A 114250-nucleotide genomic window follows, 5' to 3' on the forward strand; every position below is an offset into this window, starting at 1 on the left:
ATTCAAGGGGACGGCATCCGAAATGGATGAGGGCTTTTTTGAAGCTATCGGGCAACCCGTACAGGCTACCGCAGGTTTATACAGCAATATTGAAGTCTATAACAAGAATTTGGATAACGCCAAAAAGAAGCTGTCGCAGGGTAACAAGAGCCAACCCGCTAAAGTGAAATCGAATACGGAAGACGGCGATGATATAGAAGTAGCCGAACCTAAAATATCCGCAGAGGATAAAAAGAAAGCCTACACCGATGCGATACGCAAAGTGGTTGAACTGAACGATGCCTGTAAATACGCTGAAGCATTGGAGGTTTTACCCCCGGTGAGCGATTACCCTGAAAAGGCGGAAGAACTGAACAGGCGGAAAGCCGACCTGACCCGCAAAAAAGAACAAATGGCGCAAGCCCTGCAACTATTTAATCAAGATTAGCCATGTTACAGACCACGCAATTAGAAAGGATTTTTATCCATAAAGATAATGGGCAGGAAGTCCGCTTATCAGACCCCGGCGAAACATTCAATCCCGATATAGTACTCAACTTTTATTCGGGTACTTACCCCGTGCTGACCAATGCACGGATAGTCGGCCCTGAAATCAAGAACGATGAGATACAGTACCGCTTTGAAAGCACGATGGGTACGAAAGGCTAAACCTAAGACAATGGAAAAGCGATTAATGAAAAGGAAAGTAACTGTTATAGAAAAAAGCAAGCAATGGAAACTGCATCAATTATTCGGCAACCTCGCAGAGCGGTTAGACCGCTTGCCGGACGCAAGGGAAGTACAGCAAAACCGGCTAAGAAGCGCACCGCAGGAACGCACCATAATGGTTTTCTGAACCATTCCTTTAACCCTGTTTGGGGTGTGGCGTTCAGCGATTGGCGTAAAGCCGAAAGGGAGTTTTTTGTTTCGTTGGGAAACCTTTGCGATTTGTACGGATGGACAAAGCCGGATGTTTCCGGCCTGTCTTTTCCGCAAAACGTTTCGGTTGCTTATAACGGCGTGTCGGGATTATTAGGCTCTAAATCAGACATTAAATTAAACATCTGTCAGGATAAAACGCACCTCCTTTGTTTAGCCACCTCGAAAACATTTGATACGGATTACCACCTGTATTATATTCCTGTCCGTCCGCTTTGGAGTTTGCGGGAGGTAAAAGCGGACAAGTTACCCTATGATTTGCTGTTGGCGGTTTTTCGTTATCTCTACCAAGTGTCGGGCGTTCCCTTTTATACCGAGCCGGGGACGATTGACGGCAATTACGAAACCATCAAAAACTGGCTGGACGAAGAACAGGATGAGGAAGAAGAACCCTTTAGGCAACGGCAGAAAAAGGAACTGAAAACATTGCAACTGGCAGGTAATACCTTATTGCCCGAACTCCAAAAACCGTTTGCCTTAAAGGAACTGGAAAGTGATTTGGTTAGGTATCAGCAGTTTACCGAAGCGGATGGTTACTTAATTAATGTCCTTTACGAATTTATCAAGTTGATAAAAGACTATCCTAAACAGGCAGTCAAAGAATCCATGTATTATGACGAGGAAGAAGATGAGGACAACCAAACGATATATTGGGAGCAATATATTTCCTTTTACTGGAGCGGAAACGATTGCCTGTCCGAAACCCTGTACCAAATGGTAAACGATGAGTTTCAGGAAATGGGCTATCAGGAAGAACCCGTCAGCAACCAATGGTTCAATACCCCGCAGGAAAAGCCCTGCCATGTGTTTGATTATGAACCCCGGCTATTGTCGCTTATTGACCGTTTAGCCGAAATTTTAAATGATTACGATGATGAAGAACATCACGAATAATTTTTGCAATACCTATCAGCCCATCAAAGCCCTGTTGATCTGTCAGAAACAGGGCGGGGATGATGGCAACGAAGAACATAGTATTTACGTGGAAAGCTATGACATCGGCAAGTTTGGCAAGCCCATCAATGCGCATCCCTTAACGTTTAAAGAAACCCTGCAACTGAGCCGCCTGTTCCAGGCTTCATAGGAACTCAAAACAGGCTACCTGCGGAGCAGGGGTATTCTGCCGAACAAGGTGCTGTATGTTAACCCGCAACAATCGGGCTATGCTGTTTGGTACACGCCACCACAGGAAGTACCCTTGTTTTTCGCATCCGCTTTGGGCATCCCATCCGGCAGGGGAAAAGTCCCTGCTATGATATGGAAAGCCGGGAGGGAGGAATTAGCGGTATATGCAGTAAAAGGGAACAAAAAGCCTTGCAGTAAAACCAAGTTGTTCCATGCGCCCTATTTTAATATTTACAAGGAGGGCAGGGTATGTATGGGTACGGTGCGGGTCAATATTACAGAAGCCGCCCGTTTGGAGGATTTTATGGCGCAATGGGAAAGTTACTTTTGGAACAGCTACTTCAGCCACCTGATGAGTGAGTTCAACCCCGTTACCGAAAATATCGTTCAGCTATGGCAGGAGCAGGTCGCAACGGACAGCCCCTTTCCTGTGCAGTTATTAAAACCGACCAATTTTACCTTACAAAACTTACTGACATGAAAACGAAGAAATTGAAAGCGATAAAACCATGTGTACATATCGTGGAAAAGGTATTGCTCAATCCCTATAATCCCATCATGGTTAACTTAATTGGTGCGGGGGGTACAGGTAGCCAGTTCCTGACCGCTTTGGGCAGGATGAACCATGCCCTGATTGAACTCGGGCATCCTGGCCTGATGGTACGGGTATTCGATGATGATAAAGTCGAACCCGCCAACCTCGGCAGACAGTTGTTCCCTACCGCAGATTTAGGGATGTACAAAGCGGTTGCCTTGGTCAATCGCATCAACCTGTTTTTCGGTACGAACTGGAAAGCCATAACGGAACGCTATGATAAGGACACTATACAGGCTCACCCTGAATTGCGGATGGCTGAATTTACGGTGTCCTGTGTCGATACGGTTTCCGCACGTTTCGAGATAGCCGAGCTGTTGATGGGTATCGATCAAAAAATGGCTTATTCCCGTAACCGCCCCCTGTACTGGATGGATTTCGGGAACAGCAGGGACACGGGGCAGGTGGTTTTGTCTACGCTCACCGCTATCCAACAGCCGGAAAGCAAAAAGTTCAGGGTGGTAGAAACCTTGCCATTGGTCACCGCAGAGTTTAAGGAATTACTGGAAAGTTCGGAAAGCACCGACAACACGCCAAGTTGTTCTTTAGCCGAAGCCCTGACCAAACAGGATTTGTTCATCAATTCCGCTTTGGCGAATTTAGGGGCATCCCTGCTTTGGCAACTGTTCCGCGAGGGGATGCTGTTTAACCGGGGTTTTTTTCTGAACCTGAAAGAGTTTAAGACACAGGCTTTAAAAGTAGCCTGAACAGATAATGAACATCCATGAAAAAGATTACGGATTTGGATGGTAAGGAGATAGCGGTAACGGATTTGGCATTAGCCATTTTACAGGCGGACGACTACCGCCATTACAGGGTGAACCACCCATCGCCATACCATTTGCATTTAGTTGATTATTGGGAGGATTTATATCAAAAACTCCTAATATTGGACAAGGATTTAAAACAGAATAACGGCAAATTATGATACGGTACACCACAGGGAATATCATGGATTCCAGTGCTGAAGCATTGGTGAATACCGTCAATACAGTTGGCGTAATGGGGAAAGGAATTGCCCTGCAATTCAAACAGGCGTTCCCCCATAATTTTGAAGTGTATAGGCAAGCTTGTTTAAACGGTCAATTAAAGACGGGACAGGTTTTAGCCGTAAAGGATAACGAACTGCTAATGGGTGAAAGGCTTATTATCAACTTTCCCACTAAACAGCATTGGAAAATGCCATCCCAATATGAATTTGTGGAAAGCGGGCTGATTGCCCTCGTTTCCTATTTGCGGAACAATCCCGTTAAAAGCATTGCCTTGCCTGCTTTGGGCTGCGGGAATGGCGGACTGGACTGGAACAAGGTGAAGCCACTTATTGAGCGATACCTATCCGCCCTTGAACTGTCAATATGGGTTTATGCACCCCAAATAAAATCAAGCTGATTTTTCAAAATCGTCCGGAGGGCTCCGGCACGCCGGAGCCCCTTTTCGCCCCGTATTTCCGCATTGTTGATAGCTTTGGTGAAAATACGGGGCGCTTCACTTAGGAATGAATTTTCGATTTCGTTAGAGCGTGTATAGGTCTAATGTTTCTTCATTGACATTTAACCAGGAGTTTCCGGTCTTTTTAAATCCGGATTGGGTCAACAGATCCCGCATACCATCGTTTTTGGTCGTGGCGTAAAACCGGGTTCCGGGTTTATGGCCTATTAAGGCCTTAATAAGGTTGCGGCTGATCCCCTGCCGCCTGAAATGTTCATTTGTTACCGCGTAACCGATCTCGAACAGGTAGTTTTCTGCCAGCCTGGGGACTTTTGCCTTTAAAAAGATACTGGTAACATAACTCCGCTTTTGCTTTTTGACCGAGGCGATACCCGAAAGTTGTTCACCCGAATAGGCGAAGGCCAGCACAGCGGCAGATGCGATTCTTTCCGCAAGGCCATCGGCCAGCACCTGCCCACCCGTTATAACCAGTTCATGGAATTGCCGCAGTTGGGTTGCGGAACATTCAGCGGGTGTTAACACAGAAATTTGGTGATCGATCATAACCGGTTTAAATCTGAACCAATTTAGGAATATTAAATAATATCACAACTCATATTTGCGGGGCTTGCTGCCGCGATTTAACTTTGTAAAAAATCAGACATGAAAATAAAGGATATGTTCGATGCGCTTGGGCTCACCACGGAAACAATTAAACAGTTGATGGCTGATATTGCACTATATAATTTTCAGCACCCGGAAAAGCCGATGGCGGCGATCTCGCTGGATGCCGATATTAACACAGTAATGGTCAGCCAGACCCCGATGATCGGCAGGGCTATCGCCAAAGAAAGAGGGCGGTTGTTCCTAGATGAGGAAAGGCAATTCCCGCTCACCTTTGATACGAACGCCTTACGCTACGGCTCACTGGAAATTGCGAAATTTTATGATAAGGCGCATTTATTTGATTAAGTTTACGTTTTATAACTGCCGGAAACTCTCCGGCAATTGTGATAAGGTTTAGGTTGAAAGGTCCTGGCAGCGAGTGTCCGGGACTTTTCTCTTTAAGGCAGCATTAGTCCTTATTAATTTTAATACGCTTGCTCTTTACTTCTCCACTCAATACTCTGTTAATATCCTCGTAACTATAATAAAGGATACCCCCGATCTTAGTGAATGGTATAGTGCCGTTGTCCCTCAATGTTTGGAGGGTATTATCAGATATTTTTAAAAGGTTCTTTACCTGGTAGGTCTTTAACCATTTTTTGGGTTCTTCAAAAGATTGGCCTAACAATCCCCTGATTTGACTGAGCAGGTTTTTTCCAAATTCCTGTAGATCTTCCTTCGTGATGATTTCTGCTGCCATAGCTTTAATTTAATTTTAGTTTATTTCAGTTATTACGCGGCATTGATTTTCAGTGAAACCAGTAACCTGATGCAAATTTGGTTTAAATGGGATTAAATTATATCCGAGTTTATCCGAGTCGGATATAGTTTTTTTGCAATTGTGTCCGCAGTGCGGGCACAATCTGAATCTTTTTGAAATATCGCAGTTTTCAAAGTAAAATCAATTACGGATGCAGTTCGTTCTCAATTCAAAATATCGGGGAAAATCCAATCATGTACGCACCGCTTACACAATTGGGATCAAACCATGATAATGAACTAAAAGTTTCAATTGTGCAGGCGCTGGCTGCACAATTGAAATTGAGGCGTGACTTTGGACATTGTGATAATTGTTATCAAAATTGAAGCAGGGGAAAATGGATGGGGCATTTTAATGTCTGGTTATAATTTTGACGTCACATATTGCGACGTCAAAATCCAATAAATATTGGTGGAAATGAATACGCACACTCTGTGTGCGTATTCATTTAGTCATTCTCCTTATCTTTTGTTTAAGGATTTCGCTGTGAATCTCCTTGGATAATTGCCCTGCTGTAGATAGGAAAAGCTGATATTTACTTGCAAAAATATTGCTCTTTTCCGGGAATGTAACTTTTACTACAGCGTCGTTTTACAATAACATCAGCTGCTCTTTTCACGGTTTTTTTGGAAATGCCTGTTTTATCGCTTACTATACCCGCGCCTATCTTTGGCCACATCTTTGAACTTGTGATTTAAACCGGCAAGCATTTATTCACCCTCTTTAGTGAAAAACAGGTACGCCGGCACAGCGGCGCTAATCCCGCCAATCACTAATCCCGCGATCCTTATGCGTTTTTTTTTGATTATGCGGGAACCTTATCCTTTTTCTCCCTTTCCCAGAAACGGTGCTGGGCAATCGCATGAATAAAGTCTTTTGGCGTTTTGCTTACTAATACACCCGGTGTGGTTAATTTTTCGGCAACATAGGTTTCCGTCAAGAAAGTATCGTCATCAGCGGCGATGGCTTTGCAATGACGATAGCTTTCATTAACAAAGTGAATCGCGTCCGCATTGTCCAATAATTCTTTTGTGCCGGCAGGTATATAAACGGCATCGAAAATCACCGAGGCCACGGTTAGGAAGCTCATGTCCACTTTTATTGCCGCGCCTTTGGCATCCTTGATCGAGCCCCCATGAGGCGCGATCAGCTTACATTGTGCGCCTTCAGCTAATAAAGCTGCCTTCATCGTTTTTATAGCCGTACCATCCACGCCATCCGCCGCCAGGATCGCGATCTGCCGGGTCTTAATGGTATCTTTCGGACTGTTCGTCATACTTAGTGCGGGCGATTTGTCCAGTTGTTTTTTCGGGTGATCCTGGTAATCCGCCGGGTTAGCGTCGGCTCCGTAATTACGGTTCAATGGTTCCTGTGGGGCCGGTACCGCTATACCTAATCCTTCCGCAACTTTAGCCGCTAATGTCGCACTAACCTTACTTAACAGGCCAACCATGCGTTCGCGGATCGCTGGCGTTTCCAGCTTACCCAATTCAAAGCGCAGGGCATCGATGATGTGGTTTTGCTCCGGTTCCGACTGGCTGTTAAAGAACAGGGTCGCCTGGCTGAAAAAATCCATAAAGCTTTTGCTGCGCGCCCGTACCTTACGGGCATCGACGCGTTCCTCATAACTCGTAAAACCGCCTTCGCTCGCTTTCGCCTGCTGGGGGAAACCGCCACCAACCGTGTTCGGGTGGTAGCTGGACTTGCCCACATTGATCTGCTGGCGCATGTGACCGTCACGCTGGTTATTTTGAACAGGATTAATAGAACGGTTAATTGGTATTTCGTGGGAGTTAGGGCTGCCTAACCGGGATAGCTGGGTATCGGTATAGGAAAACAAACGGCCCTGCAATAGCGGATCATTCGTGAAATCTATACCCGGTACCAAATGTCCGGGATGGAAAGCTACCTGTTCGGTCTCGGCGAAGAAATTATCGACGTTACGGTTTAAGGTCATTTTACCTATCTTCATCACCGGTACCAATTCTTCGGGAATCAGCTTGGTTGGGTCTAACAAATCAAACGGATATTTATGCTCATCTTCTTCCGGCACGATCTGTACGCCGAATTCCCATTCCGGAAAAGCCCCGGCTTCGATGGCTTCATATAAATCCTGGCGATGAAAATCGGAGTTTTTGCCGGAGATCTTTTGCGCCTCATCCCAAGCCACCGCGTGCATACCCAGTAAAGGTTTCCAGTGGAACTTGACAAAGCAGGATTTGCCTTCGGCGTTGATAAAACGGAACGTATGGATGCCAAAGCCTTCCATCATGCGCAAACTACGCGGGATAGCCCGGTCGGACATCGCCCACATGATCATGTGCATAGATTCCGGCGTCAGCGAGATAAAATCCCAGAAAGTATCATGCGCCGAGGCCGCCTGAGGAATTTCGTTATGCGGCTCCGGTTTGACCGCATGGATCAAATCCGGGAACTTAATACTGTCCTGGATAAAAAAGACCGGCATATTATTGCCCACGAGGTCGTAGTTCCCTTCTTCGGTATAAAATTTTACGGCAAAGCCACGCACATCCCTGGCCAGGTCAGTGGAACCTCTAAAACCCGCTACGGTAGAGAAACGCACAAATACCGGCGTTTCAACCGATGGATCCTGTAGGAACCCGGCCTTGGTATATTTAGCCATGGATTCGTACACCCGGAAGACACCATGTGCACCCGAACCACGCGCATGTACGATCCTTTCCGGGATACGCTCATGGTCAAAATGGGTAATCTTCTCGCGAAGGATAAAATCCTCCAGCAAGGTCGCCCCACGTTCGCCTGCCTTTAGTGAGTTGGTATCATCATTAATTTTCAGGCCCTGGTCGGTGGTCATCATTTCGCCGCCGGCGCTGGCCTGGTCGGCCTTTAGATCTTCCAGTTTAGGATTAGGCGATACGGGTGGTGTGGTTTTTTTTGCCATTATCGGTTACATTATTTGGTGTAAAGACAACCTTCACTAATGACGTTTGTTTCATTATAAGAAAATAATTAAACCAATAATGCAATTGCAGCCTGGTTGTCTTGTTGCCGTGCGAGGTCGACGGCGGATAGGCCGCCTTTATTCAGCAGGATTTTATCCGCACCCCTCTCAACCAGCAATTTAACGAGTTCGTTCCTGCCGAACATAGCGGCGAACATCAGGGCCGTGCCGCCGTTGCCATGCTGCAGGTCCATGTCCGCGCCCTGAGCGATCAGTAGTTCCGCGATAGCGGGATAACCTTTAAAGGCGGCGCCCATTAGCGCTGTGTTGCCGCCACCGTCTGTCCCGTTCACTTTCGCTCCAGCTTTTAACAACAGTTCTGCAGCAGCATATTGATTGTTATAGCAGGCGATGATCAAAGGCGTATAGCCTTTTTCGTCCCGGGTTTCGAGATCAGCCTTTTGAGCGACCAGTTCGGTCAGCACCGGCATGTCGCCTGCCCGTGCTGCGGGAATGATCAGTTGATTAATATCGATCATAGTTAACGATGATTTTGTCCAAACAAAAGCATCCAATCCGGCTATTGTTTTATGGAGGCCGTAAATTAAAACGGTCCCGCCATTTCAAGCCGGCCTTAGTTCGCGCAACGAGGCAACTACCAGGGCAATGGCTTCAAGCCGAAGCTCCCGCTCGCCTTTGTCCATGAGCGTTAACAGGCGCTGTTTCTTTTGCAGGTAAGTCTCCGCGTTGCCACGATCATGTTTCATCACCCAGGCGATGTTGCTGATCAGGTCGGCATATTTAACCGTTTGGGCCATGGGGCTGATCATAGTCAGGCGTTCTGCTTCCCTTTCTTTTCGGCTGGCTTTGCTTAATTCCGGGTAAGCCCCACGGGTAAAGACATCGGTCAGCTCTACCACAGCGGCCGTAATATGGACGCTGTCACTTTCGGTGTAACCAAAGTTTTGCAAAGCGTCCCTTAATCCGGTGGCTGTGGTTCCGGTATCTTCCAGTAAATCATGGCAAAGGCCGATCTCGTAACCCAGGGCCATCGCTTTTTCGGCTGTTTCCGCCACAAATGCCAGGTGATCGACATCAGACGTTTCCGTTCGTCTGATAATTTGGCTCCCGTGCTGGTGCTGTACCCAATTCTTTAATTGCTGCCTTAAATTCATACGAGTTTGTCCAGCTTGAAATAACCCAGGTGTATCTCGTCTTCTGGCAAGCCGGTCGCCGGTATTATTTGAATATGGTATTTGGCCTTTTGCCCGGCGCTGAGCATATCATCAATCAGGTAGATATCATCTACGTCAATGCCATATTTATCGTCAACATGGGCGTTAGCGCCTTTTATCTTAGCAATTGTATTCGTTTGAAAGAATGCGTCTTTTTTTGCTTTGCGTACTGCCGCAACCCGATCGCTTTGAACGGTAAGTACGACGTAATGCTGTTCTTCCAGTTTACCGGCAGTATAACCGCCCAGATTAATAAAGAATAGCTTTTTCGATGAATGCCGGGCCTCTTCTTTGAGGACTACCTTTACCGCGTAACTATCAACAGCGTTCACTTCACGCCAACCGTCGATGTGAATGTTTGCCGACGCCCCGCGCCAAAATTTCCTGATATCCGGAATGAGTTCTTTCAGAGATGCTGCGATGCCAAAAAAGTAATCGTGCTGCTCCACATGGCGGCCGGGCGTTTTAGAACCTAATAAAAGTATGTATAATTTTAATTCACCCATGTTTTAGAACATACGTTGAATAATGCTGTTGGAAGCTTCTTCGCTAAAATCCAAGCCGGAATAATCGGGGTTATAGCCGCCGATATAAGGCACTGCCATGATATAGATCCGCTCGTTATAAGCGCCATAAGCATCCACCACCTGGAAATGGTCATTGATGGTGATGCCGGAGACTTTCAGATAATAATCACCGTTGTCATCTTGTGATACGGCTTTACCTTCCTCCGTAGCTTTACGTCCTTCTTCAGCCGAACTGAATTTGAGTTTGGCCTGGCTAACCGTGCGTCCGCTCAATAAACTTTTAAAAGGAAAATCTTCAAAAGTCAAATGCGGTTGTCCCACACAATCGATATAAGTAGAAAAATGGATGGCCTGTTCTTTATCGGCTTCGTCCTTATAATGATAGACCGCACCGCCTGCTTCATGGGGCTCCACTTTACTATCATCCCCAACCGGAATAAGCGCTAACACGCCAGCCTGGTGTAAGGCCAATAGTTCTTCACTGGAGCTTTGCGGTATATAAGCGATCACGATAGAGATAAGCGGTGTCAAGGATTTTTGCAGCCGTTGCATGTCTTCTGCAGATAGATGTTTTGCAGGGTAATTCAGCGCGAAACTAAGCACCCCCAGCATCTCTTTCCAATAAACGGATTCTTTTCGTTTAATGGATTTTTCGGCTTCAGCATGTTCAGCTTTTAATAACTGGAACGGATCAAGACGTTCCCGCAGTTCCATCATCGCGGCTACAAATTCTTCCAGGTGCATATCCTTGATCTGTTCATAAAATTCCGGTTCCTTGGCTTTTATCGGTAACTTGAAATCCCTCTCAAAGATGTGATCTAAAGACAAAAACCCATTGTTGTTTTTAATATGCTCCGCAATTTCTTCCCTGGTCAGCAGCGCATCATTTGATAAATGCGAATCTTCCAAATGGAAACGTACGGCAGGAAGCATCCCATTGCGGGTGTGCAATACCAGCTTAAAGCCGGGATTATGATCGAAAAGTTGATAGGATAATTTGCCATTGACATCCTTTTCAAAAATTCCGTTATGACGGGCTAACGTCCGGATCGCATCGACTGCTGTCAGCGAAGAGCCTTTAATAGCTACCGGGTGGTCCAGTTGCATACCTAGTTTAGCCGGCGGATATGGTGAATCAAAATAATTGGGCACCTTGCCTTCGTGCCGGTGCGGCCAACTATGTCCGGTGCAAATAATTACCTGGTCGAAATCAAATCGAGCCTGTGCGGCGATCTCTACCACGACCTTACCCTTTTCGGGCTGATCAATAATATCTGTTACCGGGCTATTATAATGCACTTCATATTCGATGCCTCTCTCTTTGGCTTGATTTTGCAGCAGGTCGAATTGGGCGGTCAGGTATTGACCGAACAACAGGCGCGGCAATACCTTGTATTCATTGAAACGCTTTGCATCCATGTGATATTTATTCAGCGTATCTTTTGAAATGGTTTTGATCCAGTCATTCAAAGAGGTAACCAACGGCGGGATCTCATTACCGGATACGTTGGTGATGTGTTCATCGTTCGCACCTTCGGCGCTGTATGGCATACCCGCGCCCAAGCGTTCTTTGCGCTCGAATATCGTAATGCTGATATCGGTTCTACCCGTATCAACGAATCGCTTGAACATGAACAAGCCACTGGGCCCACCGCCCAAAATGGCGATTCGTTTTCTATCTCTCAATTTATTTTTGGTCTATTCGAAGAGCTATAGTTCAACAATACCAAAAGGGGAATGTTTGCCGGCTGGCCTTGCTGGTACGGCCTTATACTTTACAAACTATTTTTTGGTTAAGAAGCTATGGCCAGTACCCTCCTGTGCGGTAATTTGTTTGCAGGGACTTTGCTGGCGGCATCCATCAATGCATATTTTTCGCGAAGCTTCCTTAGTATTTCAAAACTGAAAGCATCGGCTATGGGCAGGTGATAGTCCCCAACCGTTTTGGAATGCAATTGCAGTTGTGATGCAGCAACCTTTAAGTTCTCGTGGTTGATATGGGTCAACCCCGTTTTACCATCCGTATCAAAAATTACGAAGGTATCGATCTGGCGGCCTTCATCATCGGTAAAGACTACTGAAGCATTTGCTTTATATTGTTCCATTGCATTTAAGCGGCTTGTTTTGAACGAATCAGTTGCAGATCGGCAAGCAACAGTTCCTTTAATTCCAGATCTGTGGCTATTAATAGCATGATGGTAGTTAAGTCTAAATTTTCCATAACGTTGTTTTTTATAAATACGGGAATACCAAAATTATGCCAGCGGCTTTACCGAGCGTAAAACACCGCACAAACCGCCGTAGCCCGGCTATTTTATACTACATGATGAATTTGATTTTGGTCAACACGCGATCAGGACGCATTGTAAGGCGTAATACGCTTTAAGATGTCAGACAAAGCCAACGCAAAAGCACATATGCCATGAATATGATGTTTTAGTTCGGATGATAAATAGCCCAATCGGGGAGCCAAATGTTCGCAAACGCACGAATAGGATCAGAAATCAGCGTTATTCAGGTTTGAAACAAATAAGGCTTGTACTCGTTAATCCGTTATTATTTAACCCCTATTATTTATTATGGAAGCTGCAAAAACCTGGCATGAAAAACACAAGTCAACAACTACCTTCGGCGAAAAGCTGGCGGACTCGGTAGCAACCGGTATGGGCTCCTGGCGTTTTATCATTATACAAACCATAATTGTCTTGGTTTGGATGGTCGCCAACGTGATCGCCTTTATGTACCATTGGGATGTTTACCCTTTTATCTTACTGAACCTGTTATTTTCTACGCAGGCGGCTTACGCGGCGCCCATCATTATGATGGCGCAGAACCGACAGAGTGAACGCGACCGCCACCATGCAGAGCAAGACTTTAAAACGAACGTGGAAGCCAAAAAAGAGATCGAGCAATTGCTGGAAAAGCTGAATACCATAGAGATCGAAAAGCTGGATAAGATCCTGGAGCTGCTACAGCCTGCCACCGCAAAGAAAAAATAAAAATGCGATCCGCTGCGATCATAAGATCAAAGTTGGGATGAAATTAAGAATAGTTGTGATTATATATTTTTTACAACGGCCCGCGTAACCAGGCCTTTGTTTTAATTCTCTTTGAAGACGCCTTTTTGATGGTCGCTCTTAAACTCCCGGTAATCTTTTTTGACCTTGTCCGCATAATGCCGGCAATAATTCAGTACCTGTTCCTGCCATTCTTCAGATTTACCGAATGCAGAAAGATCATCAATAATGGAAGAACCCTGTATACCGCCACTTCTAAGTTGGGCCGAGGCAGTCAAAGAAGCCATATCATTAACGACCTGGTAAATATCCCTGTATTCATCCTTGAGCAATTTGAACTTGATCGTATCCTTTACCGGCTGTAGTTCCTGTATTACAAAAGACTCTTCCTGGAAAATGGTAGTACTTAACAGGGATGCGGATACATATTGCATCCTCAATTGGATAGAGATAATTCGTTCCGCATTGTTATCCCAATCAAGTTGTTTGACTGTTGTATAGCCGGCTACAGAGGATGGTGTAGATTGCTTCATGTCCAGCAAAAGGTATTTGTTTTTTGTATTGGTGCTTTTAAGTAGGAATAAATAACGTTTAACGCCAATGCTACCAGTACCCGCCAACCGGAAGATTACACCTTTTACTTCATAATTATAAGGCCCGTCGCTGCTGGTGCTGATCCATTCGTTGATATGGGCGCTCAGTTCCTGCCGCAGTTTCTTGTCCAGCTTAAAATGCCGCTCATCTTCCAGGGACAGCATGATCTTTTTCTTTTTGCTGATGGTACGCTTTTGTAAAAGTGTTTTCTGGCTTGCTTTATCAGCCGAGGTCAAAAAATCGCAGACGATCCCTTTTGCGGTACGCGGCTCAATGCTGATTGCTTTACCCTTGGCCAGTGTGTTACTGTAAGCCTTCAGGTAAAGTTCCGCCATTTTCATCGCTTTTTCCGGTTCGATCTCCAGCGCCTCGAAAGCAATAAAGATACTTGTTACCATCCGCGCGAGTTCGTAACAAGCCGGGGCCAATATCCCCTCGTCAAAATCGTTCAGGTCAAAATAAACCAGTTTATTATCGCCTTTATAGCTGCCAAAATTTTCTAAATGCAGGTCGCCGCAGATCCAAGTTAATGGAGAGAGCGGCAATGGGGGAGCCTTTGAAAGGTCTTCATAAAACAGGTGACAGGTGCCCCGGTAAAAGCGGAAAGCATTTTCGGTCATAGCTTCATATTTCAACTGGATCATATCGGGCAACAATCCATGATTAAATGCTTTGAGGCGTTCGGATAATTTAGACATAGGGGTATTTGTTTAATTGGTCGTTAAAATGGCTTTCTTTTTGCGCTGATCATTTACACTATGCTTTTTCAGGAAGTTGTAGGTCAAACTGAAACCCATAAACTGGGTGCTCCGGCTGCTGTTAGTGCCATCAAAGAAATAATACCCTTGTGTTACCGCAAGCGCAACGGTGGTGGAGATATTAAAATTGATGCTGTTACATATCTCGGAAACCAGTCCTTGTTTGGCCCCGAAGACATACCCGCCCCCCAGGCATAAGCCTTCGGCAAACCTGCCGCTCGAAAAAATATTGATCGTTGGCCGGAATTCAATATAATGGCTGGAATCGCTGCCGGCAGCGAGTGAACTGAACCTCCCCGTTGCCAGGCCAATATCAAATATCCCGTAGGTACGGCCGAATTCCAAAGCCGGGGAGAACCGTTTGGCGACTCCACCTTTTGTATTCACAAAAAAATCGGTGTTGAGCGATAAATAATAATAGCGTGGTTCCTTATTTTCTTTGGAGGTATCGGACTGGATCACCGTATCCTTTGAAATCTTTTTATCACTGCCATGTGCGATAAATGCTTTAGTAATGGCAGGTGCAACTCCAGCTTGCTGTGCGAACCCGGAGGTAGCCGCAATTAGCAATAAAAACCCAAAGTAAAATTTTTTCATGTTATTTTCTTATTATTATATCGTTATAACCTGTAAAAATGAGCAGCACCAAAATCCCCAATGAACTAAAATCCTCGCTGGATTTCAATAAAACAACCGCAGACCGTTTTGCCACTGCAATTGCTTCCGGTTTTGGCAGCATTACCTTCCTGGCGGGCTGCATCCTGTTCTTTATTGCCTGGGCTGTATGGAACTGCCATTTGTTTCCTAACCTCAAATCCTTTGACCCGTTCCCGTTTCCTATCCTCGATATGCTGGTATCACTTTTCGCGGTCATTTTATCCGTTTCCGTGCTGATCAATCAAAACAGGCAGGGTAAAATGGACAAATTACAGCAGCAGGTTGATTTCGAGGTTAATGTCCGCGCCGAAGAAGAGATCACCAAAATGCTGGGTATGCTCCACGCGATCCAGCAGCATTTGGGTATTTGCGATAAGGAAGATAAAGAACTGGAAAAGATGAAGGAAACGACCGACATCCATGAAATTCATCAATCACTGGACGACCAGGAATAATTATTCTCTGGGCACAGCTACCTTTTTTTTGACTTTCAAGGTTTTGGCCAGCCGGTTTTGTTTCGGTTCTTCGTACCCTAAAATAATACCCCATGATTTGAGGCTTTCGATACGGTCAAATATGATCTTTAACACCGCTATGACCGGTATGGACAAAAACATCCCCGGTATGCCCCATATCATTTCGCCGATAATGATGCCTAATACCGTGATCAGCGCATTGATCCTCACTTTAGAGCCTACGACCATCGGCAACAGCACGTTACTGTCGATTAAATGCGTAATGACTAAGGTGATAACGACATAAAGCACCGTCGTTGGATTTGGCGCGGTCGCAAAGGTCACTGCCGAACTCACAATTAAAGCGGAAAAAATGCCGATATACGGAATGATGTTAAATAAGCCTGTGACCAGGCCCAGCAGGATCGCGTACTTAATCCCTAAAAACGTAAAAGCTAAACTCACTACCGTGGCGACAATAGCCATTTCGATCAGCAGCCCGATGATATATTTACGAATGATGAATTGTACCTGCTCAATAATGTCATGCACCAGCTTCTTGTTTTCATTCAGGAAAACCGATTCCAGGAAACGCATGATTAGCCTGCGGTACAGCAGGAAGAAAAAGATATAAATAAAAGTGAAAACAAAGAATAACAGGAGGGATGACAACGATAACAAAGTTGTGCCTACTACGGTAGTACCTGATGCCATCACCTTATTCGTAGTATTCGCTACAAAAGTATTTTGCTTATGCTTGGTAATGTGGAAACTTGACCTGATCCAGTCCTGCAGCGTTTCCTGCGATTTATGCAACTGGTCCTGGAACTGTGGCCAATCGCTGACCAGGCTGGAGATCTGTGATGCGATCGCATATAGTAAACCACCAATACAGGCGAGTAAAGTAATTACCGCAAGCATAGAAGCCGCGCTTCGAGGCAACCTTAACTTATTTTCTAAAAAAGCGGCAAATGGTAGTAATAAAATTGAAAAAAGGCACGAAAAAATCAACGGTGATAAGATCTCCTTAGCCGTGACCACAATATAAACCAACGCGATCAGGCTGAAAAGAACAGCGGCCAGTTTGATATAAAATGGCAGTGATTTAAGGAGATTAAGATCCATAAGCGTTTACGCCCTGCGAATAATCCCGAGGATAAAAGCAATTACTGCGATTACCAGCAGAATATGAATAAGGCCCCCGGCTGCATAACCGAAGAAACTGATAGCCCAGCCAATAACCAGGATAACTGCGATGATGTACAAAATATTCGACATGATTGTTAGATTAAGAAGTGTGTATTGTCAACAGTAACCGGGATAAATAGTTTGAGAACGGCGATGATTGCCATTTTTAACCTTAAAAAGCCACGCAACAATAAATAGCTAATAGCAGTGTTTTAGTAAGTCTCGTTATTGCAGGCCTGCAATTCCATTTTTTAATACCAAAGCTATTCTCTACCTTTCAGCAATTAATTCAGCTTGCCAAATTTGGATCGTTTAAATCTGTATTCTTTATACACATCACTAAACGCACCAATTGCTAACGAAATAACACAAAATAATCACTAATGGACAATTCCATAAAAAGGGTCGCGATTTTTGATGACGATGAGGATATCCTTTCGATCTGCACTTATATTTTAGAAGAAAAAGGATGGCAGGTAACCACCTTTACGGATTGCAATGAAATCGAAAAAAAACTTGAACAAGTATCTCCTGATGTTATTTTGATGGATAACTGGATCCCTGATGATGGCGGGATTACTGCAACGAGGCGAATTAAAAATGTACCTAAATTGCGTGATATTCCCGTGATTTACTTTTCAGCCAACAGTGATATAGAGATTTTAACCCGGCAAGCAGGCGCTGATGCCTTTTTAGCAAAACCCTTCGATCTCGATGATTTAGATAGTACCATTACCGAGGTGTTAAATCATTAACCGGTAAGTTTACTCTTCTTAGTTAAGGGCCTGATACGCCCAGAAGCCTATATCCGGCCATTCAATTGCGTTAAACATGGTGACATATCCCTTTAGGATGTGAATAGTTGAGAGCCGGGTAAGTTACAACTCCCAGTCGGAAATATTAACCCAAGATATTCAAACAATTCTTTTATATCTTAGTTTAATAATTTCGTTCCTCACAAAAGTCTTTATGCTAAATGAATCCCCATTAGTAAATACGGAACAGCTATTTCTTAAGGGAGGTGGCGAGATGGGGGAATTAATGCGGGCGAAAGATTGGTCATTATCACCTGTCGGTGCCGTAAATGAGTGGCCGCAAAGCCTCAAAACCACCATCAGTATCATATTAAATTCCAGGTTTCCTATGTTCCTTTTCTGGGGGCCGGAATTGACCTGTTTTTATAATGATGCCTACCGGCCAAGTTTGGGACAGGATGGAAAACATCCTAATATTTTAGGGGCACCTGCAAAAGAATACTGGCAGGAAATATGGGAGTTTATCGGGCCCATGATCGATAGCGTGCTGTCCGGCGGCGGAGGTACCTGGAATGTAGACCAATTGCTGCCCATTTACCGCAATGGTAAAATGGAAGATGTGTACTGGACCTTCAGCTACAGCCCGGTAACCAACGAGAAGGGCGTGATTGCCGGGGTCTTTGTGACATGCAGTGAAACAACGGAAAAAGTCATTTCTTTTCGCGAATTAAGTAACAGTAATGTGGAACAGCAATCGCTGAATGAAGAGATGAGCGCTATTAACGAAGAACTGATCACCGGGAATGAAGAATTGACCGAAGCTAATGCACAGCTTTTACATACGCAAAACGAACTGACGGCTACCTTAAAATATTTGCAGGAAAGCGAAGCGCGTTTTCGCCTGATGTCAGAAAACGTGGATATTATGATCAGCGTTGCGGATGAAGATGGTAAAGCGGTTTATTTTAACAAGGCCTGGGCCAACCTTACCGGAAAGAGTATGGATGAACTCCTTGAATTCGGCTGGGCTGAACTCATCCATCCGGAAGATAAAGACGACTGGGTGAATAAATACCTTACAGCTCATGAAAAACAAGAGTCATTAACCGGCGAATTCCGCGTGCTTAATTATGCCGGTGAATATCGCTGGGTATTGGCCAAAATTCCTGCGCGGTTCCGGTCGGACGGTAATTTTGCAGGTTATATCAGTTCCTGCATTGATATAACCGACCGAAAACTGTCGGAAGAAAACCAGATAAGAAATACCAAGGACCTGCAGAACCTGAACGAATGGATCTCCGCCAGTAATGAAGACCTGACCAGGACGCAGTATGAACTGGAAGGAATGGTGTTTGACCTTGGCGAAAGCGAAGCGCGTTTTCGCTTCTTGGTTCAGCAGGCCCCGGTTGCCATATTTATACTGAAAGGGCGAGAGCTATTGATCGAGGTAATGAATACCCGAATGTTAAAAATGCTGGGCAAAAGTGCCGGTGTAGTTGGCAAAACCTATATAGAGGCCATGCCGGAATTTGAAGGCCAATCCTTTTTTAAATTACTGGACGATGTATTCACATCCGGCCAGCCATTTTATGGCAACGACATATTGGCAAAAATTGAACACGCAGGAGAAATAAAGGACGGGTATTATAATTTCATTTATGAACCTATTAAAAATGATCAGGGTATAACGAACAGTGTAATGTGCGTGGCGATAGACGTCACCGAACAGGTCAATGCCCGCAAAGAGATTGAGCGCGCCGAGGAATCTTTGCGGCTGGCCGTTGATGCCGCTGAACTAGCCTCTTACTATATTGACATCAACAGCCGCATTTTTGTGGCCTCACCCCGCTTAAAAGAATTTTTTGGCTACTATGCCCATGAAGATGTTCCTTATGAAGCCGCTATCAACACTATACACCCTGATTACCGCCAGGCTGCTGCCGACCTGGTAGAAAAGGCGATAACCGAAGGGATCAAATTTGATATGGAATACCCGGTTATCGGCCATCATGACGGTAAGATCCGCTGGGTGCGCGGCGTAGGTACGGTACAGAATGACAACAATGGCATACCGCATTATTTTACAGGTGTGTTACATGATATTACCGAACGCAAGCAGGATGATACCCGAAAAAGCGATTTTATCGGCATGGTTAGCCACGAGCTAAAAACCCCGCTCACCTCCTTAACCGCGCTGGTACAGGTTGCAAATTCCAAATTAAAAGATAGCGAAGATAAATTTTTGGCCGGGGCGATGGAAAAAGCCAGTGTACAGGTTAAAAAGATGATCCAGATGATCAATGGCTTTCTAAATATATCCCGCCTGGAATCGGGCAAGATCGCGATAGATATGCAGGACTTCGATATGGAAAAACTTATCGAAGAGATCATTGACGAACAGGAATTGGTTATTAGGAGCCATACCTTTTGTTTTGAGCCTTGTAAGCCTGTAATGATTCACGCCGATAAGGATAAAATAAGTTCGGTTTTGACCAACCTGATCAGTAACGCCATTAAATACTCCCCCAAGGGGAAAACTGTCGATATTAAATGTGAGTTGAAAGAAAAAGACGTGCTGGTCAGTATCCGGGACGAAGGCATGGGGATTAAACCCGAGGACCTGGAAAATGTATTTAAACGTTATTTCAGGGTAACATCCAATCAATCGCAGCATATTTCCGGTTTTGGTATCGGCTTGTATTTGAGTTCCGAGATCATACATCGTCACGATGGCCGGATTTGGGCGGAAAGTGATAAAGGTAATGGAAGTACGTTTTATTTCTCCCTGCCGCTTACGAAACAACTACAGGAATAAAACCTATAAAACACCATATTATGGCTAAAACAATTACGGAAACACCGGAAGATTTGCAGACGCTGCTCGCTGCAATTGTCCAGTCATCTGACGATGCGATTATCAGCAAGTCGATGGATGGCTTAATTAATTACTGGAACGCCGGTGCCGAACGTATATTCGGCTATAAGGCAGCCGAAGTAATGGGTAAATCGGTCAACCTTTTAGCGCCCTATAAAACAGATGAACATAATGACATCCTTGATAAATATAAAAAGGGTATCAAGATCGAGCATTATGAAACCAAACGGGTAAAGAAAGACGGCTCCATCATAGATGTATCCTTAACGGTTTCTCCCATTTTTAACGGCGCAGGCAAAGCCATCGGCTTTTCTTCTATTGGCCGTGACGTTACCCAGCGCGCGCAATATTCGGCATATGCCCGAAGCCTGATCGAAGCTTCGCTTGACCCATTGGTAACGATCAGCGCCGATGGTAAAATTACTGACGTAAATGAAGCATCGGTAAAGATTACCGGTATGTCGCGCGATAGCTTGATCGGAACGGATTTTTCGGATTATTTTACCGAACCGGATAAAGCGCGGCGCGGCTATCAGCAAGTATTTGAAAAAGGCTTCGTGGCAGATTATCCGCTAACAATTAGGCATAAAGACGAAAAATTGACGGATGTATTGTATAACGCATCTGTCTATAAGGATGAAAAAGGCAATGTACTCGGTGTTTTTGCTGCGGCCCGTGATGTAACCGAACAAAAGCAAGCTTCACAGTATGCACGTTCGTTGATTGAGGCATCGCTCGATCCGCTGGTAACCATCAGCGCGGACGGTAAGATCACCGACGTAAATGAGGCATCCGTTAAGGTGACCGGGGTAAGCCGCGACAAACTGATCGGGACGGATTTCTCGGATTATTTCACGGAGCCGGACAAGGCCCGTAAAGGGTATCAGCAGGTGTTTGAAAAAGGATTTGTAGCGGATTATCCGCTAACGATCAGGGCGAAAGATGGTAACCTGACAGACGTATTGTATAATGCCTCCGTTTACCGGGATGAAAAAGGAAATGTGATCGGTGTGTTTGCGGCAGCCCGTGACGTAACCGAACAAAAACAAGCCTCCCAATACGCGCGTTCCTTAATTGAAGCTTCACTCGATCCGCTGGTAACGATTAGCGCCGATGGTAAGATCACTGACGTAAACGAAGCATCTGTAAAAGTAACCGGGGCAAGCCGGGAAAAGCTGATCGGTACGGACTTCTCCGATTATTTTACCGAAGCAGAAAAAGCGCAGGAAGGCTACCAGCAGGTGTTTGAAAAAGGTTTCGTAGCGGATTACCCGTTAACGATAAGAAGTAAGAATGGTAACTTAACGGACGTACTCTATAACGCTTCTGTATATAAGGACGATAAAGGCAATGTGATCGGGGTGTTTGCCGCGGCCCGTGACGTAACGGAACAGAAGCAGGCATCGCAATACGCGCGTTCATTAATTGAGGCCTCACTCGATCCCCTGGTAACAATTAGCGCCGATGGTAAGATCACTGACGTAAACGAGGCATCGGTAAAGGTTACAGGCGTAAACCGGGAGAAGCTGATCGGTACCGACTTCTCCAATTATTTTACCGAACCTGAGAAAGCGCAGGAAGGCTACCAACAGGTGTTTGAAAAAGGTTTCGTAGCGGATTACCCGCTGACCATCCGCGCACAGGACGGTAATTTAACAGACGTATTGTATAATGCTTCGGTTTACCGGGATGAAAAAGGAAATGTACTCGGTGTATTTGCCGCCGCCCGTGACGTAACGGCGCAAAAGCAAGCCTCGCAATATGCACGTTCGCTGATTGAAGCATCGCTCGATCCGCTGGTAACGATCAGTGCCGATGGTAAGATCACTGACGTAAACGATGCCTCGGTGAAAGTGACCGGGGTTAACCGTGAAAAACTGATCGGCACCGACTTCTCCAATTACTTTACCGAAGCGGAAAAAGCACAGGAAGGCTACCAACAGGTATTTGAAAAAAGTTTCGTAGCGGATTATCCCTTGACCATCCGGCATAAGTCAGGTAGACTAACAGACGTGCTCTATAACGCATCGGTTTACAAGGACGATAAAGGCAACGTACTCGGGGTATTTGCTGCTGCGCGTGACGTAACCGAACAGAAACAAGCGTCACAATATGCCCGTTCCTTAATTGAAGCTTCACTCGATCCGCTGGTAACGATCAGCGCCGACGGTAAGATCACTGACGTAAACGAGGCATCAGTAAAAGTAACCGGTGTAAACCGCGAAAAACTGATCGGTACAGATTTCTCCAATTACTTCACCGAAGCGGAAAAAGCGCAGGAAGGCTACCAACAGGTATTTGAAAAAAGTTTCGTAGCGGATTATCCCCTGACCATCAGGCACCAAAATGGGCAGCTAACAGACGTATTGTACAATGCTTCCGTATATAAGGACGATAAGGATAATGTACTGGGAGTGTTTGCTGCTGCGCGGGATATTACGGCGCAAAAACAATTGGCAGAACGCGAAATTGCAGAACGTGAAAAGGAGCTGATGCGTATTGAGGAGTTGGAACGGTTCCGTAAGCTGACCGTAGGGCGCGAATTAAAAATGATGGAGTTGAAAAAGGAAATTGAGGAACTGAAAGGTAAAGTTTCAGTATTGGAAAGAAGATAGCTATCCATGGAAAAGGGCCTCATCAAAATAGCACAGCCGGAGATAGATTTGCCTGACGTCGATATTGTCGACACGGAAAAGGCTTTGCTTAATATTTTGGATGATTACAGCGATGAAAAGCTGAATTCGGACAATACACAACGGGCCCTCCTCAATATTTTGGATGATTATACCGAAGAAAAAGTACATTCTGAGAACACGCAGCGGGCGCTGTTAAATATCCTTGATGATTTTAGCCAGGAAAGACAAAACTCGGATAATACCCAAACCGCGTTACTAAACATCCTTGATGATTACCGGGCTGAAAAAGAAGCGATGGAGGATACCCAACGCGCTTTTCTAAACATCCTGGAGGATTATAGCGAGGAAAAAACAAGGGCGGAAGTAAGTAACGAAAACTTAATTAATGCCAATAAAGAAAACAAGGAACTGGAACAATTCGCATTTGTTGCTTCGCATGACTTACAGGAGCCGCTAAGAACCATTACCAACTTTGTGGAACTGCTTTCTGAAAAATTTGAGGGCAACGGCGACCCGGAAACACAAGAATTTTTAGGCTACATTGTAAATGGCGCTGCAAAAATGCAGAACCTCATCAGGGATCTGCTTGAGTTATCAAGGATCGGGAATAACTCTGAGTTTAAGCCTGTCAACCTGCAACTGGTACTGCAATCGGTTATTGCCGATTTGGACACGGCCATTAAACAATGCGGCGCAAAGATCAATGCCGGATTTTTGCCCAATATTCGCGGCAATGAAAATGAATTGAAACGCTTGTTTCAAAACCTGATCAGTAACGGCATTAAATTCCGCAAGAAAGACACACCATTGACTATCCACATTTCCGCAGTAGAAAATAAAGCCGAATGGGTATTTGCGGTCAGGGATAACGGTATCGGTATTGATGAAAAATACCGGGAAAAAATCTTTGTAATTTTCCAGCGGCTGCATACGGTTGAGGAATACCCCGGAACGGGCATCGGTTTGGCATCCTGCAAAAAAATCGTATCCTTACATAATGGTAAGATTTCGGTAGAGTCCAAATTGGGAGAAGGTGCCGCATTTTATTTCACCATTGCCAAATAACATGAAAAAGATTAGCTGCATTTTATTGATCGATGATAACAAGGCGGATAATGCTTTTCACCAGATCAAGATCAAAAAGGCCCAGGTATGCGAGAAGGTTAGTATAGCGACTAGCGGGACGCAGGCATTAGACTATTTGGCAAAGGCCGTACTACAAAATGAGGCATTCCCAAAGCCCGACCTTATCTTTTTGGATATTAATTTACCGGGAATGGACGGCTTCGATTTTTTAGATGAGTTCCATAAACTAAACGATGAGCTGAAATCCAAAACTAAAGTAATTATGCTCACCACTTCTTTAAATCCCGACGATCAAACCCGTGCGCTGAACTATAAAGAAGTAAAAAGCTTTTTAAATAAGCCTTTAACGGTTGAACTGATCCAGGATACAGTAGCCAGTTATTTTTAGGAATGGAGACTACTTCGCAACAAAAGGCTGAACTACTGCTGGAAGAAACCCGGAGCGACTTTGAGCAATTTGCGTACGTGGTATCGCACGACCTACAGGAACAGGTGCGGAACATCACCAATTATACCGGGCTGATAGAAAAACATCCGAAGTTTAGTGATGATGAGGAAATAAGGTTTTATATGGGCGTAGTAACCGGCTCGGCAAATAAATTGAATGAGCAGTTGGCTGAACTGTTGACCTATTCCAGGATAGGACGCAACAAAAAAAAGGAAACTATTTCCATCCGAAAAGTACTTGGTGACGTAATTATGGATATGGAGGCAGAAGTTGCTGGACGACAAGCTAAAATATATATTGGTGATATGCCGGAGGTCAATGGTAATACATCAGAGATGAAGATTTTATTTCAAAATTTGCTCAATAATTCTCTTAAATTTAGCGGCTCTTTACCTCCCGAAATAACAATTAATTGCCAAAACAAAAATAAAGCATGGGAGTTTTCTATTAAAGATAATGGAATTGGGATAGTCGAAAATCATCTGCACAAGATATTTACGATGTTCCAGCGCCTTAACCCGGAAGAAGAATATCCCGGAAATGGTGCAGGTTTGGCGATCTGTAAAAAAATTATAAGCTGGCACAACGGAAAAATTTGGGCAGAATCAGAACCTGGTAAAGGTTCAGTATTTTACTTTACGCTTCCCACAATGGAATTACCTGCATGAAGAAACTGGAATGCATCTTATTGGTTGACGACAATGTAAACGATAACTTCGTGCATTTTATGACCATTAAGGAAACAGACACTACCAGGCAGATCAAAACTGCAAGGGATGGAAAAAAAGCGTTGGAGTACCTGGACAAGGGAAAAGAAAATCCTAACGAATATCCTTTTCCTGACCTGATCTTCCTCGATTTGGCCATGCCCGGCATTAATGGTTACGAATTCCTCGACAAGATTAGGGAAAAAAAACTTTCAGGAGTGGAAAAACCAGTGATCGTGATTATGACCGGCTCTTATGATTCCGATACCGAACAAAAGATAAAAGATAATTATAGCGATGAAGTTGTCGCGCTCGTTAAAAAACCGCTGACTGTTGAAATGCAGGAGGAAATTATAAAGACATATTTCTAAAACACTTGCCATTAAAATGATCCCCATTTATTGGATGCCCCCGCGAATGTTTAGAAATTTCTTTTTAAGCAACGCTGGATGATTTTCCAATTTTAATACGCTTGGCTTTTATTGCGTGCATTATTTGTTGAGTGTCCTCATTATAAAGCTCGCGTATCCCTTTTATAGCATCCAGACAACGATTTTCTTCTATGAGAGAACATTTTTTGTAATTGTATGGTACTATCTGGCACCACCGTTATTTGTACGCATGGCGCTTATACTTTCCGCAACAAATTCTGGCGTTTTATCACGCAGAATTTGACCATCAGTGTAATCCCTGAAGAGATCTATGTCATCTCGCATCCCATTAAACATTCCAAATCCGCCCAGCTGGGCGATCTTTACAATGCGCAAGAGGTTTTCCTACATTGCTTTTTGACAAATGCCAATCACCAGCCGATTGCCAAAGACCTCCCTGAACCCTGTTTAATCGGTTAAACTGTTAAATGCTATTGCAACTAAATTTTAATTTTATCCCGTATGAAATCGATATCAGAGGGTTTAGGAATAAAGTTGTCGGGGCGCTTTGCTGATCCAATGATTTGGCTATGTCGGGTGTTAAATAGTCGACTTTTCAAAAATTTTGCTGAGATTAATACTGAAATAAAACTATTGTGAGTCTTGTTTGTCGTTGATTTGATGTCCTCATTATAAATTATTTTCATGAAAAAAAACTCACGGTCACCTCTCAACGGAATGATTGCCGTTGTTACGGGGGCTGAATCCGGGATCGGACAGGCTATCGCTGCAGAACTTGCTCGATTAGGTGCCGTTATAGCGGTTAATTATTATACAGATAAAGTAGCGGCAGCAAAAACCCTGCAAATGGTAGAGGACAATGGCAGCAGTGGTAACATTTACCAGGGGGATGTATCCGATTATAAACAGGTACAGGAACTCTATAAGAAAGTAATTAAAGAATTGGGAATACCTTACATCCTTGTCAATAGCGCAGGTATAAATTCGTCTGGTATATATGCCGTTGATATGGACATCGATGTTTTTGACCGGGCGCTAAAGACCGACCTTTACGGTACTTTTTACCATTGTAAAGAATTTATCGCTGTACGTAAAGCAGCGGGCGGTCAAGGTAAAATAGTGAATATTTCTTCCATACATGAAGATGTCGCACACGCCGGCGGTGCCGAATATTGCGCAAGTAAAGGTGGCGTCCGTAATCTCACCAGGGTACTGGCGCTGGAGATATCATCCATGAAAATTAATGTCAACAACATCGGTCCCGGAATGATCCTGACACCGATGAACCAAAAGGTCATAAACAATCCGAAAGCATTAGAAAAAGCCATTAAGCATATCCCGCTTGAGCGTGCAGGTAAACCTGAAGAGGTAGCCAAACTCGCTGCTTATCTCGTTTCGGAAGATGCGTCTTATGCAACCGGCCAGACTTTTTTCCTGGACGGAGGATTGAAAATTAATATTGGACAGGGCGCATGAGTAATTACCGGTTAATAAAAACAGAAGTCCTTAAACTGGACTGTAAGGTTCCATTGAAGGGAATGTATAAATTGAGCCCGTTTGTTTGGAAAGAAAACGACCTATATCGCATGCTCGTGCGTGCGGTTAACCCCTCCGGCGATCCAACTCAAAAAGTTGCGCGTATATTCTATGGCGAGTCAAAAGATGGCATAAACTTTAAAATGGACGATGGCCCGGTGATTGCGCCTGGGATAGCAACTATCAGCAAAGATGGTGTGGAAGACCCTACAGTGGTTCAGACACCCCATGGTTATTTAGTTTATTACACCGGGTGGAACCTTACCGAACAACGCGGTGAGTTGTTGGTGTCGAAAGGCGAAACTATTCATTCGCTTGAATATACCGGAGAGGCATTAATTTCACATGAAGACTACCGTAATCCGAAAGAAGCAACCGTAGCGCAACTCAAGAATAAGCGCTGGGCGCTCTTTTTTGAATTTGCCAGGGATGGGCACTCTAAATTGGGAAAAGCAACCAGTGATGCCCCCGAAGGCCCCTGGAACATTGACGAAGAATTTTTGAAAGCGCGCGAAGATTCCTGGGATTCGTACCATTTAAGTACCGGGCCGATGCTGCAGGACTCTAAAAATGAAACGGTCATGTTTTACAATGGCGCGAATTCAGATGCACATTGGCGAATTGGCTGGGTAACCATGGATGATAACGGGCATATCAAACAACGCTGCGAAGATCCTTTGATCACCCCTGCACCAAACGAAGGCGGGGATGTCGATATTGCTTTTGCCGCTTCGGCTATATTACAGGATGATAATATGATCTGGCTGTATTACAGTTGTGAGGATACAGAGCCGTTAAGGGCACTGATCGAGATATTGGATGACTAATGAATTTGCGCCCAGGCATCTTCTAACCCTTTTCTTGATCGCCGGATCACCTCATATAGATCCCTTTTATAAAGGGAATCGGCCACGTATTGTGAAAATATCTCTACCGAGCAGGCACCTGTGTATCTTGTTTCGTGCACGATTTGAAGCAGTTTTCCGATAGGAATAATGCCATCTCCAGGCACCAGGCGATCTCCGAAAGACCGGGGCATCCGCCAGTCGCTGACCTGTAGCACAAATATGCGATCTCCGGCGCGCCTGATCTCCTCCTCGACATTTGCATTTTGCCAGATATTCCAAAAATCGAGACAAATCCCTACATTATCCCGGTTCACTGCATCAATAATCTCCATCGCCTGAGCAATTGTCCAAATGGCCGATTCGCTATTCATGGAACTGGCATTAAGGGGTTCAAGAGCCAAACTTACACCATGGTCAGCCGCAAATCCTGCCAGGTTCTGCAATTCAAGAACGGTAGTTTTTACCATTGCAGCCATGTCACCCTTTTCAGGCGCGCCCGTATTCAAAATGAACGGACGTGCGGCGGCAAATGGCGAAAGGCTTTCAATGCTGGAGCGCAGTCGTGACACTCGGTCTCCTAAGTCCTTAGGATCAGGTGTCATCTGGCTTGAACCAAAAGTTCTTACCAGCGGCTGTATGGCACTTATACTTAAACCATGAGCGGATATCATTGACATTTGTTCCTTGTACCGCTGACTATCGAGTTTTTCTTCACAAACTTCTATCATAGCTATTCCAAGCTCAGCATAACGCGCTACGTCCTGTTCAAAAGTCCAGGGTTGGGTGGTAAATTCGCTTATCGCAATCGGAAAGGGAAATGGCTGAATTTTGTTGATATTATTCATCGGATTATATTTATGTTTTTACAGGTGTAAAATATTTTTTTGTCTTAAGATAGAGTACCTCTCCTGCGAGCATACCCAATACAGGAGCAGTACAATAAAGCCAAAAAGATTTCCATTCGCCGGCCACAATTGCCGATGCGAACGTTCGGGCAGGGTTCATGCTCATCCCGCTATATGGTGCCTCAAATGTGATGAAAGTTGTGATTAGGGCAGATACCGCATAAGAAGTGTATTTATCCCAACTTTTCCTTATCCCCATAAATAATACAACTGCGATCAATAAAAAAGAAATAAAGAACTCCAATACAAAAGCAACCCAAATTCCTGGCTTACCGGGAATAGTCACCACATAATTAATATCCGGGTGAGACATCCATACCGGGAACAATAAAGCAGCAAGGTAAACCCCGAGGCTGCCGCCAATCAATTGAAAAATCGTATAGCCTATAGCATCAGTAAAACCAATATCACCTAAGTTATAGCGGACGAGTGTGACTGCCGGATTAATATAGGCCCCTGATTGTTTTCCAAATTTCGAAGTGAATATATAGAGCGCCGTTAAGCCCATTGCTAAGCCTACTAAAAAGCGGCGCAACAAAGCAGAAGCGATCAGGTGACGAAACGGTAAGCCCGGATATTGTATAAATGCATCAAAAAAAGCCGCGGATATCATAAACAATCCTAAACCACGGGCTTCGTCAACATATTTCTGTAATTCTGTTTTCCAGGTCTTTTTCACCTAATGTAGCTTACCATGAATTTAATTTTTCGATTAAATGGTCGCCTACCCGTAAAGCGTTGGCCATGATCGTTAACGATGGATTAACTGCCCCGATGGAAGGAAAAAAACTGCCGTCGACTACATAAAGGTTGTCAACCTCATGTGTCTTGCAATTTGTATCTAAAACCGAAGTTGCGGGGTCATTGCCAAATTTCGCGGTACCTACCTGATGTGCTACCCCTGCTAAAGGAATATCCTTGCTTAGATAAATTCCGTGCGGAATGAATACATGCTTCGTGTCGATCTTAGCTAATATGTCCTTCCAGGTGTCTATCAGGCGGTTAAAACCCTTCATATTGTTCTCCGTATAATCCAGGTGAATTTGCCCGTTAATCACTTCAACCCGATTTTCCGGCGTAGGGAGATCTTCACCAGTAAACCACCAGTCTACCGAATGGGTCGCCATTTCGTTCAGCAAAACGCCCGGTGTAAAAAAAGGCGCGTCAGGAGCAACCTGTTGCTTATCAGATTTTCCTAAAAGCTGCACATGACTCATTGGATAAGGGAAATCCTTGTCGCCAAAGTAATAGTCATTACAGGCCAGCGTTTTTTGAAACGAGGTCGGGTTTTCTTTCAGGCTGATACCCAGCATCGCCGCGCTGTTGTGTTTCATAAAATTACGGCCCACCTGGTCGCTGCCATTGGCAAGGCCATTTGGATGTTGTTCGTTTGCACTTTTCAGTAGCAATGCAGCTGAATTGATCGCCCCACAGGCAACAACTATAATAGCAGCCTTAAATTTTACCAGTTCGTCCTTAACAGTTACCTCGATATGATCAACAGATTTACCATCAGCTGAGGTTATCAAACGCTCTACTTTAGCATTAATCAGTAAGGTTATGTTATCATTACCTAAAGACGGGCGGACACAATTGATATCAGCGTCGCTTTTTGCATGGATCATACAAGGATAGCCGTCGCATGTACTACACCTGATGCATGGGCTATTGAGCATATCGGCCTCGTTTAACTTCACTGCGATGGGCATATTGAAAGGCTGATGACCGTCTTTGATTAATGCATCATGCAGTTCCTGTATCCTGGGTTCATGGCTGACAGGCGGATAGGAATAATCTTCGGTACGAAAAGGTTCGGTTGGATCGATACCCATTTTCCCGTGAACATGGTAAAGTTTTTCCGCTTCGGTATAAAAAGGCTCGTAGTCAGCATAGCTCAGGGGCCATGCTGGGGAGACCCCACCCTCATGCTGGATTTCTTCAAAATCACGTTCCCTTAAGCGAAACTCCGCTGCCCCGTAAACTTTTGTATTGCCGCCCACCCAATAGCCGGTACCAGGATGCAAATCTTTTCCTTCTTTGGTCTTCCAGACCTCTTTAGTATGATAACGTTCGTCCTGGAATACCGCTTTGCTGTCCCAATTCGCTTTCTCACGCGGTAAAAAACCGCCTCTTTCCAGCACCAGGATGCGTTTCCCGGTATCTTTTAATTTATATAATAAAGTACCTCCACCAGCGCCTGTGCCGATAATGATCAGGTCGTATTTTTCCATTTTTATTTGATTATTAATTGGATTTAGTTTTTCTCGTATCTAAAAACGCTACAATAGCGGTTAACTCTTTTTTATTCAATATGCCACCATATGCAGGCATATTACTCCCCCCGTTCACTATTCTGATCGTTAAATCTGCCGGTGATAACCGCAAGCTAACATCCGAGAGTTCAGGGCCTTTCAGTCCGCCCTGGTCATTGATCCGGTGGCAATACAGGCAGCCCTTTTTGTAGAAAAGAACTGAACCTTTAATGATAGTAGTATCTGCTGAATGAACATTTTTAGCAGTTAACGGTTTGGCATCGAATGCGGGCGACCAGGGAGACCGCTCCCCTAAAAGGAATAAACTAAATACAAAAACTACCACGCAAACCGAACCAAATACGGCCCATGGGCGCCTTAGCGGATGACGTTCGCCTTTATTAGAAACAAAGGGTAGTGCTAACAATATCAAAATGGTTAATCCCGGCCCAATAATGATCATATACGACTCGATCTTTGGCGGCATCAGTGCAAACAGAGAAAAAATGGAAAGCATATACCAGTCAGGCGATGGGTTGGCATTTAACGAAGCTGGATTCGGCGGACCTGTTAACGCAGGCGGCCCGATGAATACAGCCAGCATAATAATTGTAATGATCGTTAGCGCGCCGAAGATCACATCACGCCAGGCGGCATAAGGCCAGAACGGTATCCCTTTCTCTACCAGCATTTGTTTATACCACGCGCGGTAGGTTCTGGGATCGATCAATCTACCCACTTTAGCAGGTTCCGAAATACCGTTACGAATGACCAGCATTAAATGATAGGCTACAAATAAGAAAATGATGGCCGGTAAAATAAAAACATGGTAAGAATAAAACCGGCTTAACGTGTGGCCTCCTATGGTATCGCCTCCTAATAATAACCTCGCCGCCCACTTGCCTATAAAGGGAATTCGCCCCATTTGCTCGGCACCGACCACCGCCGACCAAACCCCATTTGAATCCCAGCGAAGCAATTGGCCGGTAAATCCCATGGCAATGGTCATAAAAAACAAAATCACCCCGCTGATCCAGGTCATTTCTCGCGGGTACTTATAAGCTGCCGTGATATAAACCCGCATCATGTGTATGCTCACCATAATGATCATTGCGGTTGCACCGAAATAATGTATGCCACGCAGTACGTTTCCAAAAGCAGCATCATTGGTGATAAATTGCAGGGATTTATAGGCTTCGGAAGAAGATGGCTGGTAGAGCAACGATAACGCCACGCCGGTAATCACCTGTAAAACCAAACAAAACAAAGTAGCGCTGCCAAAAACATAACTCCATTTGGAGCCTGGTGGCACCGGGTGTTTGATCAGCGGCATAAAAATTTCCGTAAACCCGCTGCGGTCATCAATCCACGCCCATATTTTCTTTAATCGTTTCATGAGATGCTTAGGCGCTGATATTGGTAATTGGTATAGCAGAAGTTTGTATCTCTATGGCATTCTTATTTACTCTAACAGGGTATTGAACCAACGATTTAGGCGGCGGACCTGCCGCTACCGACCCATCTTTATAATATACCCCGCCGTGGCAAGGGCACATAAACAAGTGCGCGTCCGCTTCCCATCTAATCGGGCAGCCCAGATGTGTACAATTTGCCGAGAACGCGGTAAATTTATCAGCCGCATCCCTCCTTAGCCACGCGGCAGATTTCGACGTAACTCCCGACCACTTTTCAGGGTCTGCATTTTCAAAAGTGACCAGGTTGGTTGTACCAACTTTAAAAGTATTTAAATCACCCACCTTTCGCCATAGCTTTGGCGTTTTTTCAATTAGAGGGGAAAATATAGCAGCCAAAACAGGCACACCAGCTCCTGCGGCTGATAAAAAACTTAATCCCAGGCTGAGCTTGATTAAGAAACTGCGCCGTTGTTCGTTTTCCGGTTCCTTTTTCAGATCATCGTCGTTATTCATGTCTTATCTGGTTTATCCATCCAATTAATGCCGTAATAAATATCAATCCGCCCGCTGTCAGTACCACCCAGGTAGTGAGCAGCCCCCAAAAAATAAACGCAAGCCCCATAGCCAAAAAGAATGGCCAGTAGGTAGGCTTGGGCAATATTTCGGGCATGGCTTTTTCCCAATCCTTTTCAGGCTTTATGATGATCTCTTTATCTTCAGTCATGATCTATTATTGAGGTATTCATCCCTATAGTCGCCTGCTTGGTTGGAAAATCAGCTTCCGCGAACCAGCGGTATAATAAATACAAACAGCCGCTTAAATAAACAAAACAGCAGGGCACCCACATAATTAATCCCGCTGCCTGCTGATCTTCGGTCGGCGTTATATTCCAGGGATTGCCCGAAGGCATTTGCATGGCGGTATAATGATGCCATGTGTTCAGCGGGGCAAAAGTGATCAGCAATCCCAATAAGGAACAGCTGGCACATGCTGTGAACAAATAAACTATGCCTGATAACGGCTGTAAATGTTCTCCTTTGAAAGGGCCGAATATTGGCCAGCTAAATAACATTCCAGCAAGCAGCATGCTGCCGCCTTGCAATACAGGTATAAAACTAAATGAGACCTGCATGGAGGCCATGGAGCCGTCAAAAATCGCTGGTATGTGCCAAAACCACATAATGCCTACACCACATATCCAGGCTATCCAACTATGTTTCGCAAAAAATGAAGACATAGCTAGAATTCCATTATACAAAGGAGATATGGTTTGCGGGTTTAAACTAATAACAAGCAACGGTCCGCAAATCAGCAGAATAACGATATGTACAATCATATGCGCACTGAAATAATTATGCATCCCTAATTCATTTAATGGCGAGCATTCGGCCACTATAAAAAGAAGGATACCAGTTAAGAAATATAAGGTGCTTTTAATTTGTTTAAATCCTGTGATTAAATAATACAGGTATGTTATACTCACCAAGAGAAGGATGATTAAAGGGTCAAAATGCCATTGGTCCATAAGTGGTTTCATTTCCATAGCCTTAAAATATATGGGGTAAAACATAAACGATCAAAAAAACCACAGCCCAAACGATGTCGACAAAATGCCAGTAAATACCAACCGCGCCGATCACAGACGATTTCTTACCATTATAATCGCCTAAGAAGGTTAAACAGGTAACTATTCCGATAACAATAATGCCGACAAAAACATGCAAGCCATGAAAACCTGTAAGTGTAAAAAAACTGGTGCCAAAAATGCTACTGCTTACGCTGATATGGCTATTCAGCAAACTGATGTATTCCCGTCCCTGACCAAAAAGAAAAATGGCTCCTAATAAAATGGTAGCGATGAGCCAAAATTTAAGTCGTTTGATTTCGCCCTTATGGTAATTGGCTTCTGCACGCCAGTAAGTAAAGCTGCTGGAAAATAAAAGCAGGCTAAAAATGCCAGTTGTCTTCAAATCCAGGTTGAGCAGTTGGTGCGACTTAAAATCTGGCGTAAACGAAAAATAAACGAACGCCATGATCAGCGCCAGGAAAAACATGGCTTCGGTACCGACGATCAATTTTATTAACAGCTTATTTTCCACCTCTATTCCTTTCTTTCCAGTCCGCATCATCCGGTCTTTTGTAATCACGGAATGGTCTGGTGCTTTTCACAGGTATAACGTATATGAAATTCTGAAGCTCCGGAGGTGATGGGGTTGTCCATTCCAGCGTATTGGCATCCCACGGATCTGTTACAGCCTTTTCGCCGGTCCTTAAGGCTTTGACAATGATGTAGACCAGCAATAGTGTAGCGATGCTCATGACAAAACCACCAGTAGTAGAGATGAGGTTTAAAATGCCCCAGCCGGGCAGATCCGGATAAGTATAAACCCTTCGCGGCATTCCCATTGCGCCCAAGGCATGCTGTACTAAAAACGTCAGGTTAAAACCAGTTACAAATAGCCAAAAAAACCATTTACTTAATTTCTCATCTAAATCATGTCCGCTCATTTTGGGGAACCAGTAAAACAGGCCCGAAAATAATCCGAACAGCGTACCCCCAATAAAAACAAAGTGCAGGTGGGCCACTACGTAATAAGTATCCGTTAATTGCCAGTCGATAGGCACCAGGGTAAAGGAGATGCCGGTTAAACCTCCTATCGTAAATTCAATTAAAAATGCAATAGCGAACATCATCGAAACCTTAAAACGGATACTTCCGCCATGCATCGTAGCCAGCCAGTTAAATATTTTCACACCTGTCGGGATGCCTATGAGCATACTGCTCGCTGCGAAAAAGCTGTTCACCGTATTGCCGAGTCCGGTGGCAAACATATGATGTATCCAAACACCAAAAGCTAAAAGCGCAATGGCGATGCCCGATCCGATGATAAAGGCATAACCGAAAATAGGCTTCCGGCTGTAAACCGGGAATACTTCCGAGAAAATACCAAACACGGGCAAGATGACAATATATACCTCCGGGTGACCGAACAGCCAGAATAAATGCTGCCACAAAATAGCCGAGCCACCTCCCTGTGCGCTGAAAAAATGCGCGTGCAACTGCCTGTCAAATAAAAGCATAGCCAATGCAGCATTCAAAGAAGGAAAAGCAGCTAAAATCAGGAAGGAATTGATCAGGATCATCCATACAAACAAAGGCATCTGTTTAAGCCCCATAGATTTTACACGATATTTAAGTATAGTCACCACAAAATTGGCCGATGCAGAAACAGTACCAACACCTGCGAAAAGAAGGCCAGCGCAGTAATAATCAATACCAGGCGACGACGAATAATTATACTGATTAAGCGGGGCATAATTGAACCACCCGGCATCGGGCGCACCGCCTGCTAAAAAGCTAAAGTAAAGTAGCAGTCCGCCAAAGAAAGTGCACCAAAAACTAAAGGCGTTCAGGCGCGGGAAGGCCATATCATTAGCCCCGATCATTAGCGGGATAAAGTAGGTGGTGAACCCGAATATCGCAGGCATAGCCACAAAGAAAATCATTGTGGTGCCATGCATAGTAAACAACTGGTTATAAATTTCAGGCTGTAGAAAATGATTGTTCGGAACAGCTAGTTGAATACGGATCAACAAAATCTCACCGCCGCCAACCAACAGGAATAATACCGATAACCACAGGTACATGATGCCAATCATTTTATGGTCAACGGAGGAAATCCATTGCAGCAAACCCTGATCAGTACTTTCGCTGACGCCTGGAATGGATTGTTTCGGTTCTGGTACCTGTAATTCTTCCATCCGTTATTTAAGCTGGTTGAGGTAAGCCGTTAATGCACGCACACTGTCCGGCCCGAAAATAAACCGGGGCATGTGTGCTCCTGGTTTTACCTTTTGAGGGTTTGTTAACCATTTATTGATGTTTTCAGTCGTATTATCCATCATACCGGTCAACATAGTTTGCCGGCTTCCAAAATGAGTAAGATCCGGGCCTTGCATTCCGTTTGCGCTTGTTCCCCTTATACTATGGCAGCTACTGCATGATGCATTCATGAAAAGTGCGGCGCCAAGTTTGGCTAAGGTATCTGTGGGTTTCGCGGCATTCAACGCATGTTCCGCAAGCCATTTTTTATAATCAGTAAGAGTCTGCGCTACAACTCTGATTCGCATCCAGGCATGTTGCTGGCCGCAAAATTCGCTGCAGGCGCCTTCATATATTCCGGGTTTATCAATTGTGACCCATAGATAATTGTGCATACCTGGTATCATGTCCATTTTTCCACCTAAAGATGGTACCCACCAGTCATGGATCACATCGGCCGCTTCCAGTTGCATTAGTATCTTTTTTCCGACAGGTAAGTGAATTTCATTAGCGGCATTTATTGAGGTACCGGGGTAGGTAGCCTGCCACCACCACTGATGGCCGGTGATGATTACATCGGGCTTATGGTTTCCACGATCAGGCAGAATGGCGCCCATTATATTTAGAGACCAGAAGAAAAAGCCGATGACCAAAATTAAAGGAATTCCAACCATCAGTATTTCCAGCTTTCTGTTTCCCGCGGTTTGTTCCGGTTCCCGACTGCCTTTTTTATAACGATATCTTATCGTAATGAAAAGCGTTAAACTGATGATAAGAAATAAAATACATGATGCTGCGATAATGAAGCCATAATCTAATCCATTGATTTTTTGCGCTTGGGGTGAGGCTGAATCAAAGATGGACTGAGAATTATTAATTAAAAGCAGATCTAAGATTCCATGCATCTAAAGGGGTATTATCAACTATGAAAAAAATGTTGTTTATTATTTAGAAGGATCGCGTGAGAAAGAATAAACTTATTATGTTGAATAACATCGGATTTAGATAAAAGTTCTTCTTAATTAGGCATATTATCAGGCACGTAAAGCTCACTATTGACATGTGGACAATCTGGAGCCATTAACCACCTCGTTCCGGAATAGCAAACAGTTAATTCCGTAACATTTGACCATATTAATTTATTGATTATTAACTGCAATCTACCTAACCGGTGCTCCAAAGCGAACAGAACAGCCTGAGCACGCCTCTTGGAATATCCAGGCAGTGTCTGCACAATTGAAATATATCTTATCTCCTCAATTCATTCATCTCGTTTCAATATCTCCTTATTTATTTCGCTTGTTAGCTGTTCTTCTGTCGGGAGATATAATTGATATTTTGAGGCGAAGATATTGCTCGTTTTAGGTAATGTAAATTTAACAACCGTGTCATTCTTTTCCAGGCAAAGTAGAATTCCAACTGTAGGGGTTTCATGCTCCAGTTTCTCAATACGGTCATAATAGTTAACGTACATTTGCAACTGGCCCAAATCCTGATGTGTGATCTTGTGGGTTTTCAATTCAATTATTACAAAACATTGCAACAAGCGATTATAGAATACCAAGTCTACGAAGAAATCATCGCCATCCAAATGAATTCGTTTTTGCCTGGCTACAAAAGAAAATCCATTACCCAACTCCAGCATAAACTCCTGTAGGTGGGTAATAAGCGCCGACTCCAAATCCTTTTCAAAATAGGCGGCTTCTTGTTTTAAGCCGAGAAATTCAAGAACCAACGGGTCTTTAATTACTTCCCGTGGTTCCTGCGGCTGTTTTTCATTTCTGGCTACTGCAAGGACCGATTCTTTATCGGTGCTCATTAAGAGGCGCTCAAACAACTGACTTCCAATCTGCCTGTCCATTTGCCTGCCAGTCCAATTGTTTTTTACAGTTTCTGCTAAATAAAACTCCCTTTTTTCTTGTTTTTCAACCTGGGATAAGGACCGGTAATGAGTCCAGCTCAATTGTGAACGCAGTGCGTTCACAATTGGAAAACAGCGATAAAACTGCCTGAAGTAATTTAGATTTCTGAAAGAGAAGGCACTGCCGAAATTTGGCATCAGCTGCTCAGACAGATAGTGTATTAATCTGTCTCCATACACCGCCCGATCTTTTCCTCCTTGTTCTTCCTCAAATATTCGCTTTCCTATGTGCCAGTACATAATTACCCGTTCATGATCCACAGCACGTACAGCCGATTCCCTGGCTTTATTTATAATCGATTGTATATCGGTTATAATTGATTCATTCAAATTCATACTAATTCCTCCTCTGCTAATTCGGCTTCTTCTTGTTCCTTTAATCTTGTCTTTAAAGCATGCATGTCCCTATTAACCTTTTTATCCTTCATCTTAGCATAGATCTGGGTAGTCGGCAATTTTGTATGCCCCAGCATTTTACTTACCGTTTCTAATGGTACATCGTTTTCCAGGGTCACTGTTGTCGCGAATGTGTGCCGGGCAATGTGCGTGGTTAGGACTTTGGTAATTGAAGCAAGGTCGCCGATCTCTTTCAAATAAGCGTTCATCTTCTGGTTACTTTTAACCGGGAACAATTTGTTCTGCACGGTTCTGCAATCATGGTCTTTATATTTCTCTATAAGGTCCATGGCCTGCGGGATCAGCGGAACATTAGCGGTCACATAGGTTTTAGTGCGCTGTGTTTTGATCCAGACTACTTTGTCTTTTCCAATGAAGATATGCTGCGGCGTAAGTTTTTCAATATCGACAAAAGCATAGCCCGTATAGCAGCAAAATAAAAAGGTGTCCCTGACTTCTTCCAATCGTTTGATGGTAAATGGATGATTGGTAAGCTGAATAATTTCTTCCCATTCCAATTCAACCCTTGTTACTTTTTTGTAAGTACACTTAAACAGGTTAAATGGGTTAGTCCTGATCCAGCCATGATTAAAGGCCAGGTTAACGATCTTCTTTAAATTCTTCATGTACCGCATGGCGGTATTGTGTTCGATGCCATCTTCTGTTTTGAGATACATTTCAAATCCGGTTACAAAAGCGTAATCGATAGACTCCAGGTAGATGTCGGGTTTTTTAAATCTGTGCTGGATATAATCCGCCGTTTTAGATCGGACAGTGTTATACTTGGTCAGCGTAGCCTTTACGAAATCCTTGCCGACCAGTTCCTCCACGGTTTTGTTATGCTCATCGAATACTTCCAGCAACATCCGCTGAGGAACGTCATCACCGGCATATCGTTGTTTGATCTTTTCGGCGGTAATAAAATCGTCCGTTTGCTTAAGATCCATAAAAGCGGCGTGGATCTCATTGTTGACCGTGATAATCTCTTTATTAATGTCCTTGATTTCCTGCCCCGGACCTTTTACGAATCCTGCCTCCGGATCCCATTTATTCGGGTCAACTTTCCGTCCCATTGAGATTTCCGCCCTTTTACCCAAATAAGTAATTCGCGCGTATAGCGGAACATTACCTTTAGCATCTGTTTTTCTTTTGTCAGCCCAGATGAGAACTGAGAACCTTTGTGTGCTTTTCATACCACATTTGATTTTAAATTGTTTAACTACATTAATTTTGAGTTCAAATGAGCCCTTTTGAGGTCATTTATGTCATTTAAGTACTTTAAAATCAACTGTTTACCTAGGTATTCGGTGACCTGAATCAAAGCGTCTCTATAGGTCACCGATAAGGTCACTTTTTGGGCGAAATTTCCAACAGTCCCTAAAGGACCAGAACCCTCGGCCCCAGATCGATGAGGTCATTTGAGGTGCTTTGATATCAACCGAAATCCAGGGATTCAAAGAGTCAGAATTTTGAGTAGTTTTGAGCCGTTTTAAACCCAAATCAAAACTATCTAAATAATTGAATACCATTTAGTTAACGTTAATTTGTGGCTAAATTAGTTATTAGAAACAGGTCACCGAATAGGTCACCTGGACGAGTCATAAAGCCTGAGTAGTTAAACGGTTTTTTGAGCAAAAAAAAACGCCTAAACCATTTTGATTTAAGCGTTTTGCGAGGACTTGAACCCTCTAAAGCGGAATGGACGGGATTCGAACCCGCGACCCCATGCGTGACAGGCATGTATTCTAACCAGCTGAACTACCACTCCGTTTGGGATTGCAAATATACGCACCAAAGTTTATTAAGCAAGCTGTTTTTGAAAAAAAGCTGATAAAATACATTTACAAGCTGTTTATGAGTGGTTTAGGTTTATTTAAAGTTTTATTTATGTGTAAAATAATCCCTTTTTTAAGGGAATATCAGGATAATCAACTAATGTTTTTATTGCCGGAGCATAATTATTGGTAAATATTGGAAGATTAAATGTGAGATAATCAGATAATAATGGACTTGTTTTTGAATGCAAACGGGTTTGAACGCGAAAAAGGACTGTAAATAAAAAGCGGCTTTGTAATGTATTGAAGTTAAATAAGGCTTTACCCTTTACGGTGCCAGGCGTAAAGAAGAGATACTAACAGCATGTAAAAGGTTATTATATCGCATTTATTGTTAAATAAACCGAAATATGCCGTGTGTTTTAACAATTAGAAAATAAATGGGAGCAAATCTTCATCTATTTTTCATAAATCACATTTTAGCAGCAATAAAATTTGCGTTTTTCGCATTAAAAGCTGTACATTTATGACCTTAGATTAAACAAACCCCGACTAAGATTATATTATCACTAATATCATAATAACCGGGGTTCTAATAAATTTTAATTGTAGTTTTTTGGGGAAAGCCGTTCATGATAAATGAACGGCTTTTTGTTGTTTTAGTGGGCGTCTACAGGCATTGCTACAGCTTTTTTAAACGGCTGTAAATAAAGCAATGGTATAGAGAATAACATAACTAAGCCCGAGATCCAGTAGGCATCGTCATACGTAAGCAAAAGCGTTTGTTTGGTTAATGCACCTTCAATAGCACCATAGGCCATGTGGGTAGCATCAATCATTGATTTTCCTTTTGCTAAAAAGCCTTGAAGGTACATATTATACCTTTGCGTAAACGCAGGGTTGTACGGGTTAATGTTAGATAACAGGTTACTGCGGTGAACGCCTTCCCTAATGTGTATTACGGTAGTAAGCGCAGCTATACCAAACGAACCGCCTAACTGGCGCATCATGTTGTTTAAGCCTGTTCCCTGGCCTACTTCCGGGCCCTTCAAATCAGCGATAGCCAATGTGGTTAGCGGTACAAACAACAATGCCATTCCAACCCCTCTGATTACCAATGGTAAAAAGAAACTGCTGGTACCAACATCAAGTGTTGAGTTGCTTAGCATCGTAGTAAATACAAAGAACAAGAACATACCTGCTGTAGCCATAAATTGAGCCGGAATTCCCTTATTGAGCATTTTACCTATAAAAGGCATCATGATAATAGTACAAAGCCCGCCCGGGAATAAAATAACCCCGGTTTGCTGTGCCGAAAAGCCAAGCAGGTTTTGACAAAATATAGGGAACACAAATACCGAACTGTACAAACCGAAGCCGAGCACAAACGAGGTAAACATACCCACCGCGAAGCTTCGATGCCGGAGGATGCTGAAATTCACAATAGGATAGTCGATGCTCAGTTCCCTCCAGATGAACAATAATATACCTAAAATGGCAGATATGGTTAATACAAGGATATAGGTTTTGGCAAACCAGTCTTCCGATTCTCCTTTTTCAAGGATGGTTTGCAAACTGCCTACTGCTACTGCAAGCAGTGCAATGCCCCACCAGTCTATCGGTTTCCCCTTTTCATCCTTAGGCGTTTCCCTCACAAAGGTATAGGCACAAAAAGCAGCTATGGCACCTACGGGTATATTTACATAAAATATCCATCTCCATGAATAATGATCTGTGATGTAACCACCTATTGTAGGCCCTACTGTGGGCCCTACAACTGCGCCTAAGCCAAACAATGCTGTTGCCGTGCCAATTTGCTCGCGTGGCCAGGTTTCTATCAGTATAGCCTGTGAGGTTGATATTAAACCACCCCCTGCTATACCCTGCAGTATCCTGAACAGCACCAGCTCGCTAAGTCCGGTTGCATTACCACATAAAAACGATGCGATGGTAAATACAATGATGGAGGTTATGAAGTAATTTTTTCGTCCAAATCGGCTTCCCAGCCAGCCCGACATGGGTAGTATAATTACGTTTGCTACTGAATAACCGGTAACAACCCAGGCAACATCCTCAAGGGTTGCGCCAAGGTTACCTTGTATATTCGGGAGCGAAACGTTTACTATCGTGGTATCAATCAGCTCCAGTAACGAAGCGATGATAACCGTGATAGTAATGATCCATTTTTTAAAGCCAGTTTCAGCCATGAGTTTTAGTCTTTTACTATTACAGATACGTTTACGCTCATACCCGGGCGTAATTTTTCAATATCTTCTTTGCTACCGCTAATTTTTATTTTAACAGGTACACGTTGTACAACCTTTACAAAGTTACCGGTTGCATTATCCGGAGGTAGCAATGAAAATTTAGCTCCTGTTGCAGGCGAAAAGTTGTATACTTTTCCACTAACTTTCATATCAGGGTAGGCATCAACATCTATTTCAACTTTTTGCCCGTCGCGTATTTTATCTAATTGTGTTTCTTTAAAGTTGGCAGTAATATATATGCTGTTATCATTAACTATTGAAAACAGCGTTTGGCCAGCCTGTACCAGCTGCCCTAACTGTACATTCTTTTTTGAAACGATACCGCTTGCTGGTGATAAAACGTTGGTGTATGATAACTGTAGTTTTGCATAATCAACATCAACTTGCTTTTGGCTAACACCTGTGTGGGTTACTTTTAGTTGGTTTTTAGTAGCGCTAACCTGTTCCTGCGCTGCTTTGTACTGATCTTTAGATGCCTGGTAATTAGCCTGTGCTACTTCAAGATCGGCCTTTGCCTGGTCAAATTGCTGTTGGGTTACTGAACCATCTTTAACAAGGTTGGCATAACGCAAGTAATCTTTTTTGGTTTTATCCAACCTTGCAGCTGCCGATTCAACCTGTGCCTTTGCACTTGAAGAACTTGCATCGTTAACAAATATCTGTGATTCGCCTACATTGATATTTGCGTTGGCGCCTGTTTGTGCTGCCTGGGCCTGCTCTAATTTAATTTTATAGTCTTTATCGTCAATTTTAACCAATAGCTGGTTTTTGTTAACGTGTGTGTTCTCTTCAAAATTAACGCTGTCTACATATCCGCTAACGCGCGAAACTACCGGGCTTATGTCGCCGTCAATCTGTGCATCATCGGTATCTACGTGCTTGCCGAAATAGATATATTCTTTTACACCGAAAATAATCCCTGCTACAAGTATTACTCCTAATATGATAGGAAGAACTTTGTTAGGTTTCTTTTTAGTTTCGGTTTCCTGTGTTTCGTGTGCCTTTGCCATTTTATGTATTGTTTGAGGATTTTTTAAGTATTATTTGTTAAGTTTTCCGGTTGATTTAATCAATGTGTAATAAGCCAGACCAGCATCAGCTTTTGCTAATTCTAAATTGATCTGTGCCTGGTAAAGCAATGTTTCGGCATCTGCCCTGTCGGTTGCTGAGGCTATATTGCTTTTATATTTCGACTCAAGAATTTTATTGTTTTCGCCAGCCTGCTCAATTGAAGTTTGCAAAAGCTTTATCTTAGCTAAAGCCATTGTATAATTCTGATAGTCCTGGTTTACTTCTTTTTTAACATTATCAAGAGCGATGTTTTTGTTCTCTACCACTTCTTCGCGCTGTATCCTTGCCTGGCTAACCTTGTTCTTGTTGGTCCATAATGACGAGAAGTTCCACGATAGGTTTAAGCCCAGCGTTATTGGCGTAATGTAAGTTCCGCTTTTTGGAATCGGGTTAGCAGCTACATCAACATAATAAGCACTGCCCGATGCCGAAAAGGTTGGCAGCATATTAGCCTTTACGGTACTGATATTGCTTTCGGCCACTTGTGTACGCAGGTCATATTGTTTAAGCTCAATACGGTTGGCCATAGCTGTATCAATATAATTAGCAAGTGGGGCTATTTGCCGGTCGGCTTCTTTTATCTCGTTAATAGTAAGCTGTGTGCCTTCGGGTAAGCCTAATAAAATGTCAAGATTGTAGTTAATTATCCTGCGGTTGGTTTCAAGGTCAATACCGTTCAGTTCAATGTTTGCACGCTGTAACTGAAAGCGTAGTACATCATTTTTGGTAACCAGGCCCTGGTCAAAAAAGCGTTGTGATTGCTTAATTTGCTGATCAACGGTACTCAAATTCTGATCAACCACTTTTTTGCTTTGTAAAACCTTGTAAAGGCCATAATACGCGTTGATAATGTCATAAGTGATCTCATCCTTATCATTATCAGCGCTCAGGCGCGATACGCGGGTTAACAACTCGGTTGATTGCCTGGCATATTTTAATTTGTTACCGCCAAATATTACTTCGTTTACTGACAGGATGCCTAAGTAGGCATTTGCATTTTTGGGTAAAGCAATACTTGATGGGCCAAAGTCAAGCTTGTTGGCCGGTATCTCCGCACGGTCATAACCAAAGCTTACGCTGCCGGTTGGTTTTGAAAGGTCCTTAGCTTGTTCAAACTGGGAAATGGCCTCATCAATTCTTGATTTTGAAAGCTTTAAAACCTTGCTGTTATCAAGGCCAAGTTTAATAGCTTCGTCAAGGGTGATGGCCCTGTCCTGTGCGTTTGCAGTAGTTCCTAAAAATACGGTAACAATTACCGCCGGAATAACAAAGCGCTTAAACGTTGCTGCAACGTTTTTTAGAAGGTGAAGGTTGGGGTTATTATTTATTGTTGTCATTTTCGTTCACTAAGTATGCTTTTAAAAGTTTTTTCATATATACTTTTATTCGTGGTTTAAGTTTTTCTTCTAAAAACTTTTCATCACGAACATCGTGTCCTAATATTAAGGAGGATATATTGGGTGTGTTAATTATGTAATTTTTTGTACCAAAAATAGTAGCGATAGCCAGCTCGGTATCAATATCGTTGTAAAAACTGCCGTTTCTAACACCATCATCTAATATTTTTTTGATTTCAATCACATTTACCATTAGTATTTCAGTGATCTTATCATTGAGGCCGCCGCGCTTACTCATCGAAACCTCCCTGTTTATCAATTTCTGAAAACAGTTATTAACAATTATGCGGTCAACATATTTATCAATGCACATGGCTAATTTGTCCCATGATGTCATGCTTTCATCATTACCAATGTTTTGTAATAAGGTTTGAAATGATGAGATCTTCCTTTCAAAAACGGCCAGGAACAAGCCCTCTTTTGAACCAAAGTAATAATTAAGCATGGCCATGTTAACACCTGCTTCTCCGGAAATTGTCCGGGTAGACGCGCCATCAAATCCGAGATCTGAAAATATCCTTTCAGCAACATCCAGGATGTGGTCTTTCTTATCTATTTTTTCTTTCTCCATTGCTTTTCTCGCGCAAAACTAATCAAACGATTGATTGATGCAAAATGTTTTTTACTGATTAATTATAAATAGCTGATAATCAACAATAAAAAATTAATCGATTGATTAACAAACAAGGGTTTGTAATTGTTTTACAAATGTTAAAATGTTGATACACATAAAATTTGCCATATATCTTTCAATATATTTGCTATCATGAACCGCACCAGATTTCTTGCCGCCTTTTTGTTTTTAGTACAATTTGCCTGTGCGCAAACAGCCCCCCCGGCTGATTTAGCGACGATACAGCAAAATTTCAAGAAATTAGAAGTGTTGGGAAGTGTGCTATATATAGCCGCACACCCTGACGACGAGAACACCCGCCTGCTGGCGTACCTGGCCCAAGAGAAACATTACCGCACCGGATATTTATCAATGACACGTGGGGATGGCGGGCAAAACCTGATTGGTAATGAGCAAAGCGAGCTTTTAGGGCTGATACGTACGCAGGAACTTTTAGCAGCGCGCCGGGTTGATGGCGCCGAGCAGTTTTTTACCCGTGCTAATGATTTTGGCTTTTCGAAAGGGCCGGATGAAACGCTGAAAATATGGGATAAGGAAAAGGTATTGGGCGATGTGGTTTGGGTGATCCGTAAATTCAGGCCGGATGTTATGATCTGCAGATTCCCCACCACGGGCGAAGGTGGCCACGGGCATCATACCTCATCGGCTATATTAGCGCAGGAAGCTTTTATTGCGGCTGCCGATCCTAAACGTTTCCCCGAGCAGTTGCAATATGTGCAGCCGTGGCAGGCCAGGAGGTTATTGTGGAATACATTCAACTTCGGATCAACCAATACCACCAGCCCCGATCAGTTTAAGATTGATGTAGGGGTTTATAATGCAACCCTTGGCAAAGGGTATGGTGAATTAGCCGCCGAAAGCAGATCGAACCATAAAACACAGGGGTTTGGCTCGGCAAGGCAAAGGGGCGAATCCTTTGAATATTTTAAAACTATTTTGGGTGATGCGCCAAAAACCGAACTGATGGACGGGGTTAATACCACCTGGGACAGGGTAAAAGGCGGCGAAGCAATTGCCGCCGACGTTAAAAAGATCCGCAAGGATTTTGAGACAGACCATCCCGACAGATCAGTTAAAGCACTGGTTGCTTTGTTAACTAAAGTAGAAAAGCTGCCGGCATCGTACTGGAAAGATCAGAAGGAACAGGAAGTAACCAATATGATTACGGCTTGCGCCGGATTATGGGTTGAAGCCTACACTACTGAACCGGCCTACGCGCTGGGCGAGCAGATGAATATCCGCTCGCAGCTGATCAGCCGTTATGGGCTTAATATTTCGTTAAGCGGGCTAACCGTTTTGCAACATCCCGATAATGCTGATAATGCCTCTGCGGCATTTATGCCACCCATTGCCCGCTATGAACTGCCTGTTGCTGAAAGGGATAAACTCATCCCCGCTAATGAGTTACAGACCTTTACTAATGATTGCATCGCCGGTAAAATATCACAGCCCTACTGGCTGGAATCGGCACATGCTATAGGTACCTATAATATTAATAATGCTGGCGAAGCGGGCAATCCCGAAAATCCGGATGCACCAACGGTTGAATTTAAGTTTTTGGTTGAGGGGAATCCTATCACCATTACCAGGAAACTGATGTATAAATATGTTGACCCTGCCAAAGGCGAAATTTATCAGCCGGTTGAAATTACACCGCCTGTAACGGCTAATATTGCAGGGCATGTTTATATTTTTAATAGCCACCAGCCTCAAAACATACAGGTAAAACTAAAAAGCTTTAAAAAATCGGCTACGGGCAGCCTTCATTTAAACCTGCCGGAGGGCTGGAAGGCCAGTCCTGAAAACATCAGCTTTAAAGATAAAAACAAGGGTAATGAGTGGGTAGAGAACTTTACCATAACATCATTAACCAATGCGCAAAACGGCCTTGCCGAAATGCAGGTAAGTATAGACAGCGACCCGCATAAATATAATTATGAGATCAAGGAGATCCATTATGATCATATTCCTAATATCACACTCTTTCCCCCGGCGCAGGCTAAGCTGATTGATCTTAACCTTAAAATTGCAGGCAAAAAAATAGGTTATATCAATGGGGCAGGCGATTTGGTGCCCGAAGCCCTTAAACAGGTAGGCTATGATGTGCACCAGCTAACTGAAAACGATATTATAAACGGCGATCTTTCTGGTTACGATGCCATTATTACCGGGGTGCGCGCTTATAATGTGAACGAAAGGCTGGCCTATGAGCAGCCCAAACTGCTTGAGTATGTAAAAAATGGTGGCAACCTGGTGGTGCAGTACAATAACAATGCAGGCCTGGTTACCAAGCAGATTGGCCCTTATCCTTTTAAGCCTGTTAACCAAAGGGTAACTGACGAAAACGCAACCGTTACTATTTTAGATAAGCAGAACCCGGTGTTAAACTATCCCAATTTGATCACCAGCAATGATTTTAGCGGCTGGGTACAGGAACGCGGGCTGTACTTTGTAAACGATATTGACCCCCAATATAAAGCGGTGCTGCAAATGAATGATGCAGGCGAGGCACCCAACAATGGATCGTTAATTACAGGGAATTACGGGGAAGGCCGGTTTATTTATACATCGCTGGCATTTTTCAGGCAATTGCCTGCCGGGGTGCCCGGGGCTTACCGCTTATTTATTAATTTACTGAGTAAACCTAAAAATACGCCTTTGAATTAGGCATCTATGCAATTATTAATATAAATTTGCACTCATATATCAATATATCATGAAACATAACGAAGAAGAAGAGGTTAGCTACGATTACCTATACTATGTGGTTGGCTTATTAAGCGGCCTTTTTGTAGGTTTAGTTGTTGACAAAGGATTTATCTGGATACTTTCATTAGGCCTTTTTGGTTTATTATTCGCGGCCTTTTTCGTGAATGTGTTTGTTAAAGGCAGGGGTGAAGAAGCCTGATCCTGATCTGCCTTCATTTATTCATAGCTGGAACCAGTTTTACGGTATTGTTATCGGCTGGCTGGTTCTATTAATATTTATTTTCTGGCTCATCACCACTCTTTTTGAATGAGCTTAGCTGATTGGATAGTTCTTGCCGTTACCCTGCTTACCATTATTGTTTATGGTATATGGAAAAGCGGCAGCAGCAAAAACATTGATCAGTATCTGATGGGCGGCCGCTCATTACCCTGGTATCATGTAGGTTTATCGGTAATGGCTACACAGGCCAGCGCGATTACCTTTTTATCGGCTCCCGGCCAGGCTTATGCCGATGGGATGCGATTTGTACAATTTTACCTCGGCTTGCCGCTGGCCATGATTGTGCTGTGCGTAACCTTTGTGCCCATATTTCATAAGCTTAAGGTATATACGGCATACGAGTTTTTAGAGCAGCGGTTTGATCTTAAAACAAGGGCGCTCACCTCCTTTTTATTTTTGATCCAGCGGGGTCTATCAACAGGTATTACCATATACGCGCCATCCATCATTTTATCAACTATATTAGATATTAATACGGTTTATACTACTCTCTTTATTGGGGGGCTGGTAATATTTTATACCGTTTACGGTGGCACCAAAGCTGTATCCTATACCCAGCTGCTGCAAATGAGCATTATTTTTTTGGGGATGTTTTTTGCTGCTATAATGGTGGTAAGCCTGTTGCCAAAAGGTGTGGGATTTGGGCATGCTATAAAATTAGCGGGCAAGCTGGGTAAAATGAATGTGATAGACTGGAAGTTTGACCCCAATAACCGGTACAATATTTGGAGCGGCATTATCGGTGGCTTTTTTTTACAGCTTTCTTATTTCGGGACAGATCAGAGCCAGGTAGGCCGTTATTTAACGGGGAGCTCGGTTGGGCAAAGCAGGCTCGGGCTTATTATGAATGGGCTTGTTAAAATCCCTATGCAGTTTTTGATACTGCTGATCGGCATACTGGTATTTGCCTTTTACCAGTTTAACAGGCCACCTATGTTTTTTAACCAGTACGAAGTAAAGCAGGTAAAACAAAGCCATTATGCGGCAGCCTACAATAAGTTAGAAAATCAGTATGCTGAGGTATTTGAACAACGGAAAAATAAAGCTGACGCACTGGTGAAAGCTTTGGATAGTAAAGATCAAGCCCAAATAAGCATGGCGCAAGGCAACCTTAAAATTGCAGACAAACAGGCGGCCGACATCCGCAGCAGTGCGATAGCGGTAATGAAAAAGAATAACGATAAAGCTAACGGCGACGATACCAACTACGTGTTCCTGAACTTTGTTACCCATTACTTACCAAGGGGATTAATTGGCTTGCTGATAGCTATTATATTTTTAGCTTCGATGGGTTCAACGGCAAGTGCTTTAAATTCACTGGCATCAACCAGCGTTGTTGATATTTATAAACGTATCATAAACCCCGGTGCATCTGATGCCAATTACCTGAATGCATCAAGGCTGGCTACTATTTTTTGGGGATTGATCTGCGTGGCAATGGCCCTTTATGCCAGCAAGGTTGGTAATTTATTGGAGTATGTAAATAAATTAGGATCGTACATTTACGGTACCATATTAGGCGTGTTTGTAGTGGCGTTCTACCTAAAAAAAATACGCGGAAACTCTGTTTTTATAGCCGCAATTATTACCGAACTGTTAGTTTGCATTATTGGCTATACTGATAAGGTAGCTTATTTATGGCTCAACATGATCGGCTGTATATTGGTGATCATTATTGCAGGGGGTATTAACCTGTTAGCGCCCGGTAGTAATAAAAAGGAAGCCATACCACAGCAAACATCCTGATTTGTGTTTGATTATTTACGGGGCATATAAATAATTATACAGGCGCCTAATAAAGCAATTGCAGCGCCTATAATATCATACCTATCCGGCTTAAAGCCATCCACTTTCCATGCCCATAGCAGGGCCATCACTATAAAAATGCCGCCGTATGTGGCATAAACCCGTCCAAAATTTGCGGTTTGCCAGGTTGCTATTACGCCATAGAGGATCAGGATAATTCCCCCTAAAATACCGTACCATAGGGGCTTATCTGATTTTAGCCATAACCATATCATGTAGCCGCCGCCTATTTCGCAAAGTCCGGCAAGTATAAATATGCCTAATGATCTGATTATATTCAATAGTATTAGGTTAATTGATAATTGATAAACAGACCGGAAAAGTAAATAGTTTCCTTCAGTAATAATTTAAGAAAGAAACTACAGGCAATTAAATTTAGCTTTTTGCTTTATCTAATACCGCCTGGTTAAGTCTTACATATTCTTCATCGTTACTGGCTTTGGCAAGTTCTATACCAGCTTGTGCGGCAGTAATTGCGGCGTCTTTATCACCCATTTTTAAATGGATGCGGGCTTCCCATAATTTAAACCAGGGGCCTTTAGGATCACTTTTTTCAGCTTCCATAACCCAGCCCAATGCCTTTTTCATATCCTTATTATTTTCATAATAGTATTGTATGGCATTAAAGTAATAAGGCCTTCTGTCACCCTTCATTAACTGGTCAATGTTGGCAGTTATTTGTGCATCATCATCGGTTTGCAGGTGTATGGCAACGGCGGTATGGTCCCAAACTAAATAAAGATCGGATGACTTAGTGGTTTGATTAGCAAACTGGATGGTAAAGGTTTCACGTTTTTCATCAAGATAAATAGGTTTTTCCTTGAAACGTAAAAAATCATCGGCCTCTTTATAGCTGTAGGCACCCCATTGTTTAACGGTTTTATTCAGGATAACGGTCCACTCGTTTTTTTCAGGAATAGTAAAAAGCGAATAAGTTCCTGCCGGCACGCTATGGCCTTCAATAATTACATTTTCAGAAAAATTTATAGTTGTTGCAGCATTTGCGCCGGTGCGCCAAACTTGTCCGTATGGGTTTATACCACCAAAAATTACGCGGTCTTTTACATTAGGCCGCGAGTAGGTGATGCTGACTTTACCCAAGCCAAAATCCTGAATGATGGTTTGTGTAGAGCTGGCCTCCGGAATGCGGGGTGCCTGTGCGCTTGCTTTAAAGCAACAAACCGTTAAAACAATGGCTATTATATAAGTATAATGCTTTTTCATATTTATAATTTTATACTAAGTTATTAATTGTAATAAGATATTAAAATGGATAGACTATAAATATTGAAAAGGTAAAGTCATATAGAAAAATATATTGGAAAGGCCTCACCTAAATCCTCTCCAAAGGAGAGGACTTGAAAAGCTTTATTTAATAAAACCCAAATCCAAAAGCGGGTAAAGGCCTGTCAGAAAAGCGGGCCTGGGCGTATGGCCTGTGTGTGGAAGCTTTTTTCTGACTTGATCTTTGGTTACTTTTTCATCTAAGGAAAAAGTGACTAAGCCTCCGCGGCTATGAGCGGGACGATGATTTCATTTACCACAATTATATTTAATAGAATCCCTACATCCTCCTTCCCCAGGGAAGGAATCGCACACAGCCAGCGCTATTGAATTTTTTATTCTAAAGGAGGTAATCGAAAAGAACCTATAAAAAATAAAAGCCCCCTGCACTTGCTGCGGGGGACTTTCAACCTAAACCTTATCACAATTGAACTGATAGGATACCAGTTCGCTTAATTTATATCAATTATTATACCAAAAACATTACTACCGGATTTAAGTTAAAGAATAGCCATATTGCTGTATAGGCAAAATGATTAACGTACCCGAAAGCATACAACTGTATGCAATTATGAATTTAAACTTGTTTTGATAAATTCTTTTTGCGCAGGTAACCATCAAGTAAGTATAAAGCCAGTACAATATCAAAAAACACAAAGCCCTCAACTATTGGCTTTGATATATAATGGTTAATATCAGGCATTTTTAAATCCTTCGGTGCACTGGCGGTTACATCCGTTGCTGATAGGCTCACATTGCTAAAAGTAAATATCAGCAATGCTAAAATGGTAAGTACAAAAAACGCACCTATAGCAAACATTAACCGCTTGTTAATAGCTGCCTTTAACGGCACCTGCGCCTGTTCGGTACGGATGGCCTCCATCACATTATAAGTAAAAGCCATTGGCGGTTCGTCAAGCTCCATTGTTGCAAACTCCTGGTTCAGCAATAAAAGTTCCTGGTATTTATCCCGGTATACTTCATCGCTGTCTATCAGGCCACTAATAGCTTCCTGTTCAGCTGCGGAGCAGTTGCCATCAATATAGTCCCAAAGTTTTTCTTCTATGTTATTCATATCAGTTCTTTAGCTTCATGTTTTAAATTGCGCTCCAGCTTTTCTTTTAAACGCTGGCGCGCCCTGAATAATTTCACCTTCACGTTATTTGCTTCCATCCCCAATGCCTGCCCTATCTCCTCTAATGATTGCTCTCCTTTATAAAACATGGTTATAATGGTAGCATCATCTGCCGTTAGCTGCTCAATCGCCTGGCTAAGGTAAAACGACCGCGATTTGTTTTCGGCATTGTTAACATCGTAGGATGAGGTATGGCTTTCAACCTGTATAAAAGTGCCTTCATCATCTATAGAATCGGTATTAATTCTTTTTTTACGCAAAAAAGTCATAGCCGTGGTATAAACAATACTATACAGCCAGGTACTGAATTTTGATTGCCCCTGGAAGGATGAGAGCGATCGGTATGCCTTTATAAAGCAGTCCTGCGCAATTTCTTCAGCATCCTCCCGTCCCTTTGCAAAACGAAGGGCCAGGGTGAACACAAAACGCTGGTGCCGTTTAATCAGGTCGGCATATGCCCGCTGATCTCCGGCCAGGGTTTGTTCTATCAATTCTATATCTGAAAGCTTGCTTTGCATTTACTATAGCTCTCTGACGACTTATTACTGCCTAAGGTTACACTTAAAGTAAAGATACTTTTTATTTGCCTTTGGCAGATGATGGCATTTATTATATATAGTAATCTTCAAGAAGATCAGCTAAGTAATAAAAGATCGTACTATATATAGTAAGGGATCCGGTTTAAACTTTTTTCACAAATACTGTAACCTCTTTTAAAACAGTGTGGTCATAGCTTTCAAATACACCACAATGGTGCTTAAAAACAAAAACAGTATTAACCTAAAAAATTAAATATCATGGAAGATCACACTAAAGAACTCGGAGTAATGGTAGCCATTTTGGTACCGCTGGCTCTATTCGCAATGATTTTTGGAATTGTTTACCTGGGTAAACGCGAAAGAATGGCAATGATTGAACGCGGAATGGACCCACGCAGGTACAAGCCACAATCAGCACCTTTCCAAAACCTTAAATGGGGATTGTTATTAATTGGTGCAGGCCTGGGATTGTTTTTTGCCTACCTGTTAGACCGTACCGTGTTTGTTAAAACACAGGATGATAACGAAGCCATTTACTTTGCTTTAATAGCCATATTCGGTGGTATAGGGTTATTCTTATCATACCTGATAGAAAAGAAAGAGAACGACAAACTGGGCGCTGATAAAGCCGACAAGCTTGAATAATTGAGGGTGATTAAACAGCAGAAACAAGTATAAGCTCCTTGATATTGCTAAAAATAACGCTCCTTTAATATGTTGATATGATGCGCCTCGTGTCCGGCTATCATATATGCATAAGCTCTTACAGAAAACGGATTGCCGCTGGCGATCCCTTTCTGCGTTGATTGCGGTTCAGTTAACGATTTAAAAAGATAAATACTTGCCTGGCGGATGGTTTTAAATTCATCGGCAAGATCCTCAATCGACCGCTCGTTAAAAGTAGTATGCTCCATATAAACATCCTGATCAAAACCTGGTAAGGTTATCGACTCGCGCGAGAATACCAGAGCGCGGTAAGCAAATATTCTTTCTGTATCGGCCATGTGGCCCAGCACCTGTTTAATGGTCCACTTACCTTCAGCATAGGCATAAGCAGCCTTATCAGGCGTTAGGCCGGTGAACAGGTTATAGGAGCTTTCCTTTTGATCTTCAAATATCTGCAATATAGGGCCGTCGCCTACCAGGTCAACATAGCGGGCAGCAAAGTCAGAATACTCACTTGGTTGTGGTCTGCTTATCATATTTGGTGTTTTTTAATACAATTCTGAAGGTTGTTCCTTTACCTAATTCTGAGTCGCGCACAAAAATCTGCCCATTGTGGTAATTCTCTATCATTCGTTTAGTTAATGACAAGCCCAACCCCCAGCCGCGTTTGCGCGTGGTATATCCGGGTTGAAACACGGTATCAAATTTTGAGCGGGGAATGCCTTTACCGGTATCAGTAACATCAATAAAAACCTGTTTTTTTAACTTGTTTCCGGAAATCTCAACATTTATTGATCCTTTGCCTTCAATCGCATTTACGGCATTCTTCAACAGGTTTTCCAGCACCCAATCAAACAGCGGCACGTTTAAACCGGCAACCAGGTGCGGGTTACCTTTTAAGTCAAAGCTGATATTTTTGCTTACGCGCACCTTAAAGTAATCAACAAAATCTTTTACTACCTCATAAACCTTTTGTTCTTCCAGTTTCGGTGTCGAACCAATTTTTGAGAAACGATCGGCAACTATTTCAAGCCGTTTTATGTCGTTCTCCATTTCGGCAATCAACGGATCCTCTTCGGCATTAAACTTTTCTTTCATCAATTCTGTCCATGCCATTAATGATGATATGGGCGTACCCAACTGGTGGGCAGTTTCCTTGGCAAGCCCCACCCAAACCTGGTTCTGTTCTGATTTACGGCTCGAGCTGAAGGCGGTGTAGGCCAGCAATAAAAATATGGCAATAACAGAAAGCTGTATATAAGGGAAAAACTTTAACTGCGTAAGCAGGTCCGAATCTTTATAGTAGATAAGCCATTGTTTTCCTAAAACTTCCAGCTTTATTGGCTCGTGCTGCTTTTTCATGTAGGCCAGCTCTCTTTGAAAATAAGCCAGATCGTAAGTGAGCTTTTTATTCCCTTCGGCTTCTAACTTAAGAAATGTTTTGGTTGAATCTAAGTTACGCCTATACTGAAAGTCGCCCTTTTCGTCGGTAACAATAGCCGGAACTACAGAACTGTCGCGAACAGCAAAAACATAATTTAAAAAGTCGTTATCATCTGATGATAGAACCTGTTTCATGCTCATGGCCCAGATCTGTGCGCGGGTACGTTCAGATTTGGCAATATTTCTGACCAGGTAATTGGTATATAATAAGGAGCCGCTGGCTATAACCACCGCAAAGGTGAGCAACGAGTATTTCCAGCGTTTTTTTTGTTGGTATGGATTCATTTTTAAAGAAGTCCGAAAGTCAGTAAAATCAAAACGCCCGGAAGATTAAGACGTTCGAAATACGGTTTTCTTATATTTTGCCCAAATTACATATTTAAAGGTAAATGTGAGCGCCTAATTTATAAACCCGCTGTGCCGCTGACTGTAAATGAGGCAGCGGGTCAGTGCTTCGTCAAACAAAGCTAACTTTCGGTGTTTACGGCCAAACTCACTTTCGGACTAAAAACTAAAAACTATCTTTGCCATACTATGTATGATAAAAAAGTTAGAGTCCGGTTTGCGCCAAGCCCTACAGGTGGTTTACACCTTGGCGGTGTGCGTACAGTATTGTTTAATTACCTGTTTGCCAAAAAGCATAACGGCGACTTTGTTTTACGTATTGAGGATACCGACCAGAACCGTTATGTAGATGGTGCTGAAGAATATATTTTAGATTGCCTTAAATGGTGCGGCTTAATACCCGACGAAAGCCCGGTGGTTGGCGGCCCTTATGCCCCGTACCGCCAAAGCGAACGCAAAGCCCTTTACCGTGAATATGCCGAAAGGCTTGTTCAGCAGGGCCATGCTTATTATGCCTTTGATACCACCGAGGAATTGGAGCAGAACCGCAAAGAGATCCCTAATTTTCAATATGGGCAGGTATACCGCGATGGCTTGCGCAATTCAATTTCATTAAGCGCACACGAGGTTGAGCAATTGCTTGATGCGCATACCCCGCATGTTATCCGCATAAAAATGCCAGCCGACGAGCGCGTGAGCTTTAACGATCTGATACGCGGCCATGTGAGTTTTGAAACCAACCAGGTTGATGATAAGGTTTTATTAAAGGCAGATGGAATGCCAACCTATCATTTAGCCGTAGTTGTGGATGATTATTTGATGAAGATAACCCACGCTTTCCGTGGGGAAGAGTGGCTGCCATCGGCACCCGTGCATTTATTGTTATGGGAGTACTTGGGCTGGAAAGCTGATATGCCGCAATGGGCGCATTTGCCACTAATATTAAAGCCTGATGGCCACGGCAAGCTAAGCAAGCGCGATGGCGCACGCCTTGGTTTTCCGGTTTATGCCATGAATTGGTTTGATGCCAAAACCGGCGAATTAACGCCCGGTTTCCGCGAGCTGGGTTTTTTACCCGAAGCCTTTATAAACCTGCTGGCTACCCTTGGCTGGAACGATGGCAGCGACCAGGAAATATTTTCATTAGATGAATTAGTGAGCAAATTTTCATTAGATCGCGTAAGCAAGGCCGGTGCTAAATTTGATTTTGAAAAAGCCAAATGGTTCAATGCCGAGTGGATAAAGAGAACTGATGCACAAACTTTACTGCCGAAAGTTAAAATAGTTTTGGAAGAAAAGGGTGTAACTGTTGCCAACGATGCATACCTGTTAAAGGTTATTGATACTATAAAAGACCGCTGTGTATTGTTAACAGACTTTTATCAGCAATCGGCATACTTTTTTGAGCAGCCTAAGGAATACGATATAAATGCGGTTAAGCCGAAATGGACGGATGCTAAAACAGATTTCTTCAATGCCTTTATCGGCACAATAAATACGACTGAAGCTTTTGAGCCTGCCAGTCTTGAAGCTGCCTTTAAAGCCCTTGCCGAACAAAAAGCGATAAAAGCAGGTGAGCTGATGCTACCTTTCCGGATAATGTTAGTTGGTGGTAAGTTTGGCCCGCATGTGTTTGATATTGCGGTTCAGCTTGGCAAAGCCGAAACCATAAGCCGTATTGAAAAAGCATTAGCCGCTTTTAACGGCTAAAAATTATAAATGAATAGTGACGTTTTTGGTTGATTGTAAAAAGTTAAAAGCGTCACTATTTTATTACCATACCATCGCTAAATAAATACATTGCGTAAATTAGCTACATTGTTAGCCTATGAAAAATTATCGCTTGTGTTTATTACTGGTCTTTATTGCCATTTTAGCGGCCTGCTCTCCTAAAGGGCCGTATGCTGTTACCAATAAGTATTATAAAGACAAAACAAAAAGATTTACAGAAACGCTACAGCAGCAATTACCTGCCGCGCTCACCGATAGCACGGGTACGTTAATCCCGTCAGACTGGGTGGGCACCGTTAACTTTGGTATCCGCAAGCCAAACTATGTGATCATCCATTTTACCGGGCAGGATTCTGTTAAGCAAACCCTTAAAACCTTTACCATTACCAGCACACAGGTAAGCGCACATTATGTAATTGCTAAAAACGGCAAGGTTTTTCATATGGTGAATGATTATTTGCGGGCTAACCATGCAGGTGTAGGTAAATGGGGTAGTGTTACCGATATGAACAGCTGCTCGATAGGCATTGAGATTGATAACAACAGCACGGAGCCGTTTACCGATGCGCAGATCAATAGCCTGTTGGTTTTGCTGACGCAATTAAAAAAGAACTATAACATACCGCAGGCAAATTTTATTGGTCACCAGGATTTTGCACCTAAACGCAAACCCGATCCGGGTCCGCTGTTTCCTTGGCAAAAATTAGCACAGCATGGTTTCGGTTACTGGAGCGATGATATATTGGAACTTGCCCCGGCAGATTTTAATTATACAATCGCCCTTAAACTTATTGGCTATGATACATCAGACATTAAAGCAGCTATAGTTGCCTTTAAGCGCCATTTTGTACAAACAGATATAAGCCCGCAGCTAACCCAGCTCGATCTTAATATATTGTATAATGTTTATCAGAAATATTATTAAGAATGCTCATAGCTGAGCCTCACCTAAATCCTCTCCAAAGGAAAGGACTTGAAAAGCAAATTCAATAAACCTCTATAACATGCACATGCACATCAAAAGCGGCAAAGGCCTGTCAGAAAAGTGGGCCTGGGAGTATGGCCTGCAGGGTGGAAGCTTTTTTCTGACTTGATTTTTCGGTTACTTTTTCATCTAAGGAAAAAGTGACTAGCCCCCGCGTCTATGAGCGGGACGGTGATGTCAGTTACTGCAAAGTATATTCAATAGAACCCCTACCTACTCCTTCCCCAGGGAAGGAATCGCACAGGCCGAAGCTTTTAAGAATTATACTAAAATAAAAAAGCAGGTCATGGACTATGACCTGCTTTTCTTTAATAATGTTTTTATTTAACGCCCCGGTGTTGATTTCCAGCCATCCTTAAGCGTAACCGTGCGGTTAAACACCAGCCTATCACTTGCAGAATGTTTATCAAGGGTGAAATATCCCTTGCGGATAAACTGGTAACCCTTTCCCGGTATTGCCTGGGCAAGATCAGCTTCGATATATGCCTTCGGGATGATCTGCAGGCTGTCTGGATTTAAATATTCTTTAAAATCGCCGTCCTCATTAGCCGGATTCTCTACCTTAAACAGGCGGTCGTACATTCGTACTTCGGCAGTTTCAGCATGCGGCACACTCACCCAGTGGATGGTTCCCTTTACGCTTAAACCACTGGTATCATTACCTGATTTTGATTCGGGCAGGTGGGTACAATGTATTTCGGTAACGTTGCCTTCGGCGTCTTTTACAAAGCTTTGGCAGGTTACTATGTATGCACTCTTTAACCTAACAGAAAGCCCTACACCTAAACGGAAAAACTTTTTAGGTGGTACTTCCATAAAGTCTTCACGCTCAATCCACAGCTCACGGCTGAAAGGAATGTCCCTGCCGCCTTCGCCGCCTTCAACCTCCGGATTGTTTTCGCTGAACATGGTTTCAGTTTGGCCTTCAGGGTAGCTGGTGATCACCATTTTAATAGGATCAAGCACCACCATACGGCGCCATGATGTTTTGTTCAGATCCTCGCGGATACAAAATTCAAGCAGGCTAACATCAATCATATTCTCGCGCTTGGCAACGCCAATGCGCTCGCAAAAATCACGGATAGATGCTGGTGTGTAGCCCCTACGGCGTAAACCGCTGATGGTAGGCATCCGAGGATCATCCCATCCCTCTACGTGTCCTTCTTCAACCAATTGCAGCAGCTTGCGCTTGCTCATTACGGTGTAGTTAAGGTTTAAACGCGCAAACTCATATTGTTTGGACGGGAAAATATCTAACTGGTCAATAAACCAATCGTACAGCGGGCGGTGCGGAATAAACTCGAGCGTACAGATTGAATGGGTAATCTCCTCAATAGCGTCTGACTGGCCGTGGGCAAAATCATACATCGGGTAAATACACCATTTATCGCCGGTGCGGTGGTGATGGGTGTGCTTAATGCGGTACATTAAAGGATCGCGCAGGTGCATGTTTGCTGCTGCCAAATCAAGCTTGGCGCGTAATACTTTTGCACCATCAGGGTATTTACCGGCTTTCATATCGGCAAATAGTTCCAGGTTTTCTTCAATGCTGCGGCTGCGGTATTGGTTAGGTGTACCGGGTTCGGTTGGCGTACCTTTTTGAGCAGCTATTTCTTCGGCGCTGCTGTCATCAACATAAGCCAGTCCTTTTTGTATCAGGATAACTGCTAAATCATAAAGCTTATCAAAATAATCAGAAGCATACAGTTCGTTGGCCCATTCAAAGCCCAGCCATTTAACATCGGCTTTTATGCTGTCAACGTATTCAGTTTCTTCTTTACTCGGATTGGTATCATCAAAACGGAGATTGGTTTTGCCGCCATATTTTAAAGCCAATCCAAAATTTAAGCAGATGGATTTTGCGTGGCCTATGTGCAGGTAGCCATTAGGCTCGGGCGGGAAACGGGTAAGCACCCGGCTGCCGTTTTTGCCGCTGGCTAAATCTTCTTCAACTATCTCTTCTATAAAATTTAATGATTTTTCTTCGCTCATGGTGTGATTAACAGTCGGCAAAAATAGGCATAAGTGTGAACAACTTTACACAAAATTTCACACCTGTAAGTACATATTACCTTTAGAAATGTGAAATGGGTCACACATTTTCACACAATTACACATCATTCACACAATTAGCACAAAAATTAGCGGATGTAATTACATTGTGCTAACTTTGGTAATATGGAAACAAAACTCATTAAAATCGGTAATTCTTTTGGTATCCGGATTCCTAAATCACTTATTCAGCAATACGAGTTATCCAATAATATCGAGATCGACCCTACAGCTGATGGTATTCTCATCAAATCAAAAAAGAAAGCGAGAACAGGATGGAAAGAGCAGTTAACAACTGCAATAAATGAAGGGCACAAGCCAGATACTGAGTTATTGGAAGGTTTTAATGATGAAATAAGCGATAAGGAATGGCAATGGTAATTAAACGCTTTGAAGTTTGGCTGGTTGACTTAAACCCGGTTGTAGGAAGCGAAATTAGTAAAACGCGGCCATACCTTGTAATATCTCCTAATGAAGTTAACGGATTATTGGCAACGGTTACCGTAACCGCCATGACATCGGCAATAAAGCCATATCCTCATCGTATAAATTGTATCTTTCAAAATAAAACAGGGCAAATTGCTTTGGATCATATCCGTTCTGTTTCAAAACAAAGATTAGTAAAAAAGCTTGGTGTAATGGACGAAAAAACTTGCAAACAAGTATGCGAAACGTTAATAGAGTTTTTTAGCTTCGAATAAATTATGAGCAATACCTTTAACCGCCCTATCCGTGTTTTAGTTGCTAAGGTTGGGCTTGACGGGCACGACCGTGGCGCACGCATTATTGCCACCTCGCTGCGTGATGCAGGGATGGAAGTGATTTATACCGGCCTGCGTCAAACACCAGAAATGGTGGTGAATACCGCCTTGCAGGAGGATGTGGATGCCATTGGCATCTCCATACTTTCAGGTGCACACATGACCGTTTTTCCGAAGATCATGAATTTGATTAAGCAAAAAGAAATGGACGATGTGCTGGTTACAGGTGGCGGCATTATTCCGCAGGATGACATGGACGAGCTTAAAACTATTGGCGTTGGCGAGCTTTTTCCGCCGGGAACCAGCACGCAGGATATTGTTAAATATATAACCGATTGGGTGCACCAGCACCGGAATTTTTAAACCAAGACCGATCATGTTATTCCAGAATTTACTGATAGAAAATAAAGGGCGCATACAGTATATTATCATTAACCGCGAAAGCAAGCTGAATGCATTGAACAAAGCCACCCTTGCCGAATTGCATACCGCTTTTTATGATGCTTTCCATAACCCCGGCATTGGCGGTATAATAATAACCGGGGCAGGGCCGAAAGCTTTTGTTGCCGGGGCTGATATTTCGGAATTTGCAGGCCTTGATGCCGATGGTGGCAGGCAGCTGGCAAGAAACGGGCAAATCACCGTTTTTGATTTGATAGCTAACGGAAATAAACCCGTAATTGCCGCTGTAAATGGTTTTGCATTGGGCGGCGGCTTGGAGCTGGCTATGGCCTGCCATATCCGTGTAGCATCGGCTAATGCAAAAATGGGCTTACCCGAAGTTACTTTAGGCCTGATGCCCGGCTATGGCGGTACCCAGCGTTTAACGCAATTAATAGGTAAGGGCAAGGCCCTTGAAATGATTATGACTGCCGACATGATAACCGCTGCCGAGGCGCAACAATATGGCCTGGTAAACCATGTAACCAGTCCGGAAGAACTGCTTAACAAGGCCGAAGAGATATTAAATAAGATTCTTTTACGCGCGCCATTGGCCATAGCATCGGCCATAACGGCGGTTAATGCTGCTGCAAAAGATGGCGTTAATGGTTTTGAAGTAGAAATAAATGAGTTTGCCAACTGCTTTGGAACGGCCGATTTTAAAGAAGGTGTAGCTGCCTTTTTAGAAAAACGAAAACCTGACTTTAAAGGCTTTTAACCTGATTATTACACAGGGCTGACTATTTATCCTTATTGGTCAAAAATTAATTTACTGTTAATCAATCGATTGAACAATCGTGACAATAGGATGAAAAATAATTTTTTTTTGTGATGTTACTTTGCTTCGTGTTAACAAAAACACAACGAAATAATAACACATATAGTCATGAAAAGTACATTAAAAATCTCAGCATTAGTTGCAGCATTTGCAGGTTTAGCCTTTGGTGCACAAGCACAAACAAGTACCCCAACAACAACTTCTACTACAACTTCATCAAACGGCATAGTTTGGAGCATAGGCGTTGATGGTGGCCTTCCTACCGGAAAATTATCAAACAATTACAACTGGAACCTTGGTGGTTCGGTACAGGCTGATATTCCTGTTGCACAAAATTTATTTGTTACTGTTAACGCAGGTTATAACAATGTTTTTGGCAAAAAGAATATCGACGGAACAGGTATTGATGCAACAAACATCCAGTTATTACCGGTAAAAGCAGGTTTAAAATACTTTATCGTTCCTCACTTTTACGTAAAGGGCGAAGCTGGTGTAGCATTTTTATTAAACAAATCTGATTTAGGCGATGATAAATCAGCAGCATTTGTATACGCACCACAAATAGGTTACCAGTTTGCTTTAGGCGGTAAAAACTACATTGATGCAGGTGTTAGGTACGAAGCATCAACCAAATTTAACAGCGGAATTTACGAAGACAAAGTAAACTTTGTTGGTTTGCGTGTTGCTTACGCGTTTTCTACTAAATAAGTAATTTCTACCTATGGTTAAATAAAAAAAGGAGGCTTATGGCCTCCTTTTTTTTGTTTTCAGAACTTTTTAGTGCTCAAAAACGTATCATGGTATTAAATTTATAAATTAGCGGACCGGTATGTTTAATTAACATGCAATAAATCCCCTAAAAAATTATAGTAGTATCTGGTATGAAGAAAATACTCATCATTGATGATGAAGTTAATGTTGCGCTATTACTTTCAAAGTTTTTAGCGCGTAATGGGTTTGATGTTACCACAGCATCAACCGGTACCATTGGTATGGAATACCTTAAGAACGGGAATTATAACCTTGTATTATGTGATTTCAGGCTGGAGGATACCGATGGCCGCGAAATGCTTAAAAACATTAAAACACAATATCCGCAAACCGGAGTAATTATAATTACCGGCTACTCTGATATTAAAATGGCAGTTGAGCTGATTAAGATGGGCGCTTATGATTACATTACCAAACCCCTATATCCGGATGAAATATTAACTACCATAACCAAGGCTATTGAAACACATTATGCTTTGGTTGAGGACAGGCCCGAAACTACTAATACCAACACCAATACAAGCGACAGATCATCAAAAGAAAGTAAAAGACAGGCGCTTGCCAATGAGTTTGTTTTAGGTACCAGCAAGGTATCAAAGGATTTAATGAGGCAGATAGAGCTTGTTGCCCCTACCAATTACAGCGTAATTATTTTAGGTGAGAGCGGTACCGGTAAAGAATCGGTTGCTAAAAGTATCCATATAAACAGCCCGAGACATAACCAGCCATTTATAGCAATGGATTGCGGATCGCTTACCAAAGAATTAGCGGCCAGCGAATTTTTTGGCCACGAAAAGGGATCATTTACCGGTGCGCTTTATACCAAAATTGGGCACTTTGAAATGGCCAATGGCGGTACTTTGTTTTTAGATGAGGTAGGTAACCTATCCTACGAGATCCAGGCTGCCCTGCTTAGAACCGTGCAGGAAAGAAAAGTAAAAAGAATTGGCAGTACAAAAGAGATAAGCCTTGATGTACGTATAATTATAGCAACCAACGAGAACCTGGTAGATGGTATTCAGCGGGGAAAGTTCAGGGAAGACCTTTACCATCGGTTTAATGAGTTTAGCATATATATACCGCCCCTGCGCGAACGCGGAGGAGATATTATGCTGCTCGCCCATCACTTTTTAAAAATAGCCAATCATGAACTTGGGCGTAATGTTACCAACTTTTCGCCAGAGGTGATTGACAGTTTTATGAATTACCGCTGGCAGGGAAACATCCGCGAGATGAAAAATGTTGTAAGGCGGGCCACATTGCTTACCGAAGGCAATGAGATAACGATGAAAGCTTTACCGCTCGAGATATCGAACTTTAAAGTACCCACTTATGATTACGCACCGATTGCTGAGTTGCAGGAAATAAAGGAGAACAGGCATGACCTTAAAAATGCCGCCCTTGAAGCCGAATACGAAACCATATTAAAAGTTTTACGCGAAGTTAACTTCAATAAAACCCGCGCTGCAGAAATATTGAACATTGACCGTAAAACTTTGTATAATAAAATGAAGGCCATTAATATCAAGTAAAAATGAAAGCACCCGCAAAAGAAAAAGCACAGCCTAAAAAAGGCATTAATAACGAAGCCTTGCGGGCCTTAAAACATGATGTAAAAAATCAGCTTTCAAATATTTACCTTGCCGTTGAGCAGCTGCGATACGAGATCCCCGATCCATCTGCCGACTGCGTTTTTTACCTGGATTCTATCTCCCTCAGTTCGGCTAAAATCGACAGTCTTTTAAAGGAAAATGAATAAAACTGGTTAGCAATTAATCAGTCATTATAAAGCCCTTCCCGTATAATAATCCGGTCAATTCAGCAGTTAATATTCTTATTTGCAGAAAACTTTTTGCCCTTTTTCAGGTTAATAATTATAATTTAAGCCTTAATGTCAATCTTTAATTATAAGCAGCGCAATAACATCATACTTGCAGGTATTATAATCCTGGGGTGCTTCCTGTTATATGCATTAAGCGGCTTATTCAGCTCTATTCTTGGCGCCATTGTATTGTTCACTATTTTTAGGCCATTTTACCTGCTCATGGTTGAAAAAAAGGGGTGGAGCAAATCGCTCGCGGCCTTAATTATAATTTTAATATCACTTATCGTAATCGTTATCCCTATGATGTCATTAAGCATTATGGTGGTTAATAAAATTTCGGGACTAAACCGCGATACTTTTAATATCCAGGAGTGGGTATCAAAGATAGACGATTACGCGGGCTATAATTTTAACCAGCCCCACATTGCCGAAAATACCATGCAAAAGTTGGGGTCGTATGCAACAGATCTGTTCCCTTCAATTTTGGGTAGTGCGGCCAATATTCTTATCACTTTGCTGGTAATGTACTTTTTGCTATACTTTATGTTTACGCAGATAAGGGAGTTTGAAACTGCACTGTTAAAATATGCCCCCTTCCGCGAGCAGCATGCCATAAAGTTTGCTGTAGCGCTGCGTAACTCAACCTACTCCAATGTATTGGGGCAGGGGTTAATAGCAATGACACAGGGAACATTGTTAGCTATGGGTTTTTATGCATTTGGTATACCCGATGCTATATTTTGGGGGGTGATAGGTGCCTTTATATCTTTTTTACCGGTAGTAGGTGCGCCAACGCTTACCATACCTGCCAGTATTATTTTGTTTGCAACCGGGCATAATGTAAAGGGCATTTTATTGCTTGCTTACGGCTTACTGTTTATAGGTAATGTTGACAATGTATTGAGGATGATCATTAACCGCAGGGTAGCTAATACACATCCCATCATATCAATTATAGGTGTTTTTATAGGTATACCTTTATTTGGGATCCTTGGATTGGTGTTCGGGCCGCTATTATTATCCTACTTTTTGTTATTATTGGAGATATATGAAACTAACCGGATGGCGGCCGATCGCCTGGAGCGGATAAGAACCAGCCCCGAAACCTGATTTGACAGATAAATATTTGTAAATGGGATTAACTGGCGCGATCTTTGAAAAACAAAACGCAATTGAAGGACAAAAAGTCCGTTAGTAACAATTGGCAAGATATTTAATCATAATTAAAACAATTAACCAACTTAAAAATTTATAGTATATGAACGATAACTCAAAAGTATTTGTCGCATTGCTTGTAGGGCTGGCGGCAGGAGCAGCTTTAGGCGTATTATTTGCACCAGACAAAGGCAACGAAACTCGTGATAAATTAGCCGACTCATTAAAAAATCTGGGTGATTCAATAAAAGAAACCGCCGCAGCTGAAATTGACAATCTTTTAAATTTAAAAGATAAAGTAGTAGATAACATTAAATCAAAGATTAATAGTGCTGAAGAAGAATACCAGGACGACCTGGAGCACGCATAACATAAGTTAACGGTTGTTGGTACGGAGTTATATTGAATTTCTGTATAACTCCATACTAACCACTAAAACTAAACCAAATTATATGGAAGCCAAAAAAGATACGCCACCACCAATTATTGATCAGCTTAAGGAATATGCTGAAACACGTATAAAGCTTGCAAAATACCAGGCTATTGAAGGCGGCTCGTCTATTGCAGCCGGTATTATTGCCGATATTGCTGTTATTGTAAGCATGGTATTAGCTTTCATATTTGCCAGTTTTACACTTGCCTTTTATTTAGCACAGGTATTAAACTCTTATTGGATGGGCTTTGGATGCGTAGCCTTAATTTACCTGATAATTGCATTTGCTGTTAAATATAACAGGCATGCGCTTGAGAAGCCAATAGTTAATGCATTTATCCATAAAATTTTTAAAAACTAAGTATAATGGATATTTCTATTAAAAACGTAGATGACTTAAGAGGTGAAATTTTACGCCTTAAAGGTATAGAGCAGGAGCAGAGTATAGCCCTTGGCGAACGCTTTAAAAACTTGAGTGCAGTGTTTTCAACTTTTTATTCTTTGTTTCCAAAATCCGGTAATAAAGGTGGCGAGGCCAGTAAAGGTTTTTTTGAGCAGGATATTTTTGGTTTAGTATCGCGCATAGTTTTACCGTTTACTTTAAATAAAACGCTTTTCAGGCATTCAAATTTCCTGATAAAGACATTGGTAAGTGTTGCTTCGCAAAGGGCCTCCCGGTTCATCAGCGAAGATACAGTAATTGGCTTGTGGGATAAAGCTAAAACCCTTTTCGCAAAAAAGGAAAAAGCGCATATTAATCCCGAACATAAGTCTATCCCGCCATTGAGCGAAACTGCCTGATTGGCATTCGGCAAGCCTTAAGTCATTTTTTTTATTTTGCTGTTAGGCATATGCAATTGCGCTTTTAATAAAAAATATTCATTGTATATTCGGATAAAATTTATCCTTCATTATGTATTTCTTTATTAAAGAGCTTCACTCGGGTTTCAGGTATATTGTTTTTATACTTTTATTAGTTGCCATTATTCAATCATTAATAGGTTGGTTTGGTAAAAAACCCTACACCGAAACCAGCCGTAAGCTTAACCTTTTTGCCCTGATATCGGCACATACGCAATTACTGATCGGTATCGTATTATACTTTGTAAGCCCGCTGGTTCAGTTTAACAGCGGTACCATGAAAAACGAAACCACTCGCTATTTTACCGTTGAACATTGGGTGATGATGGTAATAGCAATCGCATTAATTACCGTAGGGTACAGTAAATCAAAAAAGAAAACCCTGGCCGAGGCGAAGTACAAAACCACTGCAATATTCTATATTATAGCTCTTTTGGTAATTGTGGGCGCAATAGTGGCCGGTCATTTGCCTGTTTTAGGCTCATAATGATAAAAAAGTGCAGAAAAAATTTGCTAATTCAATTTTCTTTATAAATTTGTGACCGCAATGATCAAAATCAATCATAATAACAGCTGGTGGCACCAATTAAGTTTGGCAGCCGGTGATGTTTTTGATCTGAACGATTAATCAATTGTAAACCTAAATAGGAAACCCGGCGAACCTCATTCGCTGGGTTTTTTTGTTTTTGAGGAATTTTTAAAATAGAATATGAAGAAGTATAAAATTATAACCACCCATAAAAAAATGCTTGCCGATACCACTACCCCGGTAAGCATCTATTTACGCCTGCGCGATGTGTTCCCCAATTCGCTGCTGTTAGAAAGTTCTGACTATCATAGCCGTGAAAATAGCCTGAGCTATGTTTGCTGCGAACCTATCAGCGGGTTTGTTTTAAACAACGGCGAATTGAAGATCACCTATCCGGATGGTACCGAAGAAAACAATGCAGCCGGTGAGTTTGACCTGATCACTAAAATTAATGAATACATTGGTGATTTTGAAACCAATGTTAATCCGTCTAAAATAATATCCAACGGTTTGTTCGGCTATTTTACACACGAGGCAGTTGAGCATTTTGAAACCATTCAACTAAAAAAGACTGATGATACCAGCCGGAAGATCCCGGTGATGCAATACCATATTTACCGGTATATAATCGCAATTGATCACTTTAAAAATGAGCTGTATATTTTTCATAACCAACCCGATGGCGAAGCCGAAAATAACGGCCTCGAAAAAGTAGCCGACCTGATAAGGAACAAAAACTTCCCGGAGTACGGCTTTGAAAGCAAGGACGCCGAACAATCAAACCTAACCAACGAGGAGTTTATAGCCGTTGTTGAAAAAATGAAACAGCACATTTACCGCGGCGATGTTTTCCAGATCGTGCCTTCAAGAGGATTCTCTAAAAAGTTTTTGGGCGATGAGTTTAATGTATACCGTTCTTTACGTTCTATAAACCCTTCACCATACCTGTTCTATTTTGATTACGGCGATTTCAGGATCTTCGGCTCATCGCCGGAGGCGCAGATCACAGTGAAAGCCGGGGTTGCAAGTATATTTCCTATTGCCGGCACATTTAAACGCAGCGGCGATGATGAAAAGGATGCCGAGATAGCACGTGCCCTGGAGAATGACCCAAAAGAGTCGGCCGAGCACGTGATGTTAGTTGACCTGGCACGTAATGACCTGAGCCGCCACTGTGGCGGGGTTGAGGTGAAAGCATTTAAGGAAGTACAATACTATTCACACCTAATCCACTTAGTGTCGCACGTGAGCGGAAAACTGCTGCCAGGCGTGTCGTCATTTAAAGTAGTGGCTGATACTTACCCGGCTGGTACCTTAAGCGGCGCACCAAAATACCGCGCAATGGAGATCATTGACGAAAACGAAAAAACAAAACGCAGCTTTTACAGCGGCGCAATTGGTTTCCTGGGTTTTAACGGCGATTTTAACCATGCCATTATGATCCGGTCGTTTTTAAGCAAAAACAATACGCTGCATTACCAGGCCGGTGCCGGGATTGTAGCAGGATCAATAGCCGAAAGCGAATTAAAAGAAGTTGACAACAAAATAGCTGCATTAAGAAAAGCTATTGAAATGGCGGAGGAACTATAAAATGGAAAAGAATAAAAATATACTGATCATAGATAACTATGATTCCTTTACCTACAACCTGGTGCATTTGGTGAATGAAATAGGTATGCAATGTGATGTATGGAGAAACGATAAGTTTAGCATTGAAGATGTTGATGCTTATGATCGGATCATCCTTTCGCCGGGGCCAGGCATTCCGAGCGAGGCGGGTTTACTATTGCAGGCAATTGAAAAGTACGCTGCAACAAAAAGCATATTTGGCGTATGCCTTGGCCAGCAGGCCATTGCCGAAGTTTTTGGCGGGCAGTTGTATAATCTTAGCCAGCCAATGCATGGTATAGCCACACCTATAAAAGTGACGGATGCAAACGAGAAGCTATTTACCGGCCTGCCCCAAAGTTTTAAAGTAGGGCGCTACCACTCCTGGGTAGTTGATGGCAATTCCCTGCCCGATATATTAACAGTAACCGCTATTGATGAGGCCGACAATTCTGTAATGGCATTAAGGCATAAGGAATATGATGTGCGCGGGGTACAGTTTCACCCGGAATCAATATTAACCGAGTTTGGAAAAGAAATGATGCAGAACTGGTTAGCACCTGTTTTAAACAAGGTTGTGGCTTAAATAAAAGTTTTTAATAAGGATTGCGTATTGGTTTGCCCAAAAAGAAATGACCAATGACCCAATGACCAATGACTTTAACAATGAACATACTCGATAAAATAGTTATCAATAAAAAACGCGAGGTACAGGCAGCAAAAAAGCGTACTTCATATACCAAGCTGGAAGAATCAGACTTGTTTCAGCGCGATTGTTATTCTTTTAAACAGTTTTTGCTCGATCCGCTGCGCACCGGCATAATTGCCGAGTTTAAGCGCAAGTCGCCCTCAAAAGGGATCATTAATGATAAGGTAAGTGTAAAGGCAGTTACCAATGGCTATGCCGAAGCTGGGGCCTCGGCGCTGTCAGTATTAACCGATCGTGATTTTTTTATGGGTAAAAAAGCCGATTTGTTAGCAGCAAGGCAGGCCAATACCATACCGGTTTTGCGTAAGGATTTTATGATTGACGAATACCAGGTAATTGAAGCCAAATCATTAGGGGCCGATATTATTTTGCTGATCGCGGCTATCCTTACCCCTGATGAGATCCAGACGTTGGCATCGCTGGCAAAAAGCCTTGATTTAAATGTTTTGCTTGAAGTGCATAACCTGGAGGAACTGGAGCGAAGCATCAATCCAAATTTAGATGCCATCGGCGTAAATAACCGTAACCTGGCTGATTTTACGGTATCTGTAGAAACATCATACCGCTTAGCGGAACATATTCCTGCTGAATTTTTAAAGATCTCTGAGAGTGCCATCAGCAATCCTGAAACCATTAAGCAACTAAAACTTGCCGGTTTCAATGGGTTTTTAATTGGAGAAAATTTTATGAAACAAGCAGACCCCGGGCAGGCCATGCTCGATTTTGTTAAGGAGCTATAATCAGCTATTGCGGGCTATTCACGGTTATGCGAATACTGTTGTTATGCCCGCAATTGCCATTTGTCAATCTATCGCAAATTCGCTAATTTCACGGGATACCATCATCCCCGGAAATGAAAAAAACACTTACTCTTGGTTTTATAGCAATAGCCGCCATAGCGCAGGCACAGCAAAAAAGCATTACAGGTTTTAATGATGCATCGGCAGCAAAAGAAATAAAAGCCGAGCAGGCTTTTGATGCCTCCTTAAGCGCGCCTTACATTGGCGAAACCATTAAAGAGCTTTCCGCTTTCCCGCATAATCTTGGCTCACCGGGGAGCAAAGCCGTTGCCGAAAAAATATTACAGAAATATAAAAGCTACGGCCTTGATGCGCATATAGAAACCTATACCGTGCTTTTCCCCACACCCAAAACACGCTTGCTGGAGCTTACCGGCCCAACCCAATATACCGCACTGCTTAAAGAACCTGCACTGGCACAGGATGCAACATCGGGCCAGGCCAATCAACTGCCTACCTATAATGCCTGGAGCGGGGATGGTGATGTAACCGGGCAGTTGGTTTTTGTAAATTATGGTTTGCCTGATGATTACGAAACCCTGGCTAAATTAGGTATTGATGTGAAGGGGAAAATTGTAATAGCCAAATACGGCCGCTCATGGCGGGGTATTAAACCCAAAGTAGCTTATGAGCACGGGGCTATTGGCTGTATCATTTACTCCGATCCTAAGGATGATGGCTACTCCGCTGGCGAAGTGTATCCTAAAGGCGCATACAAGAGCGAATACGGTGTTCAGCGGGGTTCGGTAATGGATATGGTAATTTATCCCGGCGATCCGCTTACGCCAGGCGTGGGGGCCACAAAGGACGCTAAGCGCCTGGATAGAAAAGATGCCGTAACGATATTGAAGATCCCTGTACTGCCAATAAGCTATCACGATGCACAGCCGCTTTTGGCTGCTTTAGATGGTACTGTTGCCCCGCGCGACTGGCAGGGCGGCTTACCCCTTACTTACCATGTTGGCCCGGGTAAGGCAATGGTGCATTTAAAAATGGAATTTAACTGGGACATGGTTCCCGCTTATGATATTATTGCCAAAATAAAAGGTTCACAATACCCCGAAGAATGGGTGATGCGCGGTAACCACCATGATGCCTGGGTAAATGGTGCCAGCGACCCGATAAGCGGTCAATCGGCTATGCTGGATGAAGCCAAAGCCTTGGGCGATTTGCTTAAAACGGGGTGGAAGCCCAAGCGTTCCATTGTTTATTGCTCATGGGATGGCGAGGAACCTGGTTTGTTAGGATCGACAGAATATGCAGAGGGGCATGATAAGAATTGCAGGAAAAGGCGGTTGTTTATATTAACTCGGACGATAGCGGCCGTGGGTTTTTAGGCGCAGGCGGCTCGCAGGCATTAGAAACGTTTGTTGATGAGATAGCGCAGAATGTGATTGACCCGCAGGCTAACGTTAGCGTGTTTGACAGGGCTAAAGCACATGAATTGGTTGACGCCTCATCTGCCAAAGCAAAAAAAGAAATTTTAGAAAGAAAAGGCAGCCGTTTGGAAGCTTTAGGTTCAGGATCTGATTTTTCTTCCTTTTTACAACATTTGGGTATCCCAACTTTAAATGTGGGCTATGGCGGTGAAGATGGCGGGGGCGAGTACCACTCTATTTATGATTCGTATGATGATTACGTAAGGTTTAAAGATCCGGGTTTTAAATATGGTGTAACCCTTGCCCAAACCACAGGGCATGCTGTTTTGCGGATGGCCGATGCCGACCTGCTTCCGTTTGATTTTCGCAGCCTTTATAAAACCCTCGATAAATACGCCAAAGAGGTTAGCGAGTTAGCTGAAAAGATGCGCGAGAATACCGAGATGGATAACCAGCTGATAAAATCAAATGATTATGCCATAGCTGCCGACCCAACCAAGCACGAACAATTACCGGTTGCAAAAGCAGAAGTACCCAAACTTGATTTTTCTGCCTTAAAAACAGCTTTGGATTCGTTAAAGAAAAGTGCAGATAAATTGGCTTTGAGCTGGACGGCGGCATCAGCCACCGATGCGGATAAGGATAAGCTGAACAAGTTACTCTTCCATGCGGAACAGCAATTGCTATCGGCCGAAGGTTTACCACGCAGGCCCTGGTACAGGCACACTATTTATGCACCGGGCTTTTATACAGGCTATGGGGTAAAAACACTGCCCGGTATAAGGGAAGCCATTGAACAGCGCAACTTTACCGAGGCACAACAGCAAATAGGCGTAGTAGCAGGTAGTATTATGCAACTGGCAACTTACCTGGCTAAACCTTTATAAGTAATACCAAACCATTATCGCTATAGCAAAGCAATCTCACACTAATCCTAATAAGGTGCAGCATGGGGTTGTTTTGTTTTCGTGATGCCGATGTTTTTGGCAAATAGAGGAATTATAAAACAGCAATTTAAATCGCTATCTATAAGTTCACGAAAAAAAGCCTCTCCGGAAAACCGGAAAGGCTTAATATCTTTGCAATTGCCCTGAAGATAGCAGGGTAACTGTAATTAAACTCTTTTTGACTTGATACGAGCTGCTTTACCAGTTAGTGCGCGTAAGTAATATAACTTAGCACGACGTACTTTACCAAAGCTGTTCACTTCAATTTTATCAATGTTTGGAGAGTTGACAGGGAAAATACGCTCAACACCAATTCCATTTGATACTTTACGAACGGTAAATGTTTCAGTGTTACCAGTACTGTTACGTTGTATAACAACACCTTGGTAAACCTGTATACGTTCTTTATTTCCTTCCCTGATCTTATAATGTACACTTACAGTATCACCAGCCTTAAAGGTCGGAAGTTGTCTTACTACTACTGATTGTTCTTCAACAAATTTTACTAAATCCATGATTTTTAGCTCTTAAAGCCGATTTTTAGCCCGTAAAAATCGGATTGCAATTATAGGGATTTTTTTTAATATATAAAAGCCCAATTTAAAAATTTCCACATTTAACTTTTTACCAACATAATGCACAAAATGCCATATCAATCAATACGGGTTGCAGTATGGCTATTCGCCCAGCAGATCGGGCCTGCGCAATCGGGTGCGCTCTACAGCCTGCTCAAAGCGCCATTTCTCAACTTCGGGGGTATTGCCGCTCAATAGTATATCGGGCACCTTGTGGCCGTTCCAGTCGGCAGGGCGGGTATATACAGGGGCATCCAGCAGTCCATCCTGAAAAGAATCTGAAAGAGCGGAGGTTTCATCCGATAAAACGCCCGGTATCAGCCTTACAATAGCATCTACCAAAACAGCCGCAGGCAGTTCGCCGCCTGATAATACATAATCGCCAATGGAAATCTCGCGGGTAACAAAAAGATCCCTGATGCGCTGATCTATGCCTTTATAGTGGCCGCAAAGTATAATGATGTTTTTTTTGCCGGAGAGCTGGTTGGCTATCGGCTGGTTAAGCGTTTCGCCATCGGGCGACATAAATATCACTTCATCATATTCACGCTCAGCTTTCAGTTTTTCAATGCAGGCTGCAAAAGGCTGTATGGTCATCACCATACCGCTGCCGCCGCCGTAAGGATAATCATCAACACTTTTTTGTTTCCCGGTGGAGTATTCGCGCAGGTTATGGACGTGTATTTCGGTTATTCCTTTTCTTTGTGCCCGCTGTAAAATGGAATGAGCAAAAGGGCTTTCTAATAAACCGGGTAATACAGTGATAATGTCAAAACGCATGGCGCAAAGATAGCTACTTTTTTAAGTTAAGCTAAAGAGCAAACTACCAGGCAAGGGTATATCAAAAATATTCAACCTTTAACCCTTAACCTTTCGCCTTTAACCTACTCAACTATATTTTTTTCTGTATCACCCAATGGTGCCCAAACGGGTCCTGTAGTTCGCCCTGGCGGTAGCCGTAGTCATAATCCTGCACCGGCGAGAGGATGACAGCGCCTGCTGCTACAGCCTGGTTAAAAACAGCGTGTACATCATCCACAAAAAGGCCTAAGGTTACCGTGGTTCCGTTATGTTTATCAGGGCTAAACAGATGCGGGTTTGGCATTTGTTCGTGTACGTGAAAAATGGTGCCATTTATTGAAAGCTCTGCCACATGCAAAGCGCCATCATCATTGCTGAAACGCATTACCTCGGTAGCATTAAATGCTTTGGCGTAAAATGTAAGGTCGCTAACCCCGTTCCTGATAGATAGCAGGGGTGCGAATGTTACTTTTGTTTCCATTTTGTATGGGTTTTATGGTAAATCAAATTTTACTAATCGCCATCCTCCAGCATAAATATATATTCAAGCGGTTTGCCAAATACCCGGGCAATTTTAAGGGCCAGCACGGTTGAAGGTACATATTTATTGCTTTCGATAGTGTTTATGGTTTGCCTTGATACGCCAACCCGCCCGGCAAGATCAGCCTGGGTTATATTTTTTATGGCGCGCTCTACGCGGATATTGTTTTTCATGATAGCTATTTCTCCAACTTTAATGAGCGGTTCAGGCGAAAGATAACCCACCTGAAACGGACTATAAAAAACACCAGCGGTACCCATAGGTTTACGTGTACTATATCCCAAAAATCACTGGTACGCGTAAATGCCAAAGTAATTACAAGGATAAGGTAATTAAGGTAAACAGCCCACTGTAATGAATCTAAACGTAACTGGGAGATCTGCTCGTCTTCAATTTTCTCTTTAGCAAATGCTACCAGTATTAAACCGATCAGCATCAGCAAAGTGGTTGTCATAAAAAACAAATGGTGGCTGTTAAAAAGCTCAGGGCCTTCGGGCGATCCGGGCGGATCAAAGTCCAGCCCTTTTCTGATCAGCATAACAGGGATGTGCGCCACTATGCAGGCATAACCTAAAAAGCGGCACCAATACGGGAATAAAAAGCGTGCTTTCATAATTTGTAAAGTTTAATTTACCAAATGTAAAATAAACTTTACAAATGTAAAGCAAGCTTTACAAAATATTTTTAATCCAAATAAATATCAAGCAGGCCTTCGGGCAGGTCAACCCTTAAAATTTCTTTAACCACATCTATACCCTTAATTATTTCCTCGTTAAGGGGGAATAACACTTCGCAGTTTTTAAAGGTAACGGTAGCTATTAGTTGCTGCGGATATTCGTGTATATCGGTAATTATACCTAATTCGCCTTCGTTATCGTCAATGGCGGTAAAGCCTTTCAGATCCATCAGGGTAAATTCGGCTTTTTTCTTTTTGGGCTTTAGCTTATTGGGCAGGTAGATGTTCTTTTTAAGCAGCATTGATGCCTTTTCAATGGTATCAACATCTTCTAAAACAAGGTAGGCAGCATTTTTTTGCAGGTATTTGATGGAGTCGACAAAATAAGGTACCAGCTTGCCGGCGGTTTCAACAAATATAGATTTAAACTTTATATCCTCAATACCATCAAAATCGGTATAAATATGCAGTTCGCCTTTAAGGCCTTTGGTTTTTAATATACTCCCTACCCGGAAACATTCTTCTGTCGTCATGATGCGATGGCTTTAAATAACAATGGCGAAGAACCTTTTGGTTGCTTCGCCATTGTATAAGTTTTTTGAATATAAATTATTCAGCGCTTTCAGCTTCAGTTTCAGCAGATGCTTCTTCGTCAGCAGGGGCTTCAACTTCTTCAACCGCTGGGGTGTTCTTAGCAACAATTGCAGCAGCTTTTGCTTCTTTCTTTTTAGCTTCAGCAGCTAAAGCAGCTTTGCGTGCTTCGTCTTTTGCTGAGGTTAAGCTGGTTTTTTTGCCAGTGATCTTACCATCTTTATGGTCTAACCATTCCTGGAATTTACCTTCAACTTGTTCTTCTGTCAAAGCGCCTTTTTTAAGACCGCCTTGTAAGTGTTTTTTGTATAAAACGCCTTTGTATGACAGGATAGCACGACAAGTATCAGTTGGCTGTGCACCGCTGTTAACCCAATCAAGAGTTTTGTCGAAATTAATGTCGATAGTAGCCGGGTTAGTGTTTGGGTTGTATGAACCTAAACGCTCAATAAAACGTCCGTCTCTTGGAGCGCGTGCGTCTGCCACTACGATGTAGTAAAAAGGTTTTCCTTTTTTACCATGTCTTTGCAATCTGATTTTAGTTGCCATTTTTTTATTTTATGTATTCAACATTGTCCCCGGAGTCCTTTCTGCGGGGATGCAAAGGTAATTAAATTATTTTTATAATAAAATGGTTTTTTTAATTAATCGGGATTGATTAATGGCTGTGCATTAGTTGATTGTGTTTTAATAATACCCCAAACACTGTGTTTTCAAAGCCATATTGTTCTTGTACTTATTGTTTGTGATACTTTTTTTAACCCAGACGGGCTTATGCGTTTCTTTTTTTGCAGATTAAAATGGAAAAATGCTTTAAAAAATCAGCAGATATGAGTACTATCGCATAATATTGAATATTTGTTAGCAGGCCTACCCTGCGTACAAAACAAAGCAGTATATTAAAATTTAATAATTATCTTTATGATCATAGCCAAAGCGGTTAATTTTTATCATGCTTGAACTGCCCCCTACAGCTTTGAATGATCTTGCTTTAGCCCTTGATCTGAATGAGCAAAAATTCCTGTTCGTTAGCCCCGCTATTGCAACCGTATTAGGTTATAACGCGGTTGATCTTTATAAAAACCCCAACCTGCTTCAGGAAATTATTGCTGTTTGCGACAAGGAGCGGATTGCTGAAATTAACAGTAAGCTTTATGATGGTGAAACCGTAGAATTAAAATACCAGATTATTACGGCAAGCGGCGAAAAAAAGCGGGTGTGCGAAAAAAAGGATCTGTTTACCGACCCACAATCCGGGCATAAAATTATGCTCAGCGTTATTAGTGAGGTTTTGCCCGGCAGTAAAGATACGGAAGTGCATATCAGTAAACAGTTCCTTAACTCTTTGATTGATTCTCAAACCAATTTCCTGATCCGGATTGATATTAACGGGCTTTTTACTTTTGCCAACAAGCAGTTTTTAAAATCATTTGGTTATAGCAATGATGATATTATAGGGAAGCACTTTTCAACCACGGTTTTGGCCGAGGAGCTGTCAATGTGTAAAAAAGCATTTTATAACTGCATTAGTAACCCCGGTAAGGTTACACACCTGGTACATAAAAAAATAGATAAGGCAGGCGGCCTGAGCGACACCGAATGGGAGTTTATAGCCATTGTAAACGAGAATGGCTTGGTTAACGAGATACAAGGCATTGGCCATGATATAACCCTTAAAATAAATATTGAAAAGGAAATAAAGCGGACATCTGAAAAGATGGATACTTTTATTGAGAGCATCACCGACTCGTTTTTTATTGTTAACAACGATTGGCAGTTTGTGAAAGTAAACGCGGCCTTTGAAAAAGTTTGGGATAAAAAACGCGGAGACATTTTGGGCCATGTATTATGGGACATCTTCCCGCGGATTAAAGGTACCGAATTTGAGGAGGCCTACCGTAAAGCCGCAGCTGAAAATATAAGAATCCAGTTTGCCGAGTATTTTGAGCCATTTGATAAATGGTTTAATACAACCGTTTACCCATCATCCGAAGGGTTAACGGTTTTTATAAAAGATATTTCGGAAGAGATGAGGGTACAGGAGGAATTATCCTGGACAAAAAACAGCCTGGAAGGCTTAATTAACAATACTGAAGATCAGATCTGGTCGATAGATAAAGAAACGCGGTATGTTTATATGAACAATGCCTACCGTAATCAAATTACGCATTTATCAGGCTTTGAGCCATTGGAGGGAGCCTATTCAAACCAGCATTCGGGCTATAGTGCCGAAATAATTGAAACCTGGGACAGGTATTATAAACGTGCTTTTGAAGGAGAGATCTATACGGTTATAAATGAAAGCATTGATCCGGTAACCGGGGAAGTGTTGTGTTTTGAAATAAGCTTTAACCCTATTTTTAATACAAAAGGCGAAATTACAGGTATTGGCTGCTTTGCCCGCGATATAACCCAAAGGCTGAAAACAGAAAAGGCAATTATAGATCAGAACGATCGCTTGCGGCATATTGCATCCTTAACCTCGCACGAACTGCGGCGCCCGGTGGCAAGTTTGCTTGGCCTTATCAACATAATGGATAGGAGTAACTTTTTTAATCCGGATAACAAAGAGATCATGGAGCACTTGCTAACCGTAGGCAATGAAATTGATGAAGTGATTCGGCAGGTGGTTGATAAAACCTTTACTGATGATCTTTCCAATAAATATCAAATTCCATAAGGTTTATTTAATCCTTAAGATAGGTGCCCTGTTTAGTTTTATCAGTAATGCTCCTGATCACATCGTCCAACTCCACTGCCGAAACTAACAGGTATTCCAGCATTTCCTGTTTGTCGGCCACCTGTGTCCTTGGATCTTTAATAAGCGGAATAAGCCCCATTATCCGGGCCAAAGGGGCCCTAACTATATGCGATTGGATCCATGATATTTCCCGTAGTTGCTCGTTTTGCTCCTTTAGCCGTATTTCAGATAGCTTGCGGTCGGTAATATCTTTAAAGTAAACAGATAAGCCGCCGTATGATGGGTATGCACTTACATCAAACCAAAGCGCTAAAGGCTCATAATAATCTTCAAAATGAACAGCCTGCATAGTTTCCATTGCCTCGTGGTATTTTTCAAACGAGATATTTTTAACTGCATCGTGATAAACTGTCCATAAGTTACGGTTAAGTACCTGTTGCTTGGGCTTGCCCATTATCTTTTCGGCCATTTTGTTCCAATAGGTTACTATCCAGTTTTTATCAACGGCAAAAAAGGCATCGCCAATACTTTCCAAAATTACATTGCGCTCCTCTAATGCATGTATCTCGGCCACTTCAGCTTTTTTACGGGCGTCAATGTCCTGAAAGCTGCCATAAAGCCGCACGCATTTGCCATCAGCAAACTGTGCCTCGCCAATATCCCTTATCCATTTAACGTTGCCTTTGGCGGTTACCATTTGCAGCTCTACATCCCAGGGGGTACCATTTTCAATTGCCTCCTTTACTAACCGGGCTATTATATTTCGGTTCTCGCCTTCTTTGTAAAAATTAATGGCGGTTTGCAGGTCGGGGCTGTAGCCTGGTTCGCATTCATGTATCTGCCGAGTAATGTCTGACCAATGCACCACCTGTTTCTGCAAATCCATTTCCCAGCCGCCAATACGTGCAAGGTCGGTAGCCTTGTTCAGCATTCCCTCAAGATTTTTTCTTTCGGTAATGTCCCTTATAAATACTGATACGCCGCTGCCTGATGGATAAACGCGGTTTTCCTGCCATAGGCCAAGCGGGGCATAATAGTCTTCGTTACAAACGTATATTTTATCGGTTAATGCGGTGTTAATAGCCTGATAGGTGGCCGAACCAAAGGCATCCGGAAAAAGATCCCAAACGTTTTTACCAATCAATGTTTCAATATTAATGCCCAGCATTTTTCCTACCCTTTTATTGGCATAAGTGTAGCACATGTTTTCGTCCAGAGCTATAAAACCATCAGTGATGCTGTCTAAAATATCTTCAATCTGCTCTGTTTTTTTCTTTATTTCAAGTTCTGCCTGCTTTTTTTCAGTTATATCCCTAAAGTTTGATACAATGGCTTTGATATCCGGATCATTAAGCATATTGGTAAAAATACATTCGAGCCATACGTAGTGCCCATCTGATTTTCTGGAACGGAAAATATATTCTTTGGAACTTCCCGGACTATTAAGCAGATCAGCAAAAAGCTGTTTTACGCTTTCTCTTTCATCGGGATGAACCAGGTCGATCAGCGAAGTTTTTACTCGTTCGGTTGCATTCCACCCGCTTATCTTTTCGGCCGAAAGGCTCCTGTAAACAACATTCAGGTTTTTGTCAAGCAGGGTAATACCCTCGTAGCTGTTCTCCACCAGTTTTCTGAACCGAATATCATCATCTATTATTTGCGTCATAGTAAACAGCATTATAATTAATAATAGCTAAGGGCATAGGGGGTGGCAGCAATAAAATACCATTAGCTTAATAAGCTTTACTCATTGTTAATTGTATCAATTGTTTTTCTTAGGTTAAAAAAACCAGCCGGAAAAGCGGGGCAAATTTTACTGCTGGTTATAATTTATGTAAAGATTAACAATTATTATAATTTTTGAAACCCGTGTTTTAACGGTTTTTTTAGTTAAAGATTAGGTTAAAAGCTCGTTTATACTGCTTCTGATGCAATATATAATGTATATACTTCTGGCATACGAACAAAATGCAATGTAAGTTATGTTACTTAATGGTTAATATTGGGCGAAGGTGGTGTGTAATGAATTTTTTACAATTACTGATTAAAGCCGGGGTTTGTAGAAGCCGATCTTTTTATTTTTAAGCGTCTGATTATAAAAGCGTTTGCCGTTAAAATCAATGAAGGGGCTGGGCGGCCCTGTTGAAACAATACAATCTACGGTTGCTGAGTTTTGAGGCAGATCTTTAGTGAGATTATCCACCTTAATGTAAACGGGGTTGATCTGCCTGCTAAAACAATCATTAAACAAAGGGTATTCCCAATCATCAACCCCTAAAATAAGGCCGATGTTTTTACAGTTATACCTTGACATTGCATTCATAACGGTACTGTATTCCGGATATGCGGGTGCATTTCCCTTAAAATATTTTTGGAACCGGGTTGTGCCTGTAATCTCATTTGAGTAGGGCCTTTTATCGTTATGAAGGGAAACAAGCAACGCATAAATTAAAACAACCGGCGCTATGATATAGCCAATTTTCCGGAAGGTTTTGTGGATGCTGAAAGCATAACAAATAAGTGGTACTGCAATTAAAAATATAGGCGTATGAAGCCTTGAGTTCCAGGGTTGCCATTTTAAGTATAAGCAGAAAACGATGATCTGCAGGACAACTATTATAAAAAAAGGAAATACACCTGCAGCATAAGCTTTTTTAGCAGCTGCTATTATTATAATAACTGCTGCGAGCAGCAGTAAATAGTGCAACATATTAGGCGCGCTGTCTTCGTCTGTTATGCCGTTTTTTACATCGAATATATTGTTGCGGTAGTTTACTGCCGGATCATTAATATCAATACCGGCGGCGTTGTGCAATTTGTAAATTATTTTACTGGTATTGGCGGCTATTGGTTTGGCATACATCAGGCTCATATGCAGTCCTGAGTTTTTTACCATGCCCGATAGCAGCAAGGCCGGGCTCATTTTTTGGTTTGAATAGGTTTGCGACTCCTGCTTATCAACCCCCAAAGGGCTGCCTGTTAGCTTATAGTTTCTGTAATAATGCCCTGTATTAATGCTAACAGCAATAAAAACAGTGATCAGCGAAAACCATAGGTAATTAAAGTTCTTTGTTTTAACCAGGCTGATTAATAAAGTTATGCCGCATAATAATAGTATAGGCGCCAAAAAAAGGTATGCCGTTCCCTTGGTTAATAAAGCCAGGCCTATGGCAGCGCCTAAAAACAGGTAGTCGGAAGGTTTGCAACCTTTAACTGCCTTTATGGCAAAATACCAGGTGGCTACAATAAAAAAGGAAACCACAATATCATTTTGTGTACTTGATGCCTGCAACACCACTTCGGGAATGGTTGCAGCCAGTACAATGGCCATAATTTTATATGGGCGGCCCAATCCCCAGTCTTCCACAATAAGCGCTGTACTTACCAACGTAAACAGCAGGAAAAAGAATTGAACCGAGTTGGAGAACAGATCACTACTGTTCAGGATATCAAAGTGCGTAATTACATATTCGGCAAAAGGAGGCTGGTAAATTTGCCTGATGATGTGTGTTGGATAATGTGCTACCGACCGATGACTTACCCAGCTGCTGATGCGGGCCATGTGGTAAGTCATGGAATCCCAGTTATTTGGTGGATATAAAACACCCTGGGTAAAAATCAGTAAAAGCAAAAGAGCTAACAAGGCAAGAAGTATTTTTTCAAATAACTTTAAGCCTGTGAGCGATTTGCTTATAGCGTCTAATGCGCTTTTGCTAAAGTCGACCGCCTTTTCTTTATGCAGAAAAAGATAAAGCATAACCAGGGCTGTTACAATACCCCATGTAATAAAGATGGATTGAAAATCGAGGGCCTTAAATAAGCTCAATGCTTCGGTAATACCTACTAAAATAACCGAGAACAACAGGACTGCCTTAAGCAGGATCTCTTTTTTACTGCTTGCAGGATGAGAAAGAATCCCAAGGCCAATAAAAATAGAAAGGAAGCAGATGAATAGAAGTGCTATTGCCATTTATTAATAATCCAAAAGGGTTAGTTTATAATAAGGTGGCAATAGCTCCATTTATGATATAGAAAATAGTATCGACCAGCAATTTTAAGTTGCCAGGATCTCTACAATCTTCAAAAAGTCGGGGTTTATTTCAACATTATGTTTAAGGGCGTGCTCAAACGGGGTGTAGGCAATCTCGTTATGAATTAGGCCTATCATTTCGTTACGATGGCCGTTTCTTAATGCCTCAACAGCAGCAACGCCTACACGGCTCGCCAATACCCTGTCCATGCATGATGGCCTGCCACCGCGCTGGATATGGCCCAGCACTGAAACGCGGGTATCATAATTAGGGAAACGTTCTTTTATCTGACGGCCAACTTCAAAGGCATCACCGGCCTCGCCATTTTCGGCAAGCATAATAATTTTTGATGTTTTGTCTTTACGGCCTTTTTCCAAACGGTCAAAAACAGCATTTATATCGGTTTTGCTTTCGGGTATCAATATAGTTTCGGCACCAGCGGCAATACCTGTACGCAAAGCGATCAGGCCTGAGTCACGCCCCATCACCTCAACAATAAACAGCCTGTCGTGCGATTCTGCCGTATCCCTTATCTTATCAACAGCATCAATAACGGTATTAATGGCCGTATCGTAACCAATCGTAAAATCGGTTCCGCAAAGGTCGTTATCAATAGTGCCCGGTAAGCCTACAATAGGTATATCATACTCATGGCCAAAAATACGTGCGCCGGTAAAAGTACCATCGCCGCCAATGGCAACCAAGGCATCAACATTGTTGCTTTTTAATTGCTCATAAGCTATCTTACGGCCTTCGGGCGTTCTGAACTGATCGCTGCGGGCCGTTTTTAATATGGTGCCGCCACGCTGAATAATGTTTGAAACGGATTTGCGGTTCATGGGGAACATATCGCCCTTGATCATTCCTTCGTAACCACGGCGGATGCCTGTAACTTCAAGATCGTAATAAATGGCAGAGCGTACAACTGCCCTGATAGCTGCATTCATTCCCGGCGAATCGCCGCCAGAGGTAAAAAGTCCTATATTTTTAATTTGCGTCATTTTGGAAAGCCGCTGTATAGCGTTTTGAAAAATCTTTGATCTGCATAAAATCTATATAAAGTTAACCCGTTACTAAAAAGTACCCTTTATAAAGTTCCGCGAATTTACACTAATTTTTTAACGGGAATAATTAATCGTTGTTGTTTACTGATTTTATAAAAATAATAAAGGGCTTAACATAGCTAAGCCCTTTATTATAATTTAAACGGATCATCTGTGCTTATTTGCCTTTTTTATAAGCAGCTATACCGCTTTCTAAATAGGTTACAAATTCGGCAGGGTCATGTGTTGCACCTTGCGGCGGTACAAGCGTTTCGCCCTTTTCGTTGATGATCACATAAAAAGGCTGTGCGTTTGATTGGTATTTGGTAATCTCCAGATCAAGCCATTTACTGCCTAAGGTTGTTATTGTTTTACCGCTGTAGGTTGATTTGGTTTGATCGCTTGCAGCAAGCTCTGTTTTATCATCAATAACTAATTGCAGCATGACAAATTCGTTTTGTAAAAGCTTTAAAACTTCGGGGTTAGGAAACACATTGTTTTCCATCTGGCGGCAGTTAACACAGTTCCACCCGGTAAAATCAATTAGTATAGGTTTGTGCAGTTGTTTGGCAACTTCAATGGCCTGGTCATAATCGTACCAATCGTCAATGCCCTTAACCTTTGGCAGGCGTTTAAAAAGGTCTTCATATTTTTTTGTTTTTATGGATGATGTATTTGCCGCGGCCGGGGCAGCAGCGCCCGTGCCCGAAGACAGATCAAAATCCTGCGTACTTAATGGTGGTAAAAATGCGCTGATAGATTTTAAAGGAGCACCCCATAATCCGGGGATCATGTAAACCACAAACGCTAAAATAATAAGGGTGATAAAGGTACGTGGTACCGATAGGTACCCCAGATCGCTATCGTGCGAGAATTTGATCTTACCTATCAGGTAAAGTACCATTAAAATACCAATGGCGATCCATAATGAAAGGAAGATCTCTCTGTCAAACCAGTTCCAGTGGTAAGCTAAATCAACATTCGAAAGGAACTTTAAAGCAAACCCTATCTCAATAAAGCCTAATATTACTTTCACGCTGTTAAGCCATCCGCCCGATTTTGGCAAACTTTTTAAAGCCGAAGGGAACATGGCAAATAAAGTGAACGGCAATGCAATGGCTAACGAAAAGCCAAGCATCACAACCGCAGGGGCAAGCCTTTCGCCTTTGCTAACAGCATCAACAAGCACCAGGCCAATAGCAGGCCCTGTACATGAAAAGGATACCACTACCAGCGTAGCCGCCATAAAAAATATACCAACCAAACCCCCACGGTCTGAATTTTCATCAAGCTTATTGGCAAATGAACTTGGCAGGGTAATTTCAAAGGCACCCAAAAATGATATACCAAATACTATGAGCAGTACAAAAAAGCAAAAGTTAAATATGCCGTTAGTAGCAAGTCCGTTTAATGCGGCCGGCCCAAAAGCAATAGTTATAATCAGCCCAAAAACAACATAGATAAATATGATGCACAGCCCGTATAATAACGACTGGAAAATAGCGTGTGCACGCGTGCCTCCTTTTTTGGTAAAAAAGCTAACCGTTAAAGGCAGCATTGGGTAAACGCAAGGCAGCAAAAATGCAGCAAACCCGCCTAAAAATCCGGCTAAAAATATTTGCCATAATGATTTAGGCGCCTCGCTGGTTGCAGCATTTGCAGCAACAGCGGCTGTTTGTACAGTTGCGGTTTTTTGCTCTTTCTTTTTTGCAGCAGCAATGCTGTCTGCAGCAGTTGGAATGTCAGTAAACTGAACGTCGCTTGCAGATACGGTGGTATCTGCCTTTTTGCCCTGAAAAGCTTTAGCAGGGTTTACACCTATTAATAAGAAGGTAAAAAATGCTAATAAAAAGAATAATCCGGCTTTTGTATAGCCGCGGTTATTGAATGATCTCATTTTTTTGGTGCTATTATTTACCTAAAGGGATAGAAAAATCAATATCCTCCGGCGGAAGGCATTTCATGTTGTTACAAGTCATGTATTCCAGCTGGCCTTTTACTATCGATACATTGGCCGATTTTAATTTTATCTTTTGCTGAAAAATAACTGTTTTTTCAAAATAGCTCACATCCATGCTGAATGATTTTTCATACTTGGTAACCGGGGTAGGCTCGGTAGTTTTGCCAAGCAAGGCATATTCTTTTGCAGGGGCAAAAGTAAATGAGGTTTTTATTGGGCCGCCATCCTTAACTGTTTGCGAATAAATGTGCCAGCCATCCTGTATTGTAGCTTTTAAAAACACAACTGCTTCAGTGGCGCTTATCCGCTTAGCAGCGTATGACCATTTTACCGGGGCTTCAATCTGTGCTTTAGCACTAATACTCATAACCAGTATGGTTACCGCCAACAATAGTTTTCTCATTTTTGTTATATGTGTGTTTTGTTTAAAAATTCAATTTCTTTAAGGCTAAACTCTAACTCGTCGCCATTATTGTTTTCAACCACCAACAGGCCGTTATCTCTTACACTTGTTATAGTGCCGTAAAATACACCATTTTTAGATTTAAAACCTTTACGTTCGTTTAACCAGTATAGTCGTTTTAGATACGTTTTCCTTACAAGTTCAATATTGCCGGCTTTTAAATTCAAATAATAAGCCTCAATATGCCTGCAAATTTCGGATAATAAAGCTTTTAAATCATAATCCGTATGTAAGATTTGCTTAACCGATATAACATTTGGCAAGTGGGTGGGATAGTTTTCCTGGTTAATGTTAAGGCCTATGCCAACAATGGAGTTTCTGATTTGTCCGCCCTGTATCATATTTTCAATTAACATACCGCCTAATTTATAGTCGGCGTAGTAAATATCATTGGGCCATTTGATCTTTAGCTTTTCACCAAGCAGGGGTTCAAGCCCATCAAAAACCCCTAAGCTAATGGCTCTTACAAGATCAAACTGCTCAGCTATAGGTAAAAAGTGTGGTTTTAATAATAAGCTAAACGTTAGGTTTTTACCGGGTTCGGCATGCCAGCCGTTTTGCTGTTGGCCGCGGCCGGCAAATTGGTTTTCTGCCATAATGACTGTACCTTCAATCACTGGCTTGGAATTTGACACTAATTCTTTGAGAAAATTATTTGTTGAGTCAACTTCTTTAATTGTTACAAAATTTTGTCCAACAAATAATCCCGAAAATATGTTATTTTGCAAAGTATAATAATTTTAAACTTAAAATCGTTCAAAACTAATTCTTTTTGATGGTAAAAAACAAAGCGATAAGTGAATCCGCTTACATTTCTGAGCTTGCCATTCACGGCATCCAGGAAAAAAAAGGAAATGATATTATCAGGTTAGACCTCCGTAATATATTTAGTTCGGTAGCTGATTATTTTGTGATCTGCCACGCCGATTCAGCCACACAGGTAAAAGCCATTGCAAACAGTATTGAAGAAGAAATTTATAAGGCCACAAAACAAGATGCCTATCGTAAAGAAGGGCTTGAGCACGGCGAATGGATACTGCTGGATTACTTTGATGTGGTGATACACGTTTTCAGAACTGATAAACGTGAATTTTATGGGATGGAGGATCTTTGGGGAGATGCTGAGATTAAAATGTATAAAAGCGCTTAAGCATCGCAACATAAGCGCTTAAAAGCGCGTCATCATCATACCCATATAATTATTAAATTAAAAGATTGTATGTTTGAGCTTGTAAAGAAATGAAAGATAATCAATTGGAAAAACCGAAACCTATCCGGAAAATACCGAATAAAAAAATTACGCCCAAACCGCCCAAACCCAACATTATGTGGTTTTATGCCATTATTGTTGCCGTTTTGCTGGTGGTTGCCATGCTTTTAAACAGTAGTACTACAAGCCCGATAACTTTTCAACGGTTTTCGGAACGCATGCTTAAACAAAATGATGTTGAGCGTATAGTAGCCTACCGCAACGGTGATTTGGTTGTTGCCGAAGTTTACATTAAAAAAGCCAGCTTAACCAAGCCTGAATATGCCGATGCTAAAAAAGATCAGCGCTCATTTAACATGGGCGGTACTGATGGTCCTCAATATGTTTTTCAGGATGCATCGTACGAGAGCTTAAAGCAATCAATAAACGCTGCGCAAAGTGGTGTGCCCGATGCATCAAAAGTGCCTATCACTTTTGAGCAGGGACACGAAAGCCTGTTATCAAACTGGTTTGTACAATGTATAATAATGGCAGTATTGCTTGTTGCAGTATGGTTGTTTATCATGCGCCGTATGAGTGGTGGTGCAGGTGGCGGCCCGGGCGGACAGATATTTAACATCGGAAAATCAAAAGCTACCCTGTTTGATAAGGAAGCCCAGGTATCGGTAACGTTTAATGATGTTGCCGGTTTGGAAGAAGCCAAGCAAGAGGTAATGGAAATTGTGGATTTTTTAAAGAATCCAAAAAAGTACACCAACCTGGGTGGTAAAATACCTAAGGGGGCGTTATTAATAGGTTCGCCGGGTACTGGTAAAACATTGTTGGCTAAAGCTGTTGCAGGCGAAGCACAGGTGCCTTTCTTCTCACTTTCAGGATCTGACTTTGTGGAGATGTTTGTGGGTGTGGGTGCATCACGTGTGCGCGACCTCTTCCGCCAGGCTAAGGACAAAGCGCCATGTATTATATTTATTGATGAGATTGATGCCATTGGCCGTGCCCGTGGTAAAAACAATATTGTAGGTGGTAATGACGAACGCGAAAACACCCTAAACCAGTTATTGGTTGAGATGGATGGTTTCGGTACCGATTCGGGTATCATTATCCTTGCAGCTACCAACCGTCCGGATGTACTGGATTCAGCCTTATTGCGTCCGGGGCGTTTTGACAGGCAGGTATCTATTGATAAACCGGATTTGATTGGCCGCGAGCAGATATTTAAAGTACACTTAAAACCGGTTAAACTGGCCGAAGGTGTTGATGCTAAAAAACTATCGGCTCAAACCCCTGGTTTTGCAGGTGCCGAAATTGCCAACGTTTGTAACGAGGCCGCATTAATTGCAGCACGCCAAAACAAAGAGGCAGTTGACATGCAGGATTTTCAGGATGCTATTGACCGTGTGATTGGTGGTTTGGAGAAAAAGAACAAAATCATCTCTCCGGAAGAAAAACGCATTGTTGCTTATCACGAAGCTGGCCACGCTATTGCAGGCTGGTTCCTGGAGCATGCCGATCCATTGGTTAAGGTATCCATTGTTCCGCGTGGTGTTGCTGCATTAGGTTATGCACAATACCTGCCAAAAGAACAGTTTTTATATACTACCGAACAGTTGGAAGATGGTATGTGTATGACATTGGGCGGCCGTGTTGCTGAGGATATTACCTTTGGTAAAATATCTACAGGTGCACAGAACGACCTTGAACGCATTACCAAACTTGCTTATGCCATGGTTACCATTTATGGTATGAATGAAAAAGTAGGTAATGTATCATTTAATGATACACAGGGCGAGTACCAGTTTAACAAGCCATACTCTGAAAAAACATCGGAACTGATTGATCAGGAAGTACGTAACCAGATTGCGGTTGTTTATGAACGTACCAAACAATTACTTATAGATAAACGTGATGGCTTAATAAAATTAGCCGATAAGCTTTTAGAAAAAGAAATATTGTTCCAGTCTGACTTGGAAGAGATATTAGGTAAGCGTCCCTTTGATAACCGTACAACTTATGATGAGTTTGTTAACGGCCCGGAAGCTGACCAGGAACCTGCTGCCAAAGGCTTAGTAGCCGAGGGTGTTGCAGACCATTCAGGTACTTTTGCAAGAGGCGGCGAAGACAAAGAAGCAAGCTCAATTACAGAGTAACAAACTTTAAGTCGAAAAACTTAAGGTTAAAAGTCCAAAGCAAGGTTAATTCCCTTTTGCTTTGGGCTTTTAACTTTTAAAACTGAATAATGAGGGATATAACAACATCAAAGGAAAAACTGCTCAAGAAGATCAGGAAGGCGCTGCTTGAAAAAAGAGACAACCCCTATCCTAACCTTGAGGATATGCCCCATTATCCCCCAACTGATGAATTGCTGGAGGTAATATTTGCCGAGCAGTTTACAGCCATATCGGGCCAGTTTGTTTTTTGTGAAGATGAAGTTCAGTTTATTGAAAATTTATTGGAGCTGGCCGAAGAGCGTAAATGGCGAAAAATTTATTGCTGGGAGCCGCCGCTTCAGCAAATACTAACAAACTTTGGTTACCCCTTTTTTGAAACCGATAAGGACTTTGAGCAGGCCGACGTAGGTTTTACCCTTTGCGAAGCTTTAATTGCCCGTAACGGTAGTATTTTACTTTCAAACGCGAATATGGCGGGCCGCAGGCTAAGTATTTACCCGCCCGTACACATTGTGCTGGCCTATACTTCGCAATTAGTGATGGATTTGAAAGACGGATTTAAACTGATCAAGAGTAAATATGGTACAAACCTGCCATCAATGATCAGCAATGTTACCGGCCCAAGCCGTACGGCAGATATTGAAAAAACACTTGTTTTAGGTGCTCACGGCCCCAAAGAGCTGTTTGTGTTTTTGTTGGATGGGTAATTCCGGCGTATTAACAAGCTATCATCCTAATTTCAGGTCTTCCAGTCTGCTTTCCTCTAAAACCAACCTTTCACTTGCGCCACCTTTTTTGTAGGCCCATTTTATCAGCCTGATGCAGCCATCGGCAATTTCAATCCCGGTTATATCACCGTCATCAAAACAGCAGCAGCCGCTGTTAAAGTAAGTATCAAGGTAATTATTAAAATCTGGGATCCTGTCGCCCTTGTTTTTACGGGTTACAATTTGCTTTTGCAGTTCTGCTATCAGCGCCGTGTTTTTAGCTTTCTTAGCCGCATCAAGTTCCTGGTATAATTTTTCAAGATGCGTTAACGATTTAAAAACAGGTTGATGGGTATGCCCCGTTATTAATAAAGTGTTTTTACGTTTCGAGCTCCACTGATACATTATTTTATTATGCTCAGTTTTTAACTCATCATTATTAGCCGGCGTATTGGGATTGATGCGCAGGTATGATTGGAACGGTGCCCATACATCAGAAACAAACCACTTACTGAACCAGTTGCCATCGCTTTGCAAATCGCCCTGGTGGCCATGTGTCATGTATATTTCCAAAGGTTTATTTTTTATGTTGGTATTTAAAATAAGGCCTTCGTAAATGCTGACTTTTTGCCCGTATATTTTTTGAAGATTAACAGCCGCCAAAGGGTCATTATCCCAGTAAAGATCATGGTTGCCGTATATTTTGATGAACCGTTTTTTACCAAGAAACTTCTTTTCTGCTTCAAATGTAGCCTTGTTATGTCTTTTTATGGTGACGAAAAGGTTTTCCCAAAGTTCTTCGCTATCGCCAAGGTTTATATAAAAAAAATCGTTTTTGTAATAATGGTCAAGTGCGGCCAGGTAGTTTTTAGCGGCTTTGGCAAAAATATCGGCCCCGTCACGTGCTCCCTTGTGCTGATCGGAAAGGATCACAAACTTATCACCATCGGCTTTAAAAGGAATGATCAAACCCTTATTTCCCTCTTTGGCGTTGATCTGCCTGTTTAATTCACTAAGCGCTTTATTTACTCTTTTTTTATCCGGTCTTGACGGAAGTGTGTTAGCCAGCTTTATAACAGGCCTGGTAAAAATACGTTGCAGAAATTTGCGCATGTGTGTTTTAACATTAACGTATGGCATTTTGTTTAAAAAGGATATGCATTAGTTGGCAAAAGAGATATTGTAATTAAGTATAAGTCAACTTTTTAATTAACAGGAAGAAATATTTGTAATTAAAACCGTGTAATAACGGTATTTAAGCAGTATTTTAACCCGGTAAACATTGTTAAAACACCGCGTGAAAATAACGTGTTTGTACTTATATTTATTAACTATTTGTTAATCCTTAATTAATTAAAAACATGGCTTCAATTATTGACCGCACATTAGCTAAAAGCTTAATCGAAAATTATAAACAGCAAAACGCAACCGCAGGCGGATCAGCTTTATTAACACCGGATGAGCAATTATTAAATGGGTATTTTATAGATAGAGCCAGTTTAGACGCTATATTGAGTAACCCTGTTTTTGTTGGGTTAAATGTTCATTTAGCAAAACACCCTGATTTTCCGGATTCCGAAAAAAATATAATTACTATTGTATTTGCAGGGGCACAGCCTAATCCTGATTATAATGGATCAAATGGAGTAGCCCCGTATCTAAACAGTGGGGATCTTTATGAGCTGGTGGGCGCTTGTCCCCCTTTTTGTGGCGGCCTGTAAATTATAATTATGATTGCTAATTCTATATATTTATTACTACTGTTTGTAGCTTTTAGTCTTGGAATAATAAGGTTTAATAAGCTTACTACCTCATTTAGACTATTAACTGCTATTATTGGTTTTGCACTGGTAACAGAATTGGCAGCAAAATTTTTTGGGATCAGGTATAAAAATAGTTTGTGGACCCAGCACCTCTATATAGTTGTTGAGTCCATAATTTACTCATTAATGTACTACAATCTGTTTACAAGTAAATTATTAAAAAAATATACGATAGCGGCAATATTGATTATTGTGATTTTTGAATTAATAAATATTATATTTTTTCAAAGTATTAAGCAGTTTCCCTCAAACACATTAGATGTTGTTTATTGTATCTATATTACTTATACGCTGTTGTATTTAAAACAGATGATGCTTAAGCCAACAGAAGAAAAACTTTATGCGCAAAGTGCATTTTTATTTACTGTAAGCCTTGTGTTTTTCACCTGTTGTATGTTTATTTTTTATACGCTCGAAAATTATTTTTATAAGAACCATATTAGCTTTGCACCTTTGTTAATTGTTAACTACGCAGCTAACTATATATTTTACTTAACGGCAGGAATAGCTATATTGATTGATAAAAAGGTTTATAAAAGCAATTTTATATAATGAAGCAGTTGGATTCAAAAAGTGCAGATATATATATAATTATTTTTTCGACAACTATATTTTTTCTGATACTGGCTGGGTTTGTTGTTTACTTTATCATAATTTATCAAAAAAGGCAGGTTAAAAACAAGCAGGAAAAGGAAACCTTGCAAGCTAATTTCAGGCAGGAAATGCTGAAGGCGCGAATAGAGGTACAGGAGGAAGCATTTACTTATGTAAGCCGCGAAATACATGATAATGTAACCCAGGTGCTATCATTTGTTAAACTAAACCTTGCCATGATGGCCAACAGCGATGAAGGGCAGCGTGTAAGGATCAACGAAAACAGGGAGCTGATTGCAAGTGTGATTACCGACCTGCGCGATTTATCAAAAAGCCTGAGTTTTGAACATATTACCAATAGTGGGCTGGTAAAAACTATTGATAAGGAGGTGCAACGAATTAATAAAAGCGGGGTAATTGATACAGAGTTATTGGTGGAGGGCGAAGTTTATTCGTTAGGGGAGCAACGGGAATTGGTACTGTTCCGCATATTTCAGGAGGCATTGAATAATATTATTAAACACTCAGGGGCGGCTCATTTTAAAATCACGTTGCAATATATTCCCGAAATGTTTAATTTAACGCTCTACGACGACGGTAAAGGCTTTTCTACAGATGTAGCTGATAATAAGAACGGATCGGGTTTGAGAAATATGGAAAACCGGGCAGCTTTAATAGGAGCTGTTGCAAAAATTAGCAGTTCTGAAGGAAAAGGTTGTCAAATTAAGATTACCCTAAACCCAATTGAACAAAGATTGTATATTTAATGGAAACAATCCACATCGCATTAGTTGATGATCATCGTCTTTTCAGAAGCGGAATTGCATCATTAATAAATAATTTTAAAGGATACAGTATTCTTTTTGAAGCGGGTAATGGCGAAGAGCTGATCCGGAAAATTTCGCCTAAAAATAAACCCGATATTGTTTTGCTGGATATTCACATGCCTATTATGGATGGAGCATCAACAGCACAATGGCTTAAGGAGAATTATCCCGAGATCCGTGTTATTGTTTTATCAATGCTGGAGGATGCCGAGCGGGTGCTTACCATGCTTAAATTAGGCGTTAAAGGTTACCTGCTTAAAGATGCCGAACCCTATGAGTTTGAACAGGCCCTGAAAAAAGTATCGCAGGGTGAGGTATATTATCCGGAGTTTGTTACCAAGCTTTTAATAAACTCGTTTAACCAGCAAATTGAGCCAATTATTTTAAACCCGCGCGAGCTTGAGTTTTTAAGGCTGGCCAGCAGTGAGCTTACGTACAAAGAAATTGCTGATCAGATGTGTATCAGCATCCGTACGGTTGATGGTTATCGCGATCATTTGTTCACTAAGCTTAATATTAAAAGCCGTATTGGCCTGGTACTGTACGCAGTAAAAAACAAACTGATAGATTTGTAATTTGCTAATTTTATTAGCAAATTTGTGCTATGGCACATGAGGATAACCCTGAGTTTTTTAATGGACGGGGAGCACAGGTAATTACCCATAATAAGTTTTTAAAAAATAAATATGTATTAGAGCATATTGAAGGGCTTGATGAGCCCCTGCTTGAAAATACGGCCACCCAGCTATACGAAGAAACCCCCAAAAAGATCGTTAGCGAATCAAACAGCCCCGATCTTAGCCACATGTACTCTATAAACCCCTACCAGGGTTGTGAACATGGCTGCATATACTGTTACGCCCGCAATACGCACGAGTATTATGGCTTTAGCGCCGGCCTTGATTTTGAGCGCAAAATAATTGTAAAGCGCAACGCCCCCGAGCTTTTAGAACAGTATTTTAATAAAAAGAATTATAAGCCGGTGTGCATCCTGCTCTCTGGTAATACAGATTGTTACCAGCCCATTGAGCGGCGTTTAAAAATAACACGATCGCTTTTGCAGCTCTTTTTAAAATACCGCAACCCGGTAAGCATCATCACCAAAAACAATGTTATACTGCGCGATCTGGATATTTTGACCGAATTGGCAGCCATGTCATTAGTGCATGTTAACGTATCGGTTACCTCGCTTAATGAGCAGCTGCGGCAAAAGTTAGAGCCGCGCACCGTAACTGCAACGGGCAGGCTGGCGGTAATTCAAAAACTATCAGAAAAAGGAATCCCGGTTAGGGTAATGGCGGCGCCCATTATTCCCGGGTTAAACAGTAACGAGGTGCCTGCAATAATTAAAGCAGCTGCCGAAAGGGGGGCGTTATCAGCAGGGTTTACTATTGTAAGGCTCAATGGCAGTATTGGCGAGATTTTTACCGACTGGATCTATAAGGCATTTCCCGACAGGGCCGAGAAGGTGCTGAACCTGATTAAATCATGCCATGATGGAAAGCTGAACGATAGCGATTTTGGCCGCAGGATGAGCGGTGAAGGAAAGATGGCAGAATCTATCCACCAGATGTTTAAAATGGCCTGTAAAAGGTTTTTAGCCGATAGAGAGATGCCTGCATATAACTATGACCTGTTTATACCGAAAGGCGGCAGGCAGACAAGTATGTTTTAGAGACGAGCGGTTATAGATCAGGCATTAGTAGCTTCAATAAGCTATTTTACCTTTTTTATACAGCACATAAAACAGCAACATCATAACTAATGCCATTAATATGATAGCATATCCGAGTTGTTGCTGGAAACCGGTAGGCTCAAAATAAAGTTTATTATCCTTTTCAAGGAATTGTAAAAAACGGTTAACACCTTCTTGGCTGGGAATGTACGGCTTTTGATACCAGGCAGTCACAGTGTTGCCTATTTTTAAACTGTCAATAAGTTTGCCCTGCTCATCGGCATAAATTTCAAAGGGCTGCGAATAACCTGCAATTTTTATATAACGGTACGCTCCGCTGTCGCGGTAAGGCATTTTGCCCAGCTTTGAATCGCGATATATTAATTTGCCACTCACATGCAAATATTCGCTTTTTTCACGCGAACTATCCTTTATCAATATCATTCCCGCGATCGCAACCACTACGCAAAATGGAATTAGATATTTAAGCCGTTGCGGTAAATGAATATGCATCTTCGGCTAATATAAAAAACGCAAATTCAAAAACAAAAAAGGCACTCATTGAGCTCCTTTAAAAATTCTATAAAACTTATGCAGTAGCGCGACTCCGGCGAGTGACTAATATATTCAGGCCCCAGGCCAATGTGGTGGTTTATGTTTTACAACAAAAGTATCAGCCCAAACGCCAATGCCAATTCCTATGGTATAGCTAAGCATATCGCCCCAAAGAAACTTTTCGCCTAATACCAGGCCGCCCAAAACGGTATGCCTGATGTTGTTGATCCATACGGCCTGGTAAAGCTGGCTAAACTCAATGCCATAACAAAATAACAAAGCTACTATGATAACCCATTTTAACGATTGTTTGATAAACAGGAACCTTACTATGAAGTAAACCATTAAGCCCCATAAAATATCGCCAATAAATAATGGGATACCTTTAATATGCCTGGAGAGCAAGCCAAGGATAATAGTTGTGCAGATAAGAAAAAAGTAAGTTGATCTGTACCTTAGCATTTTATACGGCTAAAAATAAGGTTTAATTGTAATTGCAGGTGGGGTAATTATAACAAAAAAGGCGCTCACTGAGCGCCTTTTTTGTTATGTTTTGCTTGAATATTAACTTAAACAGTTTCAGCCTCTAAAGCCATCTGCTCATCAACCAAAATACGGCCGCAATGTTCGCAAACGATGATTTTTTTACGCTGACGGATGTCCGACTGGCGCTGAGGAGGGATCTGGTTAAAGCATCCTGAGCATGAATCACGCTGAATAGTTACAACTGCAAGGCCATTCTTTGCATTCTGGCGTAAACGGTTGTAAGCTATAAGCAAACGCTCTTCAATATTAACTGTTGCTTTTTCAGCAAGTGCACTAAGCTCGTTCTCTTCTTTCTGAGTTTCGGCAGTAATTGTACCTAATTCATCTTTTTTAGCATCAAGGTCGCTTTTGCGGGCCTCAAGGTCGGCAAGGGCTTTTTCATAGATGCCGGTTTTTGAAGCAATTTCAAAACCATACTCCCTGATCTTTTTCTCGCTTACCTGTATGTCTAATCCCTGTATCTCAATTTCTTTTGATATGGCATCATACTCACGGTTATTTTTAACCTCGTTAAGCTGTGTTTCGTATTTTTTGATATTAGCCTGCGCATCCTTAATCAGGTTTTTGCGGGTAACTATATCATCTTCCAAATCATCCAGCTCAGCTTTTATTTTTTGTATACGGGTTTCAAGGCCAGCAACATCATCTTCAAGATCGGCAACCTCCATAGGTAATTCACCTCTTACCTGGCGAATTTTATCAACTTTGGTGTGGATGGTTTGTAGTTCGTATAAAGCTTTAAGCTTTTGTTCTACGGTTTGTTCCATTAAATAAAATATTTGACGGGGTTTGTATTTACTTCTGTTAAACGGACGGCAAAGTTAGTAAATTTTTTTGTAATAATTTCATATAATAATTGCTGTGTAAATTGCTCACTTTCAAAGTGTCCGATGTCGGCAATTACCAGCTTTCCTTCAGCATCAAAAAACTCGTGATATTTATAATCGGCAGTAATAAAAATATCAGCACCGGCGCTAATGGCATGGTTTAATAAAAAGCCGCCGCTGCCACCACACACCGCTACTTTTTTAATGTGTTTACCCGTAAAAGCGGTATGCCTTATTACATGGGCGTGCATTTTTTCTTTAACGTGATATAAAAAGGCTTCTTCTTCAATCGGCAATTCCAGTTCGCCTATCATGCCTGCTCCAACCTGCTGGATATGATTGCTAAGGTTGTACAGATCATAAGCAACCTCTTCGTAAGGATGGGCTAAAACCAGCGCCATCAGTATTTTACTTTCAAGCACCGCCGGATAAATAGTTTCCAGCCTGATCTCATTTTCCAGGTGGCGTGTTCCTGGTTCGCCAACGTATGGGTTTGTATTATCGTTCCCTTTAAAGGTACCCGTGCCTTCGGCATTAAAGCTAACCTCACTGTAGTTGCCAATATTGCCGGCCCCCGCGTTAAACAGGGCATTGCGTACCTCATCGGCATTATTAACAGGTACGTAAGTAACCAGTTTTTTCAGCAGGTTTGGTTTGGGCGATAGTATACGGCAGTTTTTTAATCCCAGCGTTTCGCAAATTCGGGCATTAACGCCTGTCATTATACTATCCAGGTTGGTATGTATAGCGTAAATAGCAATATTATGGCGGATGGCCTTTTCAACCACCCTTTCTACATAAGTTTTACCGTTAAACTTTTTAAGCCCCTTAAAAACTATGGGATGGTGCGATACAATAATCTGGCAATTGGTAGCAATGGCTTCGTCAACTACGGCCTCGGTACAATCTAATGATACCAGGGCTTGGTAAATATCTTTATCAGGATGCCCCACAATCAGGCCCGAGTTATCATAATCTTCCTGGTAAGCAAGCGGCGCCAAGCTTTCAAAGTAAGCGGTTAGTTGCGATAATTTCATAACCAAAGTTACTGTTTTAGGCAGCTTTTGCAGTTAACAAAGGCATACCTATCGTATTATTATATAACTATAATTTGGTTGATGGAACGCTCATTTTAGCCATCTGGAAACTTTCATAAGCCATTTTACGGTTATAATCTGTGGCTAATGTTTTGTGGTTAACCAAATCAACAATAGTCCCTATTAAGCAAAAACCACCAGTAAACAGGTATAAAAGGCCCATCACTACTTCGCCAAGAACAAAGCGTTGTATACCGGCAACACCAAAGAAACCTATCAGCGTGAATATTAAAATATCCTGTGAAGATTTTCTTTTGCTTGAATAAGCCATATAAAAATATTTTTTTTGCTCGTCAGTAAGATCGGTGGTGCCTTGTTGTAAAAAGCCCATTTCCTCAGGCGTAATTCCCGGAAGCGCCATATACGGATTTTGATACATGTCCATTTTGAAATTGTTTTAGGTGTTTTTTTATTGTGATATAAAACTAAGATAGAATTAAAAAAAGAACAATACAAAATAGGTTAGCAGATGTAACAAGTCGGTGAGGGGAGTATTTAAAGCGGCCAAAGCGGATAAGATTATTGAGCCTAAAAAAGCTTTTCAGTATTAAACAAACCTTAAAAGGAAGGTTTGTTGCTGGCCGGAGTAAGAAAAGGTTGTAGCCTTAACATGGCTAAAACATAAATACGGTTTAAAATGACCAGCAACGCCGGGATGCCCAGCCAGTGCGCATGGAATGAGCGCGAAATATCACCATGAAATAAAAAGGAAATAGAGTGCCCCAAGCCGCAGCCGGGGCACCAGGTAATGCCCAATAACTTTAACGGGCATAAAGTAAAATGTGATTGCTCCGTAGGGTTAGCCATTGCCAGTAAAACAAGCCCGGTAACCCAAAAGCAAAGTTCAAAATATTTTGCAAACAGCGTTTTAATCAACTTTATTGGGCTTGGTAGTAAGCAATACCGATACACCTAACGAAAACAGGATACCAACCAGTAAAGCGCCAAATATCCTGCCCGAAAAATCCATCAGGGTACTTTCTTTGGCAAACTCATCAATATAAATTATGGATGCGGCAACTGTAATAACACCGCCAATAAGTAATATTTTAAAGCATTGCATTAGCGCTTCTAAAAAGCCCATGTTATTGTTGCATTCATTGGCCCTGTAGCTTCTTAAGCCAAAATATAAAACTATTAAAGGGATCAGTACTGCTAAATACTCAATAGGCTCGGGGCCGCTGCTTTGCGGCGAGAGTCCCATTGATTTAAGAATAAACATCCATAATCCGCTTAATATGCCTATAACAAGGCCCGAAATAATTGCATTCTTCATGGTCTATTGGTTTTGGTTGTAGCGTTTAAAGACAGATGTTAGATACCATGTTAAAATAACAGATCCTGGCATCCGGGCTTTAATCCCTGTTACTATATAAATTTACTACTTAAAGTAATTATACAGCAATATTGTTTGGAATAATTTTATGCCGGTAATGCTTTTGCCGATAAAACTGCTTTTTTGCATATATTTGTAACAGTTTGAACATCCGTGATATTTTAGAAAGATATAAAACTGATGAACGGATTGAAGCGCTGGCGAAAGCCCTCAACGCATCAAAAAATCCGAGAGTTCAGTTACGTGGTTTAGTCGGATCGGGTGATGCGGCCATTGCGGTAGCATTGTATTTTTTACAGCACAAGCACATGGTGTTTGTACTGCCCGACAGAGAAGAAGCCGGCTATTTTCAGGCCGATCTGGAAAACCTTACCGGTAAGGAAGTTTTACTTTTCCCTTCATCGTACCGCAAGCCATTTGAATTTACACAACCCGATAGCAGCAATGTATTAGCACGTGCCGAAGTACTGAACGAGCTTAACCACTCTTCAGAATTTGGACAGCTGATAGTCACCTACCCCGAGGCCCTGGCCGAAAAGGTAATTGACCGTGCATCGCTCGAAAAAAACACCCTCGAAATTGCCGTAACCAACAAATTGAGCATTGATTTTATCAATGAGTTTTTAGTTGAGTATGATTTTGACCGTGTTGATTTTGTTTACGAGCCCGGGCAGTTCTCTATCCGTGGCGGTATTGTTGACATCTTCTCCTTTTCGCACGAGTTACCTTACCGTGTGGAGTTCTTTGGTGATTTTATTGAATCTATCCGCACCTTCGAGATCGAGAGCCAGCTTTCGGTTGAGCAGGTTAAGAGCATTACCATAGTTCCTAATGTGCAGTCGAAGTTTTTAACGGAGAATAACATTTCCTTGTTAGAGTATGTTGACGCGGGCACGCAGGTTTGGATAAAGGATGTGCAGTTTACTTTAGATATTATTCAAAGCGGCTTTAAAAAAGCAACAGCACTGTGGAAGGCCTTATCGCCGGAGGAGAAAAACCAGAACCCGGATTGGATAGACCCCAAGTTTGGCTTTACCGACGAAAAACTGATTGGCGACCAGCTGCACGATTTTCCGCTGGTGGAATTTGGCAAGCAGTTTTTTTACCAGCCAGACCATGCGCTTAATTTTGATATGCGCCCGCAGCCATCCTTTAATAAGGATTTTACGCTGCTGATCCACAATTTTAAGAACAACGAAGCCGAGCATATTGAGAATACGATATTTACCGACTCGGCCCGGCAGGTTGAAAGGCTTTATGCCATTTTGGAGGATTTAGATAAAACGGTAAAGTTTACTCCCATAAGCATTTCACTACGCGAAGGGTTTGTTGACCGCGAACTAAAAATAGCCTGTTATACCGATCACCAGATATTTGACCGTTACTATAAATATAAACTTAAGAAGGGATACCAGCGTTCGCAGGCTATTACCCTGAAGGAGCTGCGCGAATTAAAGGCCGGCGATTACGTAACCCATATTGACCACGGCATAGGCAAATACGCCGGGCTTGAAAAAGTTGAGGTAAATGGCAAGGTGCAGGAAATGATCCGCCTGATATATGCGGACAATGATCTACTGTATGTAAACATCAACTCGCTTAACCGTATCTCAAAATACAGCGGTAAAGAAGGTGCCGTACCCCGCATGAACAAGCTGGGTACCGATACCTGGGAAAAGCTCAAAAAAACAACAAAAAAAAAAGTTAAAGATATTGCCCGCGACCTTATAAAGCTTTATGCTGTAAGGAAAACGCAGGTAGGTAATGCTTTCTCTCCGGATAGCTATTTACAAACTGAACTGGAAGCTTCCTTTATTTATGAGGATACCCCAGACCAGGAAAAGGCAACCGCCGATCTGAAAAAAGATATGGAATCGCCGCATCCTATGGACAGGCTGATCTGTGGCGATGTGGGCTTTGGTAAAACAGAGGTTGCCATCCGCGCTGCATTTAAGGCTGTTGCCGATAGCAAGCAGGTAGCCATCCTTGTGCCTACAACCATATTAGCGGCCCAGCATTATAAAACCTTCTCTGATAGGCTGAAAGGTTTCCCGGCTAATATTGATTATGTGAACCGCTTTAAATCGCCAAAGCAGATAAAGGAAACTTTAGAGAAGCTGAAGGATGGTAAAGTAGATATTATAATAGGTACGCACCGCCTGGTGAGTAAGGATGTTAAGTTCAAGGATCTGGGTTTAATGATCATTGACGAGGAGCAAAAATTTGGTGTATCAACCAAAGAAAAGCTGAAACAGATGCGCGCGAATGTGGATACGCTTACCTTAACGGCAACGCCTATTCCGCGTACTTTGCATTTCTCGCTGATGGGTGCAAGGGATCTTTCCATTATCTCCACCCCGCCGCCAAACAGGCAGCCGGTGGTTACAGAACTGCATGTATTTAATGATGCGCTGATAAAAGAAGCCGTTGAGCACGAGATTGACCGTGGCGGGCAGGTTTTCTTTATCCATAACCGGGTAAGTGATTTGCCGCAGTTAGGTGGCATGATCCATAAGCTGGTGCCAAAGGCCCGCATCGGGATTGCACACGGGCAATTGGAAGGCGATGCGCTGGAAGATGTGATGCTGAAATTTGTGAACCATGAGTACGATGTATTGGTGGCCACTACCATTATTGAGGCAGGTCTGGATATTCCAAACGCTAATACCATCATTATCAATTACGCACACATGTTTGGCTTGAGCGATCTGCACCAGATGCGTGGCCGTGTAGGGCGAAGCAATAAAAAGGCGTATTGTTATCTGTTAAGTCCACCTTTATCAACCCTTACCAGCGAAGCCCGGAAACGCTTAAGTGCCATTGAAGAATTTAGTGATTTAGGCAGCGGCTTTAACGTTGCCATGCGAGATTTGGACATACGCGGCAGCGGAAACCTTTTGGGTGCCGAGCAAAGTGGCTTTATTGCCGAAATAGGTTTTGAAATGTATCATAAGATATTGGACGAAGCCATACAGGAGCTTAAGGAAGATGAGTTTAAAGGCGTTTTCCCGGATGATAAACCACGACCGTTTATTGCCTTTACACAGATTGATACCGACCAGGAGATCCTGATCCCGGATGAATATGTGACCAGTATTGCCGAACGCTATAACCTATATACCGAACTGTCGAAATTAGAGAACGAGGTTGAGCTGAAAGCTTTTCAGCAGCAGCTGCATGATCGTTTTGGGCCGATACCTGCACAGGTTGATGATCTGCTGAATACGATGCGCCTGCAATGGCTGGGCAAGTCTATCGGGTTTGAAAAGATCTCGCTTAAAAAGAATATACTAAAAGGTTTTTTCCTTACTAATCAGCAATCTGCTTATTTTGAAACCGAAGCCTTCAGGCAGGTGCTTACGTTTGTACAGGCTAACCCAAGGCGTACCAATTTAAAAGAAGTTAAAAATACGCTGCGCCTGAGCATTGAGGGCGTAAACAGCATTAACCAGGCTGTTAACCTGCTGACCGAAGTTGCAGAGCCTGTTGCTGTAAGCTGATAAAACGTTGCTTTAAAACTTTTAATCCCGCCTGTTGATGGAAACACTCATAGATCTTAGTCATACCATATTCGATGGGTTGGTAACCTACAAAGGCTTGTCTGCTCCAATTATCTGTGATTACCTGAGCCGTGAAAATTCTAAAGGGATCTATGAAGAGGGAACATCGTTCCAGATAGGTAAGATAGAAATGGTTACCAATACCGGTACATATATTGACTGCCCTTTTCACCGGTATGAGGATGGAAAAGACCTGTCGCAAATAGCCCTGGAGCAATGCGCCAATTTAGATGCCATTACCATCAACGCTAAAGGTGCTACCACTATCGGCAAAGAATATTTTGAAGGGCTGGAGCTTAAAAACAAAGCCGTATTGGTTAATACAGGCTGGGCAAAACATTGGAATACGGAAAGCTATTTTGAAGGCCATCCGTATTTAACAGAGGAAGCCGCTATCTACCTTAAAGAAAGCCAGGTTAAATTAGTGGGTATCGACAGCCATAATATTGATAATACCACCGGCAAAACCCGCCCCGTACATACTACTTTATTAGGTGCCGGCATACTGATAGTTGAGCATTTATGTAATCTTGATGCGCTACCCCAAAGCGGCTACCAGTTTAATGCCGTGCCACCTAAAATTAAAGGAGCCGGTACATTTGCAGTTAGGGCTTATGCCTGTTTGAATAGGTAATTTAATCGTTAGTGATATTTCCTATAGAGGCACAATACATTTGCGTCTTCAACACCTAAAACAGATAATATTACAATAGAAATCTCCGCGGCTCTTTGTATCTTTCTTAGTGCTCTTTGTGGTTATTTACCACAGAGAACCCGAAGATCTGGACACGGAGTGCACATGTAGAATATTGTTATACTCTCTTATAAATATCTTTCAGGTTTCTGCCCATTTCCTTGTAATCAAGGCCATAACCTACCACAAATTCATTCTTAATCTCAAAGCCTACATATTTAAGCTCATCGATTTTCTTGATCAGTGCATCGGGTTTTAACAGCAGCGAACAAAGTTTTATGGAGGCAGGTTGTTTGGCCTTTAGTTTCTCTAATAAATAAGTAGCGGTATTACCGGTATCTACAATATCTTCAATAACTAAAACATCGCGGCCTTTAATATCTACGCTAAAATCAATATCGTCGCGTATTTTAAGGCTGCTTTGTGTGCCGCCATAATATGATGCAAGTTTAGTGAAAGTTATTTCGCAGGGAATATCTATTTGTTTAATCAGGTCGGCAATGAATAAAAAGCTGCCGTTAAGTACACCTACAAAAACAGGGATGGTGTGTTGATAGTCGGCGTTAAGCTGCTTGCCTATAGCTTTGATGCGCTCATCAATAGCTGCAGACTTAATAAGGGGCTCAAACTCCAGATCGGCTATCTTTTTTTTCATGCTACTAAATTACTAAAAAAGCCTAAAATATTTGTATTGGCATAAACGCTATCTTTGCGCTTCACCATGACGGATTACCAGGTTTACACATTACCCAACGGCATCAGGATACTTTTCAAACATGCGCCATCAACCATAACACATTGCTGTTTTATTGTTAATGCAGGCTCGCGCGATGAGTTGGTGCACCAAACAGGTTTGGCACATTTTATTGAGCACTTACTGTTCAAGGAAACGGAACGCCGCAGCACCAACCAGATCCTGAACCGGCTCGAGCTGGTAGGGGCCGATCTGAATGCCTACACTACAAAAGAGTATACCTGTATCCATGCATCCCTGCTAAATCAGCATTTGGAGCGCACAATTGATCTTTTTGAAGATATTTTGTTTCATTCTACCTTCCCCAAGGAAGAACAGGAAAAGGAAAGAGGCGTAATTTTAGACGAGATCTCTTCCTATTTAGATCAGCCCGAAGAGGCCATTCAGGATGATTTTGAAAGTCTTTTATTTAAGGGCCACCAGATGGGCGAGAATATTTTGGGTACGCCCGATACGGTTGCCAAACTAAACAGCCTGGATATTGAGCAATTTATAGCTGCTAATTACAATACAGCCGAAATGATTTTTGCTGTTTTTGGCGATTATGATTTTAAAAAGGTGGTAAAACTTTCTGAAAAATATTTTGGAAGTGTCCCCGTAAATCAGGCTAAAAAAGAAAGGCTTACCCCACAAATAAACGGCTATAGTCACAATATTTTTACAAAGCCCATCTCGCAAACCCATTGTATCATAGGTAACCAGGCCTATCCTTCGGCCCATCCCAATAAATATGGCTTATTGCTTTTAAATAACCTTTTAGGTGGTATGGGTATGAGCAGCCGCCTAAACTTAGAGATAAGAGAGAAGCATGGCATTGCTTATACCATTGAATCAAACTATACTTCATTAAGCGATACAGGCATTTTCTCTATCTATTTTGGTACGGATAGTGAAAAAGCCGCTAAAGCCGCTAAGCTGGTACATAAAGAATTAAAAAAACTTCGCGATCAAAAACTGGGCACTTTACAGCTGCACCAGGCCAAAGAGAAATTTATAGGGCAGATAGCCCTTGCGGAAGAGAATCGCATGAGCCTCATCATCTCAATGGCTAAAAGCCTGCTTGATTTTGATTATATCGACTCGCTACAGCAGGTTTTTGACAAAATAAATACGGTTACTGCCGATCAATTGTTAGCCATAAGTAATGAAATCTTTGATAATGACCGTATGATCACCTTATTATTTGAGCCTAAACAATAATCCATTATTTTTGCAGCATGAAATTTCCTATAGTAGCATACGGCGACCCTGTTTTAAGAAGAAAAGCTACGGCCATCGGGCCCGATGAATATCCTAATATAAAAGACCTGGTTGACAATATGTTTGAAACTATGTATGGCGCACGTGGTGTTGGTTTGGCAGCCCCGCAGGTTGGCTTGTCAATGCGTTTGTTTGTGATTGATGCTTCTGTTTTTGACGATGAAGAACCGGCGTTAAAAGGCTTTAAAAAAGCTTTTATCAATGCTACCATATTAGAAGAAACCGGCGAAGAATGGGGCTTTAACGAAGGCTGCCTGAGCATACCCGATATTAGGGAAGATGTTTACCGCAAACCAACGGTTAAAATTTCTTATTACGACGAGAACTGGAAACACTACGAAGAAACATTTTCTGGCATGGCTGCACGTGTGATACAGCACGAATATGATCATATTGAGGGTAAGTTATTCACCGATAAACTAAGCCCGCTCCGTAAACGCCTGATTGAAAAAAGGCTTACCGATATTTCAAAAGGGATAGTTGATGTGGAATACAAAATGAAATTCCCGAACGTTAAAAAAGGAAGATAGTTTATAATGCCGGGAATCAGGATATACTAAATAATGTCCTGATCTCCTGATTTTTAATTACTGCTGTCTGAATTACGGCTCTTATCACCTTCCGAGATCTGCCTGATCAGGCTGCCCCAGTTAAACGGATTAAGCAGCGGGTTAGTAATGGAGTGCGAGTTGAGCACGCCATTATGAAAATCCTGGAAACCGTTCATTTCGCCGCCATCCCTGGCAAGGTTTCTTTCCAATGTCTGGATCGAAGCACGGCTCAGGTTTTTCTTGGCTAATTCCAAATCGTCATCAGCAATTTTCATGGATATAAAATCCTTGCGAAACTCCTCGGTAGTTGCCCACGGAAAAACGTGGAATACCGGCAGGTTAATGATCTGCGGTTTCAGCATCACCTGCAGCGTGTAGCTTTTTGAGGTTATATTAGCAGGGATAACAATACTTATAGAAGCATAACCAACGCTCGAAAAACGGATGGTATCCTGCTCATGTGCTACAAAAGAAAAGTAGCCTTTATAGTTTGAAATATTTACCTGGTTTTGATTAGTGCTGTTAATAATACTAACGTAAGGTACAATTACACCGGTGCTGTCAGCATTGTGAACAATACCACTAAACTGCACCAATGGCCTCTCCTGCTTTTGGGCAAAAGCGGAAATGGCTATGCATAGAAAAAAGAAAAGTCCAATTAACTTTTTCATTAACTAATTAGCGCGCGGCTATTTTTTTATAGGGGTTAAATAAATACTTAAGCAAAAGTAGCTTATTGCTGCAATCCGCATTGCAATTTAACAAAACTTAACACTACCTGAGGTTTTCGGGCAGTACCGCATTCGGATCGTCAATATCTGTTAGGTTTATGGCTTCAACACCGGTAATTTCCGGCACTGCTTTTTTAATGGCTTCTTCTATACCTGCTTTTAAGGTCATAATACTCATAGGGCATGAGCCGCATGAGCCTAATAACTTAAGCTTTACAACATTTTCCGGAGTGATCTCTTCAACAGAAACATTTCCCCCATCTGCAAGCAAATACGGACGAATAGTATCTAACGCAACCTCAACCTGATCTAATAAACTCATTTGTACTAATTTATAAAAGTAAAGTTATTAAATATTTTCTAATTGTGACTAATGCAACAGCAGGCTTACCAAGCGTTTAGCGCATTAACAAAATATTTAATCTAATTGTTTAGTGCCGGGCTTGCATTAGCCTTATCAAAAGCCTTTGCATTACTTATGGCAACCTGCTGTGCAACACTTTTAGCCATGTTAATAAATGCCTTAGCCATTGGGCTGTCATCATCAAGTACAATAGGCGTTCCTGCATCGCCGGAATCACTGATACCCTTAATTAATGGGATCTCGCCCAAAAAAGGGACAGCTAACTGCGCTGCTAATTTTTTACCGCCACCCTGGCCAAAAATGTAATACTTGTTTTCGGGCAGTTCGGCGGGGGTAAAGTAAGCCATGTTTTCAACTATGCCTAAAATAGGCACGTTAATAGCAGGCATCATAAACATCCCGATACCTTTTTTAGCATCGGCAAGGGCTACATTTTGCGGCGTGGTAACTACCACTGCACCCGTAACCGGGAAGGTTTGGGTAACGGTTATATGTATATCGCCGGTACCGGGTGGCAGGTCTATCACTAAATAGTCTAATTCGCCCCAATCGGCATCGTTAAACAATTGTTTTACTGCGGTTGATACCATAGGTCCGCGCCAGGGCACAGGCTGGTTAGGATCGGTAAAGAAACCGATAGACAATAGCTTTATCCCATATTTTTCAATCGGCTGGATCCGGGTTTTACCATTTACATCGCTTGCTAATGGCCTTGCATTCTCTAAGCCGAACATGATAGGGATTGACGGGCCGTAAATATCAGCATCTATAATCCCAACCGTTGCTCCTGTTTTTGCCAGGCCCAATGCCAGGTTAACTGCCACGGTTGATTTACCTACACCACCTTTACCTGATGCTACCGCGATAATATTTTTAACCCCAGGTACACCTGTATTTTTTTGCGAAGTAACCCTTGATGTCATGTTGATATGCACATCGGCTTCCTTGCTGATAAAATGAAGAATGGCGTTGCGGCAGGCATTTTCAATCATTGCCTTTAACGGGCAGGCAGGTGTGGTTAGTATTACCGAAAAGCTAACGCGGTTGCCTTCAATATGTATATCCTGTATCATGTTAAGGGTAACCAGGTCTTTTTTAAGATCGGGTTCCTCAACATTGCTCAGTGCGTCTAAAACTTGTTGTTGGGTGATGGTCATAATATTATACAAATTTACTAAAACAGGACGAAGTAGTGTCATGTTAATGATACTTTTGGGTTTGGCGGGTTTAGGTTGAATTATAGGGTAACATACCCTAAAAAATCAGCACATTTGCAGCTATCACATTTACGCATCAATAAATGATATTAGTTACCGGGGCAACGGGTTTTTTAGGTTCAGAACTGGCGGCACAGCTTGCAGGGCAGGGCAACCGTATCCGGTGCACAAGGCGCGCGGCATCGTTAATTCCGGATATATTGCTCCCTTACCAGATTCAATGGGTGGAGGCTGATATAATGGACATTTTTGCCATGGAGGATGCGCTGAAGGGCGTAACCCAGGTTTACAATTGCGCGGCATGGGTATCATTAAAGCAAGCCGATAAAAAGGAAATGATCCGTACTAATGTTACCGGTACTGCTAACCTGGTTAACCTTTGTATGGAGCAAAACATCAGGCTGGTACATGTAAGCTCGGTTGCGGCTATCGGCTTGGCCAAGCCCGGGGATATGATCACCGAGATCCATCACCTTGACCAGGCTACCGAAACAGATGGTTATGCCATATCAAAGCTTGAAAGTGAGATGGAGGTTTGGCGCGGCATTGCCGAAGGGCTTGATGCAGTTATTGTTAATCCATCCATTATAATTGGCGCAAATGCCGGTACTGATGGCAGCGGACAGCTATTTGAAACCATACGCAAAGGCCTTAAGTTTTACACTGCCGGCAGTTCGGGATTTGTTGATGTGGAGGATGTTGCGAAATGCATGATAGAGCTGATGAACAGCGATCTGACTGCCGAACGTTATATTATAAGTGCCGAAAACCGTGATTACAAACAAATAACTGCCGAAATAGCCAATGGCTTTGGCATACCAGCACCTGCCACCTTTGCAAAAAGCTGGATGATGAGCTTTGCCTGGCGCACAGCCTCCGTAGTGTCTGCAATTACAGGGAAAGAACCGTTTTTGGATAAAGTATCGGCCCAGGCAGCATCCGTAACGCGTGATTATGATAATAGCAAGATAAGGAAAGCGATAGGATTTACGTTTAAACCCCTGAGTAAATCTATCACAGAGGTTTGTGAACGCTTAAAAGTTTTAGCAAGCAATTAATCTTACTCCACACATAGAGGCACATTACCTTGTGCCTCTAAAAGAAATACTTTGTAAGGGAAAGCTGCAAAGTATTGCGCCCATACCGGTAAAAGATCAATATTCTCCTATTGATAATAATACCAGCGTACAGGCATACTCCGTTTCAATACCTTTTTCATTCGCCATTTTACGCAGTTCATTATTCTCCGTTCCGGGATTAAAAATAATGCGTTTGGGGTGCGTGTTTAAAATATAATCGTACAGGTCTTCCTGGTGCTGGGCACCAACATACAGGGTAATGGTATCAATGTCAGTATGGATAGTTTCGGGTTTTTCAATAGGTACGCCCGCTACTTCGCCGGCCTTAAGGCCAACGTTCACTATGGTATGGCCGCTTTTTACCAGCCTGTTTGCCGCAATGTAAGCATAACGCCCTTCGTTGGGGGTTGCGCCTAATACCAATGTTTTTTTATCAGCCATTTATAATCCTTTTTAATAAAGCTATCTGCCCTGTATGATAAACCTGGTGCTGAATAAAACCAACAACTGTTTGTTTGTAAGTAGCTACAGCTTGGCCTTCGCGGTCATAATTTATCGGCTCGTTCCATTGCTCCTCGGGGAAATCCTGGATAACCTTTAACAAATTTACGTTAACCAGTTTCAGATCACTGACATAGGTTTGCCATTTTTCCTCATCCGGATCACCGGGGTGCGGCCAGTCGCCGCTTGATGGCCTTTGGGCATTCATGCCATTCATGCGGTCCATCACCTCTTCTGTCCATGACAGCATGTGCAGCACTATGTTAGCTATATTATGTACCGAGCCAGGGGGCTTCTCGTAAGCGGTTTCAAAGCTTACCTCATCAATAATGGTATATATGGGTGTACCATACCAGGCGGCACCCGATAATACATTTTCAAGGTCTTGTCTAAGTTCTTCTGATATGGTCATGGTTTATATTTTTGAAGCCGCTATGGCACAGTTTATCCCATCAATAGCAGCAGAAATTATGCCACCTGCGTAGCCAGCACCCTCGCCACATGGAAACAGACCGGATACCTGCGGATGCTGCATGGTTTCTTTATCCCTTGGTACCTTTACCGGCGATGAGGTACGCGATTCAACCCCAACCAAAATAGCTTCGTTGGTGTAATATCCTTTCATCTTTTTACCAAAAACCGGCAAGGCCTTGCGTAAGCGCTCATTGATCCAGCCGGGTAAAACTTCTTTTAGTTCTATACTTTTTGTGCCGGGCAGGTAAGAGTTCTCCGGCAGATCAACCGATAGCCTGTTCTCCACAAAATCAACCATCCTTTGGCCGGGAGCTACCAAACTGCCGCCGCCTGCTTTAAAAGTCAATTTTTCTATCTGCTGCTGAAAGCGGAGCATCCGCAGCGGATCATTAGCATTGCCAGCCACATCCTCCATATTTATCTGCACCACGGTACCTGAGTTGGCAAATGGATTATTTCTTTTTGAGGGGCTCCAGCCATTCACCACAATTTCTTCGGCTTCGGTTGCACAAGGGGCTATGATACCGCCGGGGCACATACAGAACGAAAATACACCCCGGTTATCAACCTGCTCTACCAAATTATAGTAGGAGGGTGGCAGGTCTGGTCCCCTGAGTTCGCAATGGTATTGGGCCTGATCAATTATCTCCTGCGGGTGCTCAATTCGCACGCCCAATGCAAACGGTTTGGCCTCAATCAATATCTGCTGGTGATGCAGCATTTCAAATATATCCCTTGCCGAGTGGCCCGTTGCCAATATCACGGCATCGGCCATTAACTTTTCGCCCGATGCTAATTGTACACCTTTTATCTTGCCAAACTCAACTATCAGGGCCGTTACTTTGCTGTCAAAAAGCACATCGCCCCCGGCATTGAGGATACTGTCTTTTATGGAGGTAATTATCTGCGGCAGCTTATTGGTGCCTATATGCGGGCGGGCATCTATCAAAATATCCTCAGTAGCACCATGTGCAACAAAGGTTTTTAATACCGCGTTCACATCGCCCCGCTTGGTTGATCGTGTATACAGCTTCCCATCCGAATAAGTACCTGCGCCGCCTTCGCCGAAGCAATAGTTTGATTCGGGATTTACCAAGCCTTGTTTATTGATATTTGCCAAATCCCTGCGGCGTTGTTTAACATCCTTGCCGCGTTCAACAATAATGGGTTTAAGGCCCATTTCAATACATTGCAGGGCAGCAAATAAGCCTGCCGGGCCGGCACCTATAATAATAATGGGTTTGGCCGTTTTTACCTTTGGGTAGTTAACCGTAAAAGTTTCGGGTGTGTAAACCTCATCAATATATACCTGTACCTGCATGCGGTAAAGCACTTTGCGGCCACGGGCATCAATTGAGCGTTTAAGAATTTTTAAGGCCGATATTTTTTGTGCGGATATATGTAGCGAGGTAGCGGCTATTTTTATTAAAGCGGCTTCGTCTTCCTGTTGCCCGGGCTGGCAAACAATTTCAATTTCTTTTGTCATGCTTGATGCCGGGTTTTTATCCCGGATGCTGCAAAGTTAGGAAAATGACGCAGAAAAATGTGGGATAAAAATGCGGCCTTAAATTTATAATCCGGCAGATTTTAACAGAACAGAAGTTGAAATAAAACCTGGATTGGATAGTAAAAAATCACCCTTTACTATCTGATAATGTTACATCAGGCAATAAAGGGTGATTTTAATTATTTTAAAGTGGTTTGCTTATCAGTAAGCGTATGCTTTAGCGGCTATTATTTTACCAATGTTCCGATAGCTTCGCCGTCGGCAATTTTCATAAAGTTACCTGGCTTATTCATATCAAAAACAATGATAGGGAGTTTGTTTTCCTGGCAGAGGGTAATGGCGGTCATGTCCATTACATTTAGGCCCTTGTCATATACTTCCTGGAAGCTTATTTCGTCGTAACGGGTAGCTGTAGGGTCTTTTTCAGGGTCGGCGGTATAAATACCATCAACACGGGTTCCTTTAAGTACAACGTCGGCTTTTATTTCAATAGCGCGTAATGAAGCGGCAGTATCAGTAGTAAAATATGGGTTACCGGTACCGGCACCAAAAATTACAATTTTACCAACTTCAAGGTGGTGCATGGCACGGCGGCGGATATACGGCTCGCAGATCTGCTCCATTTTTATGGCCGATTGCAGGCGGGTTTCAACACCAATGCTTTCTAATGCGTTTTGCAGGGCCATACAGTTTATAACTGTGGCAAGCATCCCCATATAGTCGGCCTGTGCGCGTTCCATGCCTGATTTTTCGGCACTTAAACCGCGAAATATATTACCACCACCAACAACAATAGCTATCTCAATGCCTTTATCATATACATTTTTAATATCGTGGGCATATTGCAATACCT

Annotated in this window: 122 protein-coding genes and 1 tRNA gene (2 of these 123 running past the window's edge); 58 read left to right on the plus strand and 65 right to left on the minus strand. The window is 42.3% G+C overall.

What is annotated here, in order from left to right; all coding sequences use genetic code 11:
* The 8 genes from ACQY4U_RS03400 to ACQY4U_RS03435 form a co-directional block, all read left to right on the plus strand.
* On the plus strand, positions 1 to 427 hold the 3' portion of the coding sequence (locus ACQY4U_RS03400; RefSeq protein ID WP_428327968.1) for a PRTRC system protein E. The gene continues 158 nt to the left of window position 1, outside the view; only the last 427 of its 585 coding nucleotides appear in the window; the start codon falls outside the window, past its left edge; it ends in the stop codon at positions 425 to 427.
* 2 nt (positions 428 to 429) lie between these two features.
* Positions 430 to 648 (plus strand): PRTRC system protein C, encoded by a 219-nt coding sequence (locus ACQY4U_RS03405; protein ID WP_428327969.1) that lies wholly within the window; start codon positions 430 to 432, stop codon positions 646 to 648.
* 63 nt (positions 649 to 711) lie between these two features.
* Positions 712 to 1812 (plus strand): hypothetical protein, encoded by a 1101-nt coding sequence (locus ACQY4U_RS03410; protein ID WP_428327970.1) that lies wholly within the window; start codon positions 712 to 714, stop codon positions 1810 to 1812.
* Positions 1790 to 2002 (plus strand): hypothetical protein, encoded by a 213-nt coding sequence (locus ACQY4U_RS03415; protein ID WP_428327971.1) that lies wholly within the window; start codon positions 1790 to 1792, stop codon positions 2000 to 2002. Before ACQY4U_RS03410 ends, ACQY4U_RS03415 begins: the two co-directional genes overlap by 23 nt.
* A gap of 36 nt (positions 2003 to 2038) precedes the next feature.
* Complete coding sequence (locus ACQY4U_RS03420; protein ID WP_428329720.1) at positions 2039 to 2524, plus strand: hypothetical protein; 486 nt, start codon at positions 2039 to 2041, stop codon at positions 2522 to 2524.
* Complete coding sequence (locus ACQY4U_RS03425; protein ID WP_428327972.1) at positions 2521 to 3345, plus strand: PRTRC system ThiF family protein; 825 nt, start codon at positions 2521 to 2523, stop codon at positions 3343 to 3345. The genes ACQY4U_RS03420 and ACQY4U_RS03425 overlap by 4 nt, the downstream gene beginning before the upstream one ends.
* 17 nt (positions 3346 to 3362) lie before the next feature.
* The gene (locus tag ACQY4U_RS03430) at positions 3363 to 3566 is read left to right on the plus strand and encodes a hypothetical protein (RefSeq protein ID WP_428327973.1); all 204 of its coding nucleotides are present in this window, start codon (positions 3363 to 3365) and stop codon (positions 3564 to 3566) included.
* 23 nt (positions 3567 to 3589) lie between these two features.
* Positions 3590 to 4027 carry a macro domain-containing protein gene (locus tag ACQY4U_RS03435; protein ID WP_428327974.1) on the plus strand — a complete coding sequence of 146 codons (438 nt, stop codon included), beginning with the start codon at positions 3590 to 3592 and terminating at the stop codon, positions 4025 to 4027.
* A 123-nt stretch (positions 4028 to 4150) separates the two neighbouring features.
* Here the strand turns inward: ACQY4U_RS03435 and ACQY4U_RS03440 are convergent, their stop codons facing one another.
* Positions 4151 to 4630 (minus strand): hypothetical protein, encoded by a 480-nt coding sequence (locus tag ACQY4U_RS03440; RefSeq protein ID WP_428327975.1) that lies wholly within the window; start codon positions 4628 to 4630, stop codon positions 4151 to 4153.
* Between the two features lie 99 nt (positions 4631 to 4729).
* On the opposite strand from ACQY4U_RS03440, the gene ACQY4U_RS03445 reads away from it, so the two are divergent.
* Positions 4730 to 5038: a hypothetical protein gene (locus ACQY4U_RS03445; protein ID WP_428327976.1), complete on the plus strand. Its 309-nt coding sequence runs from the start codon at positions 4730 to 4732 to the stop codon at positions 5036 to 5038.
* A 103-nt stretch (positions 5039 to 5141) separates the two neighbouring features.
* Here ACQY4U_RS03445 and ACQY4U_RS03450 read toward each other — a convergent pair whose 3' ends face one another.
* The 7 genes from ACQY4U_RS03450 to ACQY4U_RS03480 form a co-directional block, all read right to left on the minus strand.
* Entirely contained in the window at positions 5142 to 5432 is a 291-nt protein-coding gene (locus ACQY4U_RS03450) for a helix-turn-helix domain-containing protein (RefSeq protein ID WP_428327977.1), read from the minus strand.
* 865 nt (positions 5433 to 6297) lie between these two features.
* Positions 6298 to 8415, minus strand: coding sequence for a catalase (locus tag ACQY4U_RS03455; RefSeq protein WP_428327978.1), 2118 nt, complete (start codon positions 8413 to 8415; stop codon positions 6298 to 6300).
* A gap of 68 nt (positions 8416 to 8483) precedes the next feature.
* Entirely contained in the window at positions 8484 to 8954 is a 471-nt protein-coding gene (locus tag ACQY4U_RS03460; RefSeq protein WP_428327979.1) for an ankyrin repeat domain-containing protein, read from the minus strand.
* A gap of 84 nt (positions 8955 to 9038) precedes the next feature.
* A complete protein-coding gene (locus ACQY4U_RS03465) occupies positions 9039 to 9491 on the minus strand; it encodes a hypothetical protein (protein ID WP_428327980.1) in 453 nt (150 codons plus the stop codon).
* 95 nt (positions 9492 to 9586) lie between these two features.
* Positions 9587 to 10156, minus strand: coding sequence for a DUF1543 domain-containing protein (locus tag ACQY4U_RS03470; RefSeq protein ID WP_428327981.1), 570 nt, complete (start codon positions 10154 to 10156; stop codon positions 9587 to 9589).
* A 3-nt stretch (positions 10157 to 10159) separates the two neighbouring features.
* Positions 10160 to 11863 (minus strand): FAD/NAD(P)-binding protein, encoded by a 1704-nt coding sequence (locus ACQY4U_RS03475; RefSeq protein WP_428327982.1) that lies wholly within the window; start codon positions 11861 to 11863, stop codon positions 10160 to 10162.
* 107 nt (positions 11864 to 11970) lie between these two features.
* Positions 11971 to 12282 (minus strand): hypothetical protein, encoded by a 312-nt coding sequence (locus ACQY4U_RS03480; protein WP_428327983.1) that lies wholly within the window; start codon positions 12280 to 12282, stop codon positions 11971 to 11973.
* Positions 12283 to 12756: 474 nt separating this feature from the next.
* Here ACQY4U_RS03480 and ACQY4U_RS03485 point away from each other — a divergent pair, with 474 nt between their 5' ends.
* Positions 12757 to 13176, plus strand: coding sequence for a DUF1003 domain-containing protein (locus tag ACQY4U_RS03485; RefSeq protein ID WP_428327984.1), 420 nt, complete (start codon positions 12757 to 12759; stop codon positions 13174 to 13176).
* Positions 13177 to 13277: 101 nt separating this feature from the next.
* Here the strand turns inward: ACQY4U_RS03485 and ACQY4U_RS03490 are convergent, their stop codons facing one another.
* Both ACQY4U_RS03490 and ACQY4U_RS03495 read right to left on the minus strand, forming a co-directional pair.
* Positions 13278 to 14486: a DUF2252 domain-containing protein gene (locus tag ACQY4U_RS03490; RefSeq protein ID WP_428327985.1), complete on the minus strand. Its 1209-nt coding sequence runs from the start codon at positions 14484 to 14486 to the stop codon at positions 13278 to 13280.
* Positions 14487 to 14498: 12 nt separating this feature from the next.
* Complete coding sequence (locus ACQY4U_RS03495; protein ID WP_428327986.1) at positions 14499 to 15143, minus strand: hypothetical protein; 645 nt, start codon at positions 15141 to 15143, stop codon at positions 14499 to 14501.
* Positions 15144 to 15181: 38 nt separating this feature from the next.
* Between ACQY4U_RS03495 and ACQY4U_RS03500 the strand changes: the two genes are divergently transcribed.
* Entirely contained in the window at positions 15182 to 15658 is a 477-nt protein-coding gene (locus tag ACQY4U_RS03500) for a DUF1003 domain-containing protein (protein ID WP_428327987.1), read from the plus strand.
* Here the strand turns inward: ACQY4U_RS03500 and ACQY4U_RS03505 are convergent, their stop codons facing one another.
* Positions 15659 to 16783, minus strand: coding sequence for an AI-2E family transporter (locus tag ACQY4U_RS03505; protein WP_428327988.1), 1125 nt, complete (start codon positions 16781 to 16783; stop codon positions 15659 to 15661).
* A 6-nt stretch (positions 16784 to 16789) separates the two neighbouring features.
* Positions 16790 to 16936 carry a lmo0937 family membrane protein gene (locus tag ACQY4U_RS03510; protein WP_428327989.1) on the minus strand — a complete coding sequence of 49 codons (147 nt, stop codon included), beginning with the start codon at positions 16934 to 16936 and terminating at the stop codon, positions 16790 to 16792.
* 293 nt (positions 16937 to 17229) lie between these two features.
* On the opposite strand from ACQY4U_RS03510, the gene ACQY4U_RS03515 reads away from it, so the two are divergent.
* From ACQY4U_RS03515 to ACQY4U_RS03560, 10 genes are all read left to right on the plus strand, one after another.
* Entirely contained in the window at positions 17230 to 17601 is a 372-nt protein-coding gene (locus ACQY4U_RS03515) for a response regulator (protein WP_428327990.1), read from the plus strand.
* 214 nt (positions 17602 to 17815) lie between these two features.
* Positions 17816 to 20416, plus strand: a complete 2601-nt coding sequence (locus ACQY4U_RS03520) for a PAS domain S-box protein (protein WP_428327991.1) — start codon at positions 17816 to 17818, stop codon at positions 20414 to 20416.
* 20 nt (positions 20417 to 20436) lie between these two features.
* Complete coding sequence (locus tag ACQY4U_RS03525) at positions 20437 to 23091, plus strand: PAS domain S-box protein (protein ID WP_428327992.1); 2655 nt, start codon at positions 20437 to 20439, stop codon at positions 23089 to 23091.
* Positions 23092 to 23097: 6 nt separating this feature from the next.
* The gene (locus ACQY4U_RS03530) at positions 23098 to 24177 is read left to right on the plus strand and encodes a sensor histidine kinase (RefSeq protein WP_428327993.1); all 1080 of its coding nucleotides are present in this window, start codon (positions 23098 to 23100) and stop codon (positions 24175 to 24177) included.
* Position 24178: 1 nt separating this feature from the next.
* Complete coding sequence (locus ACQY4U_RS03535; RefSeq protein WP_428327994.1) at positions 24179 to 24586, plus strand: response regulator; 408 nt, start codon at positions 24179 to 24181, stop codon at positions 24584 to 24586.
* Positions 24587 to 24588: 2 nt separating this feature from the next.
* Positions 24589 to 25314: a sensor histidine kinase gene (locus ACQY4U_RS03540; protein ID WP_428327995.1), complete on the plus strand. Its 726-nt coding sequence runs from the start codon at positions 24589 to 24591 to the stop codon at positions 25312 to 25314.
* Positions 25311 to 25724: a response regulator gene (locus ACQY4U_RS03545; RefSeq protein ID WP_428327996.1), complete on the plus strand. Its 414-nt coding sequence runs from the start codon at positions 25311 to 25313 to the stop codon at positions 25722 to 25724. Before ACQY4U_RS03540 ends, ACQY4U_RS03545 begins: the two co-directional genes overlap by 4 nt.
* A gap of 216 nt (positions 25725 to 25940) precedes the next feature.
* A complete protein-coding gene (locus ACQY4U_RS03550; RefSeq protein WP_428327997.1) occupies positions 25941 to 26204 on the plus strand; it encodes a hypothetical protein in 264 nt (87 codons plus the stop codon).
* A 225-nt stretch (positions 26205 to 26429) separates the two neighbouring features.
* Entirely contained in the window at positions 26430 to 27221 is a 792-nt protein-coding gene (locus ACQY4U_RS03555) for an SDR family NAD(P)-dependent oxidoreductase (protein WP_428327998.1), read from the plus strand.
* Between the two features lie 62 nt (positions 27222 to 27283).
* A complete protein-coding gene (locus ACQY4U_RS03560) occupies positions 27284 to 28108 on the plus strand; it encodes a hypothetical protein (protein WP_428327999.1) in 825 nt (274 codons plus the stop codon).
* On the opposite strand, the gene ACQY4U_RS03565 is transcribed toward ACQY4U_RS03560, so the two are convergent.
* The 17 genes from ACQY4U_RS03565 to ACQY4U_RS03645 form a co-directional block, all read right to left on the minus strand.
* A complete protein-coding gene (locus ACQY4U_RS03565) occupies positions 28105 to 28974 on the minus strand; it encodes a sugar phosphate isomerase/epimerase family protein (RefSeq protein ID WP_428328000.1) in 870 nt (289 codons plus the stop codon). The two genes, ACQY4U_RS03560 and ACQY4U_RS03565, sit on opposite strands and share 4 nt — an antisense overlap.
* Positions 28975 to 28984: 10 nt before the next feature.
* Entirely contained in the window at positions 28985 to 29713 is a 729-nt protein-coding gene (locus tag ACQY4U_RS03570) for an MIP/aquaporin family protein (RefSeq protein ID WP_428328001.1), read from the minus strand.
* Positions 29714 to 29723: 10 nt separating this feature from the next.
* Positions 29724 to 31265, minus strand: coding sequence for a GMC oxidoreductase (locus ACQY4U_RS03575; protein ID WP_428328002.1), 1542 nt, complete (start codon positions 31263 to 31265; stop codon positions 29724 to 29726).
* Between the two features lie 13 nt (positions 31266 to 31278).
* On the minus strand, positions 31279 to 32682 hold the full coding sequence (locus ACQY4U_RS03580) for a cytochrome b N-terminal domain-containing protein (RefSeq protein WP_428328003.1): 1404 nt from the start codon (positions 32680 to 32682) through the stop codon (positions 31279 to 31281).
* A gap of 7 nt (positions 32683 to 32689) precedes the next feature.
* On the minus strand, positions 32690 to 33214 hold the full coding sequence (locus ACQY4U_RS03585) for a ubiquinol-cytochrome c reductase iron-sulfur subunit (RefSeq protein ID WP_428328004.1): 525 nt from the start codon (positions 33212 to 33214) through the stop codon (positions 32690 to 32692).
* Positions 33207 to 33425 carry a hypothetical protein gene (locus ACQY4U_RS03590; RefSeq protein WP_428328005.1) on the minus strand — a complete coding sequence of 73 codons (219 nt, stop codon included), beginning with the start codon at positions 33423 to 33425 and terminating at the stop codon, positions 33207 to 33209. Before ACQY4U_RS03590 ends, ACQY4U_RS03585 begins: the two co-directional genes overlap by 8 nt.
* Complete coding sequence (locus tag ACQY4U_RS03595; protein ID WP_428328006.1) at positions 33418 to 34245, minus strand: cytochrome c oxidase assembly protein; 828 nt, start codon at positions 34243 to 34245, stop codon at positions 33418 to 33420. Before ACQY4U_RS03595 ends, ACQY4U_RS03590 begins: the two co-directional genes overlap by 8 nt.
* 4 nt (positions 34246 to 34249) lie before the next feature.
* Positions 34250 to 34831: a cytochrome c oxidase subunit 3 gene (locus tag ACQY4U_RS03600; RefSeq protein ID WP_428328007.1), complete on the minus strand. Its 582-nt coding sequence runs from the start codon at positions 34829 to 34831 to the stop codon at positions 34250 to 34252.
* Positions 34791 to 36464 (minus strand): cytochrome c oxidase subunit I, encoded by a 1674-nt coding sequence (locus ACQY4U_RS03605; protein WP_428328008.1) that lies wholly within the window; start codon positions 36462 to 36464, stop codon positions 34791 to 34793. Before ACQY4U_RS03605 ends, ACQY4U_RS03600 begins: the two co-directional genes overlap by 41 nt.
* A gap of 3 nt (positions 36465 to 36467) precedes the next feature.
* Positions 36468 to 37430 carry a cytochrome c oxidase subunit II gene (gene coxB, locus ACQY4U_RS03610; RefSeq protein WP_428328009.1) on the minus strand — a complete coding sequence of 321 codons (963 nt, stop codon included), beginning with the start codon at positions 37428 to 37430 and terminating at the stop codon, positions 36468 to 36470.
* 356 nt (positions 37431 to 37786) lie between these two features.
* On the minus strand, positions 37787 to 38782 hold the full coding sequence (locus ACQY4U_RS03615) for a PDDEXK nuclease domain-containing protein (RefSeq protein ID WP_428328010.1): 996 nt from the start codon (positions 38780 to 38782) through the stop codon (positions 37787 to 37789).
* On the minus strand, positions 38779 to 40035 hold the full coding sequence (locus ACQY4U_RS03620; RefSeq protein WP_428328011.1) for a site-specific integrase: 1257 nt from the start codon (positions 40033 to 40035) through the stop codon (positions 38779 to 38781). Before ACQY4U_RS03620 ends, ACQY4U_RS03615 begins: the two co-directional genes overlap by 4 nt.
* Positions 40036 to 40536: 501 nt before the next feature.
* Positions 40537 to 40610, minus strand: a tRNA-Asp gene (locus ACQY4U_RS03625).
* A gap of 666 nt (positions 40611 to 41276) precedes the next feature.
* Positions 41277 to 42824, minus strand: coding sequence for a DHA2 family efflux MFS transporter permease subunit (locus tag ACQY4U_RS03630; RefSeq protein ID WP_428328012.1), 1548 nt, complete (start codon positions 42822 to 42824; stop codon positions 41277 to 41279).
* Positions 42825 to 42829: 5 nt separating this feature from the next.
* Positions 42830 to 43894, minus strand: coding sequence for an HlyD family secretion protein (locus ACQY4U_RS03635; protein WP_428328013.1), 1065 nt, complete (start codon positions 43892 to 43894; stop codon positions 42830 to 42832).
* Between the two features lie 30 nt (positions 43895 to 43924).
* Positions 43925 to 45292 carry a TolC family protein gene (locus ACQY4U_RS03640; RefSeq protein WP_428328014.1) on the minus strand — a complete coding sequence of 456 codons (1368 nt, stop codon included), beginning with the start codon at positions 45290 to 45292 and terminating at the stop codon, positions 43925 to 43927.
* Positions 45276 to 45923: a TetR/AcrR family transcriptional regulator gene (locus ACQY4U_RS03645; protein WP_428328015.1), complete on the minus strand. Its 648-nt coding sequence runs from the start codon at positions 45921 to 45923 to the stop codon at positions 45276 to 45278. The genes ACQY4U_RS03640 and ACQY4U_RS03645 overlap by 17 nt, the downstream gene beginning before the upstream one ends.
* 195 nt (positions 45924 to 46118) lie before the next feature.
* Between ACQY4U_RS03645 and ACQY4U_RS03650 the strand changes: the two genes are divergently transcribed.
* The 3 genes from ACQY4U_RS03650 (at position 46119) to ACQY4U_RS03660 (ending at position 50721) form a co-directional block, all read left to right on the plus strand.
* The gene (locus ACQY4U_RS03650; RefSeq protein WP_428328016.1) at positions 46119 to 48653 is read left to right on the plus strand and encodes a PIG-L family deacetylase; all 2535 of its coding nucleotides are present in this window, start codon (positions 46119 to 46121) and stop codon (positions 48651 to 48653) included.
* 49 nt (positions 48654 to 48702) lie between these two features.
* Entirely contained in the window at positions 48703 to 48894 is a 192-nt protein-coding gene (locus ACQY4U_RS03655) for a hypothetical protein (protein WP_428328017.1), read from the plus strand.
* A 108-nt stretch (positions 48895 to 49002) separates the two neighbouring features.
* Complete coding sequence (locus ACQY4U_RS03660) at positions 49003 to 50721, plus strand: sodium:solute symporter (protein WP_428328018.1); 1719 nt, start codon at positions 49003 to 49005, stop codon at positions 50719 to 50721.
* An 11-nt stretch (positions 50722 to 50732) separates the two neighbouring features.
* Here the strand turns inward: ACQY4U_RS03660 and ACQY4U_RS03665 are convergent, their stop codons facing one another.
* From ACQY4U_RS03665 to ACQY4U_RS03680, 4 genes are all read right to left on the minus strand, one after another.
* A complete protein-coding gene (locus tag ACQY4U_RS03665; RefSeq protein ID WP_428328019.1) occupies positions 50733 to 51062 on the minus strand; it encodes a YnfA family protein in 330 nt (109 codons plus the stop codon).
* A 94-nt stretch (positions 51063 to 51156) separates the two neighbouring features.
* Positions 51157 to 52005 (minus strand): DUF2911 domain-containing protein, encoded by an 849-nt coding sequence (locus ACQY4U_RS03670; RefSeq protein ID WP_428328020.1) that lies wholly within the window; start codon positions 52003 to 52005, stop codon positions 51157 to 51159.
* 637 nt (positions 52006 to 52642) lie between these two features.
* The gene (locus tag ACQY4U_RS03675) at positions 52643 to 53140 is read right to left on the minus strand and encodes an anti-sigma factor family protein (protein ID WP_428328021.1); all 498 of its coding nucleotides are present in this window, start codon (positions 53138 to 53140) and stop codon (positions 52643 to 52645) included.
* The gene (locus ACQY4U_RS03680; RefSeq protein ID WP_428328022.1) at positions 53137 to 53718 is read right to left on the minus strand and encodes an RNA polymerase sigma factor; all 582 of its coding nucleotides are present in this window, start codon (positions 53716 to 53718) and stop codon (positions 53137 to 53139) included. The genes ACQY4U_RS03675 and ACQY4U_RS03680 overlap by 4 nt, the downstream gene beginning before the upstream one ends.
* Positions 53719 to 53997: 279 nt before the next feature.
* Between ACQY4U_RS03680 and ACQY4U_RS03685 the strand changes: the two genes are divergently transcribed.
* A complete protein-coding gene (locus ACQY4U_RS03685; protein WP_428328023.1) occupies positions 53998 to 54384 on the plus strand; it encodes a DUF6249 domain-containing protein in 387 nt (128 codons plus the stop codon).
* A gap of 47 nt (positions 54385 to 54431) precedes the next feature.
* Here ACQY4U_RS03685 and ACQY4U_RS03690 read toward each other — a convergent pair whose 3' ends face one another.
* Together ACQY4U_RS03690 and ACQY4U_RS03695 are read right to left on the minus strand one after the other, a co-directional pair.
* Positions 54432 to 54941, minus strand: a complete 510-nt coding sequence (locus tag ACQY4U_RS03690; RefSeq protein WP_428328024.1) for a DinB family protein — start codon at positions 54939 to 54941, stop codon at positions 54432 to 54434.
* Positions 54916 to 56133 (minus strand): sensor histidine kinase, encoded by a 1218-nt coding sequence (locus ACQY4U_RS03695; protein ID WP_428328025.1) that lies wholly within the window; start codon positions 56131 to 56133, stop codon positions 54916 to 54918. The genes ACQY4U_RS03690 and ACQY4U_RS03695 overlap by 26 nt, the downstream gene beginning before the upstream one ends.
* A gap of 249 nt (positions 56134 to 56382) precedes the next feature.
* On the opposite strand from ACQY4U_RS03695, the gene gltX reads away from it, so the two are divergent.
* A complete protein-coding gene (gene gltX / locus ACQY4U_RS03700) occupies positions 56383 to 57903 on the plus strand; it encodes a glutamate--tRNA ligase (protein WP_428328026.1) in 1521 nt (506 codons plus the stop codon).
* Positions 57904 to 58021: 118 nt separating this feature from the next.
* On the plus strand, positions 58022 to 58849 hold the full coding sequence (locus ACQY4U_RS03705) for an N-acetylmuramoyl-L-alanine amidase (RefSeq protein WP_428328027.1): 828 nt from the start codon (positions 58022 to 58024) through the stop codon (positions 58847 to 58849).
* Positions 58850 to 59233: 384 nt separating this feature from the next.
* Here the strand turns inward: ACQY4U_RS03705 and ACQY4U_RS03710 are convergent, their stop codons facing one another.
* Positions 59234 to 60901, minus strand: coding sequence for a glutamine--tRNA ligase/YqeY domain fusion protein (locus tag ACQY4U_RS03710; RefSeq protein WP_428328028.1), 1668 nt, complete (start codon positions 60899 to 60901; stop codon positions 59234 to 59236).
* Between the two features lie 186 nt (positions 60902 to 61087).
* On the opposite strand from ACQY4U_RS03710, the gene ACQY4U_RS03715 reads away from it, so the two are divergent.
* The 17 genes from ACQY4U_RS03715 (at position 61088) to ACQY4U_RS03795 (ending at position 73898) form a co-directional block, all read left to right on the plus strand.
* Positions 61088 to 61342, plus strand: a complete 255-nt coding sequence (locus tag ACQY4U_RS03715; protein ID WP_428328029.1) for an AbrB/MazE/SpoVT family DNA-binding domain-containing protein — start codon at positions 61088 to 61090, stop codon at positions 61340 to 61342.
* Positions 61330 to 61662 carry a type II toxin-antitoxin system PemK/MazF family toxin gene (locus ACQY4U_RS03720; RefSeq protein ID WP_428328030.1) on the plus strand — a complete coding sequence of 111 codons (333 nt, stop codon included), beginning with the start codon at positions 61330 to 61332 and terminating at the stop codon, positions 61660 to 61662. Before ACQY4U_RS03715 ends, ACQY4U_RS03720 begins: the two co-directional genes overlap by 13 nt.
* Positions 61663 to 61665: 3 nt before the next feature.
* Positions 61666 to 62085: a cobalamin B12-binding domain-containing protein gene (locus ACQY4U_RS03725; RefSeq protein ID WP_428328031.1), complete on the plus strand. Its 420-nt coding sequence runs from the start codon at positions 61666 to 61668 to the stop codon at positions 62083 to 62085.
* A 13-nt stretch (positions 62086 to 62098) separates the two neighbouring features.
* The gene (locus ACQY4U_RS03730) at positions 62099 to 62881 is read left to right on the plus strand and encodes an enoyl-CoA hydratase/isomerase family protein (protein ID WP_428328032.1); all 783 of its coding nucleotides are present in this window, start codon (positions 62099 to 62101) and stop codon (positions 62879 to 62881) included.
* 168 nt (positions 62882 to 63049) lie between these two features.
* Entirely contained in the window at positions 63050 to 63649 is a 600-nt protein-coding gene (locus ACQY4U_RS03735) for an outer membrane beta-barrel protein (RefSeq protein ID WP_428328033.1), read from the plus strand.
* Positions 63650 to 63822: 173 nt separating this feature from the next.
* The gene (locus ACQY4U_RS03740) at positions 63823 to 65244 is read left to right on the plus strand and encodes a sigma-54-dependent transcriptional regulator (RefSeq protein WP_428328034.1); all 1422 of its coding nucleotides are present in this window, start codon (positions 63823 to 63825) and stop codon (positions 65242 to 65244) included.
* A gap of 2 nt (positions 65245 to 65246) precedes the next feature.
* The gene (locus ACQY4U_RS03745; RefSeq protein WP_428328035.1) at positions 65247 to 65471 is read left to right on the plus strand and encodes a hypothetical protein; all 225 of its coding nucleotides are present in this window, start codon (positions 65247 to 65249) and stop codon (positions 65469 to 65471) included.
* A gap of 132 nt (positions 65472 to 65603) precedes the next feature.
* The gene (locus tag ACQY4U_RS03750) at positions 65604 to 66647 is read left to right on the plus strand and encodes an AI-2E family transporter (RefSeq protein ID WP_428328036.1); all 1044 of its coding nucleotides are present in this window, start codon (positions 65604 to 65606) and stop codon (positions 66645 to 66647) included.
* A 148-nt stretch (positions 66648 to 66795) separates the two neighbouring features.
* Positions 66796 to 67062 carry a YtxH domain-containing protein gene (locus tag ACQY4U_RS03755; RefSeq protein WP_428328037.1) on the plus strand — a complete coding sequence of 89 codons (267 nt, stop codon included), beginning with the start codon at positions 66796 to 66798 and terminating at the stop codon, positions 67060 to 67062.
* Positions 67063 to 67144: 82 nt separating this feature from the next.
* Positions 67145 to 67486, plus strand: a complete 342-nt coding sequence (locus ACQY4U_RS03760; RefSeq protein WP_428328038.1) for a phage holin family protein — start codon at positions 67145 to 67147, stop codon at positions 67484 to 67486.
* Positions 67487 to 67491: 5 nt separating this feature from the next.
* Entirely contained in the window at positions 67492 to 67926 is a 435-nt protein-coding gene (locus ACQY4U_RS03765) for a hypothetical protein (protein WP_428328039.1), read from the plus strand.
* A 112-nt stretch (positions 67927 to 68038) separates the two neighbouring features.
* Entirely contained in the window at positions 68039 to 68473 is a 435-nt protein-coding gene (locus ACQY4U_RS03770) for a cytochrome B (protein WP_428328040.1), read from the plus strand.
* 222 nt (positions 68474 to 68695) lie between these two features.
* Positions 68696 to 70105: an anthranilate synthase component I family protein gene (locus ACQY4U_RS03775; protein WP_428328041.1), complete on the plus strand. Its 1410-nt coding sequence runs from the start codon at positions 68696 to 68698 to the stop codon at positions 70103 to 70105.
* Position 70106: 1 nt separating this feature from the next.
* Positions 70107 to 70709, plus strand: coding sequence for an anthranilate synthase component II (locus ACQY4U_RS03780; RefSeq protein ID WP_428328042.1), 603 nt, complete (start codon positions 70107 to 70109; stop codon positions 70707 to 70709).
* 80 nt (positions 70710 to 70789) lie between these two features.
* Positions 70790 to 71572 (plus strand): indole-3-glycerol phosphate synthase TrpC, encoded by a 783-nt coding sequence (gene trpC / locus ACQY4U_RS03785; RefSeq protein WP_428328043.1) that lies wholly within the window; start codon positions 70790 to 70792, stop codon positions 71570 to 71572.
* Positions 71573 to 71685: 113 nt separating this feature from the next.
* Positions 71686 to 72969, plus strand: a complete 1284-nt coding sequence (locus ACQY4U_RS03790) for a M28 family peptidase (protein WP_428328044.1) — start codon at positions 71686 to 71688, stop codon at positions 72967 to 72969.
* Positions 72912 to 73898, plus strand: coding sequence for a transferrin receptor-like dimerization domain-containing protein (locus ACQY4U_RS03795; RefSeq protein WP_428328045.1), 987 nt, complete (start codon positions 72912 to 72914; stop codon positions 73896 to 73898). Before ACQY4U_RS03790 ends, ACQY4U_RS03795 begins: the two co-directional genes overlap by 58 nt.
* Positions 73899 to 74125: 227 nt before the next feature.
* Here ACQY4U_RS03795 and rplS read toward each other — a convergent pair whose 3' ends face one another.
* The 7 genes from rplS to ACQY4U_RS03830 form a co-directional block, all read right to left on the minus strand.
* Positions 74126 to 74473: a 50S ribosomal protein L19 gene (gene rplS, locus ACQY4U_RS03800; RefSeq protein WP_428328046.1), complete on the minus strand. Its 348-nt coding sequence runs from the start codon at positions 74471 to 74473 to the stop codon at positions 74126 to 74128.
* Between the two features lie 162 nt (positions 74474 to 74635).
* Positions 74636 to 75313, minus strand: coding sequence for a tRNA (guanosine(37)-N1)-methyltransferase TrmD (trmD, locus tag ACQY4U_RS03805; protein ID WP_428328047.1), 678 nt, complete (start codon positions 75311 to 75313; stop codon positions 74636 to 74638).
* Positions 75314 to 75425: 112 nt separating this feature from the next.
* Positions 75426 to 75815, minus strand: coding sequence for a VOC family protein (locus ACQY4U_RS03810; protein ID WP_428328048.1), 390 nt, complete (start codon positions 75813 to 75815; stop codon positions 75426 to 75428).
* 32 nt (positions 75816 to 75847) lie between these two features.
* The gene (locus ACQY4U_RS03815) at positions 75848 to 76048 is read right to left on the minus strand and encodes a helix-turn-helix transcriptional regulator (protein ID WP_428328049.1); all 201 of its coding nucleotides are present in this window, start codon (positions 76046 to 76048) and stop codon (positions 75848 to 75850) included.
* A 5-nt stretch (positions 76049 to 76053) separates the two neighbouring features.
* Positions 76054 to 76488 (minus strand): hypothetical protein, encoded by a 435-nt coding sequence (locus tag ACQY4U_RS03820; protein ID WP_428328050.1) that lies wholly within the window; start codon positions 76486 to 76488, stop codon positions 76054 to 76056.
* Between the two features lie 71 nt (positions 76489 to 76559).
* Entirely contained in the window at positions 76560 to 77084 is a 525-nt protein-coding gene (rimM, locus tag ACQY4U_RS03825; protein ID WP_428328051.1) for a ribosome maturation factor RimM, read from the minus strand.
* A 76-nt stretch (positions 77085 to 77160) separates the two neighbouring features.
* Positions 77161 to 77691: a 30S ribosomal protein S16 gene (locus ACQY4U_RS03830; RefSeq protein WP_428328052.1), complete on the minus strand. Its 531-nt coding sequence runs from the start codon at positions 77689 to 77691 to the stop codon at positions 77161 to 77163.
* Between the two features lie 403 nt (positions 77692 to 78094).
* Between ACQY4U_RS03830 and ACQY4U_RS03835 the strand changes: the two genes are divergently transcribed.
* The gene (locus tag ACQY4U_RS03835; protein WP_428328053.1) at positions 78095 to 79822 is read left to right on the plus strand and encodes a PAS domain S-box protein; all 1728 of its coding nucleotides are present in this window, start codon (positions 78095 to 78097) and stop codon (positions 79820 to 79822) included.
* A 7-nt stretch (positions 79823 to 79829) separates the two neighbouring features.
* On the opposite strand, the gene ACQY4U_RS03840 is transcribed toward ACQY4U_RS03835, so the two are convergent.
* From ACQY4U_RS03840 to ACQY4U_RS03865, 6 genes are all read right to left on the minus strand, one after another.
* Positions 79830 to 81509, minus strand: a complete 1680-nt coding sequence (locus tag ACQY4U_RS03840) for a PAS domain-containing protein (RefSeq protein WP_428328054.1) — start codon at positions 81507 to 81509, stop codon at positions 79830 to 79832.
* 378 nt (positions 81510 to 81887) lie between these two features.
* Positions 81888 to 83813 (minus strand): ArnT family glycosyltransferase, encoded by a 1926-nt coding sequence (locus ACQY4U_RS03845; protein WP_428328055.1) that lies wholly within the window; start codon positions 83811 to 83813, stop codon positions 81888 to 81890.
* Positions 83814 to 83897: 84 nt separating this feature from the next.
* Positions 83898 to 84875: a 6-phosphofructokinase gene (gene pfkA, locus ACQY4U_RS03850; protein ID WP_428328056.1), complete on the minus strand. Its 978-nt coding sequence runs from the start codon at positions 84873 to 84875 to the stop codon at positions 83898 to 83900.
* Positions 84876 to 85095: 220 nt separating this feature from the next.
* A complete protein-coding gene (locus tag ACQY4U_RS03855; protein WP_428328057.1) occupies positions 85096 to 86814 on the minus strand; it encodes a protein-disulfide reductase DsbD family protein in 1719 nt (572 codons plus the stop codon).
* 13 nt (positions 86815 to 86827) lie between these two features.
* Positions 86828 to 87280 carry a protein-disulfide reductase DsbD domain-containing protein gene (locus ACQY4U_RS03860; RefSeq protein ID WP_428328058.1) on the minus strand — a complete coding sequence of 151 codons (453 nt, stop codon included), beginning with the start codon at positions 87278 to 87280 and terminating at the stop codon, positions 86828 to 86830.
* Positions 87281 to 87285: 5 nt separating this feature from the next.
* Positions 87286 to 88068 carry a biotin--[acetyl-CoA-carboxylase] ligase gene (locus ACQY4U_RS03865; protein WP_428328059.1) on the minus strand — a complete coding sequence of 261 codons (783 nt, stop codon included), beginning with the start codon at positions 88066 to 88068 and terminating at the stop codon, positions 87286 to 87288.
* 47 nt (positions 88069 to 88115) lie between these two features.
* Here ACQY4U_RS03865 and rsfS point away from each other — a divergent pair, with 47 nt between their 5' ends.
* The 3 genes from rsfS (at position 88116) to ACQY4U_RS03880 (ending at position 91425) form a co-directional block, all read left to right on the plus strand.
* On the plus strand, positions 88116 to 88490 hold the full coding sequence (gene rsfS, locus ACQY4U_RS03870; RefSeq protein ID WP_428328060.1) for a ribosome silencing factor: 375 nt from the start codon (positions 88116 to 88118) through the stop codon (positions 88488 to 88490).
* A gap of 89 nt (positions 88491 to 88579) precedes the next feature.
* Positions 88580 to 90697, plus strand: a complete 2118-nt coding sequence (gene ftsH / locus ACQY4U_RS03875; protein ID WP_428328061.1) for an ATP-dependent zinc metalloprotease FtsH — start codon at positions 88580 to 88582, stop codon at positions 90695 to 90697.
* 89 nt (positions 90698 to 90786) lie between these two features.
* Positions 90787 to 91425 (plus strand): LutC/YkgG family protein, encoded by a 639-nt coding sequence (locus ACQY4U_RS03880; RefSeq protein WP_428328062.1) that lies wholly within the window; start codon positions 90787 to 90789, stop codon positions 91423 to 91425.
* Positions 91426 to 91446: 21 nt separating this feature from the next.
* On the opposite strand, the gene ACQY4U_RS03885 is transcribed toward ACQY4U_RS03880, so the two are convergent.
* On the minus strand, positions 91447 to 92565 hold the full coding sequence (locus ACQY4U_RS03885) for a metallophosphoesterase (RefSeq protein ID WP_428328063.1): 1119 nt from the start codon (positions 92563 to 92565) through the stop codon (positions 91447 to 91449).
* A 221-nt stretch (positions 92566 to 92786) separates the two neighbouring features.
* Here ACQY4U_RS03885 and ACQY4U_RS03890 point away from each other — a divergent pair, with 221 nt between their 5' ends.
* The 5 genes from ACQY4U_RS03890 to ACQY4U_RS03910 all read left to right on the plus strand — a co-directional run bounded on the left by ACQY4U_RS03890 (position 92787) and on the right by ACQY4U_RS03910 (position 96344).
* Positions 92787 to 93146 (plus strand): hypothetical protein, encoded by a 360-nt coding sequence (locus tag ACQY4U_RS03890; RefSeq protein WP_428328064.1) that lies wholly within the window; start codon positions 92787 to 92789, stop codon positions 93144 to 93146.
* Between the two features lie 228 nt (positions 93147 to 93374).
* Positions 93375 to 93800: a hypothetical protein gene (locus ACQY4U_RS03895; protein WP_428328065.1), complete on the plus strand. Its 426-nt coding sequence runs from the start codon at positions 93375 to 93377 to the stop codon at positions 93798 to 93800.
* Positions 93800 to 94609 carry a sensor histidine kinase gene (locus ACQY4U_RS03900; RefSeq protein ID WP_428328066.1) on the plus strand — a complete coding sequence of 270 codons (810 nt, stop codon included), beginning with the start codon at positions 93800 to 93802 and terminating at the stop codon, positions 94607 to 94609. Before ACQY4U_RS03895 ends, ACQY4U_RS03900 begins: the two co-directional genes overlap by 1 nt.
* Positions 94609 to 95244: a response regulator gene (locus tag ACQY4U_RS03905; protein ID WP_428328067.1), complete on the plus strand. Its 636-nt coding sequence runs from the start codon at positions 94609 to 94611 to the stop codon at positions 95242 to 95244. Before ACQY4U_RS03900 ends, ACQY4U_RS03905 begins: the two co-directional genes overlap by 1 nt.
* Before the next feature lie 29 nt (positions 95245 to 95273).
* Positions 95274 to 96344: a PA0069 family radical SAM protein gene (locus ACQY4U_RS03910; protein WP_428328069.1), complete on the plus strand. Its 1071-nt coding sequence runs from the start codon at positions 95274 to 95276 to the stop codon at positions 96342 to 96344.
* A gap of 33 nt (positions 96345 to 96377) precedes the next feature.
* Here the strand turns inward: ACQY4U_RS03910 and ACQY4U_RS03915 are convergent, their stop codons facing one another.
* The 7 genes from ACQY4U_RS03915 to ACQY4U_RS03945 all read right to left on the minus strand — a co-directional run bounded on the left by ACQY4U_RS03915 (position 96378) and on the right by ACQY4U_RS03945 (position 100645).
* On the minus strand, positions 96378 to 96788 hold the full coding sequence (locus ACQY4U_RS03915; RefSeq protein ID WP_428328070.1) for a hypothetical protein: 411 nt from the start codon (positions 96786 to 96788) through the stop codon (positions 96378 to 96380).
* 183 nt (positions 96789 to 96971) lie between these two features.
* Complete coding sequence (locus ACQY4U_RS03920) at positions 96972 to 97361, minus strand: DUF2809 domain-containing protein (protein WP_428328071.1); 390 nt, start codon at positions 97359 to 97361, stop codon at positions 96972 to 96974.
* Between the two features lie 107 nt (positions 97362 to 97468).
* On the minus strand, positions 97469 to 98212 hold the full coding sequence (locus ACQY4U_RS03925; protein ID WP_428328073.1) for a zinc ribbon domain-containing protein: 744 nt from the start codon (positions 98210 to 98212) through the stop codon (positions 97469 to 97471).
* A complete protein-coding gene (locus tag ACQY4U_RS03930) occupies positions 98212 to 99309 on the minus strand; it encodes a Nif3-like dinuclear metal center hexameric protein (RefSeq protein ID WP_428328074.1) in 1098 nt (365 codons plus the stop codon). The genes ACQY4U_RS03925 and ACQY4U_RS03930 overlap by 1 nt, the downstream gene beginning before the upstream one ends.
* 67 nt (positions 99310 to 99376) lie before the next feature.
* On the minus strand, positions 99377 to 99754 hold the full coding sequence (locus ACQY4U_RS03935; RefSeq protein WP_428328075.1) for a TM2 domain-containing protein: 378 nt from the start codon (positions 99752 to 99754) through the stop codon (positions 99377 to 99379).
* 173 nt (positions 99755 to 99927) lie between these two features.
* The gene (locus tag ACQY4U_RS03940) at positions 99928 to 100245 is read right to left on the minus strand and encodes a DUF2752 domain-containing protein (RefSeq protein WP_428328076.1); all 318 of its coding nucleotides are present in this window, start codon (positions 100243 to 100245) and stop codon (positions 99928 to 99930) included.
* A complete protein-coding gene (locus ACQY4U_RS03945) occupies positions 100238 to 100645 on the minus strand; it encodes a DUF4199 domain-containing protein (RefSeq protein WP_428328078.1) in 408 nt (135 codons plus the stop codon). Before ACQY4U_RS03945 ends, ACQY4U_RS03940 begins: the two co-directional genes overlap by 8 nt.
* Before the next feature lie 203 nt (positions 100646 to 100848).
* On the opposite strand from ACQY4U_RS03945, the gene mfd reads away from it, so the two are divergent.
* Complete coding sequence (gene mfd / locus ACQY4U_RS03950; protein ID WP_428328080.1) at positions 100849 to 104205, plus strand: transcription-repair coupling factor; 3357 nt, start codon at positions 100849 to 100851, stop codon at positions 104203 to 104205.
* A gap of 37 nt (positions 104206 to 104242) precedes the next feature.
* Positions 104243 to 104899, plus strand: coding sequence for a cyclase family protein (locus ACQY4U_RS03955; RefSeq protein WP_428328081.1), 657 nt, complete (start codon positions 104243 to 104245; stop codon positions 104897 to 104899).
* Positions 104900 to 105077: 178 nt separating this feature from the next.
* On the opposite strand, the gene hpt is transcribed toward ACQY4U_RS03955, so the two are convergent.
* The gene (gene hpt / locus ACQY4U_RS03960; RefSeq protein WP_428328082.1) at positions 105078 to 105614 is read right to left on the minus strand and encodes a hypoxanthine phosphoribosyltransferase; all 537 of its coding nucleotides are present in this window, start codon (positions 105612 to 105614) and stop codon (positions 105078 to 105080) included.
* Positions 105615 to 105680: 66 nt separating this feature from the next.
* Here hpt and ACQY4U_RS03965 point away from each other — a divergent pair, with 66 nt between their 5' ends.
* Both ACQY4U_RS03965 and def read left to right on the plus strand, forming a co-directional pair.
* The gene (locus ACQY4U_RS03965; protein ID WP_428328083.1) at positions 105681 to 106913 is read left to right on the plus strand and encodes a M16 family metallopeptidase; all 1233 of its coding nucleotides are present in this window, start codon (positions 105681 to 105683) and stop codon (positions 106911 to 106913) included.
* A gap of 17 nt (positions 106914 to 106930) precedes the next feature.
* Positions 106931 to 107503, plus strand: a complete 573-nt coding sequence (def, locus tag ACQY4U_RS03970; protein ID WP_428328085.1) for a peptide deformylase — start codon at positions 106931 to 106933, stop codon at positions 107501 to 107503.
* A 53-nt stretch (positions 107504 to 107556) separates the two neighbouring features.
* On the opposite strand, the gene ACQY4U_RS03975 is transcribed toward def, so the two are convergent.
* From ACQY4U_RS03975 to ACQY4U_RS03985, 3 genes are all read right to left on the minus strand, one after another.
* A complete protein-coding gene (locus ACQY4U_RS03975) occupies positions 107557 to 108195 on the minus strand; it encodes a hypothetical protein (protein WP_428328086.1) in 639 nt (212 codons plus the stop codon).
* Positions 108196 to 108298: 103 nt separating this feature from the next.
* Positions 108299 to 108577 (minus strand): NifU family protein, encoded by a 279-nt coding sequence (locus tag ACQY4U_RS03980; RefSeq protein WP_428328088.1) that lies wholly within the window; start codon positions 108575 to 108577, stop codon positions 108299 to 108301.
* Between the two features lie 101 nt (positions 108578 to 108678).
* Positions 108679 to 109776, minus strand: coding sequence for an Mrp/NBP35 family ATP-binding protein (locus ACQY4U_RS03985; protein WP_428328090.1), 1098 nt, complete (start codon positions 109774 to 109776; stop codon positions 108679 to 108681).
* 143 nt (positions 109777 to 109919) lie between these two features.
* Here ACQY4U_RS03985 and ACQY4U_RS03990 point away from each other — a divergent pair, with 143 nt between their 5' ends.
* Complete coding sequence (locus ACQY4U_RS03990; RefSeq protein ID WP_428328092.1) at positions 109920 to 110894, plus strand: NAD-dependent epimerase/dehydratase family protein; 975 nt, start codon at positions 109920 to 109922, stop codon at positions 110892 to 110894.
* Positions 110895 to 110990: 96 nt separating this feature from the next.
* Here ACQY4U_RS03990 and ACQY4U_RS03995 read toward each other — a convergent pair whose 3' ends face one another.
* From ACQY4U_RS03995 to pyrH, 4 genes are all read right to left on the minus strand, one after another.
* The gene (locus ACQY4U_RS03995; RefSeq protein ID WP_428328094.1) at positions 110991 to 111356 is read right to left on the minus strand and encodes a CoA-binding protein; all 366 of its coding nucleotides are present in this window, start codon (positions 111354 to 111356) and stop codon (positions 110991 to 110993) included.
* Positions 111349 to 111828 carry a DinB family protein gene (locus ACQY4U_RS04000; RefSeq protein WP_428328096.1) on the minus strand — a complete coding sequence of 160 codons (480 nt, stop codon included), beginning with the start codon at positions 111826 to 111828 and terminating at the stop codon, positions 111349 to 111351. Before ACQY4U_RS04000 ends, ACQY4U_RS03995 begins: the two co-directional genes overlap by 8 nt.
* A 3-nt stretch (positions 111829 to 111831) precedes the next feature.
* Positions 111832 to 113376: an NAD(P)/FAD-dependent oxidoreductase gene (locus tag ACQY4U_RS04005; RefSeq protein WP_428328098.1), complete on the minus strand. Its 1545-nt coding sequence runs from the start codon at positions 113374 to 113376 to the stop codon at positions 111832 to 111834.
* 248 nt (positions 113377 to 113624) lie between these two features.
* A protein-coding gene (pyrH, locus tag ACQY4U_RS04010; protein ID WP_428328100.1) for a UMP kinase crosses the window boundary here: on the minus strand, positions 113625 to 114250 show its 3' portion. 79 nt of this gene lie beyond the right edge of the window; 626 of the gene's 705 nt are visible here — the last part of the coding sequence; the start codon falls outside the window, past its right edge; it ends in the stop codon at positions 113625 to 113627.

The organism is Mucilaginibacter sp. (assembly GCF_965277465.1).
Lineage (GTDB): Bacteria > Bacteroidota > Bacteroidia > Sphingobacteriales > Sphingobacteriaceae > Mucilaginibacter.

Excerpts from the sequence above, each read along its gene's own strand:
- ACQY4U_RS03405 (WP_428327969.1), top strand. The coding sequence starts at position 430 with ATGTTACAGACCACGCAATTAGAAAGGATTTTTATCCATAAAGATAAT.
- ACQY4U_RS03410 (WP_428327970.1), top strand. The coding sequence starts at position 712 with ATGGAAACTGCATCAATTATTCGGCAACCTCGCAGAGCGGTTAGACCG.
- ACQY4U_RS03415 (WP_428327971.1), top strand. The coding sequence starts at position 1,790 with ATGATGAAGAACATCACGAATAATTTTTGCAATACCTATCAGCCCATC.
- ACQY4U_RS03425 (WP_428327972.1), top strand. The coding sequence starts at position 2,521 with ATGAAAACGAAGAAATTGAAAGCGATAAAACCATGTGTACATATCGTG.
- ACQY4U_RS03430 (WP_428327973.1), top strand. The coding sequence starts at position 3,363 with ATGAAAAAGATTACGGATTTGGATGGTAAGGAGATAGCGGTAACGGAT.
- ACQY4U_RS03435 (WP_428327974.1), top strand. The coding sequence starts at position 3,590 with ATGGATTCCAGTGCTGAAGCATTGGTGAATACCGTCAATACAGTTGGC.
- ACQY4U_RS03440 (WP_428327975.1), bottom strand. The coding sequence starts at position 4,630 with ATGATCGATCACCAAATTTCTGTGTTAACACCCGCTGAATGTTCCGCA.
- ACQY4U_RS03445 (WP_428327976.1), top strand. The coding sequence starts at position 4,730 with ATGAAAATAAAGGATATGTTCGATGCGCTTGGGCTCACCACGGAAACA.
- ACQY4U_RS03450 (WP_428327977.1), bottom strand. The coding sequence starts at position 5,432 with ATGGCAGCAGAAATCATCACGAAGGAAGATCTACAGGAATTTGGAAAA.
- ACQY4U_RS03455 (WP_428327978.1), bottom strand. The coding sequence starts at position 8,415 with ATGGCAAAAAAAACCACACCACCCGTATCGCCTAATCCTAAACTGGAA.
- ACQY4U_RS03460 (WP_428327979.1), bottom strand. The coding sequence starts at position 8,954 with ATGATCGATATTAATCAACTGATCATTCCCGCAGCACGGGCAGGCGAC.
- ACQY4U_RS03470 (WP_428327981.1), bottom strand. The coding sequence starts at position 10,156 with ATGGGTGAATTAAAATTATACATACTTTTATTAGGTTCTAAAACGCCC.
- ACQY4U_RS03480 (WP_428327983.1), bottom strand. The coding sequence starts at position 12,282 with ATGGAACAATATAAAGCAAATGCTTCAGTAGTCTTTACCGATGATGAA.
- ACQY4U_RS03485 (WP_428327984.1), top strand. The coding sequence starts at position 12,757 with ATGGAAGCTGCAAAAACCTGGCATGAAAAACACAAGTCAACAACTACC.
- ACQY4U_RS03490 (WP_428327985.1), bottom strand. The coding sequence starts at position 14,486 with ATGTCTAAATTATCCGAACGCCTCAAAGCATTTAATCATGGATTGTTG.
- ACQY4U_RS03495 (WP_428327986.1), bottom strand. The coding sequence starts at position 15,143 with ATGAAAAAATTTTACTTTGGGTTTTTATTGCTAATTGCGGCTACCTCC.
- ACQY4U_RS03500 (WP_428327987.1), top strand. The coding sequence starts at position 15,182 with ATGAGCAGCACCAAAATCCCCAATGAACTAAAATCCTCGCTGGATTTC.
- ACQY4U_RS03505 (WP_428327988.1), bottom strand. The coding sequence starts at position 16,783 with ATGGATCTTAATCTCCTTAAATCACTGCCATTTTATATCAAACTGGCC.
- ACQY4U_RS03510 (WP_428327989.1), bottom strand. The coding sequence starts at position 16,936 with ATGTCGAATATTTTGTACATCATCGCAGTTATCCTGGTTATTGGCTGG.
- ACQY4U_RS03515 (WP_428327990.1), top strand. The coding sequence starts at position 17,230 with ATGGACAATTCCATAAAAAGGGTCGCGATTTTTGATGACGATGAGGAT.
- ACQY4U_RS03520 (WP_428327991.1), top strand. The coding sequence starts at position 17,816 with ATGCTAAATGAATCCCCATTAGTAAATACGGAACAGCTATTTCTTAAG.
- ACQY4U_RS03525 (WP_428327992.1), top strand. The coding sequence starts at position 20,437 with ATGGCTAAAACAATTACGGAAACACCGGAAGATTTGCAGACGCTGCTC.
- ACQY4U_RS03530 (WP_428327993.1), top strand. The coding sequence starts at position 23,098 with ATGGAAAAGGGCCTCATCAAAATAGCACAGCCGGAGATAGATTTGCCT.
- ACQY4U_RS03535 (WP_428327994.1), top strand. The coding sequence starts at position 24,179 with ATGAAAAAGATTAGCTGCATTTTATTGATCGATGATAACAAGGCGGAT.
- ACQY4U_RS03540 (WP_428327995.1), top strand. The coding sequence starts at position 24,589 with ATGGAGACTACTTCGCAACAAAAGGCTGAACTACTGCTGGAAGAAACC.
- ACQY4U_RS03545 (WP_428327996.1), top strand. The coding sequence starts at position 25,311 with ATGAAGAAACTGGAATGCATCTTATTGGTTGACGACAATGTAAACGAT.
- ACQY4U_RS03550 (WP_428327997.1), top strand. The coding sequence starts at position 25,941 with ATGGTACTATCTGGCACCACCGTTATTTGTACGCATGGCGCTTATACT.
- ACQY4U_RS03555 (WP_428327998.1), top strand. The coding sequence starts at position 26,430 with ATGAAAAAAAACTCACGGTCACCTCTCAACGGAATGATTGCCGTTGTT.
- ACQY4U_RS03560 (WP_428327999.1), top strand. The coding sequence starts at position 27,284 with ATGTATAAATTGAGCCCGTTTGTTTGGAAAGAAAACGACCTATATCGC.
- ACQY4U_RS03565 (WP_428328000.1), bottom strand. The coding sequence starts at position 28,974 with ATGAATAATATCAACAAAATTCAGCCATTTCCCTTTCCGATTGCGATA.
- ACQY4U_RS03575 (WP_428328002.1), bottom strand. The coding sequence starts at position 31,265 with ATGGAAAAATACGACCTGATCATTATCGGCACAGGCGCTGGTGGAGGT.
- ACQY4U_RS03580 (WP_428328003.1), bottom strand. The coding sequence starts at position 32,682 with ATGAAACGATTAAAGAAAATATGGGCGTGGATTGATGACCGCAGCGGG.
- ACQY4U_RS03585 (WP_428328004.1), bottom strand. The coding sequence starts at position 33,214 with ATGAATAACGACGATGATCTGAAAAAGGAACCGGAAAACGAACAACGG.
- ACQY4U_RS03590 (WP_428328005.1), bottom strand. The coding sequence starts at position 33,425 with ATGACTGAAGATAAAGAGATCATCATAAAGCCTGAAAAGGATTGGGAA.
- ACQY4U_RS03595 (WP_428328006.1), bottom strand. The coding sequence starts at position 34,245 with ATGGAAATGAAACCACTTATGGACCAATGGCATTTTGACCCTTTAATC.
- ACQY4U_RS03600 (WP_428328007.1), bottom strand. The coding sequence starts at position 34,831 with ATGATGCGGACTGGAAAGAAAGGAATAGAGGTGGAAAATAAGCTGTTA.
- ACQY4U_RS03605 (WP_428328008.1), bottom strand. The coding sequence starts at position 36,464 with ATGGAAGAATTACAGGTACCAGAACCGAAACAATCCATTCCAGGCGTC.
- coxB (WP_428328009.1), bottom strand. The coding sequence starts at position 37,430 with ATGCATGGAATCTTAGATCTGCTTTTAATTAATAATTCTCAGTCCATC.
- ACQY4U_RS03615 (WP_428328010.1), bottom strand. The coding sequence starts at position 38,782 with ATGAATTTGAATGAATCAATTATAACCGATATACAATCGATTATAAAT.
- ACQY4U_RS03620 (WP_428328011.1), bottom strand. The coding sequence starts at position 40,035 with ATGAAAAGCACACAAAGGTTCTCAGTTCTCATCTGGGCTGACAAAAGA.
- ACQY4U_RS03630 (WP_428328012.1), bottom strand. The coding sequence starts at position 42,824 with ATGGCTGAAACTGGCTTTAAAAAATGGATCATTACTATCACGGTTATC.
- ACQY4U_RS03635 (WP_428328013.1), bottom strand. The coding sequence starts at position 43,894 with ATGGCAAAGGCACACGAAACACAGGAAACCGAAACTAAAAAGAAACCT.
- ACQY4U_RS03640 (WP_428328014.1), bottom strand. The coding sequence starts at position 45,292 with ATGACAACAATAAATAATAACCCCAACCTTCACCTTCTAAAAAACGTT.
- ACQY4U_RS03645 (WP_428328015.1), bottom strand. The coding sequence starts at position 45,923 with ATGGAGAAAGAAAAAATAGATAAGAAAGACCACATCCTGGATGTTGCT.
- ACQY4U_RS03650 (WP_428328016.1), top strand. The coding sequence starts at position 46,119 with ATGAACCGCACCAGATTTCTTGCCGCCTTTTTGTTTTTAGTACAATTT.
- ACQY4U_RS03655 (WP_428328017.1), top strand. The coding sequence starts at position 48,703 with ATGAAACATAACGAAGAAGAAGAGGTTAGCTACGATTACCTATACTAT.
- ACQY4U_RS03660 (WP_428328018.1), top strand. The coding sequence starts at position 49,003 with ATGAGCTTAGCTGATTGGATAGTTCTTGCCGTTACCCTGCTTACCATT.
- ACQY4U_RS03670 (WP_428328020.1), bottom strand. The coding sequence starts at position 52,005 with ATGAAAAAGCATTATACTTATATAATAGCCATTGTTTTAACGGTTTGT.
- ACQY4U_RS03675 (WP_428328021.1), bottom strand. The coding sequence starts at position 53,140 with ATGAATAACATAGAAGAAAAACTTTGGGACTATATTGATGGCAACTGC.
- ACQY4U_RS03680 (WP_428328022.1), bottom strand. The coding sequence starts at position 53,718 with ATGCAAAGCAAGCTTTCAGATATAGAATTGATAGAACAAACCCTGGCC.
- ACQY4U_RS03685 (WP_428328023.1), top strand. The coding sequence starts at position 53,998 with ATGGAAGATCACACTAAAGAACTCGGAGTAATGGTAGCCATTTTGGTA.
- ACQY4U_RS03690 (WP_428328024.1), bottom strand. The coding sequence starts at position 54,941 with ATGATAAGCAGACCACAACCAAGTGAGTATTCTGACTTTGCTGCCCGC.
- ACQY4U_RS03695 (WP_428328025.1), bottom strand. The coding sequence starts at position 56,133 with ATGAATCCATACCAACAAAAAAAACGCTGGAAATACTCGTTGCTCACC.
- gltX (WP_428328026.1), top strand. The coding sequence starts at position 56,383 with ATGTATGATAAAAAAGTTAGAGTCCGGTTTGCGCCAAGCCCTACAGGT.
- ACQY4U_RS03705 (WP_428328027.1), top strand. The coding sequence starts at position 58,022 with ATGAAAAATTATCGCTTGTGTTTATTACTGGTCTTTATTGCCATTTTA.
- ACQY4U_RS03710 (WP_428328028.1), bottom strand. The coding sequence starts at position 60,901 with ATGAGCGAAGAAAAATCATTAAATTTTATAGAAGAGATAGTTGAAGAA.
- ACQY4U_RS03715 (WP_428328029.1), top strand. The coding sequence starts at position 61,088 with ATGGAAACAAAACTCATTAAAATCGGTAATTCTTTTGGTATCCGGATT.
- ACQY4U_RS03720 (WP_428328030.1), top strand. The coding sequence starts at position 61,330 with ATGGCAATGGTAATTAAACGCTTTGAAGTTTGGCTGGTTGACTTAAAC.
- ACQY4U_RS03725 (WP_428328031.1), top strand. The coding sequence starts at position 61,666 with ATGAGCAATACCTTTAACCGCCCTATCCGTGTTTTAGTTGCTAAGGTT.
- ACQY4U_RS03730 (WP_428328032.1), top strand. The coding sequence starts at position 62,099 with ATGTTATTCCAGAATTTACTGATAGAAAATAAAGGGCGCATACAGTAT.
- ACQY4U_RS03735 (WP_428328033.1), top strand. The coding sequence starts at position 63,050 with ATGAAAAGTACATTAAAAATCTCAGCATTAGTTGCAGCATTTGCAGGT.
- ACQY4U_RS03740 (WP_428328034.1), top strand. The coding sequence starts at position 63,823 with ATGAAGAAAATACTCATCATTGATGATGAAGTTAATGTTGCGCTATTA.
- ACQY4U_RS03745 (WP_428328035.1), top strand. The coding sequence starts at position 65,247 with ATGAAAGCACCCGCAAAAGAAAAAGCACAGCCTAAAAAAGGCATTAAT.
- ACQY4U_RS03750 (WP_428328036.1), top strand. The coding sequence starts at position 65,604 with ATGTCAATCTTTAATTATAAGCAGCGCAATAACATCATACTTGCAGGT.
- ACQY4U_RS03755 (WP_428328037.1), top strand. The coding sequence starts at position 66,796 with ATGAACGATAACTCAAAAGTATTTGTCGCATTGCTTGTAGGGCTGGCG.
- ACQY4U_RS03760 (WP_428328038.1), top strand. The coding sequence starts at position 67,145 with ATGGAAGCCAAAAAAGATACGCCACCACCAATTATTGATCAGCTTAAG.
- ACQY4U_RS03765 (WP_428328039.1), top strand. The coding sequence starts at position 67,492 with ATGGATATTTCTATTAAAAACGTAGATGACTTAAGAGGTGAAATTTTA.
- ACQY4U_RS03770 (WP_428328040.1), top strand. The coding sequence starts at position 68,039 with ATGTATTTCTTTATTAAAGAGCTTCACTCGGGTTTCAGGTATATTGTT.
- ACQY4U_RS03775 (WP_428328041.1), top strand. The coding sequence starts at position 68,696 with ATGAAGAAGTATAAAATTATAACCACCCATAAAAAAATGCTTGCCGAT.
- ACQY4U_RS03780 (WP_428328042.1), top strand. The coding sequence starts at position 70,107 with ATGGAAAAGAATAAAAATATACTGATCATAGATAACTATGATTCCTTT.
- trpC (WP_428328043.1), top strand. The coding sequence starts at position 70,790 with ATGAACATACTCGATAAAATAGTTATCAATAAAAAACGCGAGGTACAG.
- ACQY4U_RS03790 (WP_428328044.1), top strand. The coding sequence starts at position 71,686 with ATGAAAAAAACACTTACTCTTGGTTTTATAGCAATAGCCGCCATAGCG.
- rplS (WP_428328046.1), bottom strand. The coding sequence starts at position 74,473 with ATGGATTTAGTAAAATTTGTTGAAGAACAATCAGTAGTAGTAAGACAA.
- trmD (WP_428328047.1), bottom strand. The coding sequence starts at position 75,313 with ATGCGTTTTGACATTATCACTGTATTACCCGGTTTATTAGAAAGCCCT.
- ACQY4U_RS03810 (WP_428328048.1), bottom strand. The coding sequence starts at position 75,815 with ATGGAAACAAAAGTAACATTCGCACCCCTGCTATCTATCAGGAACGGG.
- ACQY4U_RS03815 (WP_428328049.1), bottom strand. The coding sequence starts at position 76,048 with ATGAAAAACAATATCCGCGTAGAGCGCGCCATAAAAAATATAACCCAG.
- ACQY4U_RS03820 (WP_428328050.1), bottom strand. The coding sequence starts at position 76,488 with ATGAAAGCACGCTTTTTATTCCCGTATTGGTGCCGCTTTTTAGGTTAT.
- rimM (WP_428328051.1), bottom strand. The coding sequence starts at position 77,084 with ATGACGACAGAAGAATGTTTCCGGGTAGGGAGTATATTAAAAACCAAA.
- ACQY4U_RS03830 (WP_428328052.1), bottom strand. The coding sequence starts at position 77,691 with ATGGCAACTAAAATCAGATTGCAAAGACATGGTAAAAAAGGAAAACCT.
- ACQY4U_RS03835 (WP_428328053.1), top strand. The coding sequence starts at position 78,095 with ATGCTTGAACTGCCCCCTACAGCTTTGAATGATCTTGCTTTAGCCCTT.
- ACQY4U_RS03840 (WP_428328054.1), bottom strand. The coding sequence starts at position 81,509 with ATGACGCAAATAATAGATGATGATATTCGGTTCAGAAAACTGGTGGAG.
- ACQY4U_RS03845 (WP_428328055.1), bottom strand. The coding sequence starts at position 83,813 with ATGGCAATAGCACTTCTATTCATCTGCTTCCTTTCTATTTTTATTGGC.
- pfkA (WP_428328056.1), bottom strand. The coding sequence starts at position 84,875 with ATGACGCAAATTAAAAATATAGGACTTTTTACCTCTGGCGGCGATTCG.
- ACQY4U_RS03855 (WP_428328057.1), bottom strand. The coding sequence starts at position 86,814 with ATGAGATCATTCAATAACCGCGGCTATACAAAAGCCGGATTATTCTTT.
- ACQY4U_RS03860 (WP_428328058.1), bottom strand. The coding sequence starts at position 87,280 with ATGAGAAAACTATTGTTGGCGGTAACCATACTGGTTATGAGTATTAGT.
- rsfS (WP_428328060.1), top strand. The coding sequence starts at position 88,116 with ATGGTAAAAAACAAAGCGATAAGTGAATCCGCTTACATTTCTGAGCTT.
- ftsH (WP_428328061.1), top strand. The coding sequence starts at position 88,580 with ATGAAAGATAATCAATTGGAAAAACCGAAACCTATCCGGAAAATACCG.
- ACQY4U_RS03880 (WP_428328062.1), top strand. The coding sequence starts at position 90,787 with ATGAGGGATATAACAACATCAAAGGAAAAACTGCTCAAGAAGATCAGG.
- ACQY4U_RS03885 (WP_428328063.1), bottom strand. The coding sequence starts at position 92,565 with ATGCCATACGTTAATGTTAAAACACACATGCGCAAATTTCTGCAACGT.
- ACQY4U_RS03890 (WP_428328064.1), top strand. The coding sequence starts at position 92,787 with ATGGCTTCAATTATTGACCGCACATTAGCTAAAAGCTTAATCGAAAAT.
- ACQY4U_RS03895 (WP_428328065.1), top strand. The coding sequence starts at position 93,375 with ATGTACTACAATCTGTTTACAAGTAAATTATTAAAAAAATATACGATA.
- ACQY4U_RS03900 (WP_428328066.1), top strand. The coding sequence starts at position 93,800 with ATGAAGCAGTTGGATTCAAAAAGTGCAGATATATATATAATTATTTTT.
- ACQY4U_RS03905 (WP_428328067.1), top strand. The coding sequence starts at position 94,609 with ATGGAAACAATCCACATCGCATTAGTTGATGATCATCGTCTTTTCAGA.
- ACQY4U_RS03910 (WP_428328069.1), top strand. The coding sequence starts at position 95,274 with ATGGCACATGAGGATAACCCTGAGTTTTTTAATGGACGGGGAGCACAG.
- ACQY4U_RS03915 (WP_428328070.1), bottom strand. The coding sequence starts at position 96,788 with ATGATATTGATAAAGGATAGTTCGCGTGAAAAAAGCGAATATTTGCAT.
- ACQY4U_RS03920 (WP_428328071.1), bottom strand. The coding sequence starts at position 97,361 with ATGCTAAGGTACAGATCAACTTACTTTTTTCTTATCTGCACAACTATT.
- ACQY4U_RS03925 (WP_428328073.1), bottom strand. The coding sequence starts at position 98,212 with ATGGAACAAACCGTAGAACAAAAGCTTAAAGCTTTATACGAACTACAA.
- ACQY4U_RS03930 (WP_428328074.1), bottom strand. The coding sequence starts at position 99,309 with ATGAAATTATCGCAACTAACCGCTTACTTTGAAAGCTTGGCGCCGCTT.
- ACQY4U_RS03935 (WP_428328075.1), bottom strand. The coding sequence starts at position 99,754 with ATGGACATGTATCAAAATCCGTATATGGCGCTTCCGGGAATTACGCCT.
- ACQY4U_RS03945 (WP_428328078.1), bottom strand. The coding sequence starts at position 100,645 with ATGAAGAATGCAATTATTTCGGGCCTTGTTATAGGCATATTAAGCGGA.
- ACQY4U_RS03955 (WP_428328081.1), top strand. The coding sequence starts at position 104,243 with ATGGAAACACTCATAGATCTTAGTCATACCATATTCGATGGGTTGGTA.
- hpt (WP_428328082.1), bottom strand. The coding sequence starts at position 105,614 with ATGAAAAAAAAGATAGCCGATCTGGAGTTTGAGCCCCTTATTAAGTCT.
- ACQY4U_RS03965 (WP_428328083.1), top strand. The coding sequence starts at position 105,681 with ATGACGGATTACCAGGTTTACACATTACCCAACGGCATCAGGATACTT.
- def (WP_428328085.1), top strand. The coding sequence starts at position 106,931 with ATGAAATTTCCTATAGTAGCATACGGCGACCCTGTTTTAAGAAGAAAA.
- ACQY4U_RS03975 (WP_428328086.1), bottom strand. The coding sequence starts at position 108,195 with ATGAAAAAGTTAATTGGACTTTTCTTTTTTCTATGCATAGCCATTTCC.
- ACQY4U_RS03980 (WP_428328088.1), bottom strand. The coding sequence starts at position 108,577 with ATGAGTTTATTAGATCAGGTTGAGGTTGCGTTAGATACTATTCGTCCG.
- ACQY4U_RS03985 (WP_428328090.1), bottom strand. The coding sequence starts at position 109,776 with ATGACCATCACCCAACAACAAGTTTTAGACGCACTGAGCAATGTTGAG.
- ACQY4U_RS03990 (WP_428328092.1), top strand. The coding sequence starts at position 109,920 with ATGATATTAGTTACCGGGGCAACGGGTTTTTTAGGTTCAGAACTGGCG.
- ACQY4U_RS03995 (WP_428328094.1), bottom strand. The coding sequence starts at position 111,356 with ATGGCTGATAAAAAAACATTGGTATTAGGCGCAACCCCCAACGAAGGG.
- ACQY4U_RS04000 (WP_428328096.1), bottom strand. The coding sequence starts at position 111,828 with ATGACCATATCAGAAGAACTTAGACAAGACCTTGAAAATGTATTATCG.
- ACQY4U_RS04005 (WP_428328098.1), bottom strand. The coding sequence starts at position 113,376 with ATGACAAAAGAAATTGAAATTGTTTGCCAGCCCGGGCAACAGGAAGAC.